This window comes from Bdellovibrionales bacterium (genome assembly GCA_016714165.1).
Classification (GTDB): Bacteria; Bdellovibrionota; Bdellovibrionia; order Bdellovibrionales; family UBA1609; genus JADJVA01.
The window spans coordinates 922745-1038087 of record JADJNU010000001.1; the positions used below are offsets into that span (position 1 = coordinate 922745).

112 protein-coding genes, 2 tRNA genes and 2 pseudogenes (2 of these 116 running past the window's edge) are annotated in these 115343 nt (G+C 46.1%); 54 read left to right on the plus strand and 62 right to left on the minus strand.

From position 1 onward, the window contains the following. From IPJ71_04060 to IPJ71_04095, 8 genes are all read right to left on the minus strand, one after another. Nucleotides 1-1598 carry the 5' portion of a glycoside hydrolase family 27 protein gene (locus tag IPJ71_04060; protein MBK7842858.1) on the minus strand. The gene continues 757 nt to the left of window position 1, outside the view, so only the first 1598 of its 2355 coding nucleotides appear in the window; it begins with the start codon at nucleotides 1596-1598; its stop codon lies off the left edge, out of view. Between the two features lie 179 nt (nucleotides 1599-1777). Beyond that, entirely contained in the window at nucleotides 1778-3232 is a 1455-nt protein-coding gene (locus tag IPJ71_04065; protein ID MBK7842859.1) for a sodium-dependent transporter, read from the minus strand. After that, nucleotides 3210-4724: a ribosome biogenesis GTPase Der gene (gene der, locus IPJ71_04070; protein ID MBK7842860.1), complete on the minus strand. Its 1515-nt coding sequence runs from the start codon at nucleotides 4722-4724 to the stop codon at nucleotides 3210-3212. Before der ends, IPJ71_04065 begins: the two co-directional genes overlap by 23 nt. Continuing rightward, a complete protein-coding gene (gene era / locus IPJ71_04075; GenBank protein ID MBK7842861.1) occupies nucleotides 4705-5604 on the minus strand; it encodes a GTPase Era in 900 nt (299 codons plus the stop codon). Before era ends, der begins: the two co-directional genes overlap by 20 nt. Nucleotides 5605-5606: 2 nt before the next feature. Beyond that, complete coding sequence (gene rnc / locus IPJ71_04080) at nucleotides 5607-6284, minus strand: ribonuclease III (GenBank protein ID MBK7842862.1); 678 nt, start codon at nucleotides 6282-6284, stop codon at nucleotides 5607-5609. 53 nt (nucleotides 6285-6337) lie between these two features. Further along, a complete protein-coding gene (gene mtaB, locus IPJ71_04085; GenBank protein ID MBK7842863.1) occupies nucleotides 6338-7681 on the minus strand; it encodes a tRNA (N(6)-L-threonylcarbamoyladenosine(37)-C(2))-methylthiotransferase MtaB in 1344 nt (447 codons plus the stop codon). Then, nucleotides 7678-8745 (minus strand): tRNA 2-thiouridine(34) synthase MnmA, encoded by a 1068-nt coding sequence (gene mnmA, locus IPJ71_04090; GenBank protein MBK7842864.1) that lies wholly within the window; start codon nucleotides 8743-8745, stop codon nucleotides 7678-7680. Before mnmA ends, mtaB begins: the two co-directional genes overlap by 4 nt. Nucleotides 8746-8809: 64 nt before the next feature. Beyond that, nucleotides 8810-10033, minus strand: coding sequence for a cysteine desulfurase (locus IPJ71_04095; GenBank protein ID MBK7842865.1), 1224 nt, complete (start codon nucleotides 10031-10033; stop codon nucleotides 8810-8812). A gap of 161 nt (nucleotides 10034-10194) precedes the next feature. Here IPJ71_04095 and IPJ71_04100 point away from each other — a divergent pair, with 161 nt between their 5' ends. After that, nucleotides 10195-11679 (plus strand): hypothetical protein, encoded by a 1485-nt coding sequence (locus tag IPJ71_04100; GenBank protein ID MBK7842866.1) that lies wholly within the window; start codon nucleotides 10195-10197, stop codon nucleotides 11677-11679. A 25-nt stretch (nucleotides 11680-11704) separates the two neighbouring features. Here the strand turns inward: IPJ71_04100 and IPJ71_04105 are convergent, their stop codons facing one another. From IPJ71_04105 to IPJ71_04115, 3 genes are read right to left on the minus strand one after another with little or no spacing between them, the layout of a single operon-like run. Then, on the minus strand, nucleotides 11705-12661 hold the full coding sequence (locus tag IPJ71_04105) for a HipA domain-containing protein (GenBank protein ID MBK7842867.1): 957 nt from the start codon (nucleotides 12659-12661) through the stop codon (nucleotides 11705-11707). Further along, a complete protein-coding gene (locus tag IPJ71_04110; GenBank protein MBK7842868.1) occupies nucleotides 12658-13014 on the minus strand; it encodes a HipA N-terminal domain-containing protein in 357 nt (118 codons plus the stop codon). The genes IPJ71_04105 and IPJ71_04110 overlap by 4 nt, the downstream gene beginning before the upstream one ends. Then, nucleotides 13011-13220, minus strand: coding sequence for a helix-turn-helix transcriptional regulator (locus IPJ71_04115; GenBank protein ID MBK7842869.1), 210 nt, complete (start codon nucleotides 13218-13220; stop codon nucleotides 13011-13013). Before IPJ71_04115 ends, IPJ71_04110 begins: the two co-directional genes overlap by 4 nt. 386 nt (nucleotides 13221-13606) lie before the next feature. Here IPJ71_04115 and IPJ71_04120 point away from each other — a divergent pair, with 386 nt between their 5' ends. Next, nucleotides 13607-14359: a hypothetical protein gene (locus IPJ71_04120; protein ID MBK7842870.1), complete on the plus strand. Its 753-nt coding sequence runs from the start codon at nucleotides 13607-13609 to the stop codon at nucleotides 14357-14359. 12 nt (nucleotides 14360-14371) lie between these two features. Here IPJ71_04120 and IPJ71_04125 read toward each other — a convergent pair whose 3' ends face one another. The 8 genes and pseudogenes from IPJ71_04125 to tilS all read right to left on the minus strand — a co-directional run bounded on the left by IPJ71_04125 (nucleotide 14372) and on the right by tilS (nucleotide 23510). After that, complete coding sequence (locus IPJ71_04125) at nucleotides 14372-15310, minus strand: hypothetical protein (GenBank protein ID MBK7842871.1); 939 nt, start codon at nucleotides 15308-15310, stop codon at nucleotides 14372-14374. Then, complete coding sequence (tsaE, locus tag IPJ71_04130; protein MBK7842872.1) at nucleotides 15303-15785, minus strand: tRNA (adenosine(37)-N6)-threonylcarbamoyltransferase complex ATPase subunit type 1 TsaE; 483 nt, start codon at nucleotides 15783-15785, stop codon at nucleotides 15303-15305. Before tsaE ends, IPJ71_04125 begins: the two co-directional genes overlap by 8 nt. Before the next feature lie 237 nt (nucleotides 15786-16022). Then, nucleotides 16023-17537: an NAD(P)H-hydrate dehydratase gene (locus tag IPJ71_04135; GenBank protein MBK7842873.1), complete on the minus strand. Its 1515-nt coding sequence runs from the start codon at nucleotides 17535-17537 to the stop codon at nucleotides 16023-16025. Continuing rightward, nucleotides 17538-18902 (minus strand): phosphoglucosamine mutase, encoded by a 1365-nt coding sequence (locus IPJ71_04140; GenBank protein ID MBK7842874.1) that lies wholly within the window; start codon nucleotides 18900-18902, stop codon nucleotides 17538-17540. It abuts the gene before it with no gap. A gap of 83 nt (nucleotides 18903-18985) precedes the next feature. Next, nucleotides 18986-19402 carry a hypothetical protein gene (locus IPJ71_04145; GenBank protein MBK7842875.1) on the minus strand — a complete coding sequence of 139 codons (417 nt, stop codon included), beginning with the start codon at nucleotides 19400-19402 and terminating at the stop codon, nucleotides 18986-18988. Further along, a complete protein-coding gene (locus tag IPJ71_04150; protein ID MBK7842876.1) occupies nucleotides 19399-20202 on the minus strand; it encodes a TIGR00159 family protein in 804 nt (267 codons plus the stop codon). The genes IPJ71_04145 and IPJ71_04150 overlap by 4 nt, the downstream gene beginning before the upstream one ends. A 38-nt stretch (nucleotides 20203-20240) precedes the next feature. Continuing rightward, a pseudogene (gene ftsH, locus IPJ71_04155) lies at nucleotides 20241-22225 on the minus strand (ATP-dependent zinc metalloprotease FtsH). 73 nt (nucleotides 22226-22298) lie between these two features. Further along, entirely contained in the window at nucleotides 22299-23510 is a 1212-nt protein-coding gene (gene tilS, locus IPJ71_04160; GenBank protein MBK7842877.1) for a tRNA lysidine(34) synthetase TilS, read from the minus strand. A 204-nt stretch (nucleotides 23511-23714) separates the two neighbouring features. Between tilS and IPJ71_04165 the strand changes: the two genes are divergently transcribed. After that, nucleotides 23715-24317: a hypothetical protein gene (locus tag IPJ71_04165; protein MBK7842878.1), complete on the plus strand. Its 603-nt coding sequence runs from the start codon at nucleotides 23715-23717 to the stop codon at nucleotides 24315-24317. A gap of 584 nt (nucleotides 24318-24901) precedes the next feature. Here the strand turns inward: IPJ71_04165 and IPJ71_04170 are convergent. From IPJ71_04170 to IPJ71_04180, 3 genes are all read right to left on the minus strand, one after another. After that, nucleotides 24902-25468, minus strand: a complete 567-nt coding sequence (locus tag IPJ71_04170) for a hypothetical protein (GenBank protein ID MBK7842879.1) — start codon at nucleotides 25466-25468, stop codon at nucleotides 24902-24904. Further along, complete coding sequence (locus tag IPJ71_04175; protein MBK7842880.1) at nucleotides 25458-25889, minus strand: SRPBCC family protein; 432 nt, start codon at nucleotides 25887-25889, stop codon at nucleotides 25458-25460. The genes IPJ71_04170 and IPJ71_04175 overlap by 11 nt, the downstream gene beginning before the upstream one ends. 89 nt (nucleotides 25890-25978) lie before the next feature. Next, nucleotides 25979-26428, minus strand: coding sequence for a hypothetical protein (locus IPJ71_04180; GenBank protein ID MBK7842881.1), 450 nt, complete (start codon nucleotides 26426-26428; stop codon nucleotides 25979-25981). A gap of 671 nt (nucleotides 26429-27099) precedes the next feature. Here IPJ71_04180 and IPJ71_04185 point away from each other — a divergent pair. From IPJ71_04185 to IPJ71_04195, 3 genes are read left to right on the plus strand one after another with little or no spacing between them, the layout of a single operon-like run. Further along, nucleotides 27100-29526: a GH92 family glycosyl hydrolase gene (locus tag IPJ71_04185; protein MBK7842882.1), complete on the plus strand. Its 2427-nt coding sequence runs from the start codon at nucleotides 27100-27102 to the stop codon at nucleotides 29524-29526. Beyond that, complete coding sequence (locus tag IPJ71_04190) at nucleotides 29526-29837, plus strand: hypothetical protein (GenBank protein ID MBK7842883.1); 312 nt, start codon at nucleotides 29526-29528, stop codon at nucleotides 29835-29837. The genes IPJ71_04185 and IPJ71_04190 overlap by 1 nt, the downstream gene beginning before the upstream one ends. 14 nt (nucleotides 29838-29851) lie before the next feature. Beyond that, the gene (locus IPJ71_04195) at nucleotides 29852-30313 is read left to right on the plus strand and encodes a hypothetical protein (protein MBK7842884.1); all 462 of its coding nucleotides are present in this window, start codon (nucleotides 29852-29854) and stop codon (nucleotides 30311-30313) included. 33 nt (nucleotides 30314-30346) lie between these two features. On the opposite strand, the gene IPJ71_04200 is transcribed toward IPJ71_04195, so the two are convergent. Continuing rightward, entirely contained in the window at nucleotides 30347-31003 is a 657-nt protein-coding gene (locus IPJ71_04200; protein MBK7842885.1) for a hypothetical protein, read from the minus strand. A gap of 448 nt (nucleotides 31004-31451) precedes the next feature. On the opposite strand from IPJ71_04200, the gene IPJ71_04205 reads away from it, so the two are divergent. After that, nucleotides 31452-33644, plus strand: a complete 2193-nt coding sequence (locus tag IPJ71_04205; GenBank protein MBK7842886.1) for a hypothetical protein — start codon at nucleotides 31452-31454, stop codon at nucleotides 33642-33644. Nucleotides 33645-33741: 97 nt separating this feature from the next. On the opposite strand, the gene IPJ71_04210 is transcribed toward IPJ71_04205, so the two are convergent. The 6 genes from IPJ71_04210 to IPJ71_04235 form a co-directional block, all read right to left on the minus strand. After that, nucleotides 33742-35184: an OmpA family protein gene (locus tag IPJ71_04210; GenBank protein MBK7842887.1), complete on the minus strand. Its 1443-nt coding sequence runs from the start codon at nucleotides 35182-35184 to the stop codon at nucleotides 33742-33744. Between the two features lie 118 nt (nucleotides 35185-35302). Next, a complete protein-coding gene (locus tag IPJ71_04215) occupies nucleotides 35303-36862 on the minus strand; it encodes a DUF4080 domain-containing protein (protein ID MBK7842888.1) in 1560 nt (519 codons plus the stop codon). A gap of 25 nt (nucleotides 36863-36887) precedes the next feature. After that, nucleotides 36888-37184, minus strand: coding sequence for a hypothetical protein (locus IPJ71_04220; protein MBK7842889.1), 297 nt, complete (start codon nucleotides 37182-37184; stop codon nucleotides 36888-36890). A 12-nt stretch (nucleotides 37185-37196) separates the two neighbouring features. Next, nucleotides 37197-38159 carry a class II fructose-bisphosphatase gene (gene glpX / locus IPJ71_04225; protein ID MBK7842890.1) on the minus strand — a complete coding sequence of 321 codons (963 nt, stop codon included), beginning with the start codon at nucleotides 38157-38159 and terminating at the stop codon, nucleotides 37197-37199. Further along, nucleotides 38129-38563, minus strand: coding sequence for an acyl-CoA thioesterase (locus tag IPJ71_04230; GenBank protein MBK7842891.1), 435 nt, complete (start codon nucleotides 38561-38563; stop codon nucleotides 38129-38131). Before IPJ71_04230 ends, glpX begins: the two co-directional genes overlap by 31 nt. Beyond that, on the minus strand, nucleotides 38556-39389 hold the full coding sequence (locus IPJ71_04235; GenBank protein MBK7842892.1) for a hypothetical protein: 834 nt from the start codon (nucleotides 39387-39389) through the stop codon (nucleotides 38556-38558). The genes IPJ71_04230 and IPJ71_04235 overlap by 8 nt, the downstream gene beginning before the upstream one ends. A 59-nt stretch (nucleotides 39390-39448) precedes the next feature. Between IPJ71_04235 and pgsA the strand changes: the two genes are divergently transcribed. The 4 genes from pgsA to IPJ71_04255 all read left to right on the plus strand — a co-directional run bounded on the left by pgsA (nucleotide 39449) and on the right by IPJ71_04255 (nucleotide 42988). Then, a complete protein-coding gene (pgsA, locus tag IPJ71_04240; protein MBK7842893.1) occupies nucleotides 39449-40063 on the plus strand; it encodes a CDP-diacylglycerol--glycerol-3-phosphate 3-phosphatidyltransferase in 615 nt (204 codons plus the stop codon). Nucleotides 40064-40129: 66 nt separating this feature from the next. Next, nucleotides 40130-41356 carry a hypothetical protein gene (locus IPJ71_04245; GenBank protein MBK7842894.1) on the plus strand — a complete coding sequence of 409 codons (1227 nt, stop codon included), beginning with the start codon at nucleotides 40130-40132 and terminating at the stop codon, nucleotides 41354-41356. Next, complete coding sequence (locus IPJ71_04250; protein MBK7842895.1) at nucleotides 41332-42774, plus strand: PQQ-like beta-propeller repeat protein; 1443 nt, start codon at nucleotides 41332-41334, stop codon at nucleotides 42772-42774. Before IPJ71_04245 ends, IPJ71_04250 begins: the two co-directional genes overlap by 25 nt. A 138-nt stretch (nucleotides 42775-42912) precedes the next feature. Further along, nucleotides 42913-42988 (plus strand) — tRNA-Gly (locus IPJ71_04255). A 364-nt stretch (nucleotides 42989-43352) separates the two neighbouring features. On the opposite strand, the gene IPJ71_04260 is transcribed toward IPJ71_04255, so the two are convergent. The 3 genes from IPJ71_04260 to IPJ71_04270 all read right to left on the minus strand — a co-directional run bounded on the left by IPJ71_04260 (nucleotide 43353) and on the right by IPJ71_04270 (nucleotide 48211). Further along, complete coding sequence (locus IPJ71_04260) at nucleotides 43353-43607, minus strand: hypothetical protein (GenBank protein MBK7842896.1); 255 nt, start codon at nucleotides 43605-43607, stop codon at nucleotides 43353-43355. Then, nucleotides 43604-46402: a hypothetical protein gene (locus IPJ71_04265; GenBank protein MBK7842897.1), complete on the minus strand. Its 2799-nt coding sequence runs from the start codon at nucleotides 46400-46402 to the stop codon at nucleotides 43604-43606. The genes IPJ71_04260 and IPJ71_04265 overlap by 4 nt, the downstream gene beginning before the upstream one ends. Nucleotides 46403-46810: 408 nt before the next feature. Continuing rightward, nucleotides 46811-48211, minus strand: a complete 1401-nt coding sequence (locus tag IPJ71_04270; GenBank protein MBK7842898.1) for a cellulase family glycosylhydrolase — start codon at nucleotides 48209-48211, stop codon at nucleotides 46811-46813. 66 nt (nucleotides 48212-48277) lie between these two features. Here IPJ71_04270 and IPJ71_04275 point away from each other — a divergent pair, with 66 nt between their 5' ends. Beyond that, nucleotides 48278-48529, plus strand: coding sequence for a transposase (locus IPJ71_04275; protein ID MBK7842899.1), 252 nt, complete (start codon nucleotides 48278-48280; stop codon nucleotides 48527-48529). Nucleotides 48530-48600: 71 nt separating this feature from the next. Here the strand turns inward: IPJ71_04275 and IPJ71_04280 are convergent, their stop codons facing one another. Continuing rightward, nucleotides 48601-48753, minus strand: coding sequence for a hypothetical protein (locus IPJ71_04280; GenBank protein MBK7842900.1), 153 nt, complete (start codon nucleotides 48751-48753; stop codon nucleotides 48601-48603). A 66-nt stretch (nucleotides 48754-48819) separates the two neighbouring features. On the opposite strand from IPJ71_04280, the gene IPJ71_04285 reads away from it, so the two are divergent. Beyond that, complete coding sequence (locus tag IPJ71_04285) at nucleotides 48820-49209, plus strand: recombinase family protein (protein MBK7842901.1); 390 nt, start codon at nucleotides 48820-48822, stop codon at nucleotides 49207-49209. After that, the gene (locus tag IPJ71_04290) at nucleotides 49176-49373 is read left to right on the plus strand and encodes a hypothetical protein (GenBank protein ID MBK7842902.1); all 198 of its coding nucleotides are present in this window, start codon (nucleotides 49176-49178) and stop codon (nucleotides 49371-49373) included. The genes IPJ71_04285 and IPJ71_04290 overlap by 34 nt, the downstream gene beginning before the upstream one ends. Before the next feature lie 252 nt (nucleotides 49374-49625). On the opposite strand, the gene IPJ71_04295 is transcribed toward IPJ71_04290, so the two are convergent. Next, nucleotides 49626-51521 carry a cytochrome c/FTR1 family iron permease gene (locus tag IPJ71_04295; GenBank protein ID MBK7842903.1) on the minus strand — a complete coding sequence of 632 codons (1896 nt, stop codon included), beginning with the start codon at nucleotides 51519-51521 and terminating at the stop codon, nucleotides 49626-49628. Between the two features lie 122 nt (nucleotides 51522-51643). On the opposite strand from IPJ71_04295, the gene IPJ71_04300 reads away from it, so the two are divergent. Both IPJ71_04300 and IPJ71_04305 read left to right on the plus strand, forming a co-directional pair. After that, the gene (locus IPJ71_04300; protein ID MBK7842904.1) at nucleotides 51644-52048 is read left to right on the plus strand and encodes a metalloregulator ArsR/SmtB family transcription factor; all 405 of its coding nucleotides are present in this window, start codon (nucleotides 51644-51646) and stop codon (nucleotides 52046-52048) included. After that, on the plus strand, nucleotides 52045-52857 hold the full coding sequence (locus IPJ71_04305; GenBank protein MBK7842905.1) for a cation transporter: 813 nt from the start codon (nucleotides 52045-52047) through the stop codon (nucleotides 52855-52857). The genes IPJ71_04300 and IPJ71_04305 overlap by 4 nt, the downstream gene beginning before the upstream one ends. A 320-nt stretch (nucleotides 52858-53177) precedes the next feature. On the opposite strand, the gene IPJ71_04310 is transcribed toward IPJ71_04305, so the two are convergent. From IPJ71_04310 to IPJ71_04320, 3 genes are read right to left on the minus strand one after another with little or no spacing between them, the layout of a single operon-like run. Further along, nucleotides 53178-56312, minus strand: a complete 3135-nt coding sequence (locus tag IPJ71_04310) for an efflux RND transporter permease subunit (GenBank protein MBK7842906.1) — start codon at nucleotides 56310-56312, stop codon at nucleotides 53178-53180. A 12-nt stretch (nucleotides 56313-56324) separates the two neighbouring features. Beyond that, entirely contained in the window at nucleotides 56325-56918 is a 594-nt protein-coding gene (locus IPJ71_04315; protein MBK7842907.1) for a hypothetical protein, read from the minus strand. Further along, a complete protein-coding gene (locus tag IPJ71_04320; protein MBK7842908.1) occupies nucleotides 56915-58168 on the minus strand; it encodes a TolC family protein in 1254 nt (417 codons plus the stop codon). Before IPJ71_04320 ends, IPJ71_04315 begins: the two co-directional genes overlap by 4 nt. A gap of 1060 nt (nucleotides 58169-59228) precedes the next feature. On the opposite strand from IPJ71_04320, the gene IPJ71_04325 reads away from it, so the two are divergent. Then, on the plus strand, nucleotides 59229-59618 hold the full coding sequence (locus IPJ71_04325) for a hypothetical protein (GenBank protein ID MBK7842909.1): 390 nt from the start codon (nucleotides 59229-59231) through the stop codon (nucleotides 59616-59618). Nucleotides 59619-59630: 12 nt separating this feature from the next. Here IPJ71_04325 and IPJ71_04330 read toward each other — a convergent pair whose 3' ends face one another. Both IPJ71_04330 and IPJ71_04335 read right to left on the minus strand, forming a co-directional pair. Beyond that, nucleotides 59631-62891: a DUF2214 family protein gene (locus tag IPJ71_04330; GenBank protein ID MBK7842910.1), complete on the minus strand. Its 3261-nt coding sequence runs from the start codon at nucleotides 62889-62891 to the stop codon at nucleotides 59631-59633. A 50-nt stretch (nucleotides 62892-62941) separates the two neighbouring features. Further along, complete coding sequence (locus IPJ71_04335; protein ID MBK7842911.1) at nucleotides 62942-63202, minus strand: helix-turn-helix transcriptional regulator; 261 nt, start codon at nucleotides 63200-63202, stop codon at nucleotides 62942-62944. A gap of 95 nt (nucleotides 63203-63297) precedes the next feature. Here IPJ71_04335 and IPJ71_04340 point away from each other — a divergent pair, with 95 nt between their 5' ends. From IPJ71_04340 to IPJ71_04370, 7 genes are all read left to right on the plus strand, one after another. After that, nucleotides 63298-63561: a helix-turn-helix transcriptional regulator gene (locus IPJ71_04340; protein MBK7842912.1), complete on the plus strand. Its 264-nt coding sequence runs from the start codon at nucleotides 63298-63300 to the stop codon at nucleotides 63559-63561. A gap of 380 nt (nucleotides 63562-63941) precedes the next feature. Continuing rightward, complete coding sequence (locus IPJ71_04345; protein MBK7842913.1) at nucleotides 63942-65327, plus strand: sigma-54-dependent Fis family transcriptional regulator; 1386 nt, start codon at nucleotides 63942-63944, stop codon at nucleotides 65325-65327. Next, nucleotides 65324-65677: a hypothetical protein gene (locus IPJ71_04350; GenBank protein ID MBK7842914.1), complete on the plus strand. Its 354-nt coding sequence runs from the start codon at nucleotides 65324-65326 to the stop codon at nucleotides 65675-65677. The genes IPJ71_04345 and IPJ71_04350 overlap by 4 nt, the downstream gene beginning before the upstream one ends. 419 nt (nucleotides 65678-66096) lie before the next feature. Beyond that, nucleotides 66097-67233 carry a hypothetical protein gene (locus IPJ71_04355; GenBank protein ID MBK7842915.1) on the plus strand — a complete coding sequence of 379 codons (1137 nt, stop codon included), beginning with the start codon at nucleotides 66097-66099 and terminating at the stop codon, nucleotides 67231-67233. Next, nucleotides 67233-68153: a hypothetical protein gene (locus tag IPJ71_04360; protein MBK7842916.1), complete on the plus strand. Its 921-nt coding sequence runs from the start codon at nucleotides 67233-67235 to the stop codon at nucleotides 68151-68153. The genes IPJ71_04355 and IPJ71_04360 overlap by 1 nt, the downstream gene beginning before the upstream one ends. Then, entirely contained in the window at nucleotides 68144-69781 is a 1638-nt protein-coding gene (locus IPJ71_04365) for a HAMP domain-containing histidine kinase (GenBank protein MBK7842917.1), read from the plus strand. Before IPJ71_04360 ends, IPJ71_04365 begins: the two co-directional genes overlap by 10 nt. Next, nucleotides 69778-70320, plus strand: a complete 543-nt coding sequence (locus IPJ71_04370; GenBank protein MBK7842918.1) for a hypothetical protein — start codon at nucleotides 69778-69780, stop codon at nucleotides 70318-70320. The genes IPJ71_04365 and IPJ71_04370 overlap by 4 nt, the downstream gene beginning before the upstream one ends. Before the next feature lie 15 nt (nucleotides 70321-70335). Here the strand turns inward: IPJ71_04370 and IPJ71_04375 are convergent, their stop codons facing one another. From IPJ71_04375 to IPJ71_04390, 4 genes are read right to left on the minus strand one after another with little or no spacing between them, the layout of a single operon-like run. After that, nucleotides 70336-70668, minus strand: a complete 333-nt coding sequence (locus tag IPJ71_04375) for a cupredoxin domain-containing protein (protein ID MBK7842919.1) — start codon at nucleotides 70666-70668, stop codon at nucleotides 70336-70338. Continuing rightward, complete coding sequence (locus IPJ71_04380) at nucleotides 70668-73943, minus strand: efflux RND transporter permease subunit (protein ID MBK7842920.1); 3276 nt, start codon at nucleotides 73941-73943, stop codon at nucleotides 70668-70670. The genes IPJ71_04375 and IPJ71_04380 overlap by 1 nt, the downstream gene beginning before the upstream one ends. Next, entirely contained in the window at nucleotides 73936-74763 is an 828-nt protein-coding gene (locus IPJ71_04385) for a hypothetical protein (GenBank protein MBK7842921.1), read from the minus strand. The genes IPJ71_04380 and IPJ71_04385 overlap by 8 nt, the downstream gene beginning before the upstream one ends. Continuing rightward, complete coding sequence (locus IPJ71_04390; protein MBK7842922.1) at nucleotides 74756-75757, minus strand: TolC family protein; 1002 nt, start codon at nucleotides 75755-75757, stop codon at nucleotides 74756-74758. The genes IPJ71_04385 and IPJ71_04390 overlap by 8 nt, the downstream gene beginning before the upstream one ends. Nucleotides 75758-76132: 375 nt before the next feature. On the opposite strand from IPJ71_04390, the gene IPJ71_04395 reads away from it, so the two are divergent. From IPJ71_04395 to IPJ71_04475, 17 genes are all read left to right on the plus strand, one after another. Further along, nucleotides 76133-76648, plus strand: a complete 516-nt coding sequence (locus tag IPJ71_04395; GenBank protein ID MBK7842923.1) for a sigma-70 family RNA polymerase sigma factor — start codon at nucleotides 76133-76135, stop codon at nucleotides 76646-76648. Beyond that, entirely contained in the window at nucleotides 76638-77165 is a 528-nt protein-coding gene (locus IPJ71_04400; protein MBK7842924.1) for a hypothetical protein, read from the plus strand. The genes IPJ71_04395 and IPJ71_04400 overlap by 11 nt, the downstream gene beginning before the upstream one ends. A 72-nt stretch (nucleotides 77166-77237) precedes the next feature. Beyond that, on the plus strand, nucleotides 77238-77513 hold the full coding sequence (locus IPJ71_04405) for a hypothetical protein (protein MBK7842925.1): 276 nt from the start codon (nucleotides 77238-77240) through the stop codon (nucleotides 77511-77513). Nucleotides 77514-77711: 198 nt separating this feature from the next. After that, complete coding sequence (locus IPJ71_04410) at nucleotides 77712-77906, plus strand: hypothetical protein (protein ID MBK7842926.1); 195 nt, start codon at nucleotides 77712-77714, stop codon at nucleotides 77904-77906. A gap of 66 nt (nucleotides 77907-77972) precedes the next feature. Further along, complete coding sequence (locus IPJ71_04415) at nucleotides 77973-78191, plus strand: hypothetical protein (protein ID MBK7842927.1); 219 nt, start codon at nucleotides 77973-77975, stop codon at nucleotides 78189-78191. A 74-nt stretch (nucleotides 78192-78265) separates the two neighbouring features. Further along, nucleotides 78266-78697, plus strand: a complete 432-nt coding sequence (locus tag IPJ71_04420) for a hypothetical protein (GenBank protein ID MBK7842928.1) — start codon at nucleotides 78266-78268, stop codon at nucleotides 78695-78697. A gap of 12 nt (nucleotides 78698-78709) precedes the next feature. Continuing rightward, nucleotides 78710-79000 carry a TrbC/VirB2 family protein gene (locus IPJ71_04425; protein MBK7842929.1) on the plus strand — a complete coding sequence of 97 codons (291 nt, stop codon included), beginning with the start codon at nucleotides 78710-78712 and terminating at the stop codon, nucleotides 78998-79000. Nucleotides 79001-79052: 52 nt separating this feature from the next. Further along, nucleotides 79053-79382: a hypothetical protein gene (locus IPJ71_04430; GenBank protein ID MBK7842930.1), complete on the plus strand. Its 330-nt coding sequence runs from the start codon at nucleotides 79053-79055 to the stop codon at nucleotides 79380-79382. Further along, complete coding sequence (locus IPJ71_04435) at nucleotides 79369-81936, plus strand: ATP-binding protein (protein MBK7842931.1); 2568 nt, start codon at nucleotides 79369-79371, stop codon at nucleotides 81934-81936. Before IPJ71_04430 ends, IPJ71_04435 begins: the two co-directional genes overlap by 14 nt. Next, nucleotides 81933-82634: a hypothetical protein gene (locus tag IPJ71_04440; protein ID MBK7842932.1), complete on the plus strand. Its 702-nt coding sequence runs from the start codon at nucleotides 81933-81935 to the stop codon at nucleotides 82632-82634. Before IPJ71_04435 ends, IPJ71_04440 begins: the two co-directional genes overlap by 4 nt. A 4-nt stretch (nucleotides 82635-82638) precedes the next feature. Continuing rightward, nucleotides 82639-83547, plus strand: a complete 909-nt coding sequence (locus IPJ71_04445; protein MBK7842933.1) for a hypothetical protein — start codon at nucleotides 82639-82641, stop codon at nucleotides 83545-83547. Nucleotides 83548-83556: 9 nt separating this feature from the next. Continuing rightward, nucleotides 83557-84156, plus strand: coding sequence for a hypothetical protein (locus IPJ71_04450; GenBank protein ID MBK7842934.1), 600 nt, complete (start codon nucleotides 83557-83559; stop codon nucleotides 84154-84156). Nucleotides 84157-84159: 3 nt separating this feature from the next. Then, nucleotides 84160-84888, plus strand: a complete 729-nt coding sequence (locus tag IPJ71_04455; GenBank protein ID MBK7842935.1) for a TrbG/VirB9 family P-type conjugative transfer protein — start codon at nucleotides 84160-84162, stop codon at nucleotides 84886-84888. Nucleotides 84889-84898: 10 nt separating this feature from the next. Then, a complete protein-coding gene (locus IPJ71_04460) occupies nucleotides 84899-85783 on the plus strand; it encodes a TrbI/VirB10 family protein (protein MBK7842936.1) in 885 nt (294 codons plus the stop codon). Between the two features lie 15 nt (nucleotides 85784-85798). Further along, on the plus strand, nucleotides 85799-87412 hold the full coding sequence (locus IPJ71_04465; protein MBK7842937.1) for a TraM recognition domain-containing protein: 1614 nt from the start codon (nucleotides 85799-85801) through the stop codon (nucleotides 87410-87412). A 25-nt stretch (nucleotides 87413-87437) separates the two neighbouring features. Further along, nucleotides 87438-87881 (plus strand): hypothetical protein, encoded by a 444-nt coding sequence (locus tag IPJ71_04470; GenBank protein MBK7842938.1) that lies wholly within the window; start codon nucleotides 87438-87440, stop codon nucleotides 87879-87881. Nucleotides 87882-87883: 2 nt separating this feature from the next. Next, nucleotides 87884-88744, plus strand: a complete 861-nt coding sequence (locus IPJ71_04475; protein MBK7842939.1) for a hypothetical protein — start codon at nucleotides 87884-87886, stop codon at nucleotides 88742-88744. A gap of 176 nt (nucleotides 88745-88920) precedes the next feature. Here the strand turns inward: IPJ71_04475 and IPJ71_04480 are convergent, their stop codons facing one another. Genes IPJ71_04480 through IPJ71_04490 form a run of 3 tightly spaced genes read right to left on the minus strand, consistent with a single transcriptional unit; the run spans nucleotide 88921 to nucleotide 90014 of the window. After that, complete coding sequence (locus IPJ71_04480; protein ID MBK7842940.1) at nucleotides 88921-89469, minus strand: hypothetical protein; 549 nt, start codon at nucleotides 89467-89469, stop codon at nucleotides 88921-88923. Then, a complete protein-coding gene (locus tag IPJ71_04485; protein MBK7842941.1) occupies nucleotides 89453-89818 on the minus strand; it encodes a hypothetical protein in 366 nt (121 codons plus the stop codon). Before IPJ71_04485 ends, IPJ71_04480 begins: the two co-directional genes overlap by 17 nt. Nucleotides 89819-89822: 4 nt before the next feature. Continuing rightward, nucleotides 89823-90014, minus strand: coding sequence for a helix-turn-helix transcriptional regulator (locus tag IPJ71_04490; protein MBK7842942.1), 192 nt, complete (start codon nucleotides 90012-90014; stop codon nucleotides 89823-89825). A gap of 113 nt (nucleotides 90015-90127) precedes the next feature. Between IPJ71_04490 and IPJ71_04495 the strand changes: the two genes are divergently transcribed. The 3 genes and pseudogenes from IPJ71_04495 (at nucleotide 90128) to IPJ71_04505 (ending at nucleotide 91181) form a co-directional block, all read left to right on the plus strand. Further along, nucleotides 90128-90472, plus strand: a complete 345-nt coding sequence (locus IPJ71_04495) for a hypothetical protein (protein MBK7842943.1) — start codon at nucleotides 90128-90130, stop codon at nucleotides 90470-90472. A 30-nt stretch (nucleotides 90473-90502) separates the two neighbouring features. Beyond that, on the plus strand, nucleotides 90503-90712 hold the full coding sequence (locus IPJ71_04500; GenBank protein MBK7842944.1) for a hypothetical protein: 210 nt from the start codon (nucleotides 90503-90505) through the stop codon (nucleotides 90710-90712). Then, nucleotides 90702-91181 (plus strand): annotated as a pseudogene (locus tag IPJ71_04505) (recombinase family protein). Before IPJ71_04500 ends, IPJ71_04505 begins: the two are co-directional and overlap by 11 nt. Nucleotides 91182-91427: 246 nt before the next feature. On the opposite strand, the gene IPJ71_04510 reads toward IPJ71_04505, so the two are convergent. Together IPJ71_04510 and IPJ71_04515 are read right to left on the minus strand one after the other, a co-directional pair. Further along, nucleotides 91428-91658 carry a hypothetical protein gene (locus IPJ71_04510; protein ID MBK7842945.1) on the minus strand — a complete coding sequence of 77 codons (231 nt, stop codon included), beginning with the start codon at nucleotides 91656-91658 and terminating at the stop codon, nucleotides 91428-91430. Between the two features lie 686 nt (nucleotides 91659-92344). Continuing rightward, nucleotides 92345-92421, minus strand: a tRNA-Asp gene (locus IPJ71_04515). A 384-nt stretch (nucleotides 92422-92805) separates the two neighbouring features. On the opposite strand from IPJ71_04515, the gene IPJ71_04520 reads away from it, so the two are divergent. Further along, nucleotides 92806-93201, plus strand: coding sequence for a hypothetical protein (locus tag IPJ71_04520; protein ID MBK7842946.1), 396 nt, complete (start codon nucleotides 92806-92808; stop codon nucleotides 93199-93201). 118 nt (nucleotides 93202-93319) lie between these two features. On the opposite strand, the gene IPJ71_04525 is transcribed toward IPJ71_04520, so the two are convergent. Further along, the gene (locus IPJ71_04525) at nucleotides 93320-94555 is read right to left on the minus strand and encodes a glutamate-5-semialdehyde dehydrogenase (protein ID MBK7842947.1); all 1236 of its coding nucleotides are present in this window, start codon (nucleotides 94553-94555) and stop codon (nucleotides 93320-93322) included. Next, nucleotides 94540-95373, minus strand: coding sequence for a glutamate 5-kinase (gene proB / locus IPJ71_04530; GenBank protein MBK7842948.1), 834 nt, complete (start codon nucleotides 95371-95373; stop codon nucleotides 94540-94542). The genes IPJ71_04525 and proB overlap by 16 nt, the downstream gene beginning before the upstream one ends. Nucleotides 95374-95701: 328 nt before the next feature. Between proB and IPJ71_04535 the strand changes: the two genes are divergently transcribed. After that, nucleotides 95702-97630, plus strand: a complete 1929-nt coding sequence (locus tag IPJ71_04535) for a S9 family peptidase (protein MBK7842949.1) — start codon at nucleotides 95702-95704, stop codon at nucleotides 97628-97630. A 91-nt stretch (nucleotides 97631-97721) separates the two neighbouring features. Here the strand turns inward: IPJ71_04535 and IPJ71_04540 are convergent, their stop codons facing one another. Both IPJ71_04540 and IPJ71_04545 read right to left on the minus strand, forming a co-directional pair. Further along, complete coding sequence (locus IPJ71_04540) at nucleotides 97722-98378, minus strand: hypothetical protein (protein MBK7842950.1); 657 nt, start codon at nucleotides 98376-98378, stop codon at nucleotides 97722-97724. Nucleotides 98379-98454: 76 nt separating this feature from the next. Continuing rightward, entirely contained in the window at nucleotides 98455-99066 is a 612-nt protein-coding gene (locus IPJ71_04545) for a serine hydrolase (GenBank protein ID MBK7842951.1), read from the minus strand. Nucleotides 99067-99188: 122 nt separating this feature from the next. Here IPJ71_04545 and IPJ71_04550 point away from each other — a divergent pair, with 122 nt between their 5' ends. The 5 genes from IPJ71_04550 to IPJ71_04570 all read left to right on the plus strand — a co-directional run bounded on the left by IPJ71_04550 (nucleotide 99189) and on the right by IPJ71_04570 (nucleotide 103586). Beyond that, complete coding sequence (locus IPJ71_04550; GenBank protein MBK7842952.1) at nucleotides 99189-99500, plus strand: Smr/MutS family protein; 312 nt, start codon at nucleotides 99189-99191, stop codon at nucleotides 99498-99500. A 30-nt stretch (nucleotides 99501-99530) separates the two neighbouring features. Beyond that, nucleotides 99531-100049 (plus strand): oligoribonuclease, encoded by a 519-nt coding sequence (gene orn / locus IPJ71_04555; GenBank protein ID MBK7842953.1) that lies wholly within the window; start codon nucleotides 99531-99533, stop codon nucleotides 100047-100049. Nucleotides 100050-100068: 19 nt separating this feature from the next. Then, complete coding sequence (tnpB, locus tag IPJ71_04560; GenBank protein MBK7842954.1) at nucleotides 100069-100467, plus strand: IS66 family insertion sequence element accessory protein TnpB; 399 nt, start codon at nucleotides 100069-100071, stop codon at nucleotides 100465-100467. Nucleotides 100468-100833: 366 nt separating this feature from the next. After that, entirely contained in the window at nucleotides 100834-102555 is a 1722-nt protein-coding gene (locus IPJ71_04565; GenBank protein MBK7842955.1) for a B12-binding domain-containing radical SAM protein, read from the plus strand. A gap of 275 nt (nucleotides 102556-102830) precedes the next feature. Continuing rightward, complete coding sequence (locus IPJ71_04570) at nucleotides 102831-103586, plus strand: hypothetical protein (GenBank protein MBK7842956.1); 756 nt, start codon at nucleotides 102831-102833, stop codon at nucleotides 103584-103586. Between the two features lie 302 nt (nucleotides 103587-103888). Here IPJ71_04570 and IPJ71_04575 read toward each other — a convergent pair whose 3' ends face one another. The 3 genes from IPJ71_04575 to IPJ71_04585 form a co-directional block, all read right to left on the minus strand. Continuing rightward, on the minus strand, nucleotides 103889-105247 hold the full coding sequence (locus tag IPJ71_04575) for an adenosylhomocysteinase (GenBank protein MBK7842957.1): 1359 nt from the start codon (nucleotides 105245-105247) through the stop codon (nucleotides 103889-103891). Nucleotides 105248-105415: 168 nt separating this feature from the next. Then, the gene (gene map, locus IPJ71_04580; protein MBK7842958.1) at nucleotides 105416-106174 is read right to left on the minus strand and encodes a type I methionyl aminopeptidase; all 759 of its coding nucleotides are present in this window, start codon (nucleotides 106172-106174) and stop codon (nucleotides 105416-105418) included. A 191-nt stretch (nucleotides 106175-106365) separates the two neighbouring features. Next, entirely contained in the window at nucleotides 106366-106737 is a 372-nt protein-coding gene (locus IPJ71_04585; protein ID MBK7842959.1) for a hypothetical protein, read from the minus strand. A gap of 320 nt (nucleotides 106738-107057) precedes the next feature. On the opposite strand from IPJ71_04585, the gene IPJ71_04590 reads away from it, so the two are divergent. Further along, nucleotides 107058-107639, plus strand: coding sequence for a DnaJ domain-containing protein (locus IPJ71_04590; protein MBK7842960.1), 582 nt, complete (start codon nucleotides 107058-107060; stop codon nucleotides 107637-107639). Between the two features lie 8 nt (nucleotides 107640-107647). Here IPJ71_04590 and ettA read toward each other — a convergent pair whose 3' ends face one another. Beyond that, entirely contained in the window at nucleotides 107648-109327 is a 1680-nt protein-coding gene (ettA, locus tag IPJ71_04595) for an energy-dependent translational throttle protein EttA (protein MBK7842961.1), read from the minus strand. Between the two features lie 99 nt (nucleotides 109328-109426). Between ettA and IPJ71_04600 the strand changes: the two genes are divergently transcribed. Next, a complete protein-coding gene (locus tag IPJ71_04600; GenBank protein MBK7842962.1) occupies nucleotides 109427-109609 on the plus strand; it encodes a hypothetical protein in 183 nt (60 codons plus the stop codon). A 42-nt stretch (nucleotides 109610-109651) separates the two neighbouring features. Here the strand turns inward: IPJ71_04600 and IPJ71_04605 are convergent, their stop codons facing one another. The 6 genes from IPJ71_04605 to fumC form a co-directional block, all read right to left on the minus strand. After that, a complete protein-coding gene (locus IPJ71_04605) occupies nucleotides 109652-110422 on the minus strand; it encodes a sulfite exporter TauE/SafE family protein (GenBank protein ID MBK7842963.1) in 771 nt (256 codons plus the stop codon). A gap of 3 nt (nucleotides 110423-110425) precedes the next feature. Further along, nucleotides 110426-111466 carry a hypothetical protein gene (locus IPJ71_04610; GenBank protein ID MBK7842964.1) on the minus strand — a complete coding sequence of 347 codons (1041 nt, stop codon included), beginning with the start codon at nucleotides 111464-111466 and terminating at the stop codon, nucleotides 110426-110428. A 53-nt stretch (nucleotides 111467-111519) separates the two neighbouring features. Further along, nucleotides 111520-111957: a hypothetical protein gene (locus tag IPJ71_04615; protein ID MBK7842965.1), complete on the minus strand. Its 438-nt coding sequence runs from the start codon at nucleotides 111955-111957 to the stop codon at nucleotides 111520-111522. Nucleotides 111958-112013: 56 nt separating this feature from the next. Next, a complete protein-coding gene (locus IPJ71_04620) occupies nucleotides 112014-112895 on the minus strand; it encodes a hypothetical protein (protein ID MBK7842966.1) in 882 nt (293 codons plus the stop codon). Between the two features lie 102 nt (nucleotides 112896-112997). Then, nucleotides 112998-113549, minus strand: a complete 552-nt coding sequence (locus tag IPJ71_04625) for a TIGR00730 family Rossman fold protein (GenBank protein ID MBK7842967.1) — start codon at nucleotides 113547-113549, stop codon at nucleotides 112998-113000. Nucleotides 113550-113566: 17 nt separating this feature from the next. After that, nucleotides 113567-114955 carry a class II fumarate hydratase gene (gene fumC / locus IPJ71_04630; GenBank protein MBK7842968.1) on the minus strand — a complete coding sequence of 463 codons (1389 nt, stop codon included), beginning with the start codon at nucleotides 114953-114955 and terminating at the stop codon, nucleotides 113567-113569. Between the two features lie 238 nt (nucleotides 114956-115193). On the opposite strand from fumC, the gene IPJ71_04635 reads away from it, so the two are divergent. Beyond that, nucleotides 115194-115343: the beginning of a tRNA-dihydrouridine synthase gene (locus IPJ71_04635; GenBank protein MBK7842969.1), read on the plus strand. It continues 798 nt past the right edge of the window; only the first 150 of its 948 coding nucleotides appear in the window; it begins with the start codon at nucleotides 115194-115196; the stop codon falls past the right edge of the window.

Consider the following 115343-nt stretch of genomic DNA (forward strand, 5'->3'; position numbering starts at 1 on the left):
GTTTCGTCTTCACCAAATCTATTTTTGTATTTTGGAAAATTCAATTGAGACCATGTCGACCATGATTGAGCAGCTCCGATCTGGCTGCGACGAATCCAAATATTGTTATCCATTCCTCTGGAAAAGATGATTTGATTTCCGTCTTTTGTTGTCACCAGAGAGGGGGTTCCCAAAACTTTTCCACCCATATTCTGGAAAGAAAGAATTTGGTCGACTGGCTTTTCGCTTCCCTCTACGACTAAGACAATGCTGGCATGAGCAGGGACCCTCGAAAAGGTCATAGAGTATCCATTTGACCCTATATCTTCGTGAGTCCATAGATCACGAACTTTGGATATTGAGTAGGGTTTCAAACCCAAATCAGAAAAATAAAAACTGATATCTGAGGGAGATTCCGTTCTGTTCAAGAGCATGACGGCTCGCCGGCCACTTCCCGAAAGTATTTTTGAGTAAACAACGCGCCCGAAAATGTCTTCACGTACCTTTTCGGCCTGTCGACCCAAAGGATCCTGATTGATTGCGATCACTTCACGGTTCAAGACAATCTCTTTGAGCCGCTTTGCCTGCGGCTGAGATGGATTTAAATCGAGTGGGTAGGTGGCAAGCATCAAGGGTGCCGATTGCATCGCCCACATACCAAACATAGATCGCTCTTCGATGTCTGAAAGATCGTACCCGCCGATTGTCAAAGAATCGGCATCATTCCAGTGTCCAGGGCCGGCCGCAGGGGGCACGTCATTGTAATCAAAGTTTCTTAGAACCATGTTCCAATTTACTTTGTAATCAGGATACGTCTCGATATCATAGCCTGTGCGCCACGAGTTTCCGAATTGATTGGCCCATCCTGATGGACGATCCTTGTGGTTCCAGTCAGCGATATTATAAATAAAATTTCTCTTATATCGGTTCATAAAATTTAAAAGCGCTTCTCCCCAAAGTTTATATTCATGATAGGAATTTCCAGTTTGAGGATTCTCTCCGCAGTGATCCAGCTTCAGATAATCAAAACCCCAATCAAAAAACTGCTCCAAATCACTGTTTCTGTGATTGCCGCTTCCAGGAAGACCACCACAACCATGAGTTCCTGTATCAGAATATGTTCCAACAAGAAACCCTTTGTCGTGAAGAGTTTGAACCAAGGACTTGATGTCACCTAGTTTTTTTCTTGGAAAGATTTTTCCGTCAGCCGTTCGATCAGAATGCTCTGTGTCCGTGTACCAAAAGCCACTTTCAATCAGAATGATATTGTACCCCGCACCAAGGAGTCCGTTGTTCACCATGGCATCAGCGATGTCCAAGATCTCTTGTCGACGCAATCCGAATTGCCACACTTGAGTCGCCGTATCTTTGTCCCAATTCACTCCATATCTGCTTCTCGACATAGACTGATAAGTTCCATAACCCATCATTGGCAACTGAGTGAGCGGATTATCTTGAACTCTATCGAGATGTTCAAAAGTTCGGCCATTTGGCAAGTTGGTCAAACTGTTGCCAGAGTTCTTCTTCCCAGCAAAATCCCTGGTTCCGAATCCTGGGATTTGACAACCCATGGTTCCTAACAAACTCACAAATAGAAAAGTTGATAATGCTTTTTTCATTGGGTCGTCTTCTCCCTTATTCCGTTTTCGCCCTCCAATCCATTCTGCTTTGGAATTGTGGAGCAAGTGTGGAGGAGACTCCCCATTTCAAAATATCAGTCCAAAATCTGTCTCAAAATGAGACTCGTTGAATTTCAAGGAAGATGAAAACCAAAAACCGAAATTCTAAATACAACGGGTTACTTTTTAAAAAGTCCAATGATCTGCAAAACCAAGGCTGCAACAACCACGGTAGGGGTTATCCACTTCAAAGCAAAAACCCAATGGCTGTAGAGGCGTTCTTTTGCGGAATCCATCTCTCCCTCTTCCTCACCAAAGAATTCCGCTTTTTTAACTTGATTGGACAAGCCATACAAAATGCCCTGACTCACTAAAAGAGCCACCACGGGGAGAATCCAATTGATCAGCAGTGAATCGCAAATCTCAAGAAGATTTAACTTTCCAAACCGAATATTCTGAAAAACGCTGGTAGAAAGCGAAGGCAAAACAGCAAAAAATAAGCAGATCGAGCCGGCCCACCAAGCCCCCTTTTCACGTCGGACCTTCTGAGAATCTGCAAGGTTGGAAACCACTGTTTCCAAAAGACCAATACTTGCTCCCAGTGCCGCCAAATAAAGACAAAGAAAAAATCCTGCCCCAAACCAATGACCTCCCGAAATATCTCGGAACAATACCGGAACAGTTCGAAACAAAAGCTCTGGCCCGGAGCCTCCGGAAGCGGAGGTCAGAAAAATAGGAAAGATCAGTAATCCTGCACCGAGAGAGATCACGGAATCTATTGCCGTAACCCGAAAGCCAGCCCGAGAGATGACAACTTTATCCCTCAAATAACTGCCAAAGGTCACCATTGAACCAAATCCAATACTCAGCGTAAAAAAGACGTGGCCCAAAGCTTGGCTGACTGAAGCATAATTAAGTTTTGAAAAATCTGGGTAAAATAAAAATCGTATGGCATCTGTCGAAGTTGGTAAACTGAGTGTCTTGAAAGCCAAGGCCACCATAAGAATTCCGAAAACTGGCATCATCAAGCCAACCCATCGTTCTATGCCCTGCTCCACGTCCTTGGCCACAACCAAACTCACAAATAAAAGATGACTAAAAGTTAAAATTACCTGCAACCATCCGTTCTTCATCAACTGATCTACCGCTTGATTCGCAGAAGCGTTCTGATCCAAAAATAGACCCTGAAAAGCATGACCGACAAAAAAGAGAACCCAACCTGAAATAACTGCAAAATAGGCAAGGACAATCAACCCCACCATCACACTGGCCCGTCCCACGTGGGGCATCAGGTACGCCCAAAAGGAACCCGACAACGAGGTTTCCACAGATTTTCTGGTAGATTTGGTCGCACTCACCTCTTCCCCCATGGGGTGCTTCAACCGAGACAGTGCCGCCACAACGCTACGACGAGTGGCCTTGCCCAACATTAACTCACCCACCAACAAAGGAAGACCCACAAGAAACAAAAAACACAAATAAAGAAGGACGAAGGCCCCTCCTCCATTCTCTGCGACGACGTAGGGAAAGCGCCACACATTGCCCAAGCCAAAAGCTGCTCCTATGGCCGCAAAATAAAACCCCAGCCGCGTTCCCCAGAGATCTCGTCGATTAGACTTCGAGGCTTCGCTCATTTGCCGATCCTTCATCCAAGGCATACTGGAAAACCGGCTCTCCCCATGTTTCCACTTTGGCCTCTGCTTCAGCAAGCCAATTTTCCGCTTCGGCTGTTGCTACTGATTCATCAATCTCATATTCCGGCTGTCTTCTGTCTTCACGATTTTGTCGGGTTTTTGAACGACGACTCTGCATCACAAAAATTCGGATTGGAATACCCTCCAGCTCCCACTCCTGTTGAATACGCTTCGCAAGAAAACGTCGGTAGGGGCGGGTTACTCCTTGAGGATAGTTCGCAAAAGCAATAAAGCTCGGTGGCACTTGCCTTGTTCTGACGAGATAATAAATCTTCACATTTTGAGATCCCCAAACCGGAGCTGGCAATTGGCGAATCACGCTAAAGAAAAATTTATTGAGTTTAGAAGTGGGAATGACTGTATTGACTTTCTTCCATATGTCTTCAATTTTTTCGAATAAGTGATCAAGACCCGCTCCCGTCTTTGCGCTCACAAATTCTATCGGAATATCCTGAAAAAAATGAAATTGTCTCGCGACCTGTTCACGAAATTTCTTTCGGTACTCAGGAATCTCATTCTGTCCCAAATCCGATTTGTTGGCCACAAGAATGACCGGCTTGTGTCGTTCCAGCGCGTATTCCAGAACTTTCGTGTCCTGATCTGTGGGCCCCAATGTTCCGTCCACCAATAGCAAAACAATATCCGAGCGATGAATACTGTCGTGAGATTTCACCGCGGACAAATACTCTATTCCATCCTGGCGCCGAGCCGAGCGACGAAGACCCGCTGTATCAACCAAAATATATTTCTGACCTCTATATTCAATCTGTTCTTCTATTGCATCGACGGTTGTTCCAGCAATTTCTGAAACAAGCATACGCTTTTGTCCCAGCAGTCTATTTGCCAGAGAACTTTTCCCCACATTGGGTTTCCCCACCAAGGACAGCCTCACTCCCTCTCGTGGGTCTTTCTCCGCCTCACTCATTCGAGAGCGAATCCATTCAACAATACAATCAATATTGTCACGTTTCTCAAACGAGGCAGGTATCACGTCCATTCCGAACTCAAAAAACTCTGCCGTCTCCAGCTCGTAGTTGAGAAGACTATCAATTTTATTTACGACGATCAAAAAAGGTTTACCCGACTCCTTTGCGACACGAATAATATCGCGATCCTCAGGAACCAATCCTGCCCGTCCATCCATCACCACAATAACCATGGTGGCCGTTTCGAGAACGGATAGAACCAACTCACGAATCAAAGGAGAAAACCCTTCCTTTTCGTCAGTGATTCCTCCCGTATCCATCACTTCAAAGCTAGATCCCCACCATTCCGTCAGCTCGATTTGTGCATCACGGGTCACGCCCGGCTCATTTTTGACCACAGCTTTTCGAGAACGGGTCAAAACGTTAAACAGAGTAGACTTCCCGACATTCGGACGGCCAATGATGGCAACGCGATTTCCAATAGATTTACTTTCTTGCGACCACATAGCCTAATTCCTCTAACATCATCGAGTTTTTTGCCCAGTTCTTTTTCACAACCACATGAAGATCAAGATAAACCTGTCGCTCTGTCAGAGTCTCTATTTCCCGACGGGCCGTTTGCCCGATTTGCTTGAGCTGTGAACCGCCCGCACCCACCACAATGGCCTTGTGCCCTTCCTTGTTGACCAAAATATTGGCATATATTTTAATAATTGGGTCTGCATCTTCATCGAATTTCAATATTTGCACCGCAAGTCCATACGGAATCTCCTGGTGAAGGAGCTCAAATGCCTTTTCCCGAACAATTTCGCTCACCATTTCCCTCAAAGTTTGGCTGGTATAGATCTCGGGATCAAAAAGCGGAGCTGGCGATAGGGGCAGCAAGTCCTTGACCAGAGGTAAAACCAACTCCCGGGCTGCTTCCTTCTGATGAAGTGCAGACACGGCCACAATTGGTACCGAGAATTTCTGCAATTGATCGCGCAATATTGCGGCTCTCTGTGGTTTTTCAAAATCGGACTTGGTTATGACCACCATCCAGGGTTTCCTCTGGGTGCTACAAGTCTCTGCAATGGAAATGAGATCTTCCATTCGTGGAAAGTCAATGTTCAAGACGGCGATCAACACATCGCTGTCGTTCATCACCGACTGATATTCTGCGCCCAGGAAACCATTCAATCCAGACGTTGATTTTATGACTCCTGGAGCATCCACAAAAAGAATCTGACTCGATTCATCTGTGCGAATCCCCAGCACGCGCTGCCGCGTGGTTTGAGGTTTCGCCGTCACTATAGATACCTTTTCTCCTATGAGAGTGTTTGCCAAAGTACTCTTCCCCGCATTCGGAAGCCCTATGAGCCCAACAAATCCTGCCCTATAGTTCATCATCATGTCAGTCCTTCCAGAGCGCGTCGAGCCGACTCCTGCTCAGCGAGCTTTTTACTCTTCCCTTGGCCCGAGCCAAGCAATTGGTCACCTATTTTGACTTCCACAAAAAAGGTTTTTTCGTGATCGGGCCCCTCTTCCTTAACAACGACATACAGAGGAACTGCCTTGTATTTCTCCTGAGAGAATTCCTGTAAGCGTGTCTTGTAGTCCGTAGCAAAATGACGAGTGAGATCTAAAGCAGCCAATCGGGGTTCAAAAAGCCTCTCCACCCAAATTCGGCAATCCGTAAAGCCCGCATCAAGATAAAAGCAGCCAATCAAGGCCTCGATCGAAGATGCCAATATGCGTGGCTTAGAAGCCCCTCCGGTCAATATCTCTCCACGGCCCAGACGAAGTTGTCCATCCAATCCAAACTCTAAGGCCAACTCGGCCAACACCGCTTCATTGACAAGACTCGCACGAATCTTTGACAAATCTCCTTCAGCTAAATCCGGAAATCTCTTCATGAGCAAATCGCTGAGAACGAGATCGAGGACAGCATCACCCAGGAACTCAAGCCTCTCGTTATCGCCCTTTGAAGTCGTGGAGTTTTCATTGTGGAAGCTCTTGTGAGTCAGCGCTCTGGCCAAGAGATCTGGATCCTTAAAACTATAGCCCAACTTTTCCTGCAAGGTCATCAAGGGTTCTCCTTTCAAAGAAAGTCACCCAACACTGTGGTTCTCTAACTGATTTATTGGAAAGCGTCAATCTCCGAGATTCCAACAAGTGAACCTTCTTTTCGATCGCCCTGAGAATGGTCAAATCCCTGAATCTGAACATTTATCTCAGTCCCCGCCGAAACTGACGAATCCAGCTCAGGTAGCTGAACAGGCCAATAATCACGGCTCAGGCCGTGACAGACCCCCGCCTCACTCTTCAAGGTAAGGACACGCTTGATTGTACCAACCTGGCTCAGAGCCTTTTCAGCGTAGCGACTCCAGCTCAGTTCCCTCAGTTTACGGGCCCTTTCCAAAATGGCCTGCCGGGTGTTTTTTTCTGGTAGACGGTTCGCATAGGTTCCTGGCCTCTCACTGTAAGGAAAAACGTGGATCTTCGTCCAAGGCAACGTCTTGAGGCGATCATAGGTCTCCTGAAAATGGTCAGGGCTTTCGCCTGGAAAGCCCGTGATCACGTCCATTCCAACAAACACCTGGGGCACTTCCCGAGCAATACGCTCAAGGCATGATTCAACGGCCTCAGCCCCATAATTGCGTTTCATATCTGATAGAGTCTTACTGCAAGCGCTCTGGATCGACATGTGAAAGTGTGGACACAGCCTTTCATCCTTAAACAAATCCATGAGGCGATCCGTGATTTCAACCGGTTCCAAACTCGAAGTTCGCAATCGCTCAATTTGAGTGTTTTTGAGAATTTGTTCGATCAGACCTTCAAGCCCACAAGTAGAGCCCATCTTATCGAAATCAAAATAGTCACCAATGTGAACACCAGCAAGGACGACCTCTTTAACTCCCTCACTCACCAGTTCATTGACTCGCCTCACGAGAGAATCAACACTGAGACTTCGGCTCTTCCCTCGCGCAAATGGAATCACGCAATAAGTACAGAAGGAATTGCATCCATCTTGTATTTTCAAAAATGCGCGGGTGTGACGATTTTCGACTCCCCCTCCCTCCTCAAGATCCATTTTTTTAAAAATATTGGATTTATAGACCCGCTCTTTGAGCTCGCCCGTCTGAAGCTTGCGAATCAACTCATCCAACTGACCCTTATGGGAATTGGCTACGACGAGATCCACTCCTGCCAGAGAAGAGAATTTATCTGTGTCTACCTGAGCCGCACAGCCAGTGACCACAACGAGGGCAAAAGGATTTTTAACCTTGATCCGACGGACCCACCGCTGAGCCTCTTTTGTTGATTCTCCGGTCACAGCGCAGGTATTGAGAATGTAAACCTCAGGATCCTTAGGGTCGATCCGAAATCCAACTTTACTTAGTCTGGCCTCGAGAAGGCCGGTATCGTAAGTGTTTACCTTACAACCAAAAGTGTGAATATGATAGCGAGTCTCAGTCGTCATTCGATCCAACCGCCCCCGAGCAGCTGCTGATCGCGATAAAAAACAGCTGCCTGACCTGGCGTTACGGCCCTTTGAGGCTCCTCAAAAACCACAAGGAATTTTTCATCAGGCCCCTCTTCCTTGCTCCGCTCGATTCGCGCTGGAACCCCACGATGCTGAAATCGAATTTTTACTCGTAAAGTCTCACCATCAACCACTTGATTGAGCCAACTCAGACGATGAACTTTCATTTGTGAAGAATAAAGATACTTCTCTTCTCCCAGCCAAACTGTATGATCTTCAGCGTCTATTTTCACCACGTAAAGAGGATTACCGACAGCGATTCCCAAACCCTTTCGCTGTCCGTAGGTAAATTGATGAATTCCCTCATGGAGACCTAATAATTCACCACTCGGAAAAAGACGCAATTCACCAGAGTGAAGATCGTCAGAAGAAATCTGACTTTCAATGAAAGAGGCATAGCCCTTTTTTCCAACAAAACAAATACCTGTGGAATCTTTCTTTCGAGCGACACAAAGACCCTTTTCTTCTGCGTACTTCCGGATATCATCTTTTTTCCAAGTTCCTACTGGAAAAATTAAATTCGGCAGTATTTCTGGTCTTAGGGTAAACAGAAAATAAGTTTGATCTTTCCAATCATCTTCGCTCGTGAAAATCGCCGCGCGCCCATCCGACCCGATCGAAATCGTCGCATAATGACCTGTTGCCAAATATTGACAGTCCAACTCCCGCATTTTTTGAATTAAATGGTCAAATTTTAGAAAAGTATTGCAGTTCACACAAGGAACGGGAGTACGGCCCTTCAGGTAAGAGTTAACAAAATCATCAATTACATGAGCTTTAAATTTTGCTTCGCAGTTCATCACGTAAAAGGGAATTCCCAATTTATCTGCAACAGCCCTCGCGTCATCCACATCAATACTCGAACAACAGGTGCCGTTTCCTTCCTGAATTTCACAACTATCGACGGAGTAGTCCCACACTTGCATCGTCACACCGACGACATCGTAACCTTGGCTAACCAAAATCTCTGCTGCCACCGCTGAGTCGACTCCCCCGCTCATAGCAACCAAGACCCTACCTTTGCTAATTTCCCTTTTAACAGATTGAGAAGCCAGCCCATCGAAATTATACATATTTCTCTCGCAATCGATCGTTATGAAGACCCCTGAGGCGCAACACTGTTACTTTCAAAATATCCAAAAACCTGTCCAATTCATCCTGGGTTGTTCCCCAGCCAATACTGATGCGCAAGGAACTCTGAGCTTCTTCTCGATTCAAGCCCATTGCCAGCAAAGTAGGGCTTGGCTCTGTATTTCCCGAACTGCAAGCAGCCCCTGTCGACACCGAAACTCCCAAGATATCTAAGTTCATCAAAAGGGTTTCGCCATCAACACCGTCGATCAACGCACAGGTCGTGTTCGGCAGACGTTTTCCTCTCTGACCAAGCACTCTTAAATCCGATATCTCATCGATCAATCTTGCTTCAATATAGTCGCGAAGTTTTTTCATCTCGCCTGCCCGAGATTCAATCTGATTCTGAAATTGGCACATCCAACCCAATGCTGCCGATGCCAAAACGTTTTCGGTGCCTGCGCGACGTCCTCTTTCCTGTCCGCCGCCATGAACCTGACTCTCCAAAAAAATACCTTTGCGGCTATAAAGCATTCCGCTCCCTTTGAGAGAATAAAATTTATGACCTGAAAAACTGGCCAGATCTACTTCAAGTTTACGCAAATTGAGAGGCACTTTACCCAATGCCTGAACGGCATCACAATGAAAGAGGGCTCCATGTTCGTGTGCCATTTTCGCCATTTTATTTATCGGGAAAATATGTCCTGTCTCGTTGTTCGCATACATGACCGAAACCAAGGCAACCTTATCGTCGAGCAGACTTGCATAAGCTTCCATATCCAGAACACCATTGCGATCAACTGGGATAACCTCAACTCGTGCCCCCTTTTGAGACAAAAAATCAAGGGTCCTACGAACACTCGGATGCTCAACTGCACTCACCAAGAATTTTGGACGATCAATTATTCTCCGTCCCTTCGTTTGGGAAAAAGTATAGGCATCAAAAACGCCCTTTAAGGCCAAATTATTGGCCTCACTGCCCCCACTTGTCATAATCAGTTCCAAAGAATCCACTCCCAGAATTTTAGCGAGGTTCTGACGGGCTTCCCGCATCAAGGTCTTGGGACCCCTGCCCTGAAAATGAATCGAAGAAGGATTGCCCCACTCCTTCAACCACTCTTGGACCTGACCAGGAAGGTCCGTGGCAAGCGGAGCCGTCGCATTGTGATCCAAGTAGATTCGGTTCTCGCTCTTTAGACTGAACTGCCCATAACTCATAGCGCCGGACGCTACCATAGGACAGAAACTCACTCAAGGAGTTCTCGTTTGATCATCTGACAAGACTTCCGTCCAATTCCGCTCTATTGCCTGACGGTTAAGGTCTCAAATCTCAAGGTGATTCTGAGATTTTCCGAAACCCATATTGAATGACAACGAATATGAAACCTTGGGCCCAGGCACTAAAAGTTGCTGGTCAAAATTACAGCCAATGGAATCTTGAGGCTCCTCAAGATCTCAATTTTACTTTTTGGTGCCTTGAAACAAACAAGATCAACCAGCAAGAGTACTTGAGTTGGGCACGCGACCATTATGGACTGGCTTCTCTCAATCGCAATTATTTTGAAAAATCGCCTGATGTCGATCTGTTAGAAAAGACCTCAGCACATGCCAATTGGACTCAATGGATGATCCCCATTAGTGAGTGGGATGGAGTCATCTTTGTAGCCTGTGTTGAGCCTGTCCAAGATCAGGATTGGAGCTTTCCAGTTCAATTTGTTCTTGCTGAGTCCTCAGATATAAAAAAATATTGGGATCTCATATATCAATCCCATCCATCTCATACCGACGACCATTTCATGCCAATTGAATCTAGCGACGAGATTCTCGAAATCAATGAAAATGGAGAAGACCCCCTTTCGGGCGTGATAAGTCTCGACGAATCTTCAGGAAGGGTCGATACAAAAATTCTCAAGGCAATTGATCAACGACTTAAGGATCCTGAGGCAACTTGGGCCGAAGATTTGACTCAAGCCAAAATGCCGAGCGACCAGGCATCGGCGAATATTGTGGAGTTAGGAAACCCAGTGCCCAAGAATTCTTCAGACGATTTGTTTCCTTCCCTCCCCGAGGAAACCGAAAGACCACCTGACCTGCAGGGTCTTGATTTGGATATCCTTAACGACGTGACAAAAAACGAAACCGAAGACACAAGTATCACGGGCATTAAACTGAATTTTGACCTGACCAAGTCTTCCCATTTCGACTCACAAATACAAGATCCTTCTCTTTCTCTTTCATCTCCACCATCTCCGCCATCTCCAATCTCTTCAGAACAATTCGCAAAACCCTTTAATCAAGATGAAATCCCAACGGGCGTCTATGATGTAGAAAAGCTGCAACGCCAAGACAAAGTCGAAGTAGATATAGATTCTGGGTCCATCGCTTCAACATTGCCCGAAGCTCCTCGCAAAATTGAAGATTGCAAGAGCGAAGATGAACTGTTTGCCTGGGCTTTCCGGGAAATCAACACTAAATATCATTGTTCTATGGCGCTTCTCTATGAAGGAACCAGACTTCGTCCATGGAAGTGGGATCGCCATTGGCGGCCGACGAACCCGAAGGCTCTAGCCCCTTTTGATATCGCGAGTGCCTGTATCTTTCGCGTGGTTCGTCGCACCCACATGCCCTATCATGGACACATCGTAAAGAATGAGATCAATAGCCAGTTCTTTACAAACTGGGGACACCCAGAATTGCCCTCCCATGTGACGATTACACCTCTCCAATACGATTCACATCAAATTGGAATGATCCTCTCTATCGGAAGTAAAGAAGCGAACTCTATACCGACACTGACCCATCATGAAAAAATGTCCTTCCGCCTGACAGAAGGGCTCCAAAAAATGGCGGGCAAGGCAGCCTAAGTCCATCGTTGGTTCTACTCTACGGTTAGACATTTGGCCTTAATACCTTTTCTCGCTCATCTATTAACTTATTAAAGCGTTTTTGTAGCTCAGCAGATAAAAAACTATCTTTAACGACATCCTTCATTTTAGGGATATGCTTCAAAAGTCGCGCAAAACTATTTTCAATAGCTTTCTCTGGAATCTGCAAATTTTTTCCAAGTGCAACAAAGTCATCTCTTTTAATCCTGGCCTTTTTCCCATTTAGGGTGAGCGCCATTTCTTCTTTATCCTCAGCCATCAATAATCGAGTTGAAAGTAAGTCATATGCTGGAGACAGCACCATTTCTGCTGATTCATTTCGCATCAACGAGAAGTTTTTTAAGTGCATGTCTGCATTGCCAGTCAAAAAACAGAAGAGATTGAGATCAAAAAAAGTCACAGCATCTAAACCTGGCTGCGAAGAGTATTTTAGAATGATTGCCCCAGCCTTTTCTGTAGATGTATCGTACTTGGATTCTGTTAATAGCTCGCTCAGCTGACAAAAATCTTCAACAGCAATTTTCTTCCCTTTTTTGGGTCGATCAAAGCGCCTTACAACGTAAGCAAGCTCTCCTGATTTCAATCGAATAAGACCATGTTTTGCAGTTACTAAACCAACAAACTCTGCCATGCGCATCGTAGCATCTTCCACTACTGACATATCTGGAAATTGGCGAGTGGGTGGCTTCAATATAAAATTTCCCCATAAATCGACAATCATCAAGCGATGATTTGGGTCATTTTCTTTTTTAGCTATGTGAAGTGAAATTTTGGGTTGAACACCTGTGATCCCAAGGTGTTGGATAATGGATCTTTTTGCTAAGGCTTCAAGGTCGCCATTTCCAAAATCAACAGTAGGAGGGTTTTCAGTGCCAAATAATTTTTTACTGCAGGAATGATGATAATCACCATCACGAAGGGCATCTTTTAATGGCTGATAGCAGCCTAGACACTTGCTCATTCTGAGTCCTCGTCAACACCACGATGAGCATCGTCAACCACACTCACATCACCAATACAGTCTTTACATGCAAGCAATAGCAGCCCCATTCGATCACGGGGATTAATCTTCCAATTATCAGTGATAATATTGAGTAACCAACCCTCTGGTATTAGTCCGTCAAAAAATGCAATCATCGTTTTTTGCTCAAACGGTTCCTTGCGTAGTGGTAGCGTAAGGCTCACAGGTTTTGGATTTGTGGATATTAAGTAGTTTTCGTCATAGGTGAAGGAGTAAAACCCCTCTTTTTGCTCGATAATTCCAGCAAAGTTTTTTCCTACAAAAACTTTCCCCCGCCTATGATCTGCCACTATTCAACCACTCTCTTGATAGGGATTGGACCCACTGTGTGACCAAAAAGCTTTAGAACCTGCTCAACTTTATCCAAGCGAAGTGTGGGCTTATTACTTTCAAGCTCACGAATGAATCTAAGACCAACCCCAGCCCTTTCAGCCAATTCTGGTTGAGTCAGCCTTGCCTGCTTACGTTTTCTTCTGATGAATTCACCTAACTCCTTCATGCTCATTATCATACCCGATTGGGTATAAAAATGAATAGATATTTTCAAAATATACCCAATCGGGTGCATATATTGAATATGTCAATTATTTACACCCTTTAGGGTACAAATACGCCCCGTTTAACATACTTACATCGTGATTTGAGCTCCATATTTCATCTGGGTCCACGCCCCATTTTGAATCTGATATCATGAAATCCGAATTGATTGATATTGGAGTTTATAAGGGTGAAATACGGGTAAATCAGTGGCGGACTCAGTTCGCATCTGATTGATACGTCCAAGGTCTAATCGCTATCGACTCCTTAGCCACTTTTATTGAATTTGAGAGGAGAAGACATGGCTTTTCCTTTGCATTCTCATCTCCTAAAGAGGGGGAATCAGATATGATGCACGCCAATCCTTCAGGAGTCGTCCAAAAGTTGAAACTTACGATGACAGTGTTGGCAGTTTCCTTGCTGACATTGATGTGGCAAAATTGCTCGGATGTTTCCTTCAGTCAAAAATCTGCGAAATTGGCAAAGCTTGGAGATGGAAGGTCTGAGCAAAATGACCAGGGAAATGGAGACTCCACCGATTCAGGTTCAGAGTCCGATTATGAGCCAGACGAAGATGACGACGGAGAAATTGACGAAAATTGGTTAAGAGGAAACTGTCTCAATCCCTCTGGAAATGTAGAGGAGGTCTCTTCCTCCGCGACCGACAAGACATTTATCAACTCACGCGGTATTTTGATTGTTCTTGAAGCACTTAATTTGAAAATTGAAAATTTTCGTGGGATTGCCTTCGTGCGAAAAGCCCTCAGCTCCAGTGTACTAAATACTCGAGGACCCCTGCTTTTAAACAGCAACGAAGTCGTCCAATTTGATAATACAAGGGGCCCCGTGTGCTTGAGTTCCCACCAAGTGAATCATATAAAAAACCATCGAGGACCTGTCTGGTTCAGCGGACTAAAAAAGGATGGAGTTAAGGCTGAGATCGGAATTGTAGAGAATTTCAGAGGTCCTCTGGTCTTAAAGAATGTCAATGTTGGAAAAGTTCTCAATGCCCGTGGCCCGATATTTGTTATAAATGGATCAATTGAAACTCTCGAGAATGTTCGTGGCCCTGTCTTTGTCGATGGAGTTCTCGTCCCATAGGATTGTTCTCTATCATTCTTTGCACAAATCTTGGAAATCGGCCAGAGACTTGTGCCTTTTGTCCACAGTCAGAATCCTGAGAATGTTATTTCGATAACACCCAAGTAAGCGACTCAGACCGTCTTTTCCCATGATCTTTACCTCAATCACATTTTTGCCCCTGATGCCTCCAACGAGATATTTGATACCGGAAATCGCTACCGCTCCACGAAATCCATTCTGAATTGCCGTCATAAATCGCCGTGCCACATTTCCTTGCTGACTGATCAGAAAATCAACGACTTCCTTGCTGAACCTAATGCGTGCAATGTGTTGATTTTCAGATCGAAGACCGACAAAACCATATTCTCTATTAGGAATGAGCAGGAATGGATTAAATTGTCCCTGCTCATCCATCATCTCCTGATAGTTCTGCACTTCAGCGGCCTTTCGCGCTAAAAACTCCTGATCTCTAAAATTCCGTTCTCGCAAGTGCTGCTTGGCCCGGAACATTTCTCTCCTATCAATTTCAATCTCCAAACTCCTCTTTTCTTCCTCCAGAGCACGGCCAAGACTCTGAAATTCCGCTTCAACCTGGCTCAGTTCAAATTCCTCATAATCAAAAAAATTCCACAATTGAGATTCCATGCTTCTAGAAATAGAATCGAATCTAACCAAAAAAAACTGAATATCATCGTCATTAAGAAATCTACGACCGGTCATGTTGCGGTAGAGTTCTGTTCTTGCGTCGCTACAAATGTTTTCATTGAATTTTTGAATAATTTCTAAGAGACCATCCTCTCTTTGGATTTTAGCGTCGCGTCTCAACGAAGAGGCACATGAAAGTCCAAAACCGACAGACCCAAACGCGGCTTGTGTCACAAAGAAATGACCAAGGCACCAAAAAAGGAAACCAAAAACCAAAGCCCATCGCCCCAATTCGGGAACCACACTTCGAAGGCGGCTACTCAATGGCACTTCCCTCCGGTCCGATACTCAAAAGTCTTTCCTCAGAAAGTCTCCCCCTTGAACCAAAATCAATTCTAATTCGACGACAGACCCAATCAGGTGGCAAGCAGGAAGAATCAAGCCGGTCCGCCCATTCGATAAGTATCAAGCCTTTTTGTACCGAGAATAAATCCCAAAACCCCGTAGACTCTAAATCGTCTTCATCCTCAAGGCGGTAGAGATCCAGGTGATCAATAGGTCCACGAACAGTCTCATAGCGATGGTGAATAGCAAAGGTCGGCGAACAAGCCTCCTCCGTTCCCAATTCTTCCAACAAGAACCTCACCAGTTGCGTCTTCCCTGCACCCAGAGGTCCTTCAAAGAGCAGAATCTCTCGGACCGAGAGGCTCGGAATCAAACACTTGGCAACCCATGCACGACTTTCTTGAAGAGAATTAAGCTCAATGTCCCCAATTCGTGTGCGTTTTCTCCCCGTCATATTTCCTTCCCTAGGAAGGGTTTAACAAGTACTCAAGATTCCGTCTATTGGAACTATTGGAAATCCGCCCCAAACTCCGACAAATGAACGGTGCCACCCGCACCACTGGCGGGCAGCTCTCTCTATCACCCTCAAAAATTAGCAAATGGGCCTCGCAGCCACCTTACCGACATAATGCGTCCCATAAATTCTGCATGACATTGGGAATGCACACACAAAAGAAGAGACAGTCTTTCACTACAGCACGAGAGTGCCACCCGATATCCGTCCCAATAAATTGGGAAGATGATCTTTGAGGTCTGAGGCCATCAGGGTGCGCCGATCGTGTCCAACTCGAACCCATTCATCTGCAATACGTCCATGAATATAAGCGGCCGTTGCCGATGCTTGCAGAGGTTCCAGCCCCTGAGCCATAAAGCTCCCAATCATTCCCGTAAGAACATCTCCTGTTCCTGCTTTGGCCAGAGCTGAATTGCCTGAATTAATCACCATGCACCGACCTTCGTGAGCTAAAATGCTTCGAAAGCCCTTCAATAAAACATGACATCCCGAAATTTCTGAACCCAGCAAAGCAGCCCGAAAGCGATTCTCACCGATTGTTGTCGCGTCCAGCCCGATCACTCTTGCTAACTCTCCTGCATGTGGGGTCAAGACCCAATGACGAGGCAAGGGAAACAAATCAAATTCTACGCAAGCTGTAATAGCATCAGCATCTAAGACGACACCTGCTAGTTCTCTCCCCTTGAGTTTTTCAATCAGGTCTGCCACTGCACGAGTCACTCCCAAACCTGGACCGACGGCCGCTACATTCCATTTCTTTTCCCACAAAAGCGGATCAGTCAAAACAACAGTGAGCACCTCCGGAACCTCTCGCAGATTTTCTTCGGGACTCTGAAAGCTCGCCCATGTGACATAGCCGCAGCCCATACGATAGGCACTGGCAGAGGCTAAAACCCCGGCGCCCCACATTCCAGATCGTCCTGCCGCTACCAAAAGATGGCCATGATCTGTCTTGTTGCTGGATTCAGGTCTTCTCGGCAAATATCTACGAGCTAATTTCTCAGTAAATGCAAAATGAGTCGTGGCCACGCCACGCAAGGATTCATAGGGAAAACCAATCGACAACACCCTCAGTTTTCCAACATAACGGGGACCATCCGCAACAAAAAAACCAGGCTTGGCCAGACCAAATGAAATCGTCGTATCAGCCTTTACAGCCTGACCTCTCACCATTCCCGTATCACAATTGAGTCCAGATGGACAATCAACAGCGACAACCGGCACCCGCACTGAATTCATCAACTCAACCAAACTCAAATATTCGCCTTCTATGGGACGCGAAAGACCTATTCCAAAAAGTGAGTCGATGATGAGAGACGATGACCGCAATGCTTCTGTCTTTTCTGGGCTCCCTACCAAATCAACAATTCTTATTCCATGAGATTGAATCCGACGCATTTGTTGCTCAAACAGAGAGGAACGCTGTTTTTGAGGAGCCAACACGTAAACCACTAAGTGACGATATCCAGCTGAATGAAGATGACGGGCGATCACCAAACCGTCGCCGCCATTGTTTCCTGGACCACAGACGATACTGACAACACCCTTCTTCAATTCTGGAAAATAAGATTGGGCAATCTCACGGGCAGCTAAGGAACCAGCCGATTCCATTAAAAGCTCGCCACTCAGTCCATACACCGTCTGCGACAGTTCATCTATTTCCCGACTCTGGGAAACAGTCGCCAATCGCATCTAGGTTAGCTCCTTTTGCAAAAAGCTGGCAATGCGCTCGGCATGCCGTCCAATCGCCTTCTTGTCAGTCCCTTCAACCAAAACACGGACAACGGGCTCCGTTCCCGAAAAACGCACAAAAACTCTCCCATCGCCGGACAACTGTGTGTTGATTTCGTCAATCATGCTCTGATAACCAGAAATTTCTTCAAGCTCGCGGCGATGACTCACTCGAGTGTTAATGAGAACCTGCGGCACATCCTTCATCCACTTCGATAACTCGCTTAATTTTTTCTTTTCCTGAAGCATGACAGCCAGAACATTCAGAGCCGCCACACATCCGTCTCCCGTCGTGCTGTGATCCAAAGAAATGATATGACCACTTTGTTCCCCACCGAGAATATACCCACTTCGCCTCATTTCCTCCACCACGTATTTATCTCCAACATCCGTCCGTACCAAATTAATTCCGTGGTTGCGAAGAGCCAATTCGAGACCCACATTGCTCATGTGAGTGGCAACCACCGTGTTACCCGGGAGGGAGCGCTTCTTTGCCAAGTGAATTGCACATATAGCTAAAATGTGATCTCCGTTGACGATCCTTCCCTTTTCATCCACCATGATGACGCGATCCCCATCGCCATCAAGACTGATTCCCACATCTGCCCTGTACTTGATAACCGCCTCACAGGTGTTCTGAGGGTAAAGGGCTCCTGTTTTCTCATTGATGTTAAATCCATCGGGCCGGTTACCCGTGAGCACGACCTCCGCTCCCAGTTCCTCAAAAACGGCTGGCGCCACTTTGTAAGCGGCACCACTGGCACAATCCAAGACGATCCGAACGCCATCTAAAGAAAGATCAAGAGGAAAGCTATCTTTGACATAGACAATGTACCTTCCCGCCGCATCATCTATTCTTCGTGTTCGCCCGATTTCATGACTGTCCGCCAAGTGAAGATGAAGATCCACATCTCTCACCAATCGTTCTATTTCGGTCTCCATCTCTCCCGTGATCTTAAATCCGTCGGCTCCGAAAATTTTTATACCGTTGTCATAATAGGCATTGTGAGATGCAGATATAACGACCCCAGCGTCTGCTCTCATATTCCGAGCTAAAAACCCAATTCCGGGAGTCGGAAGGGGGCCCACGAGCTGCACCCATACACCCATGCTGTTGAGGCCAGAGGAGAGTGCTTGCTCCAGCATGTATCCTGAAATACGAGTGTCCTTTCCTATCATGACAATCCGATGATTCACTCGACGGCTGCTCACCTGCTGATTGAGAACAAATCCGAGTGCTTGCCCCACCCTCATGACAACATCGGGAGTCATCGGATACTTGTTGGCCATGCCGCGAATTCCATCGGTTCCAAAAAGGCCAGATATTCTGGCCGCAGGAGAAGGCTCCACAACTCCAACTCCTTGAGTTTTTTTTATCAACTCCCCTTTTCCTGCTGCCTTTCCGGTCTTCACTTCCCCTCCACTTTCTTGCCCGCATCACGTACGACGACCATGATTTCCCCCGGACTTACCGAGAGCAGTTTAAGACCAACGGGAAGATTAAGTCCGCCGGGACCCAATCGAATCCGGTGTTTACCTGGCTCAGCATCCCAAAGATCGACCGTAAAGGGCTGATCCGTTTGAGCATACTTTTTAAGAACCATGCGAGGCCCCGAGAGTTGGACGCGAACTTTCTTTCGAAGATCATTTCCTACCACATAGCTGCTCTTTACCAAAACCTCGAGATTCAGGTCTTTCACGACAACAGAACTTTTTCTACCAAGAATGGTCACCCAAAGAACCAAGGTGACAAAAAAAGCGACGATCTTATAACTTGTGTCCTCGTTGAGGTGAAATTTTTTTTGCTTTTTGGCTGATCCGATCATGTCGGATTCCTTTCAACTTTCACTTTGAGACCAAATGTATCGTAGAGTGTTTGCCGAATCATGGAATGATTCACGTTAGGTAGAAATTGTCCGGACTGCACAATCCCTACCGACTTCTTTTCTTCGCTGACGACCAAAACCAAAGCATCGGTTTCTTCCGTCAAGCCAATCGCTGCTCGATGACGAGTCCCAAGATTCTTATCCAAAATGGGGTTTTTGCTCAATGGCAAAAAACAACCGGCGGAATAAATTCGCCCCTCTCTGATAACGACGGCCCCATCATGAAGAGGTGCTGCGGGATGAAACAGAGAAACCAAGAGCTCGGCATTGACCACCGAATCCATCGGAGTTCCCATCTCCACAAAGTAATCCAGTGCAATTTCTCTCTCGACCACGATCAAAGCGCCAAAGCCCTTCTGCGCCATCATCACCACACCCTTGGCAAGCTCCTCAACGATATGAGTTTCTTCGACACGACTTGCCCCCGAAAGAAATGGATTGGAGCCTATCTGAGCAAGTGCTTGCCTGATTTCTGTCTGAAAAAGAATCACCACGATAAGAAAAAGATTGGAGAAAAACTTCTCCAAGAGCCAATTAAAGGTCATCAGCTCAAACCAAATACTCCCAAGATATGCGATGGCTAAAATTCCCAAACCAGATAGAATTTGCACGGCACCAGAACGTTTGGTGAGGTGAAGAATCCGGTACACCACAACCAAAACCAAAAACAAATCCAGCAGGTCCATGAGACGAAGCTGAGAGAAAATTGACGTCATGTTGTCTAAAAAATTTTGTAAAATCGACTTCCTCACTCACCCAATTATAAAGAAAAGGAACTCTAGGCCGTTACCGGCCCCGAACTACCCACCGGATCGCGTTCGCCACTCTCCTTTGCCCTGAGCCGCTCCTCTTCTTCTTTCGTCTTTTTTGCATCTTCCTCAGCCGCTTGCTTGCGTTCCTTTTCTAAAACTATTTGCCGGTCTCCACGGCGGTCCCCAATCTCCTGAAGACCTCCCCCTTTAACCAAAATTGCGACTTCTTCCGCATCAATGGTTTCATGTTCCAACAACACCTCTGCCATTTTGTGTAGCGCAGCCATATTGTCTTTCAGAACTTTCTTTGCCAATTCATAACCTTCCATGACGATTCGATAAACTTCTTTATCAATCTCTTCGGCCTTGGATTCGGAGTAGTCACGCGACTGTGAGGATTGCATGCCCAAAAACACAGGTCCTTCCCGACGTTCAAGGGCCAATGGTCCCAATCGCTCACTCATTCCCCATTCACAAACCATCCTTCGCGCCAATTCAGTGGCCCTTTCAATGTCATTGCCAGCACCCGTCGTTGAGTCATTAAAAACCAACTCCTCAGCCGCTCTTCCTCCGAAAAGAAAAGCAATCATGCTCTGCGCTTTTTTCTTTGAGAGACTCAGCTGTTCTTCCTCTGGAAGGGTTTGAGTCAAGCCAAGAGCCATTCCTCGAGGTATGATCGTTACCTTGTGAATGGGGTCCAACCACGGCACGACTTTCCCAACCAATGCATGTCCCGCTTCATGATATGCTGTTATGCGTCTATCACTCTCGCTGATCACCATAGATTTGCGCTCTGATCCCATCAGAACTTTATCTTTGGCCTTTTCAAAATCATCCTGTTCGATTTTGAGTTTATTGTCGCGGGCTGCTTGCAAGGCGGCTTCGTTCACGAGGTTTTCCAGATCAGCTCCTGTGAATCCGGGCGTTCCTCGAGCAATTCGATCAAGATCGACGGCGCCAGAAAGAGGCGTCTTTCGAGTATGAACTTCGAGAATCTGCCTTCTGCCATGTAGGTCTGGCTTATTCACCACAACTCGTCGATCGAATCGACCAGGCCTCAAAAGAGCAGGATCCAAAACATCAGGACGATTGGTTGCTGCAATGAGGATGACCCCATCGTTGCTCTCAAAACCATCCATTTCCACAAGAAGCTGATTCAAAGTTTGCTCTCTCTCATCGTGACCTCCGCCCATTCCAGCCCCTCGATGACGACCGACGGCATCAATCTCATCAATAAAAATAAGGCAGGGGGCATTTTTTTTGCCCTGCTCAAACAGATCGCGAACCCGGCTTGCTCCCACTCCCACAAACATCTCCACAAAATCAGAACCAGAGATCGTGAAAAATGGAACATTCGCCTCTCCAGCGACGGCTCTTGCCAGAAGTGTCTTCCCGTTCCAGGATGGCCCACAAGCAAAACACCTTTTGGAATTCGACCCCCTAGACGAGTAAATTTCTTGGGCTCTTTCAGAAAGGCCACAATTTCTTGAAGATCCTCCTTGGCTTCCTCAACTCCTGCAACATCTCTAAAGGTCACTTTATTTTTGTTTTCGGTAAGAAGGCGAGCCCGGCTCTTTCCAAAGCTCATGGCCTTCCCCCCACCCACCTGAATCTGTCGCATAAAAAACATGAACATACCGACGATGACGATCAAGGGAAGCCAGTTTAGAAAAACAGAAGTCATTAAAGAATTATCAGAGCCCACGTATTTAGGCGTGATTCCGTGTTCTCGCACAATCTTAAACCCGTCAGAGTCTACGTTCCCTAAAATTTGAAAATGACGACCCGAATATTTGTCACGAAACTCATTTTTTACATCTCCCTCGATCTCACCCGAATCCTTATTAAAGGTGACGGCATCTATTTCTCCCGCTTCCACGGCCTTCAAAAATTTGGGATAATCAAAATCACGAATCAAAGTATGGCGCTGCGCCTCATACATCTGAAACAACAATATTGCCACGACCACGAGCATCGCCCAGAGGGCCAAAGTCTTTTGGGATGAACGCATGAAAAACTATCCTTTCCTAACTACTACCTCTTCGGCAGAATAACACTCCCAGCGAAGTGTCTCAATGCTTTCCTCACTCGTCTTCAGACCGGATCGCCACGAATTGCTCTGCATCAACCATCCAGTCCCACTTTAAGACTTTGAAGCTGAATGTTTTTCTTTTCGTGCCTAGCCTCTTAATAATCTCATCGATATGACTTTGGCCGTAGCCCTTGATCCCTCGCCTTCGAAGGTATGAGGCCATTTCACAGCGCTTTTCTTCCAAAGTCAGAAGACCAAACTCCTTTCGATTTCGGAAAAGAAATTTTTCGCCGTTTTTCTCTTCCACAAAGTCATCCCTCGTCGCAGGACTGAGAGCACTCAGAGACCTTGCTCCCCCGTAAGCCTCTCTAAAAATCCTGTCTAAGGAGCGACCCAGATTCCGTGTTCCACCTTGGTGCCTCTTTTCGAGAGAAGGAAGCCAGCTTTCACGTACCCAATTGCGAAGGAAGTCCTGATTTTGATTGCTTGGATCATCCATCCACTCCAGGCATTGCTGACGTGCGTAATCACTGAGTTCTCGACGAGAGCAGCACAAGAGGGGTCGAAAAAGCCCATTTTGACAAATCTTCATTGCCTCAAGACCTTGCAGCCCGGTCCCCCTTATCAGACGAATGAGTCGAGTCTCGAGAAGATCATCCGCATGATGTGCCAGAGCCAAGTACACAGGGAGGCCCGTCTCGATTGAACTCTCCTGCTGCCATTCTCGCAAGCACTCGTAGCGAAAACTTCTCATATCAGCCTCAGAATCCAGCAAACCAGGACCCTTCCCGTTCGCATCTCGATGCTCGTTTCCCTTCTCGATATCCTCCAATTTTAGATTGGAAAAAAATCTCTCTCCCTTCTCCAAGGCATGCTTTCGGACAAACTCATAGGCCCTCCAACGAAATCGCCCCTGACTCGACTCTGCTATTCCGTGATGAACGTGAGCAACACCAAGTTCAAAACCCAACAGGACTTTTAGTCGGCTCATGACCTCCCACAGGACCATCGAATCTAAACCACCAGAGACAGCCACTAACACGAAAGATTTTCGTTTCTTCAAAAAGCGCAGTTCGTCCAAGACTCGATGATCCAAGGCCGCCAGGGGCTTTTTACGCAGTCGCCTTTTGTTGGTGACCTCCTTTTTTGGATCTCGAATTTTGCCTTTTTTTCTCACCTTAATCGTCCAAAAAAAATAAATAAAATAACAATAGCAACGAGAACGATCCCATTTTTTATTGGGGTGTTTCCGGTCACCACTCATTATCTAAGGTTTAGACGTCTGACTACAGATTTTGTCACTAATGCAAGATGAGGTGCGTAAGAGCCCATTCTGAGTACGCCATCCACCCGCAAAGTGAGAACTCGTCTATCTCTTGGCGGGCCAGTGGGCGCAGAAATTGCTTTCTCTTCATCTGAGCTATTTAACAGTCGTCAGTAGAATTTATCTGAAGGCAGGCGATCTAGAGTGAAAAGCTGTCCCCTAAAAAAACTCGTCTTTCTTTGCGGAGTGATTTTCCTCTTTCCATTTATTGGACAGGCTGAAATGCTCTCTTCTGCCGAAATCCTCACACAACTAAAGGATATCAAAAAAGGCCATCTCATGCAGATGTCCATCGCTCAAAAAGGGGTATGCAAGATCCTCGATCTCCAACCTATCCCCTCCCCCAACGCTCACTCACAAAAGCCTAATCCCAAAATAGTTCTGAACTCTACAAAAGACCTCAAACAAACTGAGCTTGAACTGTTAGCCCTGATTGAAAAGCAAAGTGAAACCCAATTGAGACTCGATTTTTTCGACCGACTCAGTTTTCAAATTGAGAGCAAGCTCAAAGATCAGGACCTTCGTTCGTTTCTCATACAAGTTCTCAGCGAAATGAGCTCCTCGGAAACCTTGTCTGCTGATGAAAATACCAGCTTATCGAGGTTCCTGAAGTACCTCAGCAAAGCTTTGCAATCGGTACCCGAACCCACCGAGAATCTGATCAATTTTATTGAAATTTATGTGGAAGTTTCCACCATCTCTCACCCGATTCCACCCGTAGTTCGTCAATCTCAGGCATTACTCTAACGGAAGAATAAGCCTCACCTCCAAACCTGTCACTGCGGAGGAGGCAGGAGACTTGACCGAAGAGCAAATAAACTCCATAGAATTGGAGAATTCAACGGATACACCCTCCGGCCAGGTTAATGTTGAAAAAATGTATGAACCGACAAATAGACAGCTCATTTTGGACCTGCGACCAGCAGATAGGCTTGGTACTCACCAAACTCTTCTTTCAATTGACCATAAAAAATGAACGAATTTAGAAATTCTGAGCGAAGGTCAGCCAAAAGGTCTGGGCCATGGACACGAAAAGAACCAATGTCAATAAGGACCAAGCAAAAATTTTGTACCTGCGGCCTAATCGGTACGCTCGTCGAGAAAATCCCCATCCAACCTGGGACTGATTATATCCCACTGTCTCAGAGATTGAGCTCATTAAAAAACGAGAAGACAACGAAAACAGCAACACGTAAAACAAAAGAAGGATTCCATTAACCATGCCTTACTCATCGACGCTCTTTTGAGAAAACCAAAGTCCAGTTGTAAGATCGATAAATCAGATACGATCACTTATCCTGTCCGCCAAGCTTTTGATCTTTTTGGCGGCTCTATTTCTCGCCGGATTTTTCCTTTTTAATGACTTCAACTTCCGCACTTACTCTGAATTTGTGTTCTTCAACAAAACGCGAAGCTTCGGACACAAAATCAATTTTGCTGATGATTTTAACAACTTCATTTCCCACTCGATTCAGCAATTCCTCTTTGCTCTTTCCGGCCCCCTGAACAATCATATTCAGGACTTCCTTGGGGAGACGCACCTCGTTCAGATAAGTGCGTATACTCTCTTCCGTCATAAAGGCGGCCCCAATTCCCGCAGAGACCAACTTTTTGAGAGCATCTCCAAGACCGCCCGATCGCGTCTCACTCTCTTTGCTCTCTCTCTCTCCCGCATGCGCTGCACCACTCCTGCCTTCGTGCCCAACCCCGGCCCCAGTTCGTTCTCCGTAAGCATGAGATTCGTAAAGAGAGTTCTCCTCCCCATCAAGGGAGCCGGTGTCCTTATCTGCGATCTCATGGTCTCTCATGGCTTCATCCGCCGCGGAGGCATCGCCAGACCCCTCTTTTATTCTGTAATCTGCGCTCTCTCTTTGTTTATTTTTTGTTTTATTTGCCATATAGCTCACTCACCCGCTGTTTATATGAATTCATCATATTCGGAAGATTGACATTGACCAGCGCCTTTGCAATTGGTCCCGGAACAAACAACTTAAACTTAGCCTCAACGCCGTAGGTCGCCCGGGTCTTTCCCGCAGCATCCTCAATTTTCCAGAAGCCGTTTGATTCCTTAAATAGATCACCTGAATCAAAAGTCCAGCGGATCCCCTTTTTAGGATCTTCGGTGATCCATAGCCGATAGGAGAAGTTCTTGATCATATAAACATGAAACTCAACCAACTTGCGATTCCCGTCAGTTTCGACAATCTCACACTTGGTGACCTCTGAAAGAAATTTATTATAGTTGGGATAATCCGAAATGATTGCAAAAAATTGAGACGGAGTGCAATCAAAAATCTCTGTTGTTTCAGCGCCAGCCATGTGATCCCCTTTTTTCAGATTTCAAAAACAATAGCGGGATTTTAGCTCACTGACAAGCGTGGATACCGTCGTAATCAAGCGGGTTCACTTCACTTAAGGCATCCAGAAAGTTCTTGTTCAAGTTCCTTTAATGCAGCGACAAGCTCATCAGAATTCCTTTTCACGATCTGAGAACTACCAGTCACATTGACCGAAGTATTGTGAATAGGAGCAAAGGATCCCTTTTGGATAAAAACATTGTTTCCTTCAAGTGGCTCCAGGTCTTGATACCAAACGCCCATGATCTCCCCCAGGTCGGCAAGATACTTAAAAACATCTTCCCCATTTTGGGCGCTCAGATCTGTCAATTGCCTCAGTCGAGTTTGGAGTGTCGAGCAGGCATCATTTTTTTGCTCCACCTGTCTCACATTTGTCCTCAAAATGGCATGGCTTTGTAAAGCCTTTGGGACCAAAGCCGTCTCTGCCCTGTTTTCTTGGCAGGTCAACAGAGTCGCTGCCAATGCCAAAAATCGCGTCCACCTCATTTTTTTCTTGAGCATCCCCCTATTCCCCTTCCTTCAAAAATCCTCCTTCAGAATATGAACCTCGGGAACCAAGAGCAAGGATTTGAATGCAATTTTCATCCAAAGGCCCCGGGCGACCAGACCTTGCCACCCTCTCCCACGTGTAGCTTCATTGGCAAAAGACGCAGTGGCGCTAAGGCGCTATGAGTCAGATCACGGGCATTGGTATTTCTCTTATAAGCACGCCGTCTGGTGAAAACAAATGGAACAGCTTTTTCTTTGTCGCTCCTTAGCCGCTCCTCAAATACGTTTTTGTAGCGTGCGCGGATAGTCCCAAAAGGAGACCTAAAATTGGCCCTTCAAAGGGAGAAGGTGACTAAATTGGGAAGGACCTTGGCTTACCGAAAAAAATGTCGCTAGCAGATGAGCCTTTGTCGATTTCTGATGGAGAACAGATTTAAAAATTATTTTTAGCAATGGCATTACCTTTGCAGTCAATGGGCCCGTAATCCAGTTTTTCATTTTTTTCCTTTAGAACTGGAATTCTGATTCCTACTTTAGGCGATCAAGCGAGCGGGAGATCAAATTGTGGTCAACAAACGAAAAAGCACGCGGAGAAATGAATGAAGGCCGCTGATCGGAATTGGACATATTGGATCTTCCGAAGATGGAATGAGTGCCCCCGATCGGTTCTAGGAGCGCGCCTCTTGACAGTGGGCTTGGCTTTCTTTTTTTTGACGGGATTTTATGGCTGCTTAGAGGATAATGTTGGAAGACCTCTGACAGGCGGTGAAAACGTTGGTAGTGACGATCATTTGATCGGGTACGTGGACACTCGGGCTGGTACGGGAGGATTGTTATGGGCTTCGGGCCACACGACCCCCGCTGCGATGGTGCCTTTTGGAACCGTAAAACTTGGACCAGATACAAGTACTTTTAACGAGATCACGAGTTCTTCCGGATACCATTACGGGGACATCGAAATTCGGGGTTTTTCTCACTCTCGTTATTCTGGCACTGGCCTTAAAGAAGGCGGAAACTTTCGGATCATGCCGGTTGAAAAAGCTATTTCATTTAATGAAATCAAAAATCAAAATATGATTTTTCGGCATCAGTCAGAAATGGCAATGCCAGGGTATTACATGGTTACCTTGCAAAATAAAGATATCAAAGTGGAACTAACTGCCACCCAACACGTGGGTGTTCATAAATATACTTTTAACAAGGCAGCCAATCCGCATCTTATTGTCGACTTGACCAGCCACTTAAGTAAGGGCGGTAGGGTTGAAGATGTTTCTGCCGAGGTTGATATCGCTAACTTTATGGTTCGAGGAAAAGCCAAGTTGTTTGACGACGTTTCTACCCGTTATGGTGGCTTGGATGTTTATTTTGTTTTAAAATCAAAGCGACCTTTCACTCATCGATTTTTAGGATCTCAGTTTGGTGAATCGCGGGAGAGCAAAGCCACCACAACTAAAGAAAAGCTTTTTATCGATTTATCATTTTCAAATGAAAAAAATACCGTCAAAAATGGAAAGGACGCAACTGGTGATCCAGTAATGATTTTTTTGGCGATGTCTTACGTCAGTCTTGAGGGTGCAACGGAAAATCTTCAGAAAGAAGTTCTTCTCAAGAGAGATCCCAGTTTTGGTGATTTTCGCCGAGAAGCCGAAATGAAATGGGAAGAGATTCTCGGACGAATAAAGGTAGAGGGAACAGATGAAAAGCTAAAACAAATTTTCTATTCTAATCTCTATCGTAGTTTCCTGATGCCAACAATTGTGAGCGATGAAAGTCTACAGAGTCCTACCCAAAATAAGTACTTGGGATTTGATAAAAAAATTCATGAAGCTCAGAATTTTTCTTATTACTCTGATTTTTCCCTTTGGGATACCTTTCGAACTGTGCATCCTCTGTATAATCTGATCGCTCAGAGAGAACAGATAGACATGGTTAAATCACTTGTTGCAATGGGAGAACAGAGTGGGCGTATGCCGCGTTGGTCGGGAGTGGCAGGTCACGGCGATTCGATGCTTGGGTTACCGGCCAATATCGCTATCTCTGAGTCCTATTTGAAGGGTTTGGAAATACCTCAAAATACGGCATTGAGAGCTCTTGAATTGATGACCCGTATTTCGAATCCCATTTCCTCGGTGGCGCAGCCGAGCAGGATTGAAGCCACAAACAACCAAGCGGGTGATGGAAAGGGCAGGGAGTGTTTAGCTGAATATACTGAAAAGGGTTACTGTCCATCGGATGCCAAGACAAACTCTGTTTCTTATACTCTGGAGTATAGTTACTCTGATTATGCAATCTCACGCTTGGCCAAGGCTCTCAATAGAAATGATGTTGAGGCGTACTACGCGCAACGCAGTCAAAATTACAAAAATACATGGAATTCAATCAGATTTGCTTTTGTTCCTCGTGCCTCTTCAGGCGTATTTGAGTCCTCTTTTGATTTGGCTGACACATCCTACATGAAACGAACTAAGTCAGCCACGCATTTTGCCGAAGGAAGCGCGAATCAGTGGCGGTGGTATGTACCCTACGATCCAGAAGGACTCATCAGCTTATTTGGGCCAGACACAAACTCACTTCCTATCGCTAGAAAGAGGTTTGCCGATGCCTTAAATGAATTCTTTTTAAATGCAGATGAGAAAAAGGGGGGAGCGTATCCGGGACCTTATTACTGGCATGGCAATGAACCAAATATTCAAGCCGCCTATCTGTTCAATGCTGCCGGTCGGCCGGATCTAACTCAAAAGTGGGCTCGCTGGATTATGGATAATAAATATTCCAGTGATTCCAAGGCACTTGATGGCGACGACGATGCGGGCACCTTATCTGCCTGGTACGTATTGAGCGCCATCGGTATTTTTCCTTTAGCCGGTACCGATCGGTATATGATTGGTTCGCCTATTTTCCCTTCAATAAGCCTTCATGTCGGGAAATCAAAACTCAACATTCGAGTCGAAAACTTCGCACCAGATAACTTGTATGTTGAGAGTGTTTCTATCAATGGACAACCGCTCCGATTTCCTTGGTTTGAGCACTCAGCTATCGCACAAGGGGGTGAATTGGTCTTTAGAATGAGTCATGATCCCACTCCTTGGCAAGGCGGAGAAAAATGGTGATGCGTAGGCTGATGATTGGTATTGATCGAATACTTCACTACTCGGTGAAGCCTCTGGCGGTGTTGATTTCAGTCGCTGCTCTCGTCGTTGCCGCCGCAGATGACAATCCAACGTCTGAATTTCGCTATAAGGCAGTGAAAAGAAGTGCAAGGCCCTTTACCCGAATTGATTTAGGACTTGGATTTCCGAATCTTGTTTCTTTTGATTTGAGTCGCCGCGTTTCGCTTCATTCTTGGTTAGGCATGGGAGTTGGAACTATTCCAGTCTATCTGTTTGTACCTGAATTACAAAAGCCTCCGTCACGGGTCTGAACGAGGTTTACGATATGACCGTTAACCCTCATGCATATGCGTTTTCGTGGAGATCATTTTATCGCGCTTACACTGAGGGAGAAAGATCATTTTTTTCTTTTAACCTTGATATTTTGTTTATTGACGCCGGCGCCACAGCAGAGCTAACCAATCGTGATACTGGTCGTTCTGCAAACGTTGCCAAATTGGATGTGACTTTAGTGCAACCAGTGCTCACCCTTGCTCTGGGCCATCGCCTGATTGATGGCGAGAGTTTTAACTTGGAGGGAGGGTTTGGTATCAGCTTCTTGCCTCGCAGCGTGATTAGCACGCGGGTAAGGGGGAGTTTGCCGGCGCTCTTGGATGTTATGCCTGAAGCTCGCGAATCCATTTATGACGGAATGGATGATGCCAAAGCTGATTTAGCCAAGGTATTGAGTAAGAAATTTGAAAGATTCTCTATTTTGCCGGCTATTTTTATTCAGGCACATTGGTGACGACCAAATTTGATTTTCAAGGTTCATTTCTTTTTAAAATACAAATGATATTTGAATTGAAACCATTGAATGAGGTTTTGCAGGAAAGGATTGTGGGCTCCACAGGATAATTTCGCCACCAAGGGCAACCGATTGGGTCCACCAATATAAATAGCCAATATTTGCCGACACAAAGCTAAAGTGGAGATCCGGCGGGGATTCAAAAAAAGCCGAGTTGTAAAGTTCCTGATCAAAATTAACCAAATTATATCGAAGCACCATGTAGGGTTCTGAACTGCTGAAAAGGTAACTCACGATGCCTCCTGCCGAATAGGAGAGTTCACTTCCTCCCAAAGCTATCCCAAGGAGGGCAGCGAGAGATATCCCGGTGTTTTTTCCGCTATCGATAAAATTGTGCTTAGAGTTTATGGTAAAAGTGTTAAGTTCCGTTTGAATCCCTAGGTCCCAGGACGGGGTGAGGCCATAGGTCAAACGAACAACAGGGGTTTGAACTACAGAACTATTTCCAGATTCAAGATAGTTAACCAAAGTCGAGTCAATCCGATAATGCCCTCGTCCCAAGCTTCTGGCAGTTCCACCGTTAGTTAATGGACCGATAGCGCAACTGCTGCAGCCGAAACAAACTAAAACAAACAAGAGTCGTTTAAATAGAAGACGGCTGCAAAGGGTCAGTTCCGTTGGTGTAATCATGTGAAGTTAAACCCCTCGCAGCAGTTGATAGTTTTCTCACCATCCTAACAATTCTATCCAGTTCTGTCTCCAAAACTCATAGAGGGTTTTTATCTTTGGACTTTGTTTGGTCTCGCTGACTCACATCAATCGCACCAAAAACCAACTCAAAAGGGGGCCCCTCCCTCCCACGTCACTCGGTGTCTTTTAATTCAAAGCAATGCGCAAAAAAATTAACTCCTCCGGTGACCTTTCTCGTCCCATCGTCTCAGTTCTAGACGGATCTTTTTTCCAGTCCTTTCAGGGAAAAATCTTAACTATTTGTTTTTACTCTATTTTTCATGAATCAAATTCCGCTTCTGCTTGGGCCATGGCTTGCAATATTTACAGAGCATGTCCCCAGAGGAGGGCGCAGCAAGCCTTTTGTCTGGGATAAAACGAGGAAGTGACTTGAAGAAGGAGACGGCTCATGGGACCGCGTGAATCGAGGAATTACGTGCGAATAGTTTTGATTCTCATTTTTGGCGTGGCCATTTTGGCTCTTCCTGCCTGTCAAAAATCGAAATTCAAGAAGGACGGGCAAACCAGAGATCGACGAATTCTGCCAGACCAGGACTCCTCCCGTCCTCCTAGCCCACCCGTTATACCCACCTCCCCTCAATCAGCCTATTACCAACATGTTCAGCAAATTGCGAGGCCGCGCCACACGACTCCAGATGACCGCGAAGATGAATACAGCGACGAGGACGAACCCAAAGAAGGATACATCCCTCCGCCACCCACTCCTGAAGTGATTCAGCAATTCACCCACCCTCATACCGTTGTCGAGGGCCGCCAAAGATTTGTCACCTACGAAGGGCAGCTCCTACAGACATGTTCTCAACCTGGCTGCACACCTCTGCCTCCATCGCCACCTCCTCCCGTGTTGCCACCATCCCCCCCTTGCGAAGAACTAAAGCCACCTTGCGCTCCAGCTCCACCTCCAGCGCCCGCCCCTCAACCAGCTCCCCACAGACCCGAGCCAATGGAAAGAGAAGAGCTTCCGCAGTTTTCTGAACGAACAGAAGTTTTTAGCCAGCCTTCACGTCCGCCAACCAATCGAGTTGATATACTTTTTGTCGTCGATACTTCTGATTCCATTCTCCATGAGAGACTCTCAATTGTTTCCCAAATTCCCGAACTCATTAAGCAGCTCCCCGGCACCCGTGAAGGTGTCGATCAAGTGAATTATAAAATCGCGGCTCTCGCAGCCCACAGTCCAAACAGTCGCCTCTCAGGAAGGTTGTTCTCAGCTGAAGCCAAAGACCCGCTCGTTCTGGGAAACGTGGGACAGGCTCGCATGAATATCGACGAGATCACAGGAGCTCTTCAATACAAGATGAAATCAATGCCTGGAGAAAGAGGATTTGATGCCGGAGAAATGGGCCTCTTGAGTCTCAAGCAATTTTTGGATAGCGACCAACTGCAGGAATTAAAGGCCAATGACCAATTTATGCGTGAAGATGCTGTTTTGATGGTTGTTTTTATCGCTGATGAAAACGACATCTGCCACCACTACAATAAGGAAAAGGGTGAGGCGCCTAAGTACGATGAAAAGGTCCATAAAAACGCCAAGGCAGTCGAGCTCTTTGGCATTCCAGGCTTTGACCCGGTAGAAGTCGAAGCCTACAATCGATTTTGTGGTGACTTGGGTGTTAACCCTGAAATGACTGTCCTTGATGCGCTGAAAAGGCAGAAGAAAAGTGCAAGCTTCAGCGTCTCGGGAATTGTCTATGTCAACGAAGCGCTTGTCCCTAACAAAAAACAAATGCAGAACGGTACCGATCGCTATTATGATGAGAACGAAATTGGGCGCGGCTACCTCGACCTGATCCAATTGGCAGGTGGATTTCCAGCTGAACTCGCCAATGGGACTTACAATGAAGCCATGAAGTCCATCGGCAAATTGACTAGCCACACGATGAGATTTCAAACCGTATTTCGGCTGCCTCAGGATGAAAGAGTTGTAATTCAATTAGGTTCTGACGGCAAACCTTTTCCGCGAATGAAAGTTACAATTCGACGAAGTTCAGGTCAGACAGTTGAATTAGGTCAAACAGCTACTTTTTTTAATCAAGCCAACAATGAGGTCCAAGTCAACTATGATGCTCAGCCTGATGACACGATTACGATATCCTACCAAGTTGAAGTTGATGCTCAGAGTGGAGCCAAGTCTCCTGGTGTATCTGGTGGCTCGCTCTATCCGCCCGCTGCCGGCAATGGGGCACCACCCCCACCCTATGCTGACGGCGGCAGTCCCATCGATGGTTTTCCTGTCGAACCGCCACCGGGTAACCAATGGCCTATTGAAACTCCAAGTCCAGATGGTTCAGACCCTGCCGGCACTGGAGGAGATCTCAGTGACGGCAACAGAGGAGAACAAAAAATTCGAGACACGGCTGACCCTGGCCCTGGTGAAGGTCCGATGGATAGTGATTCTGCTGGAGCAGCCCCTATCGTTCGTCGTGGACCGCCGCCGCCTAAAAAGGCAGCCACTGCTAATAAGGGTGGTGGTGCCACCCCCGCGGTCCCTCCAAGACAAAAGCCGGCTGCGCCTGCGAATCCTCTTCCCAACCGCCCGGTATGGGATACTGGCGACTCGAGTCGCGGCGGGGATCTTTGAGATTGTTCGCCAAGCCGATGATGGCTGGCGGTGACCAATGTCTGTCGCATTCCACCTCAATCCCTCCTCAGAGGAAGTCTACCGGAAAAACTTAAATCTACCGGTAGACTTTGAATTCAACTCGCCGGTTGCGAGATCGACCCTGGTAGTTTGTGTTGGGAGCAATTGGCCTTTCCTCGCCAAATCCTGAGGATTTTATTAGCCTAGAAGGCAAGCCAAGCCTTACGAGAGCCTTTTTCACTCTCGCCGCGCGCCGCTGACTCAGCTCAAGATTATAGGAAGCTCCTCCCACAGAGTCAGTGTGCCCCTCGATAACCAACTGCTTGAACCCGGGAGGACGCTTAAGGTATTCAACCATAGGATTCAATATCTTTATGAGATCCTCGCTCGCCTCGTCTGAATTAAATGCAAACAAAACCCCTCGCCCGATAAAAGTCTCCTTTGAGGCTGAAGGATCCCCTTCAAACGGATCTTCATCATCAGCCGACAACTCCACAACCTTATTATTTTCTGATCGCACAATTGATCCTTCTCTTTTAGATCCAGAAGAAAAAGGCTCGATATTCCAATTGAGTCCCGAGTAGATACGCCAATCGGGAGAACCGGTCCCATGACTGATCTCCGTTCCTCCTCCTGCATGAAAAGCCAATGTATGTGAAAGGTCTATTTTCATTCCAACCAAAAGTTCCATCGAAGAGAGATCTCTGTCGCTCGTGAATTCATCAGACTGAGCCGGAAAACTGGAAAAAATCTCTGCGATCAGTTTGGTGTCCCAACTTGACATCAAGTAACTGATCGCACCTGAAGCAATATATTGATTCCCGAATGGTTCCACAGGCACCCCAGGAATAGGATCGCCCGGGCTTCGAAAGCGGTATCCCAAATTAAAACTGTAGCTCGCCTCACCAGCGCTTTTATCCAAAACAAGCTCATAATTGAATGTGGGATTGGGATTTTGCCCAGAGAATGGGTTGTCTTCAATGCGATTGAAATTCATCAAGGCGACCATCGCCAATCCTCCCTCCTCTGGATCTCCTAATACTCTCAGTTTCGTGTTAAGCCTGAACTCGGTAATTCCCGCCGTCTCAAACTGTCCCCGAAATATTTCGCTGTCCACCGTTTGTTGATGAACTTGAGGCAAACTAAATCCCGCATCCCAATTTCGAGTCAAACCGACTCCAAAATTCAAATCGGATGAAAAAAGTGTGTCTACGATATCAGTTCTGCTTTGATTGGAGATATTTTCATAATTAGGGAGACTGTTTACGGCATAGTTAAGAAAAAATCCAAAATTAACGACTCCTGGATCGAGAGTCTTTGACGAATGGACAGTGACAAAGTCAAGACCGTCTGTGATGGGGTTGAAATTTTGGGTGTCTACGCCCACGACATTGGCTGTCGCTGCTGACGAAACAATCAGACCCAATCCCAGCAAAGCCAAGCATCCCTTAAAGCGTCCAGCAAAGAATCTATTCAAGCGTCCACTAAAGCTTCTCGTAAGGCCGCTAGTAAAGCCAAGTTTTCTCGGTTTCGAACTCATGCAAGGTCGCCCGCTCCAAAAAAATTTACCTCAGCTTAAGTTTAACTGGCCAGTGGGCACTGAAGGCAAGATCAGCTTGAACCGAAGGGCCTCAAACTGGACTCAAGTACTCCCAGGCTCACTCGTTTTCCTTTCGTTTCATTTGTCTTTTCTTGAGCGAGATTCGCCCCTGTGCGACCGGGCGAGTGGAATTGAACGAATCCGTGTCCCTCAAAAATCCTGGGATTTCTCGCCTGCCTCCGGAGGAGAAGTCTTTGGCTAAATCCTTTCGAACTTCGACGAGATTAAATCCTTTTATCTGAGTGAGATAGTCAAAAAAAGCTCTGGTCAGATCAAGGAGAGAAAGTCCGTAAGGAGAGGGAAAAATACCATCGACGTAATCAACCCACTTCCAAAACTCCCAAAAGACCGAAACCGGAGAGTTTGAATTCTCGTTAACACTCAGCCATTTGATCGACCGTATAAAGTCTCCACTGTTATGCACTCGGTCCCAGTATTTGGAAAATCGCTCCATCTTTCTTACTTGCTCCGACCCTAGCACACTCGTTTCCAATATCTGAAAGGGAGGCCGTTGTGAATAATTCATCTTCCACAATTGACTGTGCTGAACAATGGGCGTCCCTTTTAAACGCTTTAGAATCCCCAGCTGGATTTCGTCCGGACGCAAAGAAAATAACCGATCAAATCCATCTGCAAACGATGCGAGGGTTTCACCTGGAAGTCCAAGGATCAGATCCGCGTGAATATGCACCTGAGTCTGTTGCGTTAAAAAACTAAAATTATCTACCACCCTTTCCCAAATATTAAAGCGACTGATTCTTTTTGCTACTTCTTCATTCAAAGTTTGAAGGCCTATCTCAAATTGAAGGGATCCTTTCGGAAACTGAGAAATAATATCCCGAACTGCAGGAGGGAGACGATCAGGTACCATCTCGAAATGCAAAAAAAGATCCTCATCAATCCGCTCAAGAAAGAATCTCAGCACCCGATCGCAAAGATTTGCAGAAAGATTAAAGGTTCTATCAATAAACTTAAACTGCCGAGCGCCCCGCAAAAATAGTTTTTCCATTTCGGCCAGAAAATTCTCTACGTCAAAATGCCGAACGCTCTTATCAAGAGATGAAAGACAATACTGACACTTAAACGGACACCCGCGCGAGACCTCGACGCAAACATGGCGAAACTTCAGATCCTCATCCGTATAAAGATGATAAGGCAAACAGAGTTCGGTCAATTCCGGCAAGGGCCCCGTGATGACCTCTGGCTTTGAGGCTGACTTCCAAGACCCAGAAAAAACATTTCGACAATGCTGAGAAAAGAGGAGATCGGCCTCGCCCTGTATCACCACATCTGCCCACTCACAAATCTTTTGCCCATCGAGTTCGTGACTGACTTCTGGTCCGCCAACAACCAAGTGAATTTCGGGCGAATTCTGCTTAATTTTTTCCGCGATACACTCGACCCGCTCAATGTTCCAAATATAGGCGCCAATTCCCACTATCTTTGGGTTACACGCCAAGATCTCTTCAACTATGAGATCCGGATCCTGTTTCAGAGAAAACTCTCTGAGCCCCGTCTGAGAATTTAGGTCGCCCATATTGGCCCAGAGATAACGAAGACCCAAAGACGGATACTGATAGGTGGCATTAACTGCACATAGGAGAATTGGAGTTGTCACCTACACCACATGGGGATCAGCGCCCCTATCGTTTTTTAAACAGAGCTTCAGCAGCCGCACGAAGATCTTCTTTTTTAACCGAAGAAGCTCCGGTTCCATCGCCCACCTCAAAATGATCACAAAAATTTGCCCGCTTTTTTTCCAACACGACCTCTGCTGAAGTCTCTCGGCACTCATTGTAGACTTTCGAATCATAAAACCGACAATTTTTGCAGCAATGCGCATCGGCATGACAATGCTCACACTCATCTCGAATGCCCACTGATTCTACAAATTCAGATGATTTACCGCATTCAAAGCAAATGAGTTTAAGCAATGCCATTGACCTTCCCGCCTACCAAAGAGGTTTGATACTGAAATCATGATCAGCTTCGATCCTCCGGGTTGTACCCGTTGCCGATCTCATCACAATTGAATGGGTCGAAGCCCTCTGATTGGAGTAGTAACGAACCCCTTTGAGGAGGGGGCCATCGGTCACCCCTGTCGCACAAAACATAACATCGCCTTGAGCCAATTCATCGCGACCATAGGCACGATGAAGATCCTTGATTCCCATTCGAAAAGCTCTCTTTTTCTCCTCTTCGTTGCGAAATTGAAGGCGCCCCTGAAAGTCACCGCCCATACATTTAAGAGCCGCAGCCGTGATCACACCCTCCGGCGCTCCACCCACTCCCATTAAAAGATCAATGCCCGAGTCTGGCCAGCAGACAGCAATTCCAGCAGAAACGTCTCCGTCTCCGATGAGACGAATGCGCGCCCCCGTCCTACGAACCTCGCCAATCAATTGCTCATGACGTGGACGATCCAAAATCACGACGGTCATATCTTCAACATTTTTGCTTAGAGCCCGAGCGACCCGCTCAATATTTTCGGTCGGAGATAAATTCAAATCAATTGAGCCTCGGGCCTGCGGACCGCAGGCCAGCTTGTCCATGTACGTATCCGGCGCATGCAAAAAATTTCCTCTTTCTGCAATCGCAATGACAGAAATCGCTCCAACCCCACCTTTGGCACAAATCGTGGTCCCCTCCAAAGGATCAAGAGCAATGTCAACTTTTGGTGATTCCGGCGTGTTTCGGCCGACCTTCTCTCCGATATAGAGCATGGGGGCCTCATCCCTCTCCCCCTCCCCAATCACAACTGTGCCATTGATATTAACTGAATCGAAAGCGCGACGCATTGAGTCTACTGCTGCCTGATCTGCTTCCTTTTCATTGCCACGTCCCATGTATCGGGCCGAGGCGAGTGCTGCAAACTCAGTAATCCTCACAAACTCAAGGGCCAGGTTTCTATCCATGATTCATTCTCCAATTGGGCCATGAACTCCTTTTTGAGGCGAACAGGCTTAATTTTTTCATCAACAGGGACTAAAAGAGTTTCTCCAGTTGCAATACGCTGCTCACCAGTCTGAGAATAAATGGCATAGCGAAAGCGAATTTTCAATCCCTCCCTGCGAACAGTTACCGCTATTTTGAGGTCATCGTCAAAACGAGGTCCTTTCTCGTGGTAACAGTGAGATTCCAATACAGCAAAACAGACTGGGGCATAAGGAAAGTGATAATTCATCAATCCTCTTTCGCGTAACCAAGCAACTCTTGCCTCCTCAAAATAACGAAGGTAATTGGCATGATGGACAACACCCATGGCATCCGTCTCGCAAAATGCCACTTTCCGGAAAAGTACAAATAGATTCTTATTCACTCACAGCCTCAGATTCACTTTTAGACCCCTGCGACCTGTACAGGGTTTCCACCATTGATCTTATTTTCTCAGCCATCTGTTTAAGCACCATTTCAAGGCCAAATTCAACAAACAGTTGCGGGATGGGGAGTCTGTCGTATTCGTAAAGTGCTGTCATAGAAAACTCTGATTTTAGACGCTCAATGTCCTTGATTTCTACCACGCCCTTCATCCCGCTTAGAGTTCCGGCAACGACATGAAAGAGAATCTGACGTCGCCCCTTCAGTTGATCATGAAAAAAGATCTCCATGAGCATGCGGGCGTGATAGTCAAAGGCTGCGACATGCAAGAAAAGATGCTTCTGGCGCTGATTAAATGTGGATTCCTTCACGTACTGGCTGAGATCCTTCAGACGGTAAAATTCACGAATTCGATTTGATGAGAATTCAGGTGGTGCTTCAATTAATCCGGCCCCTGAGAGCTTTAACTGCCTACGAACCTGTTGACCCTTTTTCGAAACAGGAGGCAAAGAAACGTCCCTTGTCACAACGGAGACAACAACTGCCCTCTCCTCCCTCATCTGTTTCAAAACTTTCTCTTTGCGATTCCACCAGGGCAATGTTTCCATCCACACGGGAATAAACTCCTTTGGGCTCACTCTCTCCCATCCCGACTCAGGCCAGACCAAAGGCAAGGAAAGAGAGTCGTTCTGCTTAGCGTTACCAGACGAAGCAAGGCTCTCCTCAGCAATTGCACGAAGCCCCAAGCAAAGGAAAACAATAACCAGAGAAGCGCCAACAAGAACAAGACTCGCACAAAAAAAATATCGCGTCTCGGGACTCCTCACTTGAACCTCACTATGGAAGACTCTATAAGGAAACTCCTCTGCAAGTAAAGTGAGTCACCATGAATTCGCAGCATGACTGGAAAAAGTCGCTCCCTATGTGGGCGACGTACACTAGAATTGGTTTTACCCCCCTTATTGTGTTGAGCCTTTATCTCGATCGGCCTTGGAAGGGCTGGGCCGCCGCTTTTATCTTTTTTGTTGGTTCTCTGACCGACTGGCTGGACGGATATTGGGCGCGCAAATATCAGGCAGAAAGCGCGATGGGAAAATTTATGGACCCCATCGCAGATAAAATTCTTGTTCTTGGCGCCCTCATCATGCTTCTCAACGTCCACCGAGTTGATCCGCTGATGGTTATTCTCTTATTATCCCGTGACATTTTCATCGGCGGACTTCGCTCTGTCGCAGCGGCCAATAGAGTGATCATCTCGGCAAAGCCCTTTGGCAAGGGCAAAACGGCCATACAGATGATAGGAATTCCCCTGCTCCTTATTGACAATTCCCTCTTTGAACTTCCGACTCAGCAGGTCGGCTATTGGCTTCTTTGGATGAGCGTTGTGTTGAGTTTTGGATCGGGACTCCAGTACACCATTGGATACTATCGAGGACGCAGCGCCTCCTTATCGACAAACTCCCATCACCATATCGTAGACAAGCAAAACAATCCCACATAGGATTTTATCACTTTCACCTCGAGTTCGTCTCAGGTTGGCTTGAAAAATGAGGAGTGATCTTTATAAATGGATTGGCTTAAAGCAAATTTTTGGGAAATCAAACAGTCGTCGTCCCTCAGGTGGCTCGGTTTTCTTCTCGCCCTTTCTCATTTGATTACCTTTTTTCTTTGGACATCTCAAAACCATCTTCCTCTCATGTATTACGCTGAAGAAGCACCCATGTGTTGGAGCTTTTTTGAAAATTGTGGCATGATGAGATTTCTGTCTCTGGGACAAGTGACTTTCATCTATTATGTCTACCCCATCTTGGCGCTTCTTGCTGCCCTCATGTTAATTGGCCACCGTCTCTACGGAGGAGGCTGGTTCTTTTTGTTAATTGCATTTGGTCTCAAATCACTGCTTTACTTCCAGGACTCGCGACTAAGCAACAATGCCCACTATCTTCTGTTTGTCTGTCATATTATTTATCTGTTCATTCCACAAAAGAAGGCGATCCTTAAGTATCTCATCGTGTCCTTCATTGTGACCTCAGGCCTATTGAAGTTAAACGCAGATTGGCTTTCTGGGATGTGGATCCACCATCACACCGGATTGCATCTCAAGGTTTGCGAATGGTTAGCTGCTCTCTCGGCACTTGCTGAGCTCATTCTTCCTTGGCTGATCGTTTCTCGAAAATCCCAAAACGTAATTATCGGCTTTCTCTCGTTGGTTGCTTATTTCGTCGCTTATTTTTTATTGGCGATGCCTTTGGACCCTGTCTGCTCTCTCCTTTTTCTTTCTTTCTACCCGGCCTACTATATGGAACAACGTCGAGTCGAAATGGAATACCTGTATCGATCTTACATTCGACCGGAAGCAAGCCAGGCCTGGGTGCCTTTGATTCTTCTCATATTTTGGTCCCTCCAAGCCTTCCCTTTCATTAAATATCAAAATCCTAACGTCAATCTGATCGCAGAAACATTTGCCCTCCAGGGATATCCCGCAGCCGCCGAATGCTACCAGACAAGCTTCGCCTCTTTTGAAAATGAGACACGCGAGCTTGGAGTGGATCACAACAAATCTCAAGGAGAGAGCAGGGAATGCGATCCCTTTGTGCGCTTTCTGGATGTCAAAGCCCTTTGCCATCAATTGACTCAGCAAGCCGGATTTCAAAATATAGCCAGTTCCTTTGTCATTCGCGGGCTGAATGATAAGAAATTCAAGCGCATTTTCGAATCAAACGAAATCTGCAATGACAATATTAACTTTCGCACAGTGGGGCAATCGAAATGGAATCTGAATCTGGGCGATTGAATTGGCTTCTTAAACCTCTGTTTTCTATTTATCTCATGGTCTGTTTGTTTTTTTTGTTCAAAAACAATCCCTACCTTTATTCTACTGAGACTCTCAAAAGCATTTTTCAAAAAGAGCAGGAAAGTCTCGTTCACACCGTCCCGGCCATAGAAGGCCTCGAGGGCAAGCCTTCTGATTTGAACCTGACTTTTAATTGGCGACAGAACAATGGTCGAACTGGAACCTATAATGATCAGCTCACTTTTGGGCGAAAATATGGAAAACTCTGGATGAGAGACCTTTGGGTTAACGGAGATGAAGCTTTTAAAAAGGCCTCTTTCGTCTGGGATGACAGTGGCTATTATTTGACCGCTGGGGTTCCCCAGCTCGTAAAAACAGACGACAAGGGACAACTTGTTTGGAAATTGTCTCTGGCAAACCCTGCGTCCATTTTCAGAGCAGTTCCCATTTTAACCAAAACAAGAATGTACGCCACCACCACAGACGGCCGTATTTTTTGCCTGGACAAAGAGAAGGGAAGAATAATTTGGACATCAAAACCTGTCGATGAAATTCGAGGAGCGCCTGCATTAGTTGATAGCCAAATCTATTTCTTTGGAGTCCATGAGGAAAATCTCAAAAATAAAACTCATCTTTTTCAAGCTAATCCTTGGACGGGAATCGTAAAGCAAATTAGTGCCGAAGACGTTGGCTCTATTAACCCCTATCCTCCAACCATCAATGAAGAGCTGAATGCGCTCTATGTTGGCAGTGAAGAAGGGAATTTGTACGCAATCAATTACCAGTCAGGAAAACTTCTTTTTAAGACTTCCACTTCTGACAAAATTCTCTCCGCTATTCTGTTAGCCCAGAAGAGACTGGCATTTACGACAATGGACGGAAAGCTCGTTTCGGTAGATGCCCGAACAGGAGCTCTCGTCTGGGAAACAGACCTCGAATCGGCTTCCGAGACCACCCCGTCTTACGTTCCCACTTTTGATTATTTGGTTGCTATGACAATCAATGGTTATCTCCAGACCATTGATTTTAAAACCGGAGAAAAACAATGGAAGTTTCTCGCCAACAGCGAAAGCAGTACAAAACACCACACATTCAGTCTGCGGCTCAACGGACCTGCCATGGAAAGTTACGACCTCAAATGGAAAAATAAGGGCTACGTTATCTTCGCTCCTTGCGCCTCAAAAAAAATCTGCGTTTATAGCCCTGATCATGGAAAGGTTCTGGCGCGAATCCTTCTCGAGGGCGAAATGGCGTCTGAACCTATATTTGATGGAAAAGACTTCATTGTCACAGTCAAAACAGAACAAAATGGGGCGCTCAAATTGATGCGCATGGGTGAGTCGGGCGGGCACCTTTCCTCTCCGACCTCGCGAGCCTCTGAAGCTAAGATATCGAGTGAAGATCACAACGGCGGCTGATTGTCCGCTTTGTCGAGATCACCATTTTTTGGCAAAGTTCCGTTGACAAGTAATTGAACCAACCAGTAGAAATGACAGCTCAGTTATTTGATTTATTTGGTTTCGATTGAGTTCAGAATTTAGCTCCGAACTCTTGATGCGGGAATAGCTCAGTTGATAGAGCGTCGCCTTGCCAAGGCGAAGGTCGCGGGTTTGAATCCCGTCTCCCGCTCCATTAGTTTCAAACACTTAGACTGTTTTCAGTCGATAATCCCACCGAAACCGAGATTTCTAATGGCAAACAAGACCGCCGCGTCGGATTTATCAAGAGCTAAAGCTTCAGATTGGACACCGGAAACGAAAAGAGCTTGGATCCTGTCCCAGACTGCCGACCACTCAAGCAAAGGGACCCAATCAAATATGGGCTATAGACTTCATGTTCGACTATATCGAGCCAGGAAGACGGATTAAAACTATCGCTACTATCGATGAATTCGCACAACTCCCCCCCGGAGTTGTGGTTGATCAATCTATTCGAGGAATTGTGGGAGAAACTCTTTACCTGATCACCGATAAATCGCTGTCAAAACTGAAAAAACCTATTGCCGACCCCTCAAAAAATTCTGAAGTATTTGAACGGATTCTGCATACTCAGGATTTCCTTTGTAGCCGGAATTGATAGCACCGTCCAAAAGTTTTCTAAGGCTTTCAACATTAATTGAATTTGATTCCAAAAAATGAGCCAGTTGTGCTCTATTCTCATCACCAAAGAACAATCTCATCAGCCTTTGAACAGGCTGAAAGTCTTCTTGATTAAGTATGTATAGTATATCAGAGTCAAGAGGACCTTTCACCTAAAGGTGTTGAGGCGGTTTTCAACAGAAGGGTCTCTAATGCCAAGGCTGGGATCTACAATCATTCCAAAGATAGAGAAGACATCTGCCGCACCCGAGTCAAGAGCATGGTCAATATACCGGTCGGCCGTTGTGCCGGATACATAAATATCGTCTGCAAAAATAAAAATTGAATTTTCGAAAAATTCTCGCCCCGGAAGTCTTGTTTGTCCCCTGCTATTGGCTCGTCGTCGCTCATTCGCACTGATATCGGCGTAATTCGCCGGGTTAGAATTGAATCTTGAAAACCTGACGAGAGTAATGATTGGCAGATCTAATTCAGAAAGAAGGTTGTTCAAATCAGTGGTCACGAGTTCAAATACAAAAGAGGAGGCGGAACCTACATTTCTTACACCGGGCGTGCCCAAAAGAACGTTGAGTTGGCGTGATTTTGCATCATCAAATAATTTTCTCAATGGACTGCCCATTAATTTGATCTCCGCAGACAACCTGTCTGTTATCCGCTTTGCTACATCTCGAATATCTATTTTGGAACCAAACTTCATCAGACTATATTGGCGTGCCAAAAATTCTAAGGACTCATTATTTTCGCCAACGAACTGCCCACTTGGCAACTCCTTTAGAACTTGTTGGGCAACACTTTTCCTAAAAAATCGTAGACCATTTTTTTGAATTAAATCGCAAGCAATGAGATACTGTTCTAAAAAATAAAATGCTTCTCTATATTGAGGCAATCGATAGTATCCATCAGTTGAAGTTGCTTCTCTGTAAAGAGAAAGTAAAAATTCAGTTCCTGCAAGAGTAAAAAATCGTTCTAATTCATGCTTTTGTTCACCGTCCATATTTTTCTTATCTAAGACAAATTTCAGGTTTCTAGCGGTAATTAGCATTTTATCCAATGGGTTGGATTCCAGATAATCATTTAGCTCTTTGAGATTTCCAAAAAATCCATGATTGAGTTCTGATTCAAGCGACGGCAATTCCTGCCTGAACTGATTTGAAAACTGATAAAAATATGAAAAAACAACCGACCCAATGTCCCTAGAAGAAAGAAAATCATCAATCTTTATCTCATGCTTTCCGCTAATGCGTGAGTCATCTACGACAAGAACAAGACGACCCTTCACGACTTCCGTATCCTGGGGGTTCAAGCTGAGCCGTCTTTCATTCATCATTCGTTCTCTTCCAGCAGTATCTGCGGTCCCATAATCTGATGAACTGAAACCGCCCTCACGGACAATTCGAATTTTCTTGATATCCCATTCTGGATGTCTTTGAGATAGAAGGTCAAAAACCACTTCTCTCAAGTAAAAGGCGGCTGTGGGGGTTGACCCATAAGCTGAGGGTGTAACGGCTATTTTTCCAGATGCAGCGAGCACAGCTCTCTGGAAATGTGTTGATTCCTCAAGGGAATTGGCCATTTTCGTTGCGATATTACGAATTGCGCTGGTGAGCCCCAACTTCAAAAGATTATAGAATATTCTGTTAGGATCATTGGTCATTTGCGCGAATGAATCTATTTTGACAAAACGAACTACCTCTTTTTTTACGCTAGGAGAAATCTGAATGCTAAGATTTGAAATCTCCTTCCAATTGTTTGTAAGATATCCATTTTTTGCAATCAGGCCATTTCGATCTAAAATTATGCGCAATATTTCAAATTGTTCGGCATCTAACAGAAAACTCCTTTCCTCGAGAGGAACCATTCTGACTTCTTCATATATGGCAGCGATATTATTCAACGGGACGTTTTTTATCAAATAGGCCATAAGCTTCGGTTTGTTTTCTTTAGAGAACAATACGCGAAGCATTTTCTGAGTGATCTGAAGGTATTTTGCTCGAAGAATTGCAGTTAATGAATTTAAGTCTTCAACCTCAAAAGAATTGAGCAGAAGTTCGACATAAGCATGATTTTGACCAAAGTCTCGATCCAAGTGAATAGGCGTAAAAACAAAAATTTCCGAGGTTCCCATTTCTCGAAAAAGTCGCACATGCTTCTCTATTGTCAGTCCTGTCAAAACGATATCGTCAACATAGAGGACAAATTGACCTTCAAAGGCGGAATCTTTAATCACGCTCGAAAGAGAATTATCTAACTGATTTCGCTGATTGAATTCGAGGCCGGCATAGTTTGGGTTACTTGGCTGTCTTTTATGGAGTGGCCTGAACGTAACAACAGGGTATCCCTTTTCGACCAGATATATATTGAGGTCGTGAACAAGTTGTTCCGCGAGAAAACGTGCCGAGTTTGAAATAAATCGAGTAGCCGGTGAGGTAACCAGTATTTGCTTATTTGACCTTCTTGCGTCCATCATAAATTGATAAAAATAATCACGTTGTTTGATGTCTGAAATGAGATGATTGGCCATCAATTGTGAAAAGTATCGAATAGCCGTGGTTTCCCCGTGTTTCAATAAACTGAATTGCTTTAAAATGAATGCTTCATATAGATCAAGTGCCTGTCGATCCACTGACACGGCTTTAGCTTCTTCGTTTTCGACCGCTTTTTTAAACGTAAATAGAGTTTCCCCTACGTTTAAAATAGACAATTCACCATAAATGCCCGAGCGAGTACCATCTACTTCCAGTGGTGAAAAGTTCCGATTAGCCCTGAAGGCAGTATTCTGTAAAATTAACCGAGAGCAAGCGACGACCTTTCTATTTGGCCCGCTCACTTCTCGATGAGCTAACGCAATAGAATCCACAAAGAATAAAGAAACGATAAAAATGAATTTAATATGGGAAATTGCCATTTGCTTTAAAGAGCACAATTCTTGATATGAGCGTATGGCCATTGGCATCCTTCACAGTAATAGAATCCCTTAATCGAAAAGGCATGTTCAACTAACTATGACGTCATTGAATTTCCACCAACGGCCTTTCACTGAGATATTTTAATTACTCATAAGGCCATTTAGGGCACCCTTTTAAGATCATTTCTTTCCAGTGGCCTCAATATGCAATATTGAGGCCCTTTCTCGGTCGTTGAACTCAGTGCGAGCTAAAAGCAGAAATTTTTCCTCAAAGGTAATTCCACCTCGCTCCAGCCCTTGAAGTGGAATAAGATTACAGATCATTCCATTTCCATATGAGATTGAAACTTCTCAATATTTCTTAATCGAATGTATATTTTTTTCAACGAAACGAAATCATTTTGAGTTTTGCAGTTGGCATCAATAGGACACTCTGTTCTCCTCGAAACACTATTGAAGCAAACGGCGCAATTCCGAAATTCTCCAGCCACTTGCTAAGGCATCCCATCCCGGAGTTAGAATCCCGTAGGTGTTGCAGTACTTTTCATAGTGAATCTTTCCAAATACGGGGCTCCCGTTGGAATAGATGGTTGGCTGATAGTATTCGCTGATATTGGAGCGGCAGTCATAATATTGATTTGCTGTGTTCTTGGTGTAATAGCTGGACAAAGTGTAATAGCCATAGCTGATCTGGCCTAGGTTCAAATATTCAATCAGATTGTGAAAGTGGTACCAGTACTGCCATTCTGTCGCATCATTCGCCGTGTTATACAAGCTCGAGATCCCAAACTCGCTAACCCAGACGGGCGCCGTGAAGGTCTGATTTTGAACAATGGCAAAGCCAAAGTTCCGACCATAAACCTCAAATTGTTGCTCTTTGGTCATCTCGTGCAGTCGTCCCGCCACAGCTTTTTGATTATCCTCGTACCACCCATAAATGTGAACGGAGTAAGCGAAGTGAGGATGAATTTGTCCCACCTCAATTGGTGAAATTGGTGTGTAATAGGACCCTCCAATATAAAAATTGTATCCAACTCCACTGAGGAAAATAATCTTTTTTGCATTGTGGCTCCAAATCTTCTTTGCTGCTAAGATCTGAGCTCGCCGCCAATCGTAAGCTCCTCCGCCACCCCATTTCGGCTCCGGAGTTTTAGTGCCATTCTTTAAAATAGCCGCGCGCACTTCATTTCGTAATTCATAGCCTATCACTCTCGAATTATTTTGAAAAAGTTGTGCCACCAAGGACCAATCCTCTAACCACTGACTTTCTGAAAAGGACTCACTAAACCACAACCCATCTCCGGCGTTCTCACCGTAATAATCCAGAGTTGTCTGATGGTTATCGAGAATCACATACAGCCCCGCATTTGTTAGGCGTCGAACCATCTCCACAAAGGCTTGCTTTGGCGTGAGACCACGTAGATAAGGGTGGCGTAGCAGAACGGGCTCTGATGTTTTAGGCTGCGTGATCGAGAGCATTTTATTGGCAAAGGGCAAACGAATGGAATTGATTCCCACTTGCTTCATCAATTCGACAATTGTGTCAAAATTCTGAATATCTAGACCATGTAACATGAGGCCACGATCATTGAATCCGTCCCAGTTCATGGAACGCAACCGAATCACTTTATTATTTTTATCCACAAAATATCGGCCACTGACCAATACTTCTGAGGAAGTTGCATTTGAATTTGCAGTGCCCGATGAATCGGAAATATCCGCCACGGCCTCGCTCCTGCTTGCCAATGAACTGGTATCCGTCAGCTTCGCTGAGTTGAAGCTCTTTCCACAGGCCGTCAAAACCAAGGTCGCAGCAATTGCTACAGGTATCAATGATATATTCGCGTTCATCAGTCTCTCCCTTCCATTTAAAGACGATATCCTGTCTCCATTTTAGACATGGAATGTGAATGAATTGTGGAATTGAGAAAAACCTGCACGAAGACGGCTAATCGTCTCAAAATGAGACAAGGCCAAATCCCCGAAATAAAAACCCTCAGGCGCACCCTCATGAAATGGAGAAATGAAATCTTGAATTACTTCGTCAATCGCATTACCAATGCCAGAACAGAAGGCTTTAACAACGTCGCAAAGCTAATCCAGAAGAGGGCTTACGGCGTTAAAAGTTTTAAATTGTACAGACTCAGATACCTAAGTGCTTGTGCTTAAATGACTTTTTTGAATTACCCACCATGAACCGAGTAGAACCGTAGAACCGTAGAACCGTAGAACCGTAGAACCTAATTTTCATTTGCATTCCTATTTTTTATTGAATCTGGGGCTCTAAAAATGGCGGCCCGAGCGACACGACCGACCAAATCAGAAAAACCACCGATGACAGCGGTGATCGCAAGCCCGACCATCGAGCCTACATTATTGATATATTTGAACATTCTCTCAATGTCCAGATCGATTTCGAACGCCAGTTCAAAAAGCTGTTTTTAGACGAAGCGAATTCCTTGAGCCAAATTGCCGAACGCTACTCCGTATCTAGGGAGTATGTCCGCAAAATTTTGGAGAATTCAGGCGTCACAGAATTCGATTCCCACCGGCCCGGCTACCTCACGGGGTCCGTGCCTTATGGGTGGAAAAAGCAAAATGGAAAGCTCATTCCCCATCTCGCGGAGCAGCGGGTCATAGAGGAAATGCACCGCCTCCGCATTTGCGGAAAATCGCTCCGCATGATCGCGCAGAACCTCAACTCAAAAGGGTTCAAAACCAAAGAGGGTAAGAACTGGCACCCTCAGTCCGTCAAACGGGCGCTCGCCCACAATCTAAAAAATTCCCAACAACCTATTAACCAGGAGAAAAACCAATGCTCGCAGCACTCAAAGAACTCATCCTCTTAATCGCATCCATCGTGGTCATTGCACACGCGACTAGCCAGCGCGAATGGCTCTGGCGCCAGATCGCGACGGTTCGTCATGTCGCTCTCACCGAGACGAAGAAGGATTGGGGTTGCCCTAGCATCTTCAATAAATCAGCGTGCAAAAAACTGGCAATGGTAAAATAGATTCGTTTCAGCTGCTGTTCAGCCCCCTTTCGTACTGTGAGCGTTCGTCTTTCGTCGGCGCTCTGATCGATTTTCTTTACATAGGGCCAGAAAATCGTCGCGCCTCCTCCGACTCACAAGCAGTGTACCTTTCCCCCGCATCAACGAAAGGAAGTCATTATGAAACAGCACAGTTCCGAAAGGCGGCATGATGATGGACAATGAAGGTCAGGATAAGTCAGACAAGTAATAAGGTGGCCACAATGCCGCTTATTACGAGGTCACCTGTGATCGAGCCTTATCACTCAGCAAAAGAAAGCCAAAGACCGCGATTACTATAGCTTGGACGGCCAGCGTTTGAATGCTCGGATAAAGGCCCACAAGGTCCATTCTCAGAGGAATCGCAAGCGTAGATACTGGGACAATTCCTGCTTCCTGGAGCGAGTGAATTCCCTTTCCTGCCAATACCACGGCCAGCGCAATCATGGTCCAGGAGCAAACTTGAAACAACTTTCTAAGCGGAAGTTTCTTACTTTCACGGACAGCGAAGTACGAAAGTCCCATGAGCAGAATAAAAGAACTCAGCACGCCGGTTCCCGCGATCGTTTGCCCCGAGGACTCAAGATCAATCCAAATTGCTCGAAGAAATAGTACGACCTCGAAAGCCTCACGAAAAACCGCCATGAATGCCACGACGGCGAGGAGTAAATAGCTGCCCTTGTTGAGCCCATGCTTAAGTTTCGCCTCTAAAAAGTCGCGCCACTTTTTCAGTTCTGAGTAGCGATGAAGCCAAAATCCCACATACACGAGAACCATAACGGCAAGAATCGAGATTGCGCCCTCCATAATCTCGCGGCTCAGGCCGCTCATGGAAATCAGGAGGCCAGAGGCAAACCAAGTGATAAGTCCAACTCCCACAGCAGTTCCCCAGCCGACATGAACCCATCGAATGGCTTCTGGCTGCCCCATGGCTCTTAGAATACTGATAAGGACAATGATGATAAGCACCGCCTCAAATCCCTCGCGCAGGAAAATCGAAAACGCCGCGCCAAAGGCGACTGCTGGCGACATTTTATTTTGAGAAAAAAGATTCTTCGCTTCCCGGAGTTTCCCAAAAATTTCCGATTTTTGCGCTTCAATTTTCGCGATCGGTTCACGCTTATCGAGAGAAGCACGATAGGCGCTCATTCTAGATTCGATGTCCTCAACGAAACCGGGAAGATTCGCTTTCATCTTTGGTTCTAGCGGTTCTATTCCCTCAAGATAAGCGCGAAGTGAGAGCCTTCCTGCGGATTCAAAGTCATTTTCTTTCGCTGCCGCAACACTTTCATTCAAAAGCTCTTCGGCGATCCGCATCGGGTCTTTATTAACCGGTCCACCTGCATCCGTGCGAAGCGAGCCGATCATGGCAATAACCTTGTCGCTTTTTCCGCCCAGCCTTTCGGCAATATCCGCATCTGTGAAAGTTGCCGCTTCCTTCAGTGAAAGCTCGGCGGCCCTGCCCTTAGGGTGATCTGCATATGGAAGCGATTTCAAATAAAAAGCAAGTGCCCAAACGTCTTCATCAGAAAGATGGGAAAAAGCAGCCATGCCGGTTCCAGGGACTCCAAGGCGAATGGTGTTATAGAACTTATAGGGAGCGCTATTCCAAACAAGGTCTGGGTCATGAAAGTTTGCGGGCTTTGGATCAAGACTCGCTCCCGCAATCCCGTCGCCCCTTCCGCTTGCCCCGTGGCAGCTCACGCAATTTGCCTGATAAAGCGAAGCACCCTTGGCTAGATCGGGCCAATGCGTGGGAGCGACCTCGATACCGGCAAGACGAATGGCATCCTGCTGGAGATTTCGGGCGAGCTTCGAGACTTCCTCCGCCGCTCCCTTTGAGCGAATCAGAGACTGAAGTCGATTTATTCCCGACATGAATTCTTGATTCACGTGAAGTTTTTCGACGCCGTTCGCGTTCTTTTCGACAATCTCTGCGAACTCCACTTGTTCCGCGTATTCAGATTTACTGACTACTTTTCCGTTCTGAACAGCACCGCCGTAGTCTTTTGCAAGATAGTCCAAAAGATGCACAACGATATCCGGGGAATTTTTGGGTGCAGGCGGATTCGCCAAGGCTGCAACAGATAAAGAAAAAAGAATTGAAAGCGTAAAAATAATTTTTTTCATAACCAAGACACCATCCAACACAAGAGTCCTAAATGGACAAGCAGTCGTTTAAATTTCCAGCCAAATGAGAAGTAGATGAAAAACACTTGCACCATACTGCAATTGAGAATAGAAATCAAAATATGCATCGTATAGATTCATCGCTGCATGAGCTTTTTCAGGCCCTGTCCGATCCTTACAGGATTCGGATGGTTTCTCTTATGCTCCGAGCCAAAAGTGAAATGTGCCTCTGTGAACTCTCCGATAGCCTTGAGGAGCCGGAATACAAACTCTCGCGGCACCTAAAAGTACTCAAATCCTCGGGGGTTTTGACTTCCACTCGTGACGGGAAATGGATCTATCACTCGCTAGTCAAAAATAGGCATTTATTGGCGGTCCACGCTGCCATTCGAAGCTACCCAGATACCGGCAGGCAGTTTGAAAAGGATCTTCGCCGCTTTAAAAAGCGCATCCTTCTCCGGGAAGGTGGTCGCTGCCGCAAGCCTTCTAGGATTATGGATAGAGAGGCGCAACAAAGGCGGGCATGAAAAAGAGTCTTTTTGAAATCATTAAAATGGATTGCCCGAGCGAAGAGCAATTGATTCGCCTGGCCCTCGGAAAATACAAGTCAGCTCATCTTCAATTTGATCTTCCGGTGCGCCGCTTGACAGTGACTCACGATGAGCGAACCGAAGATATTGTAAAGGACCTGGAAAAATTAAACCTTGGTTCGCGCTTCCTCGAAGAAGCCGAAACTTCTGCGGTGGCAAGTTCCATACAGACGAGTGATGAAAGCCGCATTCTATGGATACTGCTGGCGATAAATTTTGCCATGTTCATTCTTGAGATTGGAGTTGGCTTTTACGCACAGTCGACGGGGCTTATCGCAGACTCCCTCGATATGCTGGCTGATGCCGCCGTCTATTCGATGAGCCTTTACGCCGTTGGAAGATCCCACTTAATCCAGCACCGAGCGGCACGACTGAGTGGCTGGTTTCAGCTTCTCTTGGCTTTCGGTGCCTTTAGCGAAGTTGCGAGGCGCTTCATCTTTGGGAGTGAACCCAACTCCATCTTCATGATGGGAATGTCCTTCATCGCCCTATGTGCGAACGTCACCTGCCTTCTCCTATTGATGAAACATAGGCAGGGCGCGGTTCACATGCGAGCGAGCTGGATTTTTTCCACGAACGATGTCCTTGCAAACATCGGGGTCCTACTTGCGGGAGCGCTTGTCTACTTTTTCAAATCGTCCTGGCCTGATCTCGTGATTGGACTCCTCATCGCAGCTATCGTGACACGAGGAGCCCTGAGCATTATGAAACTCCCTTCGGTTCAAGAGGCAATTGACGAAGCATAGACCGATCCTTCTAATGAACGGCCGCAACGGCTTCTTTCACGACATGATAGGCGGACCTCAGCATCGGCGCCGCGATAGCCACACCAACAATCAGATCCAGGTATTTTGACTGGGTAATTGAAACAGGTCCGCATTCACAATAACATCATTGCGCGAACTCAGCCACGTTGAGCGCATATTGAGATCATCGTTGTTTCTATGCTGAAGCAAAAAGGACCGGGGATGTCCGAGTATCTTCAACAAACGCGCCAACCAAAGCCCCGGGCTAGAGCTTATAAGTGGCTAGGAACAAGGGGGATGGTCATCCTCCTTCAATACAGCTAGTGGGCAATACGCCCCTTCATTTTTGACTCAAAAACAGAAAACACTACGGGTAGAACAATCAGCGTGAGCAACGTCGACGAGATAATTCCACCGATTACAACAGATGCGAGTGGTTTCTGAACTTCCGCGCCAACTCCCGTTGAAATCATCATCGGAATAAATCCAAAGACTGCAACGAGAGCGGTCATCATCACGGGACGAAGCCGCACAAGGGTTCCTTGCAGGACCATCTCTTTTCCAGTTTTCCCTTCCGACTTCAGTTGATTAAAAACATTCACCAGGACCACGCCGTTCAAAACGGCGATACCTGACAGAGCAATAAATCCAATTCCTGCAGAAATACTAAAGGGTAATCCATTGAGTATCAGACCAATAACGCCACCGACGAGCGACATCGGTACACACGCAAAAATTAGGAGCGTTTCTGCAATACTCCCGAAGGCCGCATACACCATCATAAGCACCAGAATCAAAGCAAGCGGGGCCAAGATCATGAGCCGTGACCGAGCTTGTTCTAGGTTCTTGAAGTTTCCACCCCATTCAAAGTAGTAGCCATCCGGCAATTGAATTTCTCTTGCGACAGACTCCTGAGCCTCTTCAACGAAGGATTCCGTATCGCGCCCACGAAGATTGATAAGAACCGCAGTTCGGCGATTTGAATTTTCTCTATTCACAGAGCCGTAGGTTTCTCTGAAGCTAATAGTCGCCAAATTTTTGAGTGGCACTATGGTATTTGCACCAATCCCAACGGGAAGCGCCCGAATGGTATCAATATCTGACCGCGCTTCGTTATCGAGCCTCACTACGATGGGAAACTTCTTTTCCGCCTCATATAGGAAACCAGCTTCTTGTCCTCCTAGAGCAATCGCAATTGAGTCGAGGACATCGGAGATCGAAGCATTATATCGCGAAAGACTATTCTCGTTTGGCTCGATTCTCAGAACTGGAGAAGTTCCCGCGAGATCAACTTCAACATCGCCTGCGCCGCTAACTTTGGAAATGACTTCCTGAGTTTTCTTTGCATATTCGACTAGCTTCTCCAAATCGGGGCCAAAAATTTTAACAGCCACATCAGCACGTGTTCCCTCTAAAAGCTCATTGAAGCGCATCTGAATGGGTTGAGACGCGAGATACGTTTGACCGGGAAGCTCTCGATTTAATTTTTCCAAGAGAGCATCAGTCAATTCCTGATAGGTACGTTTACTACCGTTCACTTTCAACCACTCTGAACGCGGTTTCAGCATAATATAAGTATCGGAGACATTGACTCCCATCGGGTCAGTTGCCACTTCGCTAGTGCCGATTCTCGAAAACACATGATCGACCTCGGGGAATGTTTCGACAATGACATCAGCTTTCTTTTGAAACTCAACGGACTGAGTGAGACTTGCATTGACCGGTCTAATCATGTGAAACGCAAAAGATCCTTCACCAAGCTGAGGAAGAAACTCAGCCCCACGAGTCATAAAGAGCCCAACGCCTAGGACGACCGAAGCCACAGCAAGAGCCATTGTTAGCTTAGCTCGCTTATAAGCCCACTCGAAGGCGGGGACATACATTTTGCGAATCCAGCCCATCAGCCGCGGCTCCTTATCTCTCACTCTTCCTGAAAGAAGAATGCTCGCCAAAGCGGGAGCTGTAGTAAACGAGAGCATAAAGGCCGCAAGAACCGCGATAGCAAAGGTCGAGGCCATCGGAATGAACATTTTTCCCTCAACACCGGTAAGAGCGAATACGGGAAGGAAAACCATTACAATAATGAGCTGTCCAAAACCAGCAGCAGAACGAATTTCAACGGTAGCCTCATAAACAGCTTCCTTGACCTCCTCAGCCGAAAGGCTTCTTCCAAGCTTCTTAGTGCGTTCATGGATAAATCGCACGCAATTATCAAGAACAATAACCGTACCATCGACGATAATTCCGAAGTCGAGCGCTCCAAGACTCATCAGGTTTCCAGAAATTCCCAAAGGCTTCATCACGAGAAACGTCGCCAAAAGAGAAAAAGGAATTGTGAGTGCTGTAATAAGTGCCGCACGCATATTACCAAGTAAAATTAAAAGGATCACTGTTACAAGCACTGCACCCATTAGTAAATTATGTTCGACGGTCCCAAGCGTCGCATTCACCAGGTCTGAGCGATTGTAGACAGTGGTAACTTCAACATCTTTGGGAATGGTCTTCTTGATCTCCTCAATTTTTTCGTGAACTCTTGTCGAAACTGTGCGGCTATTTTCACCAAGCAGCATCATCACGGTTCCTAAAACTGCCTCATCGCCATCATAAGTGGCGGCACCAGTTCTAAGCTCTTTTCCGAGAGCGACTTTAGCAATATCGCCAATAGTAACGATTCGAAAGGATTCAAGAGTTTTAACCGGGATGCGCTCAATCTCCTTGGCTGATTTAATGAGGCCAACTCCTTGAATAAGAAACTGCTCGGCAGTTTGCTCCACATATCCGCCGCCAACATTTCTATTCACTTTTTCCAGAGCTTCTTTTATCTCGTCGAAGTGAATTCTATTAGAGGCCATTTTCTTGGGATCTGGTTGCACATGGAATTGTTTTTCAAATCCTCCAAACGTGTTAATTTCCGCAACCCCTTCTGCGGTTAGAAGTCGTGGTTTAATAAACCAATCCTGAAGAGACTTTAGCTCCATGAGTTGCTTCACACGAGCCTCGCCCTGCGCACGCTCCTTGTAATCAATCACATACTGATAAATCTCACCTAGGCCAGTGGAAATTGGACCAAGCTCCGGACGTGCCTGGGCAGGCAAATCACCAGACACTCCTTGAAGGCGCTCGGTCACGAGCTGTCTCGCACGATAGATGTCGACTTCATCTTTAAAAATAATAGTTACTTGAGAGAGACCAAAGCGAGTGATCGAGCGAACTTGCTCGACACCACCAATACCCCTCATGGAAGATTCCACCGGAAAGGTAATGGTTCTTTCAATTTCTTCAGGCGCGAGTCCTTCAATGACAGTATTGATTTGCACCTGATTGTTTGTGATGTCGGGAACCGCATCAATTGGAAGGCTCTGGAAACTGTAAAGCCCCGCCACCGCCATCAGCAGCGTTACAAACAGCACCACTCCACGATTATAAATAGCTATTCGGATAATCTGATTCAACATTTTACATACCTCTTAATGTGAGTGGCCTTCCGGTGCGCCGCCAAAGGCGGCAATTTCTGCAATTCGCAAAAAACCAAGTCCATGAACTACTATTTCATCACCAGATTTTAAGTCTTTAGATCGAATACGAATTTTACCTTGCGAACGATTCACTTCCGAAAAATCGATACGCTTATAGAATCCGTTTCTATAACGGAAAACATTTACTTCTGACACCGCCGTTACAATGGCACTCTTGGGAAGTTCGAGCGAGTCACTCGATACTTTGACCCGAGAAAGCTCAAAGTTTTTTTCCGCTTCAGGTGAAAGCTTAAATCCTTCGGACTCGCTTACCTCTAAAATTCCTTTGTCCGGACCTACCTGCGCACTTTCTTCGTGTTCACCATGTTCATTTGATTTTCCGTGTTCATGAGACTCCCCATGTTCGTCGGCCCCAGAATGTTCATCTTCTCTTTCATGTTCATCGTGTTTGTGACCGTCTTCCTTATGCTCATCGTGGTCGGCATGAGGAGCTTCTTTTTCATGCTTGTGTTCATCTTTTTGAGCGTTGACGGCGAAAGTCGCCAAACAGGCAAAAACAGCAACTATTATTAGTAGGCGCTTCATAAAATCACCTCAGAAAACTCGTTGTCGATAATGAGTATCGAACCGAGAGCTTCAAGTGCATCCCGCTCGGATTCATTTCTCTTTTCTTCAAGCTCAATAAGCTGCCGATGGGCTTCAATCACGAGGGAACTAGGAACAAGACCTCTAAAGAAATGCCGTTCAACCCGCTCGTGCTTTTCCTCGGCAGACTTATCGGTGATCGAAGCCTTAAGAGTTGAAATAGTCGCTCTATACTTTTTGACCAACTGTTCACGCATACCTGAAATCTTTCGCCCCGTAAGACTACGGATCATCTCTGCTTCAAGCAGCTTTTGCGTGCCATAAGCGCGACCAGACCCATTGAGGCTAAAGATTGGCAACGGCATTGAAAGAGCTAGTCCAAAATAATTTTCGCTCGCTCCGCCATCCTTTTGGATCTTGACCGCCGGACCTACTTTAAGATCGGGCCAGGCATCCGCATCAGCTTTCTCCTTTTGCCCTCTTGCGGCCATCAGCTCACCCTCTGCGAAGCGTATATGCGGAGACGATTCGATTTTGCTTTGATTAGAAACCTCGGGCCAATTCTCCTTATGATCTGGAAGATTTTTGAGAATGATTTCTCGTGAGATATTTGTTGACGAGGATATCTCTTGCAGAAGCTGATCTTGTTCGCTCTGCAGCTTCACGAGATTTAGCTGATGGTCCGAAGTTGCCATCCTAAATACAGATAAAGAGACTTCTTGCTCGGGAGATAACGCAGCCTTTCCTCGATGCTGACCAATGATTTTTGAAAACGTACTAACAGACTCCTCTTCAATTTTAATTTCATGCTTTAAGTGATTGAGACGGTATAGCTTTAAGATGAGATTGAGCTTTGCCTGTGAGAAGTTCAAATCTCGTCCAGCCATAGCCTTTTGAAATTCTCCTTGGGCTTCTTGAATAGCCGCCCCTCGTTTACCGCCGAGGCGAATATCAAATAGGAGGGCTGCAGTCGTTTCCGACTTATCAGATCCTTTTTGAACACTTTCGGCCTCAAGCTCAGGATTTATCCACTGACGGGCAATGCCTTCAAGATTACCGGCGGCCCTTAGTTGCTGGTCGGCAATTTGGATTTCTGACGATTGCTCAACCGCGCATTTCACTAGTTCTTCATAGCCTTTGGGTTGGCACTTGCTCGATTGCGCATTCCCTGGCACTGAAATAGCTAGAAGGAGGAGGCCGATGCCCCCTCCTATAATCGTCTTCGATCTCACTTTATTACGGCCTATCACGATATCCTCCCCTTGCGCCGGGTTTCAGCGTCGTATCTTGGTGGCATTGGGTTTCAGGTGAGCCTGGACTCTGCACACAATTCGGTTTGCGCTCCACAGAGGAGCAGGCAATGAAAAAAAGTGGCAGAAAAATTAAAAGTAAACGTGCGTACACATAACCTCCTAACGGCTGTGAAAAATGGCTAAGATTGGTTTTGAAAATACTTAGACGATAGGAGGTCTAAAAAGGCTGGATGGATAATTTGATGGCAGTGTAGCCACATATGCTGGGAGCAAAAGTTTCTTAATAGGAGCAACTAAACCGCTCGATGCAGTAGGCTGGACAAATGCACAATGTCCGAGATGGCAACTGTGGCAGGGAGAGCCTTCATGGTGGCAATCAGAAGCCGGAGCTGAGTCGCTACTATTAGTATGAATTCCGACTGCAAGAATCTGCGCTTCATGGCTCTCAATGCAAACGCTATCGGTCCCGGTGATTACACCGGCCAATGTCGCGAAAACTAAGAACAACGAAACTAAAATTTTCATTCTTTCATTTCCTAACATCAAGCTAATACTTAAGCAAATCAGACCTCACATTTTCGAGAAATGTAGTACTGCCGCGTTGAGTCTTCCCGCCGAAAATCGTCAAGCCTCTATCACTTCACTTGCAATATCGAACGCCCTCATTAGTTTACTCATACTGATTCGTTAATTGCTTTTAGGGTGACGGCTCTGTCGGCAAATCGCTACGATCCGTCAGGCAGCCTTAGTCGAAACAAAAAAGGGCTGGGGTGCCCAAGCATCTTCAACAATCGGCCTGCAAAGAATTAACAGCGGAAAAATAGACCCCTCGAACGGCTGTTCCACCCCCTTCGCATTGAGAGCGTTCGACTCCATCGGCGCTCTGATCGATTTTCTTTACATAGGGTCACGCCAGCTCCTCCGGAGTCCGTCATGCCCCTTGTGCCATCCGGCCAGAAAATCGACGCGCCTCCTTCATCTCGCTTGCAGTGCCCCTTTCCCCCTCAGCCTTTGGTGAAGGGGGAAAAGGTTCCCCGCATCAACGAAAGGAAACGCTATGAAACAGCACAGCTCCGAAATGAAAAATACCATTACCAATATTCTCCGCAAGCACGGCGAACTCGAAAGATTCCTTGGCTCCGAGGAATTCCATTATCGCATCGAAAAGCCAAATTTCCTGCCGCTTGTAGTTGAGCGCCATGAACGCCAACTTACAGTAACCCACTATCGAAAAGAGAATGGCGATCTAATTACCGATCCAGATATGGAAATTCTTCTCGGCGCAGATGGTGAATGGTATCCCGTAGCCCTTCAACTTTGGAATGGCTCTTACTATCGTGCCCGCTGGTCAGAGGACGGAAAAGAATTTATCAATCCAAAACAAGTACGCGAACAGGTGTCTTTTGCTCGAATGTGGGCACGTAATCTCAGGGAACAGGGGTGGTGATTCCACCTCTACTTACTCCTCTTCCTCAATTCGACATTTTACGCCATCAAATCCATCCGGAAATACGACACAAAATCGCTGAAAAAAATGAATTAATGCCCGCTCCTCTAGGTGCCTTCTCTGTGCGTCTTTATTTCCAATCTCGACTAACCACTTCGATGGTTTGTCTAACATATCTTTCAGCAGTGACTCATTACCTGAAAATTGTTGAACCCTAAAGTAAAAATGATCAATTACAAACTCACGAGACTCATCCTTGTCGAGCGGCCACTTTTGCTCAATGGATGGAAATTTATTTTTATTCAAAATGATAGCCTCAGCAGAAGAATCTCTTGTGTAGATCTCGAATACAGGAATGTAGCCAGAGTCCAACTCAATTGTACCCGCCAAGTTTTCAATTTCTAATTTACGTGAATTCCGATGCCAGGAAGGAACAAATCCATTCAGCTTGTACAAGCTTCGAGACGCCATTCTCGTACACAGCAGTACAGCATCAGCCTTCCAAGCCAGGGAATTGATTATGGCTTCAATAGATTCGCTCTTTAATTCACATTTTGCGGCTATTTTTTTATAAATCGTGGCATCTTCACCTGATGACATTTGCTCGCCATAGTGATCATCTCTACCCATGTAATGTACATGCCACTCCTCAAAAAAAGTCGCTTTATCATCTACAATGCTGATTCCAAACCTCGGTCCTTTTCCACTCGTAGGATCATTTGCTTGACTGTCGATCCTTCCAAACGTCGAAATAATCGGGCGGAGTCGCACACGCTCTTTGTAAGCACGAACATTTTCATGTCTAAACTTGTCTACGACCTCAGGTGAAATATTAGTGTTAATCTTTTCATCGGCATCAGCAATGTCCTGGCGTTTTACTACATCAGCAAGTAAGCCTCTCAATCTATCACCCTGCCCAAAGGCCACTGGACTCAAGTAGTCCGACCACTGATCGCGGCTTTCGATAAATGTCTTGATCATATTTTCCAAAGGCCCATCAGGCCTACACATGGACGAAAAATCACGATTAATAGGCAATTTCAAATTAAGATACTGTTCATCAGAAACTGTGGAAAGAGCAGTCAACATTCGCAATACATAAAGACGTGAAAGCTTGCTGTGGAAATCTATTGCATGAACCTGTCCGTCTGCGACGACCTCCCATCTATCCCAGTTCCAAAAATCCTCTGTCTTAAAATTGCATGTTTCAGCAAATAGCTCCGTTATGTCGATAGGATTAGTGGGAAGGTGAATCGACACCTTGTCAAAAAATGATTTTTTCGTACGCTCTGCCAATAGCCAAGAGCCCAAACCAAACATAAGCTGCCTTCTCCGTTTGGTTATCTCCTCATCAATTGCCAAAAGGGCTCTTTGGCGACTAAGACGCAATTCAAGACGTTCCCTATCTTCGCCAACTACATTTCCATGCTTTAATTGCCACTCCAATCCATCCACTTCATGTCTGCCCTTAAAGTATCGATCCTCGCTTAGCCCTGTAAGGACAACTCGCAAATAAGAATCGAACATTTCCGAGTCATCCTGATCCACCATCGCCTTCAGAAGTTCCGAAAGAAGAATCATTATGTAAGTGATAAAATCTTTAGTAGCCTTCAAGTCTTCGATCGACGCAGAAGTATCCTTCAACTTTGGGGCAATATAGTACGATACAACCTCCTTTAAAAACCTCGCTGACCTGTCTCGAAGGTAGGATTGTATCTCTGGAGTTTTTCCCCGCTTTGATAGGTAATAAAGACTAGCAGTGAAGCCGATAAATTCCTGAAAGAGGTAGTGGTCATTTCGCTTTGCCGCCCTTACCGCAATTCCAATAGGTAGATATGCAACTTTCTTCAAGACATCTAGATTTTCACCTTCAATAGAGGCCTCCATGAGATCCCTCACGTCTTCAACCAACCATCGAGTTTCCGTCCAACCGCCAAATAGTGAGGTCCTTTCCTTGAGTGCATCATCAAATGAATATTTTCCGCCCTTACTTTGCAAATATGTTACAAAGCCACTCGCTAGCTCCTTGTAAATCTCGCAACAATCCTCAATAGTCGATAGATCACGTTCACGCATCGCTACCAGAAACTGATCTCTGACCCCAGCCAACTCTCTGCGAACTTCCTCTGAAAATGAGTCTTCGCTAGAAAATCGAAAGGTTTTTTGAGCTAGCTCCTCCAAAATTTTCAGATCTTTATCATCATTAACCAGCGACCTCTTGAAGCAAATTAACGATGAATCATCGTCGGATATTTGTTGAAATGGAAGCTTAAGAAGATATCTCGATTGATCCTTCGACATCTTTGTTTTACCGGCCTCTGCGATCATTCCTCCATCTTCAACAGCAATTCCAACATCTGTCTTTACATTCGAATCACTCTTGAAAGTAACCCCTTTTGCTAGACCCAACTTTTCCAACCTCTCAGCCAGTTCTTTGAGCAGACAGAGATTAATATCAACAATGTTTCCCCTTCTCTCAGTCTTGATCACAAAATAGTCGTCGGAATCCTTGTATGGCTTCCACGGATTGTACTGAAGCAAAATCCTTTCATCCTTAAGTCGCGCTAGCAGCTCGTTATGAGAGAGCCGCTCTCTCATCGCAAATTCCGTACTCTTTAAAAGTCGCTCCCTTAAAAGTGCGATTCTTTTTTTGAGAAAGCGATTCTTACTAAGCAAAACAGAAATTGTTCGGCTCAAAGAAAAAATTGTCAATAATCCAACAACAACCACTGAAATCCACGAAAACAAATTTGCATCGAAAAAAACGAATGAAAAAAAGACAAGAATTTCAACAACGGCAAGCGGGTAAAGAAAGCTCTCTCTTAATATAACCCTGGCACGATCTTTAGATAAATCATCACGAAGGGTTTCGGCGGCAAAGATCAAAAGAGCAAAAATAATTGCCCCAATACCAGTATGAATTGCGATAAGGCTGTCTCTGCCAACATCTGGCAGCGCATAAAATAAAATACGAAAAAGATCATGCAGAAAAGTCCCGCCCCAAAATTCATGGTCCGGGCACCGAGTGGGTAGAAAATCCCAAATATTTACTGATTTAGAAATCGCAAACAATACATTCGGAATAAAGACCGAAAAGAAAAGTATGCTAAATCCACGCTTGGACGGAATGTATAGAATGCTGAATAGTTCCTCGCGACTGAATGTGGCCGTCGATTCATCTTTAAACTTTTTGGATACAATTGTGGCTAAAGAGCAACTGTCGTCTCTCAAAATTTTTTTGCTAAATCTATTGAACACAAACCTTAAATTCACTTCTCAGACTTTCCTTCATCCTTGTTAGAGTCAACACAGTACCGAAAAATCTAGCCAATTCCCCTCATCAACTCATCCGCCCTTACTTCAAGGCTCCGAGCAACCTTGAATACCGTGGTGAGATTTACGTTCTTTTGCCCAGCTTCAATACGCTGCCAGTGCTGACGCGACTTGATCGGCATGTCGTCGCCGGTCACATCGTAAACCGTTAGTTTCTTCCTCTCGCGCAACTCTCGTACCCGTTCCCCAAAAGCACGCAAAATTTTCTTATCGGCCTGGGAAATTAGGGCCGTTCCTCTTTTTACCGCCAAGAGACCTCCTCCATCAAGCGCATGATCGTATGCACTTGATTCTCGACGTCTTTTGTGGTTGATGTGCGTATGATCGTATGCAGTAGGGAGCCGCTATGAACATCGAGCTAACTAACGAACCACCGAACTGGCTCCAGCAGTGGCGCTCACGGGCCGGATTGGAAGCTCACGAGGCGGATCGGGCACTCGACCTCAAGCCAGGGACAATCGCTCATTACGAAGAGTCGGGGTTTAGCCGAACCCCCTTACGCAACATCAGCAAGCTCGCCAAACTCTATACTGTGTCGCCCTTTGAGCTTTACGGAGCCGTTGAGCAGGAGTCTCAAAGAATTCGTGAGTCGAAGAACCCGCATTCCTAAATGACGCTCCGGGTGTTCTAAATTCAGAACAAAAATTTCTGCACTAGATTCCTTTATATATTCATCTGTTTATCTAAGATTTAGGACTCAAAAGGAAGAGAGCCTGTTCGAAATTACAAACACAATTGCATGGGCTCATGATTCAGCTATTTCATTTTTTATTTCAATTACTTGACGCGATGCTCAGCAAACAATCTCTGAACCACCTGTTCGTAAATGCAAACAAAAACTGCTTAATTTTGTTGCATTGCCCAATAAGCCGGGATACCTAAGTCCAGTATTTTCCGGGGGTTAATACACAATTCATCGCTGATTTTCAGTTGGTCCAGCCGTTGCTCTAGCACCACGACGATTGATCCCCAAACCCAGGAGGTTGCCGGATGGCATTTAAAATCCTGGTGGTGGACGACGAGCAGATGGCACTCGAAACGACCAAACTCGTTTTAGAGCCGGAATCAGATCTCGACGTTCAAACCACCAACAGTCCAGATGAGGCATACCGCAGAGTTCGTGCGGAACCGAACGGCTTTGCCGTGATCCTCCTCGATTTGAAAATGCCCGGAAAAGATGGGGTCACGCTCGCAAAGCAAATGCTTTCCCTAAATCCTTATCTCCAGATCGTAATGAATTCAGGCGACCTATCCCGCGAAGCACTCAAGCGAAGTTACTCCGCAGGGGTCACGGACTTCATCGAAAAGGATGGCGACCCAAACTTATTCCGTACTCGCATCCGACAGCTCTGCAAAAAATTTGAAGAAACGGCACAGGAATTCCAATGTGCTGAGATTCCTGACGAACAAGAAAATCTTATTCGATCCATCGATATGGTCGGAAAATCTAAAGCCATGGCAGATGTGGCGAGCCTTGTTCTGCAAGTGGCCCCAACGGACAGCAACGTGGTCATTCACGGAGAGTCCGGCACGGGTAAGGAGTTAATTGCTCGCGCCCTCCACAAGCACTCTCTTCGTAGGCAAAAGCCTTTCGTTGCCATCAATGTTGCAGCGATCCCCGAGAATTTGCTTGAGAGTGACCTCTTCGGTCACGAGCAAGGTGCATTCACAGGAGCTAATCGCGCAAAAATTGGAAAGCTGAAGCTCGCTGACGGCGGCACAGTTTTTCTGGATGAAATTGGAGATATGAAGCTCGACCTACAGGTAAAACTTCTGCGCTTTCTCCAAGAAGGCGAAATTCACCCTGTCGGCTCCATTAGAACCGAGAAGGTAAATGTCCGCGCTGTTGCCGCCTCCCATGTAAATCTTGAAGAAGCGGTCGCCCAGGGTAAGTTTCGCGAAGATCTATTCTATCGCTTGAACGTGGTGAAAATCGAAGTTCCGCCACTCAGGGCTCGGCCTGAAGACATTCGTCCACTGATCTCACATTTTCAAAAATCTTTCGGCAGTGAAGGCAAAACGATTCTCATGAAAACCGTCCATTACCTTGAGCGCTACCCCTGGAAAGGAAACATTCGCGAACTGGAAAATGAGCTGGAACGTCTTATGACCATCGTTCCCGCGAAGCGAATAGAGCCAGAGCATCTCAGCAGCAAATTTTTTGTGGATTACGAACGAGAGCAGTTCAGTCTCTTTGATCGCACCTATCCGGAGTTTCTCTCATGGCTGGAGCAACAGGAGCGCGATTACTTGATTAACAATTTATCAAAAAGTAGTTCGCTTCGCGATGCCGTCAAAACAGCGAATGAAAGCACCACTCGGAACAATTTACGGTCGCATGAAGAAACTAGGAATAAAAACAGGAGAAAATCATGAACAAACAATCTAAGAAAAATGTCGGGGCCGTATTAGCCGCCCTTGGCGCCATTGGATTTTTGCATTCGAATGCCAATGCGTTCGAAATCAAGAGTGTAGAAATGCACGCCGCGGCTGTTCGCGTTCTCGTGGACAACGGCATAATCGCCCCGCTTGCGCAGGAAAACTGGTATCAAATCAATCGAAAACGACTGGAAGAAGTAATGACCCAGGCCGACGCTGCGGCTCCCAGCGCTGTCGGGCTTATTGAGATGCTGAAGGCAGTCGCCGGTCCTGACGTGGATATCCGTGAAGTGAATCTATTCTTGGCAAGACTCGGGACTCAAGATTACCCCGCAATGGGCAAGTAAGAGGACGGCGTGTGAATGGCATTCAAACTCATAACTATTTCAATTCTCGTGATGGTCGGATTTATGAATCCTGAATCTCAAGCTAAGGCTTCGACGCAATTTCGTTACATCATCACCGAAACATCGGCGCCAAGCTCTCTTGATCCACTCGATGCAGACAGTACAGCCAACTTGCCGGTCGTCCGGATGATCTATGCGACCCCTCTCGAAGCCGCAATCAACAATCAACTTACCAGCCGAGTTTTAGAGTCCTTTCGCTACGACACTGAAAAAAGACGTGTCGAATGGAAAGTAAAATCCGGAATTAAGTATGAAGACGGTTCTCCCATAACGGCGGAAGATGTCGCGTTCGCTGTCGCTCGAATGGCATACACACGGCCAAAGTTCCCCATCCTTGAAGCAATCGAAGGATTGGACTCTTGGGTAAAACAGCAGACGCTCTTAAGAAATTTCCCAAGGGGATCACGGTTTCCGATAACATCGTCCGTATCCAATTTGCGAGCGACGTGGATCATCCACTCTTCCGATTTTGTCTTGAACTATTCTCCATCATTCCTCAAAGGTGCGTTGACCCGCGAACGAACAAACTCATATGCGCGAAAATTCCTGAGAGTGGTCTTTATAAAATCGCCGATCAGGGGCAAAAGCAGATCAAGTTTTTAAAACGAAGCGATGCCAATGAGCAATCAGCCCCAGATCAAATTAGCTTTGAATACAAGACCCCAGCAGAGTTGGTCGCCGACCTAACGACACTGGATGATGCAACCGTAATTGCAGGAAACGAATCATTCTTTGCACCAGGTATCTTGCATGATTTAGAGGGAAAACTATCAGTTAAGTACACCCCAGCAGCTCGCTTCTCGGTTCTTCAGATCAATCAGAGTGTGGGTCCATTTAAAGATAAAAAATGTCGCCAGTTATTTTCTAAAATATTTCGCACGTCCTACCAAGAAATCGCAAAAGATTCTCCCGCAGAAGGTAGCGTCTTTACCAAAATTCTGCCCGGATATCTCAGTTTAAAAGACCTTGAAACCGAAAATTCCCTATCTACCTCCGAAGTTCAAGCCTGCAAAGCCAAGCTAGCGAAGGAATTATTCCCCTGGGGATATGCTGAACCCGAAAGAGATGCCATTTTCTTTCAAGCGTTGAAGCGCACTTTTGAAGTTCTTGACATCAAAGCATCAAGTCCCGTTATCAAATCCACACGCAAAGAATTTTCAGACCTATTCGCAGAGGGGAAACTCGCTTTTTTCAATGCTGGCTCTGGATTCTGGGCACTTGATCCGGCTGGCGATATGAAAATGCTGCTAACACCGAATCTGCACAAGCCACTCAAACATGTGTCAGACGATGAAAAGCTACAGTCACTTATTGCGCAGCTAAGTTCATCTTCTTCCAACTATGCAAAGGTAAATCGTTACCTCTTTGAAGAGGCGCGTTTTAATGTCTACACGCATGTCCGTCGATTTTTTGCAGCGAAGAATAAAAAACTGCTCGGAGATGTTCCCTTCGCGATTACATCCCCAGCCCCCTGGCAAGTATTCAAGGTGAACTGATGAGTGCAAAGGCCGATCAGTTTCTTCTTTCATTTACCGCCAAGTTAAAAGAGCGTGGCCGGCTGCCGAAGCATATAGAGGTGAGTTCACTTTCTTCGGGAACCATGGCGAGTATTTTTGATTCCGCCCCATCATCTGTCATCAATGAATCTGTTTTTTGCGGAATTGATCCAAACCCAGCGACTGCTGTTCTTAAAGGGCTGGTTGAAATGATCGAGCGTCAGGCTTTCTCCGAGGGCTACAAAGGTAGCCTTGCTCATTGCCAAACAACTCGTTCCGATGGGTTTGCGGCATTCCCGTTGGGAGTGGCTTCCCATGCCGATGCGATTGCTAGGGAGAACGGACTTTGCGAGGCCATAGAGCGATATGTCTGGGCTTCTTGGTGGGACGATCAATCCATCGGCCACGAAATTCGGCCAGTCGATTTTCAAGCCATTTCATCTGGAGAGTCGCTTCTTCGGGACCTTCAGAAAAATCTTTCACTCGACTCGATTGCTGAAGTCAGTCCTTGGATGGACGACAACGAGCGTGTTGTTTTCATCTATTTGGCGTTTTTGTATCCTATCGGCGTGATTTCTGGTGGCGCTTGTGGAAAAAAAGAAGACTTCGAGGGCATTCGTTATCGAGCCATAGCTGAACTCCTCAGACACGGGCTGGCAGTTACGCGCCTCAACACCAACCCTGATTCCGAAATGACATTTTATGAAAAGAGGCTCCGCTTTTTTGGACTTACTAAGGACGGAACAGCTCTCGCACGAAGTCGTCTGAAAGCCAGAGGATCGAGCACTATCAAACTTCCAAGATTAGCGCATGACAGTCCGGTGCTTCACTCTCTTTCCGAACTTGTGGCTGTTCACCGTTGCCACTTTGAAAGTCAGCCTGAATTTGTCGGAGGAAAACTGGAGCGGCTATGCTTGTAAAATTGCTCCACCTCCTCGACCCCCGGAAGGCGATCGGCCTTTTCGCGATTGCTGTTTGCATTCTCACTGGTGGTCTTTACTTTATTTTTGATACCTACCTTGATTCCGTAGGCAAAGAGATCGCAGGAAGCTGGCTTCAGTCTGAGGCGGTCGCCATTCAAGAGGGCAATCTTCTGACATCCATTTCAAAAAATCAGCGTGTATTACTATCGTCACAATTTGTGAAAGGAGTAAAACTAATTGACAGCTCTGCGCCCGGGCGAGGTGCGCTAATTGAGTTCGGCGAGTCCTTTCAGCCTTATTTTCAGAAGTATTTGAAAGACGGAAAGATTCTGAGTTTCACCGATGGGTTTCTGTCCCGACAGGTTTTATATCGCGTACCCGAACGCCCGGACTTAATCTTGAGCTTTAAAACCTACTCTGATTTTTTAACCCGCAGCTTTACAGCGGCTGTTGCCGCATTTTTATTTTTCTTGCTTTTTCTTTTCGTTAACATTCGTCGTCTAGAATCCCGCAGAATTGCGGCTGAGAACAAAAATAGAATTCTTCTTGGCGAAGTCGCCGCCAGAGTTGCACATGATATTCGGTCTCCACTAAATACCCTCAACGCTGTTTTGGATACTATCACTGACATTTCCCCCGAATCCAAGCGACTCCTTACGACAGCAATTCAACGAATCCGTGAAATTTCATCCGGAATTTCCGATCAGAGTCGGCTTGCTCTAAAAGAAAGTAGAAACAGAACTGAATCCGGTGAGCCAACAACCACAAAAACAGAAGTCACGCTGCTATATACTTTGATGGAATCACTGGTTGAAGAGAAACAAGTTCAGTACAAGGAGCGGGCGGGACAAATCCGACTGCTGTCGCCCTCCGATCAATCATTTTCTTCTTTCTGTGCTGTGAATCCACTGGAACTGAAGCGCAGCTTATCAAATCTTGTAGACAACGCTGTTGAGGCTTCCGCGCCAGATGCGCCTATCAAAATCGAAATTTTTTCTGATGGCACTCAGGCCGTCATAGAGGTGTCAGATCATGGTCGAGGGATTCCAAGAGATGTCCTTTCAAAAATTGGCGAACGAGGTTTTTCCTTTGGAAAGCCAAAAGGAACCGGCCTTGGCGTCCATTATGCCAAGAAATTGATTGAAGGATGGGGAGGATCATTTTCGATCTCATCTGAGATGGGGCTTGGAACTTCGGTTCGAGTGACTCTTCCTGTCGTTAAAGCGCCGTCCTGGTACATGGATGCCATTTCTTTAGGGGACTCCAATACCGTTATCGTAGTGGACGACGACCCCACCATTCATGCTCTGTGGCAAGAGCGGCTTAAGACCGTTCGGCCAGAGGTAACAATAGAGCATTTCTTTGAGCCAGAGTCCGTGATGTCCTGGATCGTGCAAAATCGCCAGACTCTTGATAAGTCTATTCTCCTTACAGACTACAACCTGAATTCGCGAGCTGGCGACGGGATTTCTGTTTTAGAACGCTTCGGCGGCACTCATCCGTTTTCGGTGATGGTTACAAGCGCGTTCGACGATCAGCGACTTCAGGAACAGTGTGAGAAATTGAACGTTAAAATACTGCCCAAATCGGTGATGAATTTCGTGCCGATACAGGTGATGCAATGATTATTATTCGACCCACTGGCGACCTCGCCAAGCGAATGAAGATTAAGCTTTTCCCGACCAACGAACAGTCGTCCACATTGCTGGGCGACTGGTATGCACTCGATCTCGTACTCGATCGGCAGCAGTATATTCTCTGCGTGAGTGAAAATGGGAGGCTACCACTTGTCCTAAAGGCCGCGCCTTACGCAAACTTTCCTGAGCGGCTTCCCTTGGCTCTGAACGATCTTCTAATGGGGATCGGGGTTCCGCACAAGAAAGCTCAACAAGAAATCACGAAAATGGATGCCGTGATTTTGGCGAAAACAGTCAATCGCTCTGTTCTTGGTTCAATGAACGAGTGCCGATATTCGCTTCAAGCCCATGCCCAAATGGGTCGGCTTCAGCACGATTCTCCGCGCATGTCCCTTTGGCTGGCTGATTTAATTTCGCTTGTTCTTCCAGACTACACGCCAAAAGATACTGTGCTAAAACTTTTTGGTGAGCCACCAGCCCCTCGGCCTCGACGGCCACATCTTTCTATCGTTTCTTCAAGAGATTAGTTTGTATACCACAGATTATCTGACAAAAATCTTCCCTCCGGCCATCATACCCATTCCGCAACCAAAACGGATTTCGCCTTTTTCGAGTTTTCCCACTTCGATTTTTACTTCTTTGTTGAGCGGCAAATCCCTTTTTATTTTTTTAGACGGGATTTGAATTTTCGTGGCGCAGGTCGAATCAGTTTTTCTCGTGATCTTTAGAATTACGGGAATACCTGGGTTCACATCCACACTGTTCGGCTCGAAGCCATTTTCAGTGACGGAAAGAGTGACGATTTGTGGTTTTTCCTTTGCTTCAGCGGTCGAAAGCAATGCTAAAGACAAAAATACTGCAATAAACGATTTCATTAGGCCTCCTCGGGTTTAGTTGTTGGATTATTAAAATATGATTTCTGCTTCCAGAGATAGAAGACAACTGGATAAATGAGGAGTTCCAATAGGAAAGAAGTGATTAGACCGCCTATCATCGGCGCCGCAATTCTCTTCATTACGTCAGCCCCAGCGCCAACACTCCACATGATGGGAGTGAGGCCCACGAAAAGTGTTGAAACTGTCATAAGTTTTGGCCTAATTCGATGAACTGCTCCCTCAACTACTGCCGCTTTCAGATCTGAAAGTGACTTCATCTTTCCTCTCTTCACGCGATCATCAAATGCAAGATCGAGGTACATGAGCATGAAAACCCCGGTTTCAGCATCAAGGCCAAGGAGTGCAATCATTCCGACCCATGCAGCGATTGAAAGATTGTAATCAAGCAGAACCAAAAACCACACTGCACCTATCAACGAAAACGGAACGGCTAAAAGCACTATTCCCGTTTTCACCCAAGACTTCGTATTGAAATAGAGGAGGAATAGAATCAAAATAAGAGTGAACGGGACTACGACCTTAAGCCGTTCCTTCACTCTTTCCATATTCTCAAATTGACCGCTCCAAGTGGTTACAATTCCGCTAGGAACTTTAACTTTTTGGTCCAAATGCGCTTTGCCTTTTTCGACGTAGGAACCGATGTCAATAACCTTTGGGTCAATATCGACATAAACGTAACCAACAAGTTGCGCGTTTTCGTTGCGAATCATACTAGGACCTTCTCTGAAGTGGACCTTAGCAACGGCACTCAATGGAATCTGAGCCCCTGTCGGGCTCGTAATGAGAAGCCTACCAATAGCTCCAGCATCTTGCCTGAAGGCCGGAGCTGCTCGAACCTGAATGGGATAGCGTTCTCTTGTGGCAAGAATCTGTGAGACGTTTTCTCCTCCTATGAGTCGCATGGCTTGATCTTGAGCGTCTTTCAGCGAAAGGCCATAGGATTTTAATTTCTCTCGATCAAAATCCACATCAAGGAAGTAGCCGCTTGCAATTCTCTCGGCGATTACGCTTCTAGTCCCCGGAAGAGTTTTAAGTTCACGCTCAATGTCTGCGCCAATGGCTTGGATGGTTTTGAGATCGTCCCCAAAAATTTTGATGCCGACGGGGCTCCGGATTCCCGTAGAGAGCATGTCAATACGGTTTTTGATCGGCATCGTCCAGATGTTCGGCATTCCGAGAAAGTTCAATTTTTCGTTCATATCCTCGATGAGTTGATCCTCGCCAATTGTTTCTGGCCAAACTCTTTGAAAAGGCGCCTTCACGGGTTCGGGCAAGAAGGAGTACCATCGTTTCACTTTTCGCCACTCGGATTTTGGTTTTAAAGTAATAGTGGTTTCCACCATACTGAGAGGAGCCGTATCGGTCGAAGTTTCAGCTCGTCCAGCCTTGCCAAAAACTGTGTCGACTTCAGGAAAAGACTTAAGGATTTGGTCCTGAACAGTCAGGACTCTCTGCGCTTCACTGACAGAGATCCCCGGAAGCGCCGTTGGCATGTAAAGGAGGCTTCCTTCGTGAAGGGTGGGCATGAATTCAGATCCCAACATCATAAACCCAGGAATGATGGAAAGAGTTCCTGCAAATGCTAGAGCGAGAGTCTTTTTTTTGTGATTTAAAACCCAGTCCAAGACGGGTTCGTAAATTCTAAAAAGTCTTCGACTAATAGGATGCTTGTGCTCTGAATAATATTTCCCCACGAAAATAGCGTTTGCAATCTGGTTGAGCCAAGGTTTTGAAAACGTGAAAGGGTTCACCCTGGCAAACAGCATCCGCATCGCGGGGTCGAGAGTAATCGCAAGTATTGCAGCGATCGCCATAGTGATATTTTTTGAGAGGGCCAGCGGACGAAAGAGCCGCCCTTCCTGATCCACGAGAGTAAAGATAGGAATGAAGGCAACGGCAATTACAAGAAGAGAGAAAAAAACCGCAGGCCCGACTTCCGTCAGCGCTTCGAGGCGTACCTTGAAAAAATCTCCCTTTCTCCCGCCTTCATCCCAAAGTTGTATCTTACGGTAGGCATTCTCAACCTCAACTATCGCGCCATCAACGAGGACGCCTATGGAAATTGCAATTCCAGCCAACGACATGATGTTGGAACTCATTCCCATTAAATACATGGGAATAAATGCAAGGAGCACCGAAATCGGAATCGTAATAATAGGCACGAGGGCCGACGGAATATGCCAAAGAAAAAGTAAAATAATAAGGCTTACTACGATGAGTTCTTCCGTAAGCGTGTGCTTGAGTGTGCCGATTGCTCGTTCTATCAGGTCGGAACGGTCGTAGACTGAGATGATTTTCACGCCTTCGGGAAGAGATTTTTCGATCTCTTGAATTTTTCTCTTTACGCGGCCAATGACCTCGGGAGCGTCTTCTCCTTGGCGCATCACAATGATGCCGCCTACGGTATCACCAAGGCCGTTAAAATCCGTAATCCCGCGACGCATCTCTGGCCCGACGGAAACAGTCGAAACTTGTTTCACAAGAATGGGCGCGCGACTCCGTGGATTATAAGCAACGACCGCATCTTCGATGTCCTCTACCTTGTCAACGAGCCCACGGCTTCTGACCATGGCCTCTGTACCTGAAAACTCAATGGTTCGACCACCGCTTTCTTGGTTTGAATTCTTAACGGCCTGTAAAACTTGTTCCATCGTGACTTCAAAAAGCTGAAGTTTCGTGGGATCAATTTTCACCTGATATTGCTTTACGAATCCGCCCACGGGAGCGACTTCTGCAACTCCCTGAACAGATTGGAGCTGGAAGCGAATGAGCCAATCTTGAAGAGACCTTAAATCCGCTGAGTTAAATCGCCCGGACTCATCTCTAAGCACGTACTGATACACCCAACCCACGCTGGTTGCATCGGGGCCGATTTCCGTTTTTACGCCCTCGGGAATCTGCGAGGTGATGCGATTGAGATTTTCTAAAACCCTACTTCTGGCCCAGTATAAGTCCGTTCCGTCTTCGAAAATAACGTAAACATAGGAAAATCCGTAATCAGAAAATCCTCGTACTGATTTTACCTTTGGTGCTCCCAACATCGCCGAAACGACCGGATACGTAACCTGATTTTCCATAATGTCAGGCGAGCGGTCCCATTTCGAATAGATAATTACCTGTGTGTCAGAGAGATCGGGAATGGCGTCAAGGGGCATTCGCTTCAAGGAGTAAGCGCCCACCAGAGCGAATACTGTTGTCATAAGAATGACTAAAAAGCGATTATGGGCGGAGAACTCAATGACTCTCTTAATCATTAGCCCCTCGAATTTTTGCTTCAGAATCGATCAAAAAATTCGGTCCGGAGCTAATCACGTCGCCGGGGTTCAATCCTACCCTCACTTCATAAAATCCTTCTGTTTTTAATCCAAGCCTCACTCGCTTTGCGGTGAGGCTGTTGTCTTTATTAACCAGGTAGACCAGATCTCCACTTCCGGTATGAAGTACGGCGCTCTCCGGTATCGCAACTCGATCTTTAAGAACGAGCACAATTTCTCCACGAAAACTCGATTCTGAAAGAAGACCGCTTAGACCTTTACGAATCGCACCCACGACTCGAACTGTGCGGCTGGTGGGATCGACAATTGAGTCCACGGTTGTTACAACACCGGAGATTTCCTCCTCAGAATGGATATTGCCTGCACCCTTGAAAGAGAGGCCCGGACGAATATAACTCAAATCTTTCTCGTAAACTTGAAAGGCGACTTGTGAACGGGAAATAATCCGACCCGAAACAGGAATAATGGCCCGAAGATCCATGGTTTCAACTTCTTGCTTTTGTGCTCCTAGAAGCATGAATTGAGATTCTGTTGCACTCACTGAAGCGCGCTTCTCTCCCTCTTTTTTCTGCTCAATTTTCTTTGTAACCTTCACGAGTTTCATGTGGCAAATGGGACACTCGCCTGGGTGGTTTTGGTGAACTTGAGGGTGCATAGGGCAAGTCCAATACGTATCCTCACTTACCTTTTCCGCAGATACGAGAGCTTCCGATGGTGCTTTCTTAATTAAATTCTTCGTAGCCAAAAATCCCACGATTGCAAAAATTAGAGCCGCAAATATCCAGATTTTTTTACTCATGGGAAGAGTCCTTTTCTAAAGTGTATTTTTCAAGGTTCGCGATGGCCTCTTCGTACTGCATGCGAAGGTCCAAAGCCTTGATCTTGAGGTCAGGAAAAGCTTCCATTGTCTCATGATGATCTTTCAGAGTTTCCATGTCTCGCGGAGCGAGGTTACGGACGATTTTCACTCGCTTTTCAGCACGGGGGATTAGTTTCTCTGTTAATCTTTTGAGCTGCTGCCGAATCGAACGGGCACGCGAGAGTAGGCTTTCTTTTTCAGACGAGATTTTTCGTCTTTCTTTCTCAAGCTCATATTCCTTTTGTATGCGCTCGGCTCCGGCTTTTCCCGATTCTGAATACGGCCCCCAAGGGAATATAAATGGCAGCGTCACTCCAATCATGACTTCATTATATTTTTGAGACATGCTCGTAGCTCCCATTTCTTTGTAGCGAAGATTGAAATCTGGAAACCACGAAGACTTTGCCTCAAGCTCTCTTGACCTTGCGCTCTCTAAATTCCATTCAAGCGAGCGAATCTGGTGGCTGGAATTTTGGTCAACCCTAGGAATCTCTGAAAAGCTAGGTGCTTCAACAAGAATCTGAATCCGCGTTGACTCGATATTTAAGAAAGATGCAGCTTCAAGCTGTCTTTCTCTTTGTTTCTGAATGGTCTCGTCCAATTCATTGTCGAGAAGATCAAGGGCAGACTCCACCTTAAGAAGATGAATAGCGGCGAAGCTATCGGAGCGCACGCTTGAGCGGACAAGGCGGATGTGGTTCAGTAGGATTTTCTTTTTCTCTTTAAGAAGTTCAATTCTCTCCTGTTCAACCCAAAGGGAAACGTATAGGAGCTTTGCCCACGCCATTATTTCTCTTTGATTTGCCAATTGCGTTTCTTCCTGAGACCGAGCTTCACTTTTCCGCGCTGATCGGTCTCCCGCGAGTTTTGTCGGGAACGGAATCGTCTGACTCGCTTCAAAGCCATTTGCCTGACTTCCGTCTATTGCTTTCATTTGGATGACGCTCACCATAGGAGGGGGAATTGCTACTCCGATTGACTGGGATCGGGCGGCATCTGATTTTGTCTGTTCGATTTTGAGATCAAGGTTTTGCCTGCGGCCAGACCCAGAAAATCGGGGAGCGTCATTCTCCCTTGAGCCTCAGCGCTTTTCAGCGGAAGCAAAGACACTAAAATGACAGCAGAAAGAACTCGTTTCATACTACTACTACGAGTCCTTAGGCCTCTTTGTGACACTATTTTTATCTCATTGAAATTGCTAATGTTTTTGACTTTTTCTAGTGGGCTTGTCACAATAAGGTCTGACTTTTCGTATTAAGGATTATGAATGGACGAAAGTGTAAAACAGAAACTTTCAGACGAGGAGCTTATGAGCCTGTATATAACGGGTGACTTCGCCGCCTTTGAAATTCTTTACAAGCGCCATTCGGGTCGCGTGTTTGACTATTTGAAAAAGAAAGTCTCCGCCGAAACAGCCCAGGATCTTCTGCAAGAAATTTTTGCCAAGCTCCATAAATCACGAGCAAAGTACAACCCTCAGTATCCGTTTCTGCCTTGGCTATTCACAATCTCGCGAAACTCTCTTATGGACTTTTATAAGCTTGCCGAAACGAAATTAACGAAGGCAAGTAGCGGCTCAGATGAGTTGCTCCAGAATCTCCCAGCCGTCGCTGTGAATGAAGCAGGTAATGTAGATTTGGCGCTACTGCTTGCCGATCTTCCTCTAAATCAAAAGCGAGCCATTGAGCTTCGCTATTTGGAGGACTGGTCCTTTGAAAAAATAGCCTCCCACATGAATACATCCGAAGGGAATGCAAGACAGCTTATTAGCCGAGGGCTAGCGTTCGTTCGCCAATTCCGAAAAGGAGGCAAAAGTGAATCATAAAATCACTGAAAGAGAATGGCTTGAAGACTTTAGCGACTTTGTCTCCTCTGAGGGAACATCGGTTCCAGATAATGTTTCACAAAATATTTTGAGTTATGTTCATCGCGAACTAAACCCATCTGCTTGGTTTGTGTTCGCCAAACTTATGGGAATTCATTCGGTCGTGGGTACTCTGTCGCTCTCTATTTGTGAGCAGTTTGGGATGAGCCCATTCAGTACGGGGATATCCCTCACAGAATTCTTCATGAGGCTTGGCCATTCAATTTGCATGGCTCTTTGCGGTTTTCTCTTCGTGGGGCTTAGTGTGGCGCTTGCTTTCTTTATGTTGAAATCTGAAGAGCTTTCTGTTCTAAAGAAGAACTCTTGGATTCAAATTCCGAGCCTTGGTCTTTTATCACTGGCTGTTTTCATTGGCTTCGGTGCTGAGATGGTCTTTGGAATCGGATTCCTTTGGTTCATCGGTGCAATGCTTGGTGGATTTACGCCGATTCTAATTCGGAATTTAAAGACTGCGTGAGCCAATAATACACGATTGGTTGGCCTGGCTCGTATTTGCGCAAAAGTGAAATCCGATGAATTGGCGGTTAAAATGGCAGCACTTCGTCTCGTATTTTTTCAAGGATGCCCGAACGCTGAAAGGGCGCGAAAACTGTTAACGGAAATTGGCCTTCCTTATGAGGAAGTAAGACAGGACGACCTCCCCTTTGGTGATCCACTCAAGGGGTATGCTTCACCAACGGTTCTCGACGGCAAAAAAATTATATTCGGCTCGAAAACTGGGGAAAATAGCGGTGGCTGTTCTCTTGAAATCCCCTCACTGGATCAATTGCGAATCCTCCTCGACATAAAAAAGACCCGTTCGTAAATCCAAAATGCGTTCTGAATTCAAAACACAACTAAGTGTTTGTAATTTATAACTTCTCGCTCTCTTCCGTTCGCGCAGACAAACAAAAACTGTGAATTTTTAGCCAGCGCATTTTCATTCAAAATCAATTTATCATTTCATCTCAAATACTTACATCACTTCGGCACACTTGGCCTGCTCCGTGAAATACATCCCATCATGAGAGCGCTGAAGTTCTCGAACTTACCGGAGGTGGAAGTGAAACCAAAAATGATTTCAAACTGGCTGCGACGGCTCTACGCCATGCTTTACAAACAATCCAATGGCTCGCTGGAAGAATGGGAACGCCTGGAATTTCGTAAACCAGCGCCGCCCAGAGAGCGCGAATACACCAAGCCTGGAGCGGCATCATGAGACGATCCAAATTCAAAAAAGCCGGAAAACCTGAGCCAAGAAAACTTTGAACTTCTCAAGGAGGCTTTGGCCTACCTGAGCCCGAAGCAGCGCCTGATCGTATATCTGCGCTTTTGGGATAACATGACGATCCAGGAAATTGCCCGCTACATCGGCCAATCCTGGAACTCCACTGACATGATGCTCGATGGAGCCGTCAACCACCTTCGGGTAAGGATCATCCAATTGACCCATGCCCGTGAAGAATCATTTTTACTGAACCAGTTCTGCCCAATGGCCGCTTAAAAAAACCAAATAACAAACCCTAAACGCACTGGAGGTCTTTCATGGAAAAGGCAGGGACACTTGTTGCCAAAACAATGGAACAAATCAAGGAAAACGCTGAACGAACAATTTTTCGCTTCGATATCTTTAAAGGAGTGCCCGATGAAAAAGGGCGAATTCAAAAGGTGAAATCGGTGGGCCACGCCCTCATTACCGAGGGTTCGCACACTTATACCATCTATCTGAAAACGCTGCTCAAGGATCTATTCTACATGCTTCCTGAACGGACGCACCTGGACAAATACGACTTTGTGATTCTCACAAGGGAGGAGTCGTTCAAGGAGGGGCGAAAATATTTCTGGAACAACGTGGGTGAAGCAAAGCTCATGGATGGGGAGAACCGCGATCTGCTGAAACTCTCTTGGGACATTCTCGTCGCTGACGATATCTATCTCAACACCATTCCCACCAAAAAATCGGTGCTTCCGGCGGTGGATTCTACATCCGCCAATGCCGAAGCCGCCTAAAAGGAAACGTGCATGAAAAATAAAAGACAATTTCTTTTCACCCTGGGGCTCATGATCTTCATGGGCCTCCTGGTGGCCGAACCCAGCTTTGCAAGCTTTGAATCCTCTCTGATGACGGTCAAAATGAAACTATCAAACGTGGTGCTGCCGGTGCTTGCGACAATGGGACTGTTGTTTGCCGGATTCAGCTTCATCACCGGAAATCCAAATGCCCGCCAACACATCATCTACGCGGTGATTGGATGCATTCTGGGATTCGGCGCTCAAGGCATTGTCGATTTCATCAGCTCTTCAGTCCGCTAAATCAATTTGAGGAGAGGGAGACTCCCTCTCCTCCATTTTCATGGAGGTGTCCGTGTCACTATCGGTCACAAAGGTTCCGCGTGCTCTCGACAACCGGCTTAGACTCTTTGGCTTTGAGCTGGCCGATCTCTTGCTCATTTTCTTATATCTATCCGTGAGCAATCTATTTTTCGGACCTACGCGCCTGAAGTTCCCCGTCGTTTGGTGCGGGACTCTGCTGTTGGCCTGTGTGCTTCATTTTGTAAAGAAGGGAAAACCTGAAAATTATCTTCAGCATCTCCTGCAATTCAAAATGAATCCTGCCATCTACTCTGCTGCCTCTGCCGATACTGAGTACCAACCACTTTTAAAAAAGAATGGAGCTGCGAATGAAGCTAACTAAACCTCGGAGTCTGTCTGAGCTTTCGGAATTTCGGCGTGAGCATTCCCTAGCTCGGGAACTTCCATATTGGGATTTTGTGGAAGGGATAGTTATTCTGTCAGATGGTACACTTGTGGCTCCCATGCGCTTGCGTGGACGAGCCATCGAGACACTGGATACTGAATCCGTGAACCAGTTGAACCAAGACATTCGATCTTTCCTGAATAGCCTTCCCGATAACACCGAAGTCTCTTTTGTTGTGGATGTGAATTCAGACTGTCGTAAAACTATCGACCAACACGGACGATTTGCAAATAAGTCGACAGATATTGGCTGGGTTGCTGATTCTCGGCAAAGAGGCCTTCAGGAAGCTCTGGAGAATCTCGAACTTGTTAAATCTGATCTTTATCTATTTTTGTACCTGCGCCCCGACACCTTAACCCAAGCAGACGGCCTCGGGATATTTAAGAGATTCCTTCGGCCACCGTCTCACTTTCATTCCTTGAGCAAGGATGAATTTGAAAAACGCTTGCATGCCATACAGCAAACCAAACTTGCATTGATTCAAAGTTTGACCGTCACTGGTGTGGATTGCCACGAGATGACCGAGGATGACACCAAAGAGGTCATTTACCGTTTCTTGAATCCCAAGCGGTCCCGCGTCAACCCGGCTCCTCGGGTTGCAAACTCGCATCGGAATCAAGAGTTCACTGGGGAAGAACTAAAAATTGCCCCCGAGTTGTCACTTCCAAGCCCGAGAGAGCAGCTTGTATTTTCCGATCTGCTAGTCGATTATGACTCGTTCCTGCTTGATGGCGTTCACCATCGGATACTGACTCTTAAAACTCTGCCGGAGTTGACGCACTCTGCGCTCATAGTGAAGCTCTTAGACCTTCCCTTTCACTATTCCTTGCACTGCCATATTCAAGTTCCGACTCAATCGAAAGAACTCAGTCAACTCCAGACAAAGCGGCGCATGGCTCACTCCATGTCAATGTCGCATGGAGGCCGCGCCACGGATTTGGAAAGCGAAGCGCAGCTTAATGCTACCGAAGAACTCTTGCGTGAAATTATCAATACGGGCCAGAAGATTCTCTATACGCAAATTGCAATTCTGCTACGATCGGAATCGCAGGATGAACTTGAACTGAAAACGCGCGCTGTTCTTGCAAAGTTCAGGGAACTCAATGGCGCTGAGGGCATTGTTGAAACTGTTTCCTCGGTTTCGGCTTGGAAAACACTACTTCCCTGCGGAACAACTAAAATGCTGCGGCCCAAACGGATTAAAACAGATAATCTTTCAGACTTCTTACCTGTCTATCAGGATTTCACTGGGGAAGGCATTTCTCCTGTGTGCCTCTTTAGAAACCGGGCTGGTGGTCTTGTGGCCTATGATCCCTTTGAAAGTCGCCTTCCAAACTATAACTCCCTCGTGACGGGTTCCAGTGGTGCCGGAAAAAGTTTTCTCAATAATCTCGTCTTGCTCCAGTACATGACTCAAAACCCGATGGTTTATATCATCGACATCGGTGGCTCTTATCGGAAAATCTGCGAGTTCCTTGGCGGTCAGTACGTTGAAATCAGTCCACCCAAGGACGAGAATGAAGTCCCCGGAATCAATCCTCTGCTTCTTCCCGAAGGAGAAACGAAACCATCACCACAAAAACTAAAATTCTTGCTGGCGATGCTGGAAACCATTCTCGTGGATCAAGATGGCGACCGACTTCCAAAACTTCAGAAGAGCCTTTTGGAGGAAGCCCTTATTCAAGTTTACGAACGGACTCAGAGAACCCCAATGCTTTCAGATTTGGCCAAGCTACTCAGTGAAAGCCCTGAACAAGAATTAAAATCATTTGCAAAAATGCTTTTCCCTTGGACGGGAGAGCGACCCTATGGGCGAATGCTGGATAGAACAAGCGGACTTGATCTGAATAGCGATGTCGTCGTCTTTGATTTGAAGGGTCTATCAGCCTTCCCGGACCTGCAATCGGTGATGATCCTTATCATTACGGACTTTATCCTTGGAAAGGTTGAAGCAAAAGGAGCAAGCCAAAGCCGCCGAAAACAAATCTTGATGGATGAGTGCTGGGAGCTACTCAAAAGCCAGGCATCCAGTTCGTTCATGGAATACTGCGTGCGGACTCTCCGAAAAACTGGATCGGGCATCACGTTTATTACCCAGGGGCTAGACGAAATCGTTGCAAGCCCCATTGGTGGCGCCCTGATTGCCAACACCGCGAATAAATTTATCCTTCTGCAACGAGGTGATTTGGAGCCAATTCGGAAAATTCTAAAATTGAATGACCAAGAGATGGCCCTCATCGGCTCTTTGAGACAACAGAAGGGAGCATTTTCCGAGGCGTTTCTCATCTACAACGAAAATCGCACGGTGATTCGAATTGCGCCAACACCTATCGAATACTGGCTTGCAACGAGTGATTCAACCGACAACGCCAAAATAGAGGAGGCACGAAAGGAAAATCCCCAGCTAAGCCTCAAGCAGATCATTTCTGAATTCGCTGAAAAATACCCGTTCGGATATGCCCATTACCTGAAAACGAAAGGGCCAATATGAAGAAATGGAAGCGATTACTTATAATTCCGTTCCTTGTAGTTTCCCTGACCACGGCAAGGCCCGCGCGGGCTGATTTCTGGGGTGGTGATCTTGTGTATCTAGCGCAAATTCTCCAGACCGCCATTCAGCAGTTAACTCAGCTCCAGAACATCCTTGGAAATGGACGAGACACGCTCAACCTGCTTCGTGACATCAATCGAGGGCTACGTGATGCCTTAAATATAATGAGAACCGCAAACCAAACACTAAGGCCGGGAGTTCTTTCCGATTTGGACAACCTAGACCTTGTGCTTTCAAAAGTTGAGGAACTCTATGGACGGATTCCCAACACACCAGAAGGAAAAATGCAGCTCATGACGGATCGAAGTGTCGCGGAAGCAATCAACTTGCACAATGAAGCCTTTAAGTACGCTGATCGGCTTGATCCAGAGGCCGAGCGTATCAAAGACTACGCTCACATGGTCAATCCCGCTGGAGCAGCAAAAGTCACTGTTCAATCCATGGGCATGATGATCCATGTACTCAACCAAATCCTGCGCACTAATGCCGCCATTCTAAAGCTGCAAAGCGAGCAACTCGCCCTGCAAAACCGCCGAGGAAAACTCGATTCCGAGCAATTCCGCATGCAATACGAGGGCGTGTCAGATGCGTTTGGAAACTTAAGATCCAATTTCAACTTACCGTCAATATCGAGGTAGATTCATGGAAAATTTTGAACTCTTGGGCGAATTGGCCCACAAGCTCCACTCGGAGCTAAGAAATACCTATTACTTATTGCTTCCCATTTTTTTCTGCGTCTCCCTCGTCATTACTTGGCTTAAAGCGCCGACTGGTGGACCGGATTTCATTGAAGCTGTTAAGCGAGCCTTTATTTCGACTCTACTCTTGGCTGGATTTCAGGAAATCACCGACGTCATTCTTTTCATTACAACGGGGCTAGCCGATAAAATTTCAGATATGCAAAGCCTGAACATGTTCATGCAGATGGCAGGAGATAAGGCAAAATCCTATACTGCATCACCGATGTCGCTGGTTCTAGGATTCAACGATTTGATCGTGGCAACGCTTTCATTCCTCTCTTACATTATTCTCTATATTGCACGCTACATTATGGTGGCCGTGTATCACTTTAGCTGGGTGTTTCTTTCGTTGATGGCACCGATCCTCCTTCTTTTTCATATTTTCTCACCAAAAATTACTCTGAATTTATTCAAGTCAATGATCGAGATTGCGAGTTGGAAAGTTGTTTGGGCAGTGCTTTCGGCAATGCTGGCCGCACTCCCATTTGGCAATGCCTATGCAACGTCCGGAAATTATCTAACCGTGATCGTACTCAACTTTGTCATCGCGATTTCAATGTTATGCACCCCTCTTGTCGTTAAATCCCTTGTGGGAAGTGGATTTACCGCATTTGCCGATACACTCGGGCCGATCACCGCTGCCGCAATGCTTGCTGCTCCGGCAAAAGCGGGGGCCGTAATGAAAGTGGGCCGCGCCGTCATTGGAGATACCAAGGGCTTCGCCGGGAACATGCAGAGATCCATTTATACACGAATGCAGAACAAATCCTTCCAGCGCGATATCAAAAGGATGAATGAAAAACAAAAATAGAGGTCATAAATGATTCAAAAAGCACGTCAGAAGTGGTTCGAGGTTTGGGGCAATGAAGTCGCACAAAATGAAATTCTAAAATATCTTCTTTTAGTTTTCTGTCTAGCAAACTTAATTCTAACAGTTTCTCTTACAGTCCTAGCTCTCCGCCATCCACCTGTCTTTGCGGTCTCTTCAATCGACTCTGGAATTCTTCGATCTGATCCTCCCCCGAAGGAATATCTTGAACGTGAAGCCAAGCGAGTTGTCAGCGCATACCTTGAGATGCGCCACAATTGGGAATCCGCAACCATCCAAACATCCATTGGAGCGGCATCGCGGTTCGTTGATAGTTCCTTCCGCAAGGCATTTCTTCAGGCAAATGCCAGTCAGATTAAGATTGCTGCCGAGAAACGAATAGCTCAGAGGTTTTTTCTACGTCAGGTCGACGTGGATCTTCAAAAAGGAACAGCCGCAGTTTCCGGGGAAAGAATTCTTACTGTCGACGGGTTCAAAGCCGTAAGCACTCTTACTTTCAATCTAAAAATCCGTCTGGGCGAACGAACAGAACAAAATCCTGAGGGCGTCTACATTACCTCCGAACAATTGGTCGAAAATGGAAAGGATTAACGTATGAAGAAACAAACCTTCACAATCGCAATTATCATCTCTTTGCTGACCTCATTCACGGCCTTCGCTAAGAATGTAAAAACCATCTCAATTGACGAATCTGAGGTGGCACAAGTCCGCGTCTCGCTCGGTTACTCGACTCTGTTGCAATTCGATGCAAGACCGGTTCAAGCCATTGTGGGCGACCAGGACTCCTTTAAGGTGGAATATGTTGGAAACTCAATTGCCATCAAGCCGCTGATGTCTGGCGTTTCAACCAACCTCTTCGTGATGACGGAGTACGGAAAATTCAATTTTAGGATCAGTTCTGGCCGCGGATTCGAGCCAGATTATATTTTGCGAGTAAAACGAAAAGCACCTGTGACGACTGAGGCACCAGGGGGAATTATTACGAAACGGGTCGGTGTCTCGCGCTCGGTTGGCGGCATTACGCTGCGATTGCTTTCTGTGGCAAGCGCCAAGATCAATACGCCAATGATTTACTCCTTTGAACTTTCATCCAAGGACAAAAAGATTGGTTTTCAACCAGGAGACTTTGCGGTTCTTCAATCCGGGCGCTCGCTACCTATTGAAAATATCTATATCGAACGGCTTTCTTTGGACAAGGGCCAGCGACTATTTGGAATGGTTCATGTTAAGCGCGAACACCTGCGCCGTGGATACAAAAGCACGCTTCAGTTCAAAACGGAGTCTATCAAGGGAGGAATTCAAATTTCGGCCCCATCAATTTGAGGGAGAAAAAATGAAATTACCAAAAGTGGACGAATATTTTTTAGCCAAAGACGCTCCGGTCGGGAAATATCGCCGCCTTGATACTACCAAAATCAGAAATTGGCTCTTTGGGATCGGTGCTGTTACCCTCATCGCCGTTCTCTTCACTGGAAACGAAGAGCCAGAAACCCCTCCTGCGGCAACCACGGTGGACAGCAATACCAGCGTTTCTCAAGGAATGAGCCAATCCTCAGCCGCATACTCCGGCGACGGGAATTTTTATTTGTCGAATGTCTCTGGGCATTCGCTTGGCGGTCGTGTTGGTGCTGGTCGGCAACTCACCGCCAGCCAGGTCGTCAAGCCCCAAGGAAATAGCATCGGTGTGGGCCTTCCCTCAGGAACCACAATTCCGGCGCGACTTGCTAACCGTATTGTCACTTCTGATAGCCGAGGCCCCGTCGTGGCGATTATCACTTCGGAGGTTTCGTCCCAACTAGGATTTGCCATACCTGTAGGCACTAAGGCACTTGGCAACGCGCAAACCGAACACGGATCAGAGCGAGTTCAGGTGGCATTCCACACTCTGGTATTTGAAAATGGTACGGAACAGCCATTTTCTGCCGTGGCGGTAATGCCGGATGGCTCTAGTGGCATTGCAGGCGAATACCACTCTCAGATTTTCAAGCGAGAATCAGGACGCTTCCTTGGGAATTTTATCTCAGGATTTGCCGATGGTTTTAAGGACCGCGAGCAAGGAAATAGCGCTCCCTTTGAGCCAGGAAATCTAAAAAATGCGGCACTGAACGGTCTCTCTGAGTCAGCCTCGGAACATGCAAAAACCCAAGCCGAAGAAATGAAAAACGTCACCCCCCTATGTCACGGTCGAACCCGGAACGCCCTTTCTTGTATTCCTTGAGAAGGGAATGAGCTTATGAATCAAAAACCATTGGAGCGGGGCGACCTCGCCCTCATCTTTGCATTCATCGGAATACCTGTTTCACTCTTTGTGTTCCGCTACACCATGCGCGTATCGGAATTTATAACCCGCTACTGGAACTCTCCGGAATCGAGCAGGCACCTCTGGATCGCCTGTGGTACGGGATTCTTGTTCGTGATTTATCGAATATGCATTCGCTGGAATTGTCACCTCGAAGAAGTGACTGCCGCTGTCAGAAAGAATGATGGAGCAATATTTCTTGGGCATTGCAGTTCCCAAGAAGCGCTTCATCTCACAACCGATTTGCGCACCAGGCACACTCAGGTGATCGGCACCACCAGTTGCGGGAAATCCGAGTCCGTCATTCTTCCATGGGCCATACAGGACATTCAAAACGGCGGTGGACTTATTATCATTGACGGTAAAGCGGATAAATCTTTTCTCGATAAAATCTATGCCTACGCCGTTGATGCTGGCCGCGCCAGCGACTTTCGCTTATTTTCATTGTCGAATCCAGAAGAGTCCTGCTCATTCAATCCCTTAGCAGTAGGCTCTGTTCAAGAAGTAACCGAAAGAGTCTTTTCCAGCTTTCAATTCGATAATGAGTATTTTGAAAGTGTCCAGTTTCGAATTTTTCGCGACGTAATCGCCATCATTAAGGATCAAAACATTGTTCCCACCTTTTCTCATATAAACCTCTTGCTAACCAACAAAGATGCCTTGGAAAGATGGATTGAGGCCAGTCGCAACGAACCACTGAAGACTAACCTCACCGCATTCAATAATCTCTCGGCAAAGGAACGCGATGAGAGGTCAAGCGGTCTGGTAACGAAACTCAGTCACTTTTGCGCAGACGAGATTTCGCCGCTGTTCAACACAACTCAATCCCATATCGACTTGGGCCTTGCTCTAAAGCACAAATGGATTTGCTACTTTCAGCTTCCGACAATGTACTACCAATTTCTTGGTTCTTCGACTGGCAAGCTTGTCCTGCAGTGCCTGCAAAATTCCGTGGCGAAGCGCCATAATGAAGGCGGAAAGAATGCGAGCTTCATCTCTGTATATCTCGACGATTTTCAAGATTATATCTACGAAGGATTCGAAGCTCTGCTTAATAAATCCCGGTCAGCAAATATCGGCATGGTGTTTTCGCACCAGGCCCTTGGTGATCTCGATAAGGTGAGCCCTGCTTTTCGAAACGTGGTGACTACGAATACGAACGTAAAGATCGTCATGCGGAACAACGACCCGGAAACGGCGGAGTTTTTTGCAAATTCATTTGGCACCACGACTTCATCAAAAGAAACCGAACGTGTTTCACGCGGAATATTCGGCTCTACCAAGACAGGTGAACTTTCCGTAAGGGCCGTGGAGGAATACCTCTTTCATCCAAACGTCATCAAGTCGGAGTTAAGAACTGGCGAAGCCCTTGTTTCTATCCCTTACTTTGAAGGAGTAAAGACCAGAAGAGTTAGATTCACGCCGCTTCCTGATAAAGACGCCAAACATTTGCCTTGTATTCCCAAGGGGAATATCGACCAGAAAACCCTACTGAATCCTCCAGGACGAAACGACAAAACCGAAGTCAACCGAGTGGTTCTAAACTAAGCTGCGTCGGTTGCAGGAGGAAATAATGGGATCAAAGATCAAACTTCTATTTTCTATTTTCATTGGCTTGACACTGGCAGGATGCGCGACCGGAACGAAATCCTTTCTGCTCGGAGCAGGAAGTGGGGCCGCTGCCGGAGCGGGCATCGGAGCCCTCGTCGACCCAGGACCGAAGGGTCAAGGACGAATCAAGAATGCTTACATTGGAGCAGCCGCTGGGGCTGTTCTCGGTGGAGCCGCTGGATACTTGCTCCACGAAAGTGCGGAAGCCAAGCAATCCGCCGCTTTCGAAAAAGGAAAGAGCGAGGGGCTTTCCAGAGCTGCCAAGGCAAGCTCTGATGGGCAACCACCGAATCTGATTCCACCCAAAGTGGAGGTCAGATTCGTGGATGACCAGATCAAAGGAAACATTTTTATTCCGGCGCATTTCGAATACGTCATTCTTGAACCGGCACGCTGGAGTAATTGAGGATGTCTAAATCTTCAGCCAGAAAGCGTGCCGTGTTTCCCGCTTTGCGCAAAATTGACCGGGAAATTATACGGATAATCGCTACAAATCGCTTCGCCCATCACAAGGATCTGGAGCGGAGCTTGAAAGACTTACCGCCAGGGTACAATCTTTTTCGTCGAACCAGGCACCTAAGAACCGTTGGGTTGATTGAATCTCTGATCGGCGATGGGGGCACGCGATTAGGGTTTCGACTGACTCGAAAAGGGATCGAATTCGCTAAGACTGTTCTCTTCATTAATGACAATGTCTTGCAATCGAGGCCTACGTTTAAAACGCAATTCGATCATGACCGAATCGTCAACGAAGTCAGAGAAATTCTCTCCGCCTCGCTAATTATTAGCAATTTTGTTTCTGAGGTTGAACTTCGGTCTGCAATTGGAAAGGACTGGAGGAATACTAAAAACAAATCGGAACGCGATTGGAAAGTACCTGACGCCTTATTCAGCCTGCGTACTGCAAAGGGAGTTATGACGACGGCTCTGGAAGTCGAGCTTACGCAGAAAGCTAAGACTCGATACTCCAAGATCATTCAAGCGTTACTAACTTCCAGAAAGTTCCACCTGGTTTTTGTGCTCTGTAAGAACGAAAAACTTTTGACGATAATTCGAAACGAAGTCCATGCGGCCAGAGTATCAAATGCCCTTGTTCGAGCCTCAAATCGAAGCAACGGAATCTATTTTTGCACATTGGATAAACTCCGCAACTTGAGGCTTGATGCTCCGTGGGAGGGTGAGGATAATCGATTTTCCATCAGCGAAATCTCGTCGAATTTAACCAAGGAGCCAGAGCAAATGGGCAAACCACAAGTGTCAGTAAGGTGACACTTTGGCGCGGAGTTCTTCCAAGCGCTAAATTTGGATAAACTATTGAAGTCACAAAGCGTTCCGCTCCCGCCCGTGTCTTGACTGTCCCCCTGATCGTTCCTGACCACTCCCCCTCTACGATGGAAAGTGGTCAGGAACTGGTGTCCAACCAAAACACGGGCGGGAGCGGAGATTTATTTACAAGTTAACTTTTTATTAAATGTGTAAGTGAAAGGATTTGAAGTAACGGAGAAAGATTCAGCGACAGATTCACAGGCAGATTTTTTTAATTCGAATCGGCAGTTATCGTTGAGGCAGACAGTTCGAACTTTCTGCTTATACATTCCGTTGCTATCGGTCTGGCCCTTCGTAAAGCCATCAGCATAAACGTCGGCAGTTGGGGTGGACTCCCTGATTTCAAATAGGACGTCTGCGATGTGATCGCATTCCGAAAGATTCGTCAAAGTATTCACTACCGGATCATTAAGTTTGATTTTATCAATCTTTGCAATTCCAGATTTTATCCACGCGCCCTTGTTCCAATTATATACTTCTATCTCATTCATACGAGCTGTCGCTCTAAGGTTGAGTCGGCCCTTTTGGGGCCTGCGGGCTATATCTACATTTGATCCATGGGAGGTCGCTGAGGAAAGTTCGGCCTTCGATCCAACCCAAACGGGTTGATCTGCAAATGCCACTGAACTCAGAAAGACAAAAATTACGGAACTAATTTTTAGCAGCATGACCGCCCCTCCCTCTAAGCCGGAAATGCAATACAAGAAAGGCCGTTAGAAATCCTGCCGTTCCCCATAGATATCTAAGCGCCCACTTCAAACCTGCTTGGATTTCATCACTTGAGTAGTTAGGTGTATCTGCCTTACTTTCTTTCACCATTGAAACTATAAGCCCAGCAACCTCGTTGATGTTGAGACAATTTATGATGAACGCGAAAACCAAAACAGCGTGATACCAGCAAAACTTACTTGTCTGTTCGACTTCTTTGGCAGTTATCCATCCAAAGGCGCCAAGACCGAGCAAGGAAAGAGTGGTATTGAATTTAATAAATTCAATTAGGATTTCCTCTGTTTTCATTTTTCTATTCCTCCACCAAATCCCTGACCCGGCAGTTCAAGGCCTTAGCCCAATCTTCAAGAGTCGATAGCTTTGGGTCGTATCCCTCACGGAAATAACGAAACACGGCGGAATAATCCTTGCCGATCCGTTTCGCAAACTGCCGCTTTGATAGGCCCTTCTTTTTCAGGACCTCTGCCAGTATCAATTTCGCCATGCTGCAATTCTATGTATTGAGTGCCATTAAAGCCATCCTGACGTTTTTTATATGGACTGTAACTTTTTACAGGGGTATATTCAAGGTACTCCGAAGAAGAACCGGAGATAGGTATGAATGAGAATGAAATTGCCAAGGTAACAATCTCTTATGAGGCGGACAACGCGCTGAATCGGATGCTTGGTGAGGTTAATAAGGACTTCACGGGGGGCCGGATTACGAAACACCAACTATTATCGTGGTTCGTGACCTCACAAGACGGCGCGCCCTTTCAGCGAGCCATTGAAAAGGTACAGCGGGAATACTTCGACTACGTTGCGCACATGGAGAATTTAATTAAACGAATCAAAAAGGCTCGTAAACAAGGGATTCCGGACGAAGAGGCCGAGCGCCTACTTCGCAATCTGAACGAGCCGCCAAAGCAGCGTAACCAAGCGAGCAAGGAATCAAATGAATAACGAAATCAAAATTGTCATGGGAGGAATTCAATGGGACGATCCGAAAAGATCGATCTCCATGCAATTCCAGTTCAATTCATTGCAGGCCACGACTCAAAAGAGCAATTCGATCCTATTATACAAATCTATCTCCGCGCCCTTAATGAACTCGGATATGGCCGAAATCGACGAAAGAACCGGCAGCGAGTTTGGACAAAAGCTGCAACAGAAAATGACGAGGTGAAAAAAGATGCAAGTTAGAAAAGTAGGAATTTATCTTCGCGTGTCTACCGAAAGACAGGCACGCGAAGCCGAGGGCAGTTTAAAACCCCAAAAGCAGCGTTTGGAACTCGAAGTTCAGCGAAGAAACGAACATTCTCCGCAAAAGTGGGGAGAAATTGCCAAGGTCTATGTTGAGGAGGGTCGCTCGGGCAAAGACACCAATCGCCCTGAATTTCAAAAGATGGTGGCGGATCTTCGTTCCGGGATTATCGATACGATCATGGTCACCGAACTCTCACGACTGAGCCGCTCGGTTACGGACTTCCTGCGGTTCATGGAACAAGTCAATTCGCTCAAGGCCGACTTTATTTGTCCGCAATATGACTTCGACACCACAAGCCCCGCTGGCCGGGTTTTCATCATCATATTGATGGCATTGGCCCAATTTGAACGAGAGCTGACAAGTGAAAGAACACGCAATAACTTCCACGCACGCGCTCTACGTGGCCTTTGGAACGGCGGACAGCAGATTTTGGGTTACGATATCGATCCGAGCAACAAAGCCCGCCTTGTCGTGAATGAAAGCGAAGCCGCCATTGTTAGCCGAGTCTTCAACACATTCCTGAAAGGCAGTAGCGTTCAGACCACCGCTCGCGAACTCAATGCCACGGGATTAAAGAATAAAACATTCAGAAATCGACTCGGAGAAGTAAAAGGCGGCAAACCATTCGACAAAAAGAGCGTCCAACGGATTTTAACGAATCTCACCTACATCGGAAAAAAAGAGGTTCAAAAGGAAAACAAAAACAAAGACCAATTGAAACTCAAGGAAACCGAACGCTACCAAGTGGTCGATGCCACCTGGCCAGCGATCATTTCGGAAGAAAAGTTTCAAGCAGCGCAGGCGAAGATCAAGGATAACCGCGAGTCGTTGCGTGTCGACCAGTGGAAGGCCTATCCCTTTCTCTTCACGAACCGTATTCATTGCCTTGAATGCGAACGAGAGTTTCGCACAAGTTCGGGAACTGGCCGAACAACCAAGTACACCTACTACCGACACACCGAGGGTTGCCCGGCGGGACTATCGCGTGTCTCAGCCGAAAAGCTGGAGCAGCTAGTGCTCGATCGACTTAAGAACTTAGATGCGAGTGAATGGTTACTGAAGGAATTGATGGCAGCGCAGGCGGGATTCTCCGAGGACAAGGAGAATGCGCAAAGAAGTGAAATCAAGGCGGTAGAAAATGAAATTCAGACGATTTCGGAAAAAGTGGCGACGTTGATTGATCGGATCACGTCACTCCCGAAGGATCAGGACGCGACCGTATTTTTTGAAAAAGTACGCGAAATGGAGACGCAGAAAACGCGGCTTTCAGATCACTTGATTCGGCTCAAGGCCGATCAGCAATCGGCACGAAGCTCAAAAGCGAACGAAGACGAACTTAGGGAGGCCATTCGCTTCGTGAATGGAAACCTTGGCAACCTTCCATCTCCGCTCAAGCGGGAGCTGGTGAGAGCGCTGATTCAAAGGGTGGAATTCGGCAAAAATCGGATCAAAATTTATCTCAACCCGCGAGGGTTAAACGCTGGAAACGATGGGGTTTTGGAGTCACGGAAGACTGCCCCCCGAGGGGGTGTCACGCCGGTTGCTAATTTTTGGTCTATCGGGAAAGTTGGCGGGGTGGACGGGACTCGAACCCGCGGCCTCCTGCGTGACAGGCAGGCGTTATAACCAACTTAACTACCACCCCGCTCTAAAAGAACGATACCTTGTATCGTCAAGTTCTCACTGTTGTCAGCAAATTATTGGGATTACACCAACAAAGTAAGGAAACGAGGCGACTATAGCGACTTGAATGCCCGCTTTCAATCAAAAATCGGCCATGAAAGTGATTATTCATCTTTTGGATGGAATTGCATGGAATTAGATGGATTTAAGTTGAATCGGGCGGGATGAATGGGCGGCCAATGGGGTGACCAAATAAGGGGTAAGGGGACCGAAAAGGTGACTGAAAGAGGTATGAAGCCCTGCCAAAAGAATGATCGATGATGCTTCTCGGGTAGACAGCCGGCCAGATTCTCTTTAGACTAGCTCACTCAGTGCAACAAACACCCTAAGGGAGGAATCGTCTTCAATGAAAAAAGTAGTTTTTCTGTTGATATCTGCATCTTTGTTCGCGTGCTCATCACCTGAGAAGAGCGCCACGTCAAACTCAGACACCAAGAAGGCTGAGACCACGTCAAATCAGCCGCCTCCTGCCGCTCCAGAAAAGGCAGCTGGAAAGGCTCAGAAATCCGCCACCTCCGCGACCTCTGCTTCAGATGCGGAGAAGAAGGTCGTATGCAAAGCTGGAAATGACACCAGAGAGCTGAGCCTAGTCAAATCGCAGTCTGGAGGCTGTGAAACTCATTACAATAAATTCGGAAAAAGCGATGTTGTGGCAACAGCCAAAGTCGGCACGAGCCATTGCGAAGGTATTTTAACTCGCATCAAAGACAAACTCGTCGAGTCTCAATTTACCTGTGAGTAAATTTTGACTAAATAAAATTCGGCTGATTGGTTTTTAGTTAGATCAATCAGCTTTATTATTAGCTTCACATTCACATTCACATTTTGAATGCTCAGAACTCAGAAATCTCTTAAATCTCTTAGCATTCAAGATTCCGGTGAGAAAATAATTTCGCACCTGCCCCCGTGTAGTCAGACACTCTGTGACCCTGTCCGCGAAGAACATATTTATAAATGGTCAATCCCTCAAGGCCGACCGGGCCTCGTGCGTGGGTTTTGTTTGTGCTGATACCGACCTCCGCGCCAAATCCATAGCGAAATCCATCTGAGAAGCGAGTCGAACAATTAACAAAAACGTTTGCAGAATCCACTTCGCGAATGAATTGGTCCGTTGCTGCCAAATCTTGGCTCAGGATGACATCCGTGTGATGGGATCCGTAGCTATTGATATGAGAAATCGCCTGTTCAACACCAACCACAGATTTCACAGCCAATCTCAAATCTCCGTATTCGACGCTCCAAGAAGAAGGCGCTTCAATGAGCTCAATTCCCATTTTATTTTTTCTGAGCAAAGAAATAACTTCGCCATAGTGCTGCTGATGAACCAAAAGAGTCTCAAGTGCGTTGCAGGCCGAGGGGTTTTGAGCTTTTGAATCAAGGATCAATGCAATGGCATGAGAAACGTCGAAATCCCGATCCATATAAAGATGGCAGATTCCGTCGGCGTGCCCAAGAACTGGAATTTTAGTTTGTGCCTTCACCGATTTTACCAAGTCGTTTGAACCCCGAGGAATCACCAGATCGATGTAAGCGTCCTGGGAAAGCATTTTTGTCACCTCGTCTCGAGAGCCAATAAAGCTCAACCAGTGTTGCGGCAGAAATTTACACCGTTCATTCAGCAGCTTCACCAATTCTTCTATCTCTCGCAGAGTATGAAAGGCTTCTTTGCCACCCTTGAGAACTCCCGCATTTCCGCTCTTTAGTAACAAGGATCCAATTTGAACGGCCACATCGGGACGACTTTCAAAAATAATCCCGATCACTCCGATGGGAGTTGTCACTTTTTCCAGTATGAGTCCTTGATCAAGTTCTCTGTGCAGAGTTCTTTCTCCAATGGGATCTTTCAATCCCTGAAGGTCTGAGAGTCCCCGAACAAGTTCGGATATCTTCTCGGTTGAAAGCGTGAGCCGCTGAAAAAGACTAGAAGATATTTTCCCCCTTTGCTCCTCCAGATCTTTGGCATTCGCTTGAATGAGCCAGGTTCTCTTTTTTTCAAGGATGTCAGACAAAGCCGAAAGCGTCTGATTTTTGTGCTGGCTCGTTAAATAGGCCATCCTGAAACTCGCTTGTTTGACGCTCTTTAGGATTTCTTCCACACAGTGCCCTTTCCTACGACAAATGTTCCAGACAAAGGCGCGCGACGATCGGCAAAAGTTCTAAAAAAGCTATCAAGTTGTCTTTCTTTGAAACCGGAAACAACCCAACAGGGCGTCCCCCCCTCGGCCGCCAGACGGGCTGAGGCTATCTTGCTTTTCACCCCTCCCCTGCCAAGTTTCGAATTGTTCCAAATATGAACCTGATCCAACACGCTGAGATCCTCCACATAAGAAAGAGGCCTATCACTGGAGTTTTTAGGCTTATCAAGATAGATCCCCTCGCTGTCCGTCAATATGACCAACAAACTGGCTTTGATTTCCAAAGCCAAGAGCGCGGACAATCGATCGTTATCGCCAAAAGAGAGATCTGACTCACCCAAAATTTCCAATTCCTCCGTTGATGTCACATCATTTTCATTGATCACCGGAACAACCGGAAATCTCTCCATTTCCCGAAGAGATGCCATCAGATTTTTGCGACGCTCAGCATTTTTAAGATCTTGGGAATTAATCAAAATTTGACCTGCCATGAGCCCAAAACGAGAGAGAATAACATTATAGTTTTGAATAAGAACAGATTGACCAATCGCTGCACAAGCCTGTTTTTCGGCCAGAGATAAGTCGCCTTTAAGATTGAGCCGCATCCTCCCTAGACCGACCGCTCCCGACGAAACGATCATCGCCTGCTGATGGGGCTTACTGACAAATGGCAAGATTTCATCCAGAAGACGCGAAAGCCTGGTAGCTGCGAAAGTTCCATCTTCTCCAGTCAAGACTCCAGTTCCAATTTTGATAACAATGCGATCGATTCGTTCCATTCCGTCAAAGCCTCAATATTTTTATATTCATCGTTGTTGATTCCCGACACCCGCCCAATCGCCCTTCTCCCCTTTGATTCGAAAGAAAGGCCTCTAGACTATGAGGAAAATCCTAGCTCATTTAACAGAGCAGTGATACCGTGACGAGGTTAAAATGCCAATGAAATGTTATGTTACTTTATTTGGAGCTTATTTTTTAGGTTCCAACCTCACATTGATTGAAGTGATGTGGTGATTTGGACCGACAACCGGGATCCGAGGAGAATTGAAAAACATGGAAAACATGAGAAACATGAGAAATAACAGAAATATGAAAGACATGAGAAATATGAAAAACCCAATAATTGGTCTCTTCCCTGCCTGTGTTTTTTTTCTCATCGCCTGTGCTCAGCCAGCAATTCGGCAGATTCCGTCAGCGCCGACGGCTACGGCCCAAATTCCTGTGCGCGATTTCTTTCGTAATCCCACAAGTTCAAGGTTTGCTCTGTCCCCCTCAGGAGATCACCTCGCTTTTCTGCAGCCCTACAAAAATCGAATGAATATCTCTGTCATGAAAAGTTCTCAGGTAGGCCAAAATCTCTCTCAAGCCAGTCGAGTGACCAATGTCCTGGATCGCGATATCAGCAATTTTTTCTGGAAAGGAGACAAGACACTTGTTTTCTCGAGAGACGAGGGCGGAGACGAAAATTTCCATCTTTTCTCAGTGGATATCAAAGGCAAAAATCTAAAAAAACTGACTCCTTTTCCGGGAGTTCGGATGGAGATCATCGATGATCTCGAAGACATCGACGAGAACCATGTCTTGATCGGGCTGAACAAGAGAAAAAAGGAGATCTTTGATGTCTATCGCCTCAACATCAAGTCAGGAAAACTAGATCTGGTAGCAGAAAACCCGGGAAATTTCACGAGCTGGATCACAGACCACGATGGCAAAATAAGGGGTGCTATTGCGACGAATGGAGTCAATACCGATCTCTACTATCGAAAAAGCGAAAAAGGAAGTTTCAAAAAAACCTTTTCAACTGATTTCAAAACTTCCGTTTCTCCTCATTTTTTTACTTTTGATAACAAGTTTGTTTACGCGTCTTCTAATCTTGGTCGCGACAAATCCGCTATCGTTAAGTTTGATCTCGCAGAGGGGAAGGAACTTGAAAAAATATTTGATCATAATGAAGTCGACGTTGAAGGTCTCTCCTATTCAAAGAAAAGAAAAGTGCTTGTTGCCGCCTTGTTTACTACTTGGAAAAAGGAGCGTCATTTCTTCGACTCAAAAATGGAATCCATTTTTTCAAAAGTGACGAATTCTCTCCCTGGTTACGAGATCTCATTTTCAAGCTTGAATAGAGATGAAACTAAAATTGTGGTTCGATCCTATAGCGACAGAAGTCTGGGCTCCTTTTACCTATTTGATGTCGCCAGTGAAACTCTATCTAAAATTAGCGAAGTCGGCCCTTGGATCAACGAATCAGAGATGGCCGAGATGAAACCTATCTCCTATGTGAGTCGAGATGGTTTAAAGATTAACGGGTATCTCACCCTCCCCAGAAACTATATCAGTGGCAAGATACCTATCATCATTCACCCCCACGGAGGCCCCTGGGCCCGCGATGATTGGGGCTATAACCCAACCATCCAGTGGCTCGCCAACCGGGGATACAGGGTCTTGCAGATGAATTTTAGAGGGTCAACTGGGTATGGTCGAAAGTTTTGGGAAGCCTCGTTCAAGCAATGGGGAAAGACCATGCAAAACGATATTTCAGATGGCGTGCAGTGGCTGATTAAGAAGGAAGTAGCCGATCCAAAAAGAATTTGTATTTATGGAGGAAGTTACGGCGGCTACGCGGTTTTAGCTGGCCTCGCTTTTACTCCTGAGCTTTACGCCTGCGGAGTTGACTACGTCGGAGTTTCAAATCTTTTTACTTTTATGAAAACGATTCCTCCTTACTGGAAACCCTTTCTGGATATGATGTACGAAATGGTTGGCAATCCAGATTTGGACAAAGAATTGATGCATTCTGCTTCACCCGTGTTTCACGTTGATCGCATCAAAGCCCCTCTTTTCGTTGTTCAGGGGGCCAAGGACCCGCGAGTGAACATTGAAGAATCAAACCAAATCGTCAATGCTCTCAAAGCGAAGGGAATTGACGTTCCCTATTTAGTCAAACAGGATGAGGGTCATGGGTTTCACAATGAAGAGAACAGATTTGAATTTTATGAAGCCATGGAGAAATTTCTCGAGCAACACCTGAAGCCCTAAGTCTGTTGCATTGAAAAAATGCGGCTCGATAATCTTGATTGAAACCTCTGGTTTGAAACCACTGGCTTGCGGCTTGCCACCGAGCCGCTGACTATTGCCTTGCCTCCATCAACTTTCCCCATAAAGTTACATCGAGGTTGCTTTCAGAATATTGGGTCTCATCTCCTACTGGTGGCGTTCCATGTCGTGCGATGACAAGATCGAGACTGGGGACAAAGTAGATCTTTTTGTCGCCAAGACCAAGAGCTGCGATGAGATCAGTCGGAGCTGACTTAATCAGAGAGCCATTGAAAGACCCATTATTGTTTGCGGCCCTGCACTTCGCCGTAGGCTTCAGCTGTCCTAGGCTATCAAAACAGGAGCCTGACATCCAACTTGACTGACCATTAAGCCAAAACAAAAATCCGTAGGATCTGTTCATCCTTTCCAAAGAAGTCCCTGAAAAAATTGGCAAAGACAGAAATGGAGATGTCGCATCTCTCACAAACTCAGGGTTAACGATGGAGTCCTCCCCCCATTTCCCATTGCCCAACATCAAGAGACCGAATCGTGCCATATCCCGACCACTCGAGATGATGTTTTCGGTCAAGACCTCACTGTCATTCATGCCAATGCGGTCAAAAATTTTCTCTTTGAAATATTGATCCCTGCTCTGCCCAACTCTGTCGATCACAGCAAACAACCGATGATAGGCCGTGGTATTATAAAACCAGGAGTTCTCAGGGGCCTGGTATTTATCATTTATCAAAATTCCCTTTATCTTTCCTTCAGGAGTCTCAAATTCATCTCCCCAGCTGGGGAGCCGTCAAGTCCACTTGTCATTGTCAATAAATGTTTGATGTGAATCTTATCCTCGTCGATCGCGGGCAAGTTTGTCCAACTTCCCAAAATTGTGAAACTGGGTCTTCCATGTTAAGCCGTCCCTCTTGCTCAGCAATTCCAATCGCAATACTGACCATCGATTTTGATGCAGAATGAATCCGATCAGCTGAGTTACAATCCCAGTTGGCAACTTTCAGAAGTCCTTGCGTAAGTCCACTGTTGTATTCAGTAAGATTGATTTTTCCGCTGTACCACTCCCGAACAATTCTCCCTCGATGGAGAATGACAAAAGCCGTGGTGTGTTGACTGGGATCCTTAACAAAGTTCATGACCTCATTTAATTTTTCTTCATTGAATCCGGCAGACAATGGAGATGTATGTTCCCAAGTGGATGAATCGCAAGTTTCCTTCTCTAAATCGTTCACCGGCGGATAGTAGAAGTTGTTGCCGTTTGGGGGAGGAAGATTGGGCGGCGGCGGTTCTGAATCCTCGTTTTTGACCTCTTGATTCGGACCAGAAAGTGGCCGATAGCCCGATGAACAAGATTGAATTGACAATCCAAGAGGAATTGCGAATATAATTGCGGCTCTCATTAATAGCTTTATAGAACGCATAAAACCCTCCCGTGCATATGAAACACGGGATTTTAGTGTCAGTTGCGCGACTTGCAGAATAATATTAATTTATAAAGATTTCAATTACTTAAGTCCTTATCTTATCGAAAAACAGGAACTCCATGAAAAGCAAAAGATCGATTACCTCAAAAGACCGGACAGGAGGAGCAAAGGGGAGTCAGGGCAAATCGACCGTTCGAATGATTGATTTGCACGGACGCACCCAAGACGAAATCTTTGACCTAGTTGATCGATTTTTGTTGAACGAGGTCCAAAAGAATTCCCAGCAAGTCAAGATAATGACTGGAAAGGGCAAGGGTATCGTCCAGAAACAAGTGATCGACTACTTGAAAAAAGCTGGATACCATTGGAACTATGAAAGACTGGATAACGGCAAGGCGAATGAAGGCGTTCTGATCGTTTATCTTGACTAATTCAACTTCAAAAAGAAAAAGGAGAATGGGGTGGACTATCTGCTGTGGTTTGATATGGAAATGACGGGACTCGACGTTGAAAAAGAAGTTCCAATCGAAGTCGCCGCAGCTGTTACCAATAAGAAACTGGAAATAGTCGATTCCTATCATTCCATCATAAATCAGCCACAGAAATATCTGGAATCTATGGACGACTGGAATCGAAAACACCACGGAAATTCAGGGCTTCTCCAACTTATTCCATCTGGTAAATCAACTTCTGTGGTCGAAGCCGATCTTTTGCAACTTCTTGATAAATACTGGGCAGAAGAAAAAGTGATTCTCGCTGGAAACTCCATTTCTCAAGACCGCTTATTTATTAACAAGTATTTCCAAAGGTTTTCCGAGCGATTGCATTATCGAATGCTCGATGTGACAGCCTTCAAAATTGTTTTTAATAATTTTTACAGTCGCGTTTTTCAAAAGAAAAACGCCCACAGAGCATCAGAAGACATTCAGGAGAGTCTTGACGAACTCTCCTTCTATCTCTCTTTTATTGAAAATTCATAGATTTTCTATAAAAGGTTTCATGATCAATTTCAATCGAAGAACAAAAGTTCTAGTGTGTAAAGAGCCCACCGACATGCGGGCAAGTTACGACACACTTTTTTCCAAGGCAAAGGGGGTCTTGAACAAGGCCCCCCTTTCGGGCCATTTATTTGTGTTCATTAATTCGCGAAAAACCTCGATTAAGTGCTTGTATTGGAATGGCACAAGAATGGTGTTTTTGTGCAAGCGCATGAATCAGGGAACATTCAGTCGCCTTAATCCCATGTTTAGGGGCGAGATTATTTTAACGGCGAAGGGGTTTGATTTGTTTTTTGAAGGCGCAAGTTTTGAGAAAGGATTTATCGATTCTCCGAGGAAAAAACATTCCCAGCGCGGCAAGAGTTGCAATCTGTTTTGGTTTGACTGTGGAACAAATTAATTTTAAACATATTCCTAGCTCGACAAAATTTGATCATCTCTCTCGATGAGATCTCACTGAAAATGTGTGTCAGAGAGACGATGTACGCTACAACCTGGCCAAACTCTCGCACTTTTTCTTTGCGTGTATGGGTCTTCTGTTCAAGTGGCTAAACCGTCGCAGCCAAAGACGCTCATTCACCTGGGAGTTATTCAATTGACGCCTCATGTTCAACCAGATCCCGAAACCCTCGCTAGGAATCATTGTGATTGATTTTGAAAGTCGACTCGGTACAGTAAGGAAACCTAACCCGAAGAGCCAGATGCGTAGATTGCGCACGTCCGGTTCTGTGAGGAGAAGGGGTAGGCAACTACCTCTGTTTACTTGATGAGTAGTGCACCACTAAACAAAACCGCACCCGTCTTCTTTTCCAGCCGATCTGCTCAGAGCAATTTTGCGGCTCCAGATGCCGTACTGATTCAAGCTCCCGGCTGGGGCGTTGAGACTCCACCACTTTCGCTGGCATCGCTATCATCTTTTGGCCGTGCCAATGGCTATAGAATTTTAGCCTTAGACTTAAATATTGAGCACCACACTCTGCGCACTGAAAAGTACGCACACATTTGGGACATTGATCAGTCACAATGGTTCTGGAACAACATCAGTTGCGTGAATGAGTATTTTCAAAATCATCGGGCGCTTTTTGAAAAGCACGTCGAGGCAATTCTAGCCACTGACGCCCCTTTGATTTGCTTCAGCGTTTATGCCTCTTGTCTCGAATCGAGTTTTATTTATGCTCGATTGTTAAAGGCCCGTCGGCCCGAATTAAAAATTGTGTTTGGCGGCCCACACGCAAGTTTGAATATGGCAGGTGACTACATATTATGTCAGACTTACGTCGACGCCATTGCGCTGGGCGAGGGTGAGTTCATCTTTTGCGATCTGCTCAAGCGCAATGTCGATCGAGCATCGTTTGCCGACATACCCGGTATAATCTGGAAGGATGAAACCGGTAATATCATTAACAATGGCAAAGCTGAACCCATTCGTGAATTATCAAAATTGCCCTTTGCTGACTTTTCTGACTTTAAACTCGACCTATATAAGGAGCCGAACCGCTTGCCTCTGATGTCGAGCCGCGGCTGCCCAAACCAATGCATCTATTGCAGCGAAAAGGTTTTTTGGGATACCTACCGCGGCTATGGCGCCAAACGCATCGTTGATGAAATCGAATATCAGAGAAATTTAAATCCTGCCTTTTATCATGTAGATTTTCAAGACAGCCTGGTTAACGGCAGCATCAAGCGTCTTGAGCAATTCGCTGATGAGTTGATTGCCCGTAAAATACAAGTAACCTGGGCCGGGCAGGCCGTGATTCGCAAAGAGATGACTTTGGAGCTTTTTAAAAAATTGAAACAATCGGGCTGCGTATGTTTGGCTTACGGACTTGAGACTTCAACGACCAGCCTGATGATGAGTATTGGTAAAATCTTATCAAAAGGCACCGAAATTGACCGTCTTGTTTCAGAGGCACGCGAGGCCGGTTTGGACTGCTCCTACAACTTCATGTTTGGCATGCCCGGCGAAACCGATGACGACGCGCGCGCCAGTTTAGACTTTTTACGCCGACATAGAGACAATGTCGGTGTAGTTAACCCAAGTGCCGCATTTTGTGGTTTTACGCCAGGCACTCCCGGATACGATGAACCTGAAAATTTTGGCATCATACCGAGCCCCACTCGAGACCAATACTGGCAGACTCTCGACGGCACCAACAATCTTCTCGTGCGCCTCAGGAGGTTTGAAGATTTTTGCAAATTGTCAGTAGAGCTTGGGGTACGCACCACTTATCCCCATGCAAAGCTTCTTGACCGTGACCGTCTCATCGGCAACTACTACCACCACATGAAACAATATGACTTAGCCAGACCGTACTTTGAGGCTTGGATCGGGAAAAATCCCGATGATGAAGAGATCAAATACAAACTTCAGGACTGTCTATTAAAAATGCCTGACACTGAGATCTCTATCCATCCTCCTCATGCCATTCTTGCACCACAAGTCGGGCATGAGCACCGGGTTAACCAACGAGAGCCTCCTCCTGATTAATGTGGATATAATCTGTGAGGCGATCGACATGATGTAAAGCACAATCTCTCCGGCCAATGCACTGACAAAATGAAAATACTCCTGCCAACTCGCGAGCCGCGCACGCAAGGGCAAGTATTTGCGCACCATGAAACAAGTTATTAGGCCTACAGTTTTAAGGGCCAACCGCCGGCCAATCGCCCCATCACGAGGCAACTACCCCTTTCGGTACGATTTCCTATGAGTCAATTCGCACTTCATTGGTATTTAGGTATATAATTTGCTTCAAATGATTTATGGAAATTATTATTCGCCTATTAGGTTGTTTAAAAGCTAAAGAATTTTGTCACTATTTGACAAATTTCGTATTTATTATCCAGGCAATGACAATTATTGTCTCTCATTTTGCATATGCTGAAATCGATCCTCCTGTTTCAACTTGTCAAGGTATCCTTTCGAATCATGGTAAGCGAATCTTTTCTGATTTAGGTATCGATCAAAAAAGTTCTTTAGTAGAGAAACTGCGAAAGCTTAAATCTGAATATTTGGTTAAACAAAAGAATGAATTCAACAATAAAATGAACCATTTTAATTGGATGTTTCATCGTCTTATTTTTAAAGAAGAGTCCATAACTATAAACGGTATAACTTATTTAATCATTCAGCCACTGGGAGCGGGGACTGAAGGAAATGTTTTTTGGGTTGAACACGAAGGATCACAATTTGTTTTGAAAATATATAATCCAGGCAAGGAACTTTCAAAAGGACTTACTCAACAAATTAAAGAGTTCAATGACAAAAAAGTCCCCTCTCCCAGAGTGGAGATTGTTGAATATCAAAAAGAGGGTGATCTAATATTGCTCTCTGAGCCTATTGTTATTCCAGTTCAATTCCTCTTGGATTCAGAAAAACTGAATAGCGAAGAAAAGGAATTGGTTAATCAAGGCTACCTAGACTTTATCAAGAGACAGGGAATAGATGGATCAGTTCGTAAGATTAATGTTGGTCTTGATATTGATAGTCTTAACTTTTTAGTTTTTGACTTCGGCTAGATATTCGGTGGCGTCCATCCGACCTTCTGGAAAAAGATCCGAACTTCAGATGACAATCAGGAAAAAAAGGAACATCAATCGGGTAAGTTCGTCTCCTGCAAGAAGTAAGATGTAAATACGTTGTTAATTCGCAGAATTTAGACCCTCCTAAGCAAAATCTTAGATCGCCAGATTATGAATTCTTGACCTTAAAAGTGGGTTTTTTCCATCTTTTACCTCGCTTTACTCTTAGCTGACCACGAGGCCCATTTCTCCAATTAATCTAGGGGGCCTAAGAAGGCCCAATCGATTTTGCGCCAAGACTAATATCGGTAGTGCCCTGGCTTAAATGGACCCTTTGGACTTAATCCAAGGTAGGTTGCCTGCTTCTCCGATAGTGTCGTCAATTTCACGCCGAGCTTATCTAGATGCAATGCGGCAACCTTCTCATCGAGCTCTTTTGGCAACCGATAGACACCAATCTCGGAATAGGCCGAACGATTGTTCCAAAGTTCCATTTGTGCAAGGACCTGATTTGTAAACGAATTGGACATGACAAAAGAAGGGTGACCTGTCCCGCAACCAAGATTCACCAAACGACCCTTGGCAAGAATAATTACTTTGCACCCGTTTTTCAAAGTGTGAAGATCAACCTGGGGCTTGATTTCAACGAAAGATGAGTTCTTTTTCAGCCAAGCCATGTCAATCTCAATATCAAAATGACCAATATTACAAACAATTGCCCCAGTTTTCATTTTTTCAAAATGAGAGGCTGTCACAATGTCGCAACAGCCGGTGGCAGTCACAATAATATCCGCCTGGGGAATGGCCTCATCCATGGTGGTGACCTGAAACCCCTCCATTGCCGCCTGAAGAGCACAAATGGGATCAATTTCAGTGACAAGGACTCTCGCGCCAAACCCGCGCATGCTCTGAGCACAGCCCTTTCCAACGTCTCCATATCCGGCCACAACTACAACTTTTCCAGCGACCATCGTGTCTGTCGCTCGCTTAATCCCGTCAGCCAACGACTCACGACACCCATAGAGATTATCAAACTTTGATTTTGTCACTGAATCATTGATGTTTATGGCAGGAACTCGAAGACGACCTTCTTTGAGCATTTTCTCAAGATTATGAACTCCTGTTGTAGTTTCTTCGGAAATTCCGACAATCTTCTTTAGCTCATCGGCAAAGCGAGGCTCGTGCATCATGTTAGTCAAATCGCCACCATCATCAAGAATCAGATCATATCCATCAGCTCCCCAACCAAGAATCGTCTGTTCAATACACCAGTTAAACTCAGTCTCTGTTTCTCCTTTCCAAGCAAAAACTGGCACTCCTGTCGCCGCAACTGCAACAGCAGCATGATCTTGCGTTGAGTAGATATTGCAAGAACTCCAACGAACCTTAGCCCCGAGGCTAGTCAACGTCTCTATCAGCACAGCAGTCTGAATGGTCATGTGAAGACACCCAGTGATCTTAACTCCATTCAGAGGCTTTTTCGCGCCAAATTCGGCTCTCAGGGCCATGAGACCCGGCATTTCTGTTTCTGCAATTTTAATTTCCTCACGACCCCAGCGGGCCAATTCCGCAAACTTTTTGGGATCATTCATCGCCTCAGAGCACACGCGATAGTCAGGATCTTGAGTCTGTGATTTCTTTGGAGTATTGATCGTCATATTTGTCACCTCAGGCACTTTCTTCTCCTTAGTTTTCGATGGTCTCGCAGCAAATTAGAATAGATACGCATAACGGGCCCGCAGTTTACTGGTTCCCCTCAAAAAATCAAGAGATCGCGAAGGTACCATTTGAGCTTTTACTCGCTTTACTCGCTTTTCTCGCAGGCCTCAGTCTCGAAGGGTGAGGATCTCATAGCCTTTGTCAGTTATCAAAATCGTATGTTCAAATTGAGCTGAGAGAGTTCCATCACCAGTGTCATAGTATTTGATTGAAGAGTTAGGTATTGAGTACTCAATAATTGGCGCTGCTGTCTCATTGATCATGGGTTCGACGGTCAGACAGGTAAAAGGAATCAACTTGTCGCCCCTGCCACGCTTTCCGTAAGAAGGAACGAAAGGATCCATATGAAACTTCTTTCCGATGCCATGTCCACCAATTTCCCTCACCGGATAGTAACCCTTTTTCGTCGAGAACCTCTGAATAGCAAATCCTATATCTCCCGTCGTTCCATACGGCCGCACCTCCTCTATGCCCTTGAACATTGCCTCCTCGGCCGCTTCCGTAATCCGAATCGCTCTCTCTGAGACCTGACCCACATAAAAAGTGGCAGAGGTATCTCCAAAAAAGCCATTTTTAAGAGTCGTTACGTCGATATTGACAATGTCCCCCTCTTTCAAAGGAATATCATCAGGAACACCATGGCACACACATCTGTTGACGGATGTGCATATGGACTTAGGGTATCCATGGTAATTCAATGGTGCAGGCTCAGCTCCGTGGCTTAGGGTGAAATCGTAAACTATTTTGTCCAGCTCATTGGTTGTGATCCCCGGACGAACATAGGTTCTCACGTTTGAAAGCGTTCGTGCCGCAAGCTGACAGACATCTTCCATCAATCGTATTTCATTGGCCGCTATAGGAGTCATAATGCCTCATTCATAAGTCTCTTAATAGCAGAGCCACCCTCGAGCGGGCAACCTGGATTCGAAAAGAAACCGCGGCATTCAACATTATAATGAACAAAAACCAAACCACAAATCCACAAATCCAAAATCAAAAAAAAAGCCCGTACCTAATCAAGTACGAGCCCCTATCAACTCTTACTGAGAATCGCCAGTTAGCTCAAATGCTTGCTGACAATTTTTGTCATTTCAAACATCGAAACCGTGTTTTTGCCAAAAACAGTTTTCAGTTTGGCATCGGCATTGATGTTGCGTCTATTTTTTGCATCTTGGAGACCATGCTTTTTAATATAAGCCCAAAGTCTCTTCACTACCTGAGTGCGAGGGATCGGACCAGCACCGATGACTGCAGCCAGAGCAGCACTAGGCTGCAGAGGTTTCATAAATGCTGGATTTGGCTTACGCTTTGTTTTAGCTTTAGCTACCTTTTTGGTGGCTTTGGCTGTTTTTGCTGTCGCCTTCTTCGTTACTTTCTTCGTGGCCTTTTTAGTTGCCTTCTTTTTTGTTGCCTTCTTTTTCTTAGCCATTTCTTTTTCCTCCCCGTTGTACTAACGGATATTCCTATTGGGCTAAATCGAACACTCTGATGATACTTATTTGAAAACAGATGTCCAAAGAAAATTGTGATTATTTTCATTTTTCCGAGAGAAAATGACATTTTTCTGAGGGAAAAACCGAAATTTACCTCTTCAACAACTATCTCCGCTGTGAAATATGTCAATTTTCTGAGTGAAACTGGCTCTTCATTCGCAATGCATTCCCCTTCAGAGGTCGTGTTTTGGCTCTATTCGAGCCCAGTATTCCCTTCTAAAATTGAATTTTGTGGGATTACTTCCGAAGAGTTCTCATGAGTGAACATTTCTCCTTCAGAGACATTCTAAAGAAGAAAATGGAAGATTCAGATCCAATCATACCATCAAAACCGCTCTATTCCCGCTGTTCAGAGGATTCGACGAAGCACTTTCAGATAGCCTTTTCCGAAGGAGCTAGACCCGATATCTGCACAAATTTCCTTCGCTCCTCGGTGCAAGGACACAAGATCTATAGCCGACAGAAGCAAAATAAGTCCAACAACAAGGGAGCCTCCGATGGGACGACAAGCCTCAATTGGTTCCTAAAGCAAGATGCTCCAACGGATTCCACACAAAAGAAAAATGAACGTCAATCTCCTCTGACCAGAAGTCCAGATTCAGAAGCAGAATTCTCAGTTGAAATATCCAAACTTCCCTTAGAGTTGTGGGTGGACCTCGAAGTCTTTCGCCGTTTGGGAAGCGCTCCTTCTTCTCCATTGACCAAAAAGAAGCTTAAAAAACACTATCGCCTATTAGCAATGAGGTTTCACCCCGATCGCGAGGGTGGCTGCCCGGAGACATTTAAATCCCTGCAGCAAGCTTATGATTCTCTAAATAAAGTGCTGACAGCCAAATAATTTTGGCTTTAATGAGTCAACAGCTTATAATGGATACGCTTTGGTACCAGGATATCAGTTCCAAGTCGCCGTTTTAAGTCTTGCTCATATTCTGAGTAAGGACCCGGATACCAATAAACCTGAGATTCTCCCTCAAAGGCCAAAGTGTGAGTGCAGACCCTGTCCAAAAACCATCGATCGTGACTAATTATGATCGCACTGCCTCCGAACTCGTTCAATGCATCTTCCAGCGCTCTCATGGTGTTGACATCCAAATCGTTCGTCGGTTCATCCAATAGAAGTAAATTGCCACCTTCTTTAAGCATTTTAGCCAAATAAAGGCGATTTTTTTCTCCTCCAGAAAGCATCCCCACTTTTTTCTGCTGATCTCCTCCCGAAAAGTTAAACCAAGAGACATAGGCACGAGAGGGAACTTCTCTCCCCCCCAACACGACAACATCCTTTCCGTCTGAGATTTCATCGTGAACGGTCCTATCCAACTGAAGTTGATCGCGGTTTTGATCAATGTGCGCGATCTTCACTGTATCACCCACTTTAAATGTACCGGCGTCTGGAGTTTCTTTTCCCGTGATCATTCGAAACAGAGTTGATTTTCCAGCCCCGTTCGGACCGACCACTCCCACAATGGCGCCCCGCGGAATAGAGAGGTCCATGTTGTCAATCAGAAGCTTGTCTCCATACCCCTTCCTAACCCCTTTCGCCTCAATCACAATTTCTCCTAGACGAGGGCCGGCAGGAATATAGATTTGCAAATCCTTTAGTTTCTCCTGAGTTGGTTCCTTGAGCATGGCCTCATAGTTTGATACACGCGCTTTTGCCTTTGCGTGGCGACCCTTGGCCCCCATCCTCACCCACTCCAATTCCTTTTCGAGAGACTTCATGCGCCGATCATCTGACTTTTGCTCCTGAGCCAACCTTCGATCCTTCTGCTCAAGCCATGAAGAATAGTTTCCCTTCCAAGGAATCCCTTCTCCACGATCCAACTCAAGTATCCAGCCCGCCACATTGTCTAAGAAATAGCGATCGTGCGTAACGGCAATAACAGTCCCAGGGAATTTATGCAAAAATCCCTCAAGCCACGCCACCGATTCCGCATCCAGATGATTTGTCGGTTCATCCAAGAGCAGTATGTCTGGATTTGACAACAGGAGACGAGCAAGTGCGATTCGTCGCTTTTCTCCTCCTGACAAATGAGTGACGGCAACGTCTCCCGGCGGACACCGAAGAGCTTCCATTGCCTGCTCAACCTTTTGGTCTATCTCCCATCCATCAAGAGCTTCAATTTTCTCTTGAATCGAACCCTGCTTTTCAATGAGTTTCTCCATTTTATTGGGGTCTAAATCTGGATCACAGAGGTCCTCACTTATTTTTTGGAAGTCGCTCAACAGCTTTGTGATCTCGCCAAGGCCATCCATCACGTTCTCTCGAACGGTCTTGGATTCATTCAAATGAGGCTCCTGCTCGAGATAGCCCACTTTAAAATCCCTGGCAGGGAAAGCTTCCCCGAGAAAATCATGATCAACGCCGGCCATAATTCTGAGAAGAGAGGATTTTCCAGCCCCATTTAAGCCGAGCACCCCAATTTTCGCCCCATAAAAGTAGGAAAGGTAGATATTCTTCAGCACATACTTGCTTGGCGGATACACCTTGCCCACGCCCTTCATGGTATAAATAATCTCTTCTGCCATAAAGGCCTCCTTAGTTTGATTTTCTCACCGACCAAAACTATTGCTTATCTCACCTTGATTTGTCTTGTCAAAAGCACCCGATGTTTTTAAAACTTAGCTATGGGGAAATATCTCGATAGAAAAACAAAGCGGCTCTTTGAGGCCTGTGAGCGCGGACTCGAACGCCTTGAGAAGTGGAAACTGACTGAAGACATCCCCATCGAAAAGCACCAAGATCCTTTCAGTCGAAAACAAGTCCTCTTCGCCCAATTGAAACACAAGCTTGAAGAGTTATCGCTCTAAACTGTCTCAACCATATCAACTATCCAAACTATCATGGCTCGTCTACGATTGGTAGGCATCCCAAAAAATCTTGAGAGCCAGCGCCAGCAACACACTCATCAAGATGATTCGACGAGGACGTTCGGGGATCCGCTGTTGAATTCGACGGGCGGCCAAACCTGAAATCCAGGCTCCGGCAAATAATTGAAGGGCCTTGTCTCCGTGCACCATCCCCCACACCAAGAAGTCCTCCCCGCGAGGCCAATCAATAAACGCCATCGATCCAAAAAATGTGGTAAAAATCATCACTGCATTCGTCGTTGGACTCACCCTTCTGTGGTCAACTAACTTTGATCCCAATAACATCGGTGACACAATAATACCAGACCCGAGACCACTGATTCCCGACGCAACACCACCCATAAGTCCGATAATCAAAAGATAAATTTTACGATTTCCCTTCCGTATAGCTGCTGCCACAGCATCCTTTCGTCCCTGCCACACAAACAAAATAAGAATTGTTCCCAGAATAAATTTCAGCCAAGAAGGGGGCAGCCATCGAGTCAAATAGGCAGCCAGAAAAGATCCAAGGGCCGTCAAGGGTCCAACTCGAAGAGCAACACCCCAGTCCACACTTTTCTGCCGATGAAAGCTAATCGTATTATTCAAGGAGACCAAAAAAATAGTGAATAGCGAAGTTCCTATGACTTCCCGGGCATTCAAGACGGTAATCATCGGCAAGAACGGTACAATGAGAACTCCCCCTCCGATCCCAAATAAGGATGAGAAAATCCCCACAAAAAAACCTAAAATGAGAATAGAGAATGATTCCATGAACTAGGCTCGAGTCAATTCGAGGCCTACTCCAAAATGATCGGAACCCACCATTTTGCCCCCAGGATCAAGTCCCTTAAAAAGATCGGCCTTTAACTTGTAAGAATGAGAAGTACGGAAATAAAGAAAGTCAATGCGTCGCGCACATCTTTCACTGTGCCGAACCCTTTCAATGAGAGCCCGTTCAAGGCCACCAGGGATGCCCTTCACTTCAAATTCAAAATTGGCCCGGAAGGAACCATTCAGCAAATGATTCTCTCGATTCTTTTCCCGATCCCATGTCAGCCCAAGATCGCCAGAACCTCCGAGCGCCCAAGCATCGTTGAAGCCCAAGTCCAAAATTTTTTTTGCCACTAAGCTTTGAGGACCGCTGTTAAAATCTCCTCCTAGAACGACCAAATCATAACGATTTCGAATGGGCTTAAGGAAATCAAAGACCCGGCAAATTTCTTTCAAACGACGCCTATCTCCTTTCCCCAAATCCATCTTGATAGAGCGTCCCACGGACTCGCTGACAGATCCCTCCGACACATACCGATCAATTAGCTCCGTCCATTCAGACTCATACTCGACGCCATGATGAAGATGAAGGTTCACTAATAATACCCTTCCCCAGCTCGGGTGTTGAATTTCTCCAAAGAGGGCGTATCTGGATTCTTCAAATTGCAAGGAAAAAGGTCCACGACTCGATGGCCACCTGCCGCTGAGTTTCAGCCCACCCAAGGATTTCAACCTCCAATCCGGCTTGGCCATAATGGACAAGCCGGATTGGAGATTAAAAGGAGGACCAATCCCAAATATTTTCACTCCACTCAAGTCGAGCTGTTCAATGTGCGACAACTGCAATTCAGACGAAAAATAATAAGCTGCTGGGAAGACTGGATTGAATTCCTGAAAAAACAAAATATCCGGTTTCCAAACTCGCAAACTGCGAACCTGCGCCTGTCCTCTCAGCAATCTGCGCCCTCGAGGTTCCAGCTCACCAAAGAACAGACGCCCGCGGCCATCAAGACCATGCCAAAGATTGTAAGTCAAAAAGCGCATTTTTTACAATCCACAGCCGACAGCCTTTAGCTTACGGCTCACAGAGAAAGTTTTTAGTGGCGCCCGTGAACCAACGATCTATCTAAATCTTGAAAAGTCACCTGGATGGAATTACTTCCAACCTCAGTCACAATTCCCAATCCAAACTTAGGATGATCAATTGCTGAGTTCAAAGTGAACGAAACCGTCATTTTGTAGGGCAAAATATTTCCAGAACCAAATTTACCCTTGAGCTCCGTGAACTTATCCATTTGTTTGGCAGGTGCGGCCTTCGCAATCCGAGCCGATTTTGTCTTTGCCTTTTCAGCTGGAGTTTTCTTTGGTTTTTCCAGTTTAAAAGTTTTTTTGCTCTTACACACTTCACATTCGACTTTAGCCGAACTCTTAGTCAGATGAGCCACAACCACATGGTAGCGTCCACATTCACATTTCTTGCAATCAAGAAATACTCGCTTTGCCACTTCGGGCAGACTCTTTATTTCTTCTTCCATTCTGGTTGTCTCTCTTCCTCAGCTAGGGGTAAATACGCCTCGGGCCAACATGGCCTTTAGCGTGGTTGATACACATGTAAAGAATCATCTAGGGACTTCTGCCGAATTTCACTTGCACTCAAATAAAATGGGCCCTCACCCTTTTCAATTTTCATTTGCAAATGTTTTAAACTCGAGTCCTGCTTAGAGTCTACCATAAAGGAGGCTCGACTGAAACGAGCTTCGAAGTTCCTGGCCACATTTGCCAAACCAAAGAATTCTCGCCAGTACTCAGTGTCCACTCGAAGACGATAAGTGAGGCTGTGAGCATAAGAGTGAAGTGGGGTGTAAGAAGTTAATATCTCAAATGGGCCGTAGTGACTGTGAAGACGCATGGATGGGCTTTGCCACTGCGTCATCCCACAACATATTTCGATATTCGCGTGCCATAGTCCAAATGCCTTGCTCAAAAAACCGAGCCCATACAAACGGTGCTCTGACGGAACAAGCGCATTGATTGAAGTTAAGTTGTGGGCAACCCACTCCCCCATCCCCATTGTGGGAATGATGATAAAAAGTGATATTGGCGTCCATGGTATATCTTCATTGACCTTGAGTATTTCCTTCACACTTGGGGCCAAAGTCGACGTCCGATGCGCATATCCGGCCACAAATCCAGGCATGACCGCACAGTCATAAAAAACCCAGCGGGGCATCGGCATCCCGCTTGGTCCAAATGCCAGCGTTTCCATCTTCATGATCTGATTCCCGAAATCACGAGAATCCATACACAAAGGGTTGAGATAAATCGGAGAATGAGTGAACCAATTGAGCGAATAAGCAGAACCCGGATTCTTAATCCTGTTCTCTTCTCGAACAAAGACGTAGGGTCTGATGTCCTCCCGATGAAGCCAGGCCAATCTAGGGTTTTTGTCCAATTCGGAAGCCATCGAACTCATTCTCCCCCTCCATGAGGCCTGAGACGTCGCCACATCAATTAAACCGGCACCACCTGCTCAAACTGCTCAAAAGGCATTTACTCAGCCCATCATCATCACCCGTCAATCGACCAATCGATGACTTCGCAAAACCTTTATGACTTCCTGAGGCTGATCCACGACCGTGCAGAGCTCCTCAATAGCCACAGGAATCATGTGCTGTTGCTGCATATCAACCAGACAATCCAAAAAGCTCCGCCAAAAATCCAGGGTGTTAACCATAATCAAAGGCTTATCCGAAAGACCCAATTGCCTGTGAGCCATGACTTCCATTATTTCATCAAGAGTTCCCACTCCTCCGGGAAATCCAATAAATGCATCAGCACTCTCTAGCATCACTCTTTTTCGCTCGACCAAAGTGTCAACGTAAATCATCTCAGTGAGACCAGGATAGACCATCTCTTTCGTCTGGAAAACACGCGGCATGACACCCCTCACACGTCCACCCGCTTTAACCACTCCATCGGCCAAGCGACCCATCAGCCCAACGGATGCTCCCCCACACCAGACATCAATGCCTTCCTCAGCCAGCAACTTCCCCAATATTTCAATCTCAGCGAAAAAAAAGGGGCTCGCTGTTTCACTGGCCGAACAAAAAACACAAACCGAACTCATAACCGATGTACTTCCATTTATTTTTTTGGCCCTATCATTAACTCGGGACGAACAACCTCATCAAATTTAGCACCATCAAGAAAACCAAGACGAATGGCTTCATCTCTGAGCGTTGAATTGTTAACAAAGGCACTCTTTGCAATCTTCGCCGCATTATCGTAGCCAATGTGCGGATTCAATGCCGTGACCAACATGAGTGAGTTATCCAAGTGTTTTTTAATCTGAGCCCTATTGGCCGCAATCCCCTTCATGCAATGCTCTGCAAAGCTGTCGCAGGCATCACCCATGAGGCGGATGGAGTTGAGAACATTAAACAGAATCAAAGGCTTAAATACGTTGAGTTCAAAATGGCCATTGCAGCCCCCAACTGTCACAGCCGCATCGTTGCCTATCACCTGTGCCGCCACCATGGTCATTGCCTCACATTGAGTGGGATTTACCTTTCCAGGCATGATTGAGCTGCCTGGCTCATTGGCAGGAAGAATCAATTCGCCTATGCCACATCGAGGACCGCTGCCAAGAAGGCGAATGTCACTTGCAATCTTCATAAGGCTAACGGCGACCGTTTTGAGCGAACCACTCATCTGAACCAAGGCATCGTGGGCGGCAAGAGCTTCAAACTTATTTGGAGCACACCTGAAGGGCATCTGGGTCTCTTCTGCAATATACGCCACGGCCCTATCAGCAAATTCAGGATGTGTGTTCAGTCCCGTACCCACGGCTGTACCACCTAAGGCGAGGTCCAAAACCCTTTTCATTGAGCCTTCAATTCGCTCAATCGAATAATCCAGTTGGGCAACGTATCCAGAAAATTCCTGACCCAAGGTCAGGGGCGTCGCATCCATCAGATGAGTCCGCCCAATTTTAACGATATCACCAAATTCTTTGCACTTGGCCTGCGTGACCTCGCGCAACTTTTTGAGCATTGGAATCAGATACCGATAACTTCGTTCTGCCACCGCAATATGCATGGCCGTTGGGAATGTGTCATTTGAGGACTGTGCCTTATTCACGTCATCGTTGGGATGAATTCCCTTCGAGCCGATGCCGGCACCGCTTAATTGCATCGCACGATTGGCAATGACCTCATTGCTATTCATATTCGTCTGGGTGCCGCTTCCCGTCTGCCACACAACAAGAGGAAAGTGTTCGTCTAACACCCCCTCTATGACTTCATTGGAAGCCCTGATGATCGCGTCAGCTTTGCCCTTGTCTAAAAGGCCCAGATCACTGTTTGCCTTCGCCGCCGACTTTTTTAAAATTCCCAAGGCTCTGATCATTTCACGAGGGAAACGGTCTCCCCCAATTTTAAAATTTTCGATGGACCTCTGAGTCTGAGCTCCCCAAAGTCGATCTGCGGGGACTTCAATTTCACCCAGGCTATCTTTTTCTACGCGAACCTGCACCGGCCATCCTCCACGAATTAAATCTTTTCTACAGCGGAACACATTGACCCCGCTTCTCTAAAGTAATAGAAAATTCCTTTTAAAGCAGCCATTTTCATCTCTAGCGCAGTGCCCAAACTGTTTGAAAAAATTGGATTTCTCGGGCAAATGAATTCTTCGACGAAAGGAGAGTTTTTCTGCCAAACCTGATTTCTCTCCCCTTGATCTGAGAACCGAGTTTAACAGAGGTTTTGTTGTGATCTTTATTGGACTAGCCCCGATGGAAGGTGTTGTTGATCACATCGTGCGCGATCTGCTCACTCGAATTGGAGGAGTTGATCAATGCACAACAGAATTCGTGAGAGTCACTGACAGAGAACTTCCCGACCATGTCTTTTACCGATACTGC

What these genes read in the sequence shown, in the direction of transcription:
- IPJ71_04295 (MBK7842903.1), bottom strand. Translation starts at nt 51,521, where the DNA reads ATGAAAAAAATTATTTTTACGCTTTCAATTCTTTTTTCTTTATCTGTT.
- IPJ71_04545 (MBK7842951.1), bottom strand. Translation starts at nt 99,066, where the DNA reads ATGCGTTCTATAAAGCTATTAATGAGAGCCGCAATTATATTCGCAATT.
- rnc (MBK7842862.1), bottom strand. Translation starts at nt 6,284, where the DNA reads ATGACCTTGCAGGAAAAGTTGGGCTATAGTTTTAAGGATCCAGATCTC.
- pgsA (MBK7842893.1), top strand. Translation starts at nt 39,449, where the DNA reads ATGAATTCGCAGCATGACTGGAAAAAGTCGCTCCCTATGTGGGCGACG.
- IPJ71_04520 (MBK7842946.1), top strand. Translation starts at nt 92,806, where the DNA reads ATGAAAAAAGTAGTTTTTCTGTTGATATCTGCATCTTTGTTCGCGTGC.
- IPJ71_04570 (MBK7842956.1), top strand. Translation starts at nt 102,831, where the DNA reads ATGGAAATTATTATTCGCCTATTAGGTTGTTTAAAAGCTAAAGAATTT.
- IPJ71_04135 (MBK7842873.1), bottom strand. Translation starts at nt 17,537, where the DNA reads ATGCGATTGGCGACTGTTTCCCAGAGTCGGGAAATAGATGAACTGTCG.
- IPJ71_04590 (MBK7842960.1), top strand. Translation starts at nt 107,058, where the DNA reads ATGAGTGAACATTTCTCCTTCAGAGACATTCTAAAGAAGAAAATGGAA.
- IPJ71_04535 (MBK7842949.1), top strand. Translation starts at nt 95,702, where the DNA reads ATGAAAAACCCAATAATTGGTCTCTTCCCTGCCTGTGTTTTTTTTCTC.
- IPJ71_04220 (MBK7842889.1), bottom strand. Translation starts at nt 37,184, where the DNA reads ATGGCATTGCTTAAACTCATTTGCTTTGAATGCGGTAAATCATCTGAA.
- IPJ71_04375 (MBK7842919.1), bottom strand. Translation starts at nt 70,668, where the DNA reads ATGAAATCGTTTATTGCAGTATTTTTGTCTTTAGCATTGCTTTCGACC.
- IPJ71_04365 (MBK7842917.1), top strand. Translation starts at nt 68,144, where the DNA reads ATGCTTGTAAAATTGCTCCACCTCCTCGACCCCCGGAAGGCGATCGGC.
- IPJ71_04345 (MBK7842913.1), top strand. Translation starts at nt 63,942, where the DNA reads ATGGCATTTAAAATCCTGGTGGTGGACGACGAGCAGATGGCACTCGAA.
- IPJ71_04360 (MBK7842916.1), top strand. Translation starts at nt 67,233, where the DNA reads ATGAGTGCAAAGGCCGATCAGTTTCTTCTTTCATTTACCGCCAAGTTA.
- IPJ71_04280 (MBK7842900.1), bottom strand. Translation starts at nt 48,753, where the DNA reads ATGTTCAAATATATCAATAATGTAGGCTCGATGGTCGGGCTTGCGATC.
- IPJ71_04445 (MBK7842933.1), top strand. Translation starts at nt 82,639, where the DNA reads ATGGAAAATTTTGAACTCTTGGGCGAATTGGCCCACAAGCTCCACTCG.
- IPJ71_04405 (MBK7842925.1), top strand. Translation starts at nt 77,238, where the DNA reads ATGGCAGCACTTCGTCTCGTATTTTTTCAAGGATGCCCGAACGCTGAA.
- IPJ71_04575 (MBK7842957.1), bottom strand. Translation starts at nt 105,247, where the DNA reads ATGACGATCAATACTCCAAAGAAATCACAGACTCAAGATCCTGACTAT.
- IPJ71_04350 (MBK7842914.1), top strand. Translation starts at nt 65,324, where the DNA reads ATGAACAAACAATCTAAGAAAAATGTCGGGGCCGTATTAGCCGCCCTT.
- IPJ71_04340 (MBK7842912.1), top strand. Translation starts at nt 63,298, where the DNA reads ATGAACATCGAGCTAACTAACGAACCACCGAACTGGCTCCAGCAGTGG.
- IPJ71_04490 (MBK7842942.1), bottom strand. Translation starts at nt 90,014, where the DNA reads ATGGCGAAATTGATACTGGCAGAGGTCCTGAAAAAGAAGGGCCTATCA.
- IPJ71_04455 (MBK7842935.1), top strand. Translation starts at nt 84,160, where the DNA reads ATGAAGAAACAAACCTTCACAATCGCAATTATCATCTCTTTGCTGACC.
- IPJ71_04550 (MBK7842952.1), top strand. Translation starts at nt 99,189, where the DNA reads ATGAAAAGCAAAAGATCGATTACCTCAAAAGACCGGACAGGAGGAGCA.
- IPJ71_04105 (MBK7842867.1), bottom strand. Translation starts at nt 12,661, where the DNA reads ATGAGCAAGTGTCTAGGCTGCTATCAGCCATTAAAAGATGCCCTTCGT.
- IPJ71_04425 (MBK7842929.1), top strand. Translation starts at nt 78,710, where the DNA reads ATGAAAAATAAAAGACAATTTCTTTTCACCCTGGGGCTCATGATCTTC.
- IPJ71_04290 (MBK7842902.1), top strand. Translation starts at nt 49,176, where the DNA reads ATGCTCGCAGCACTCAAAGAACTCATCCTCTTAATCGCATCCATCGTG.
- IPJ71_04600 (MBK7842962.1), top strand. Translation starts at nt 109,427, where the DNA reads ATGGGGAAATATCTCGATAGAAAAACAAAGCGGCTCTTTGAGGCCTGT.
- map (MBK7842958.1), bottom strand. Translation starts at nt 106,174, where the DNA reads ATGACTCCTATAGCGGCCAATGAAATACGATTGATGGAAGATGTCTGT.
- IPJ71_04250 (MBK7842895.1), top strand. Translation starts at nt 41,332, where the DNA reads ATGGAATCTGAATCTGGGCGATTGAATTGGCTTCTTAAACCTCTGTTT.
- IPJ71_04605 (MBK7842963.1), bottom strand. Translation starts at nt 110,422, where the DNA reads ATGGAATCATTCTCTATTCTCATTTTAGGTTTTTTTGTGGGGATTTTC.
- tilS (MBK7842877.1), bottom strand. Translation starts at nt 23,510, where the DNA reads ATGAGTGGTGACCGGAAACACCCCAATAAAAAATGGGATCGTTCTCGT.
- IPJ71_04385 (MBK7842921.1), bottom strand. Translation starts at nt 74,763, where the DNA reads ATGAGTAAAAAAATCTGGATATTTGCGGCTCTAATTTTTGCAATCGTG.
- IPJ71_04510 (MBK7842945.1), bottom strand. Translation starts at nt 91,658, where the DNA reads ATGAATACGGTTCGTGAAGAGAAAGGGATAGGCCTTCCACTGGTCGAC.
- IPJ71_04200 (MBK7842885.1), bottom strand. Translation starts at nt 31,003, where the DNA reads ATGATTACACCAACGGAACTGACCCTTTGCAGCCGTCTTCTATTTAAA.
- IPJ71_04585 (MBK7842959.1), bottom strand. Translation starts at nt 106,737, where the DNA reads ATGGCTAAGAAAAAGAAGGCAACAAAAAAGAAGGCAACTAAAAAGGCC.
- IPJ71_04305 (MBK7842905.1), top strand. Translation starts at nt 52,045, where the DNA reads ATGAAAAAGAGTCTTTTTGAAATCATTAAAATGGATTGCCCGAGCGAA.
- IPJ71_04145 (MBK7842875.1), bottom strand. Translation starts at nt 19,402, where the DNA reads ATGATCGGATCAGCCAAAAAGCAAAAAAAATTTCACCTCAACGAGGAC.
- IPJ71_04115 (MBK7842869.1), bottom strand. Translation starts at nt 13,220, where the DNA reads ATGAAGGAGTTAGGTGAATTCATCAGAAGAAAACGTAAGCAGGCAAGG.
- IPJ71_04450 (MBK7842934.1), top strand. Translation starts at nt 83,557, where the DNA reads ATGATTCAAAAAGCACGTCAGAAGTGGTTCGAGGTTTGGGGCAATGAA.
- IPJ71_04410 (MBK7842926.1), top strand. Translation starts at nt 77,712, where the DNA reads ATGAGAGCGCTGAAGTTCTCGAACTTACCGGAGGTGGAAGTGAAACCA.
- glpX (MBK7842890.1), bottom strand. Translation starts at nt 38,159, where the DNA reads ATGGATAGAAACCTGGCCCTTGAGTTTGTGAGGATTACTGAGTTTGCA.
- ettA (MBK7842961.1), bottom strand. Translation starts at nt 109,327, where the DNA reads ATGGCAGAAGAGATTATTTATACCATGAAGGGCGTGGGCAAGGTGTAT.
- IPJ71_04380 (MBK7842920.1), bottom strand. Translation starts at nt 73,943, where the DNA reads ATGATTAAGAGAGTCATTGAGTTCTCCGCCCATAATCGCTTTTTAGTC.
- IPJ71_04315 (MBK7842907.1), bottom strand. Translation starts at nt 56,918, where the DNA reads ATGAAGCGCCTACTAATAATAGTTGCTGTTTTTGCCTGTTTGGCGACT.
- IPJ71_04190 (MBK7842883.1), top strand. Translation starts at nt 29,526, where the DNA reads ATGCGTAGGCTGATGATTGGTATTGATCGAATACTTCACTACTCGGTG.
- IPJ71_04180 (MBK7842881.1), bottom strand. Translation starts at nt 26,428, where the DNA reads ATGCTCAAGAAAAAAATGAGGTGGACGCGATTTTTGGCATTGGCAGCG.
- IPJ71_04245 (MBK7842894.1), top strand. Translation starts at nt 40,130, where the DNA reads ATGGATTGGCTTAAAGCAAATTTTTGGGAAATCAAACAGTCGTCGTCC.
- IPJ71_04460 (MBK7842936.1), top strand. Translation starts at nt 84,899, where the DNA reads ATGAAATTACCAAAAGTGGACGAATATTTTTTAGCCAAAGACGCTCCG.
- IPJ71_04205 (MBK7842886.1), top strand. Translation starts at nt 31,452, where the DNA reads ATGGGACCGCGTGAATCGAGGAATTACGTGCGAATAGTTTTGATTCTC.
- IPJ71_04210 (MBK7842887.1), bottom strand. Translation starts at nt 35,184, where the DNA reads ATGAGTTCGAAACCGAGAAAACTTGGCTTTACTAGCGGCCTTACGAGA.
- mnmA (MBK7842864.1), bottom strand. Translation starts at nt 8,745, where the DNA reads ATGAGCGGGGGAGTCGACTCAGCGGTGGCAGCAGAGATTTTGGTTAGC.
- IPJ71_04440 (MBK7842932.1), top strand. Translation starts at nt 81,933, where the DNA reads ATGAAGAAATGGAAGCGATTACTTATAATTCCGTTCCTTGTAGTTTCC.
- IPJ71_04435 (MBK7842931.1), top strand. Translation starts at nt 79,369, where the DNA reads ATGAAGCTAACTAAACCTCGGAGTCTGTCTGAGCTTTCGGAATTTCGG.
- IPJ71_04625 (MBK7842967.1), bottom strand. Translation starts at nt 113,549, where the DNA reads ATGAGTTCGGTTTGTGTTTTTTGTTCGGCCAGTGAAACAGCGAGCCCC.
- IPJ71_04480 (MBK7842940.1), bottom strand. Translation starts at nt 89,469, where the DNA reads ATGCTGCTAAAAATTAGTTCCGTAATTTTTGTCTTTCTGAGTTCAGTG.
- tsaE (MBK7842872.1), bottom strand. Translation starts at nt 15,785, where the DNA reads ATGACGGGGAGAAAACGCACACGAATTGGGGACATTGAGCTTAATTCT.
- IPJ71_04310 (MBK7842906.1), bottom strand. Translation starts at nt 56,312, where the DNA reads ATGTTGAATCAGATTATCCGAATAGCTATTTATAATCGTGGAGTGGTG.
- IPJ71_04195 (MBK7842884.1), top strand. Translation starts at nt 29,852, where the DNA reads ATGACCGTTAACCCTCATGCATATGCGTTTTCGTGGAGATCATTTTAT.
- IPJ71_04420 (MBK7842928.1), top strand. Translation starts at nt 78,266, where the DNA reads ATGGAACAAATCAAGGAAAACGCTGAACGAACAATTTTTCGCTTCGAT.
- IPJ71_04615 (MBK7842965.1), bottom strand. Translation starts at nt 111,957, where the DNA reads ATGGAAGAAGAAATAAAGAGTCTGCCCGAAGTGGCAAAGCGAGTATTT.
- IPJ71_04565 (MBK7842955.1), top strand. Translation starts at nt 100,834, where the DNA reads ATGAGTAGTGCACCACTAAACAAAACCGCACCCGTCTTCTTTTCCAGC.
- IPJ71_04065 (MBK7842859.1), bottom strand. Translation starts at nt 3,232, where the DNA reads ATGAGCGAAGCCTCGAAGTCTAATCGACGAGATCTCTGGGGAACGCGG.
- IPJ71_04095 (MBK7842865.1), bottom strand. Translation starts at nt 10,033, where the DNA reads ATGAGTTATGGGCAGTTCAGTCTAAAGAGCGAGAACCGAATCTACTTG.
- IPJ71_04370 (MBK7842918.1), top strand. Translation starts at nt 69,778, where the DNA reads ATGATTATTATTCGACCCACTGGCGACCTCGCCAAGCGAATGAAGATT.
- IPJ71_04500 (MBK7842944.1), top strand. Translation starts at nt 90,503, where the DNA reads ATGGGACGATCCGAAAAGATCGATCTCCATGCAATTCCAGTTCAATTC.
- IPJ71_04465 (MBK7842937.1), top strand. Translation starts at nt 85,799, where the DNA reads ATGAATCAAAAACCATTGGAGCGGGGCGACCTCGCCCTCATCTTTGCA.
- IPJ71_04270 (MBK7842898.1), bottom strand. Translation starts at nt 48,211, where the DNA reads ATGAACGCGAATATATCATTGATACCTGTAGCAATTGCTGCGACCTTG.
- IPJ71_04100 (MBK7842866.1), top strand. Translation starts at nt 10,195, where the DNA reads ATGAAACCTTGGGCCCAGGCACTAAAAGTTGCTGGTCAAAATTACAGC.
- IPJ71_04485 (MBK7842941.1), bottom strand. Translation starts at nt 89,818, where the DNA reads ATGAAAACAGAGGAAATCCTAATTGAATTTATTAAATTCAATACCACT.
- IPJ71_04120 (MBK7842870.1), top strand. Translation starts at nt 13,607, where the DNA reads ATGATGCACGCCAATCCTTCAGGAGTCGTCCAAAAGTTGAAACTTACG.
- tnpB (MBK7842954.1), top strand. Translation starts at nt 100,069, where the DNA reads ATGATCAATTTCAATCGAAGAACAAAAGTTCTAGTGTGTAAAGAGCCC.
- IPJ71_04475 (MBK7842939.1), top strand. Translation starts at nt 87,884, where the DNA reads ATGTCTAAATCTTCAGCCAGAAAGCGTGCCGTGTTTCCCGCTTTGCGC.
- IPJ71_04170 (MBK7842879.1), bottom strand. Translation starts at nt 25,468, where the DNA reads ATGGCAAATAAAACAAAAAATAAACAAAGAGAGAGCGCAGATTACAGA.
- IPJ71_04265 (MBK7842897.1), bottom strand. Translation starts at nt 46,402, where the DNA reads ATGGCCATACGCTCATATCAAGAATTGTGCTCTTTAAAGCAAATGGCA.
- IPJ71_04325 (MBK7842909.1), top strand. Translation starts at nt 59,229, where the DNA reads ATGAAACAGCACAGCTCCGAAATGAAAAATACCATTACCAATATTCTC.
- der (MBK7842860.1), bottom strand. Translation starts at nt 4,724, where the DNA reads ATGTGGTCGCAAGAAAGTAAATCTATTGGAAATCGCGTTGCCATCATT.
- IPJ71_04175 (MBK7842880.1), bottom strand. Translation starts at nt 25,889, where the DNA reads ATGGCTGGCGCTGAAACAACAGAGATTTTTGATTGCACTCCGTCTCAA.
- IPJ71_04620 (MBK7842966.1), bottom strand. Translation starts at nt 112,895, where the DNA reads ATGAGTTCGATGGCTTCCGAATTGGACAAAAACCCTAGATTGGCCTGG.
- IPJ71_04610 (MBK7842964.1), bottom strand. Translation starts at nt 111,466, where the DNA reads ATGCGCTTTTTGACTTACAATCTTTGGCATGGTCTTGATGGCCGCGGG.
- IPJ71_04395 (MBK7842923.1), top strand. Translation starts at nt 76,133, where the DNA reads ATGAGCCTGTATATAACGGGTGACTTCGCCGCCTTTGAAATTCTTTAC.
- proB (MBK7842948.1), bottom strand. Translation starts at nt 95,373, where the DNA reads ATGGAACGAATCGATCGCATTGTTATCAAAATTGGAACTGGAGTCTTG.
- IPJ71_04470 (MBK7842938.1), top strand. Translation starts at nt 87,438, where the DNA reads ATGGGATCAAAGATCAAACTTCTATTTTCTATTTTCATTGGCTTGACA.
- mtaB (MBK7842863.1), bottom strand. Translation starts at nt 7,681, where the DNA reads ATGACGACTGAGACTCGCTATCATATTCACACTTTTGGTTGTAAGGTA.
- IPJ71_04300 (MBK7842904.1), top strand. Translation starts at nt 51,644, where the DNA reads ATGCATCGTATAGATTCATCGCTGCATGAGCTTTTTCAGGCCCTGTCC.
- era (MBK7842861.1), bottom strand. Translation starts at nt 5,604, where the DNA reads ATGAACTATAGGGCAGGATTTGTTGGGCTCATAGGGCTTCCGAATGCG.
- IPJ71_04495 (MBK7842943.1), top strand. Translation starts at nt 90,128, where the DNA reads ATGAATGAGAATGAAATTGCCAAGGTAACAATCTCTTATGAGGCGGAC.
- IPJ71_04390 (MBK7842922.1), bottom strand. Translation starts at nt 75,757, where the DNA reads ATGAAAGCAATAGACGGAAGTCAGGCAAATGGCTTTGAAGCGAGTCAG.